At 59.0% G+C, this 115,343-nt stretch carries 104 protein-coding genes, 1 tRNA gene and 3 pseudogenes (2 of these 108 cut by a window edge); 45 read left to right on the top strand and 63 right to left on the bottom strand.

The window, feature by feature from the left end; all coding sequences use genetic code 11:
* Window positions 1-406, bottom strand: the 5' portion of a protein-coding gene (locus tag AC3Y64_RS21400) for a LysR family transcriptional regulator (RefSeq protein WP_489985167.1). Its footprint begins 491 nt before the window's first position; the window shows 406 of its 897 coding nt (coding positions 1-406); the start codon lies at window positions 404-406; its stop codon lies off the left edge, out of view.
* 120 nt (window positions 407-526) lie between these two features.
* Between AC3Y64_RS21400 and AC3Y64_RS21405 the strand changes: the two genes are divergently transcribed.
* Window positions 527-1,285, top strand: coding sequence for an SDR family NAD(P)-dependent oxidoreductase (locus AC3Y64_RS21405; protein ID WP_489985168.1), 759 nt, complete (start codon window positions 527-529; stop codon window positions 1,283-1,285).
* 144 nt (window positions 1,286-1,429) lie between these two features.
* Here the strand turns inward: AC3Y64_RS21405 and AC3Y64_RS21410 are convergent, their stop codons facing one another.
* Window positions 1,430-1,867, bottom strand: coding sequence for a multidrug/biocide efflux PACE transporter (locus AC3Y64_RS21410; RefSeq protein ID WP_489985169.1), 438 nt, complete (start codon window positions 1,865-1,867; stop codon window positions 1,430-1,432).
* Window positions 1,868-1,956: 89 nt separating this feature from the next.
* Here AC3Y64_RS21410 and AC3Y64_RS21415 point away from each other — a divergent pair, with 89 nt between their 5' ends.
* Entirely contained in the window at window positions 1,957-2,811 is an 855-nt protein-coding gene (locus tag AC3Y64_RS21415) for a LysR family transcriptional regulator (RefSeq protein ID WP_489985170.1), read from the top strand.
* 244 nt (window positions 2,812-3,055) lie between these two features.
* On the opposite strand, the gene AC3Y64_RS21420 is transcribed toward AC3Y64_RS21415, so the two are convergent.
* The 3 genes from AC3Y64_RS21420 to AC3Y64_RS21430 are packed head-to-tail and all read right to left on the bottom strand — an operon-like array spanning window position 3,056 to window position 5,088.
* Complete coding sequence (locus AC3Y64_RS21420) at window positions 3,056-4,285, bottom strand: RNA polymerase sigma factor (protein ID WP_489985171.1); 1,230 nt, start codon at window positions 4,283-4,285, stop codon at window positions 3,056-3,058.
* Window positions 4,278-4,622 (bottom strand): YciI family protein, encoded by a 345-nt coding sequence (locus AC3Y64_RS21425; RefSeq protein ID WP_008081988.1) that lies wholly within the window; start codon window positions 4,620-4,622, stop codon window positions 4,278-4,280. Before AC3Y64_RS21425 ends, AC3Y64_RS21420 begins: the two co-directional genes overlap by 8 nt.
* Before the next feature lie 40 nt (window positions 4,623-4,662).
* Window positions 4,663-5,088, bottom strand: a complete 426-nt coding sequence (locus AC3Y64_RS21430) for a YybH family protein (RefSeq protein ID WP_489985172.1) — start codon at window positions 5,086-5,088, stop codon at window positions 4,663-4,665.
* Between the two features lie 141 nt (window positions 5,089-5,229).
* Here AC3Y64_RS21430 and AC3Y64_RS21435 point away from each other — a divergent pair, with 141 nt between their 5' ends.
* Both AC3Y64_RS21435 and AC3Y64_RS21440 read left to right on the top strand, forming a co-directional pair.
* A complete protein-coding gene (locus AC3Y64_RS21435; protein ID WP_489985173.1) occupies window positions 5,230-5,715 on the top strand; it encodes a GNAT family N-acetyltransferase in 486 nt (161 codons plus the stop codon).
* An 18-nt stretch (window positions 5,716-5,733) separates the two neighbouring features.
* Window positions 5,734-6,339 carry a pyridoxamine 5'-phosphate oxidase family protein gene (locus tag AC3Y64_RS21440; RefSeq protein WP_489985174.1) on the top strand — a complete coding sequence of 202 codons (606 nt, stop codon included), beginning with the start codon at window positions 5,734-5,736 and terminating at the stop codon, window positions 6,337-6,339.
* Between the two features lie 134 nt (window positions 6,340-6,473).
* On the opposite strand, the gene AC3Y64_RS21445 is transcribed toward AC3Y64_RS21440, so the two are convergent.
* The 3 genes from AC3Y64_RS21445 to AC3Y64_RS21455 all read right to left on the bottom strand — a co-directional run bounded on the left by AC3Y64_RS21445 (window position 6,474) and on the right by AC3Y64_RS21455 (window position 8,307).
* A complete protein-coding gene (locus tag AC3Y64_RS21445; protein ID WP_489985175.1) occupies window positions 6,474-6,962 on the bottom strand; it encodes a GNAT family N-acetyltransferase in 489 nt (162 codons plus the stop codon).
* Window positions 6,963-7,082: 120 nt separating this feature from the next.
* Window positions 7,083-7,577 carry a GyrI-like domain-containing protein gene (locus tag AC3Y64_RS21450; RefSeq protein WP_489985176.1) on the bottom strand — a complete coding sequence of 165 codons (495 nt, stop codon included), beginning with the start codon at window positions 7,575-7,577 and terminating at the stop codon, window positions 7,083-7,085.
* A gap of 67 nt (window positions 7,578-7,644) precedes the next feature.
* A complete protein-coding gene (locus AC3Y64_RS21455) occupies window positions 7,645-8,307 on the bottom strand; it encodes a LysE family translocator (RefSeq protein WP_463575639.1) in 663 nt (220 codons plus the stop codon).
* Between the two features lie 139 nt (window positions 8,308-8,446).
* Here AC3Y64_RS21455 and alaC point away from each other — a divergent pair, with 139 nt between their 5' ends.
* On the top strand, window positions 8,447-9,655 hold the full coding sequence (gene alaC, locus AC3Y64_RS21460) for an alanine transaminase (protein ID WP_053122962.1): 1,209 nt from the start codon (window positions 8,447-8,449) through the stop codon (window positions 9,653-9,655).
* A gap of 177 nt (window positions 9,656-9,832) precedes the next feature.
* Here alaC and AC3Y64_RS21465 read toward each other — a convergent pair whose 3' ends face one another.
* Window positions 9,833-11,188 (bottom strand): GntP family permease, encoded by a 1,356-nt coding sequence (locus AC3Y64_RS21465; RefSeq protein WP_064389183.1) that lies wholly within the window; start codon window positions 11,186-11,188, stop codon window positions 9,833-9,835.
* 82 nt (window positions 11,189-11,270) lie between these two features.
* A complete protein-coding gene (locus AC3Y64_RS21470) occupies window positions 11,271-11,804 on the bottom strand; it encodes a gluconokinase (protein ID WP_158959174.1) in 534 nt (177 codons plus the stop codon).
* A 215-nt stretch (window positions 11,805-12,019) separates the two neighbouring features.
* Between AC3Y64_RS21470 and gntR the strand changes: the two genes are divergently transcribed.
* Complete coding sequence (gene gntR / locus AC3Y64_RS21475) at window positions 12,020-13,051, top strand: HTH-type transcriptional regulator GntR (RefSeq protein ID WP_158959173.1); 1,032 nt, start codon at window positions 12,020-12,022, stop codon at window positions 13,049-13,051.
* A gap of 253 nt (window positions 13,052-13,304) precedes the next feature.
* Here gntR and AC3Y64_RS21480 read toward each other — a convergent pair whose 3' ends face one another.
* Window positions 13,305-14,177 carry a LysR family transcriptional regulator gene (locus AC3Y64_RS21480; protein ID WP_489985177.1) on the bottom strand — a complete coding sequence of 291 codons (873 nt, stop codon included), beginning with the start codon at window positions 14,175-14,177 and terminating at the stop codon, window positions 13,305-13,307.
* A gap of 122 nt (window positions 14,178-14,299) precedes the next feature.
* On the opposite strand from AC3Y64_RS21480, the gene AC3Y64_RS21485 reads away from it, so the two are divergent.
* Window positions 14,300-14,740 carry a PACE efflux transporter gene (locus AC3Y64_RS21485; protein ID WP_489985178.1) on the top strand — a complete coding sequence of 147 codons (441 nt, stop codon included), beginning with the start codon at window positions 14,300-14,302 and terminating at the stop codon, window positions 14,738-14,740.
* A 125-nt stretch (window positions 14,741-14,865) separates the two neighbouring features.
* Window positions 14,866-16,290: an MFS transporter gene (locus AC3Y64_RS21490; RefSeq protein WP_489985179.1), complete on the top strand. Its 1,425-nt coding sequence runs from the start codon at window positions 14,866-14,868 to the stop codon at window positions 16,288-16,290.
* A gap of 196 nt (window positions 16,291-16,486) precedes the next feature.
* Here AC3Y64_RS21490 and AC3Y64_RS21495 read toward each other — a convergent pair whose 3' ends face one another.
* On the bottom strand, window positions 16,487-17,026 hold the full coding sequence (locus tag AC3Y64_RS21495) for a methyl-accepting chemotaxis protein (protein WP_232013121.1): 540 nt from the start codon (window positions 17,024-17,026) through the stop codon (window positions 16,487-16,489).
* Window positions 17,027-17,029: 3 nt separating this feature from the next.
* Window positions 17,030-17,806: pseudogene (locus AC3Y64_RS21500) on the bottom strand (PAS domain-containing protein); the annotation flags it as partial.
* Between the two features lie 688 nt (window positions 17,807-18,494).
* On the opposite strand from AC3Y64_RS21500, the gene AC3Y64_RS21505 reads away from it, so the two are divergent.
* From AC3Y64_RS21505 to AC3Y64_RS21520, 4 genes are all read left to right on the top strand, one after another.
* Entirely contained in the window at window positions 18,495-21,419 is a 2,925-nt protein-coding gene (locus AC3Y64_RS21505; RefSeq protein ID WP_489985180.1) for a hypothetical protein, read from the top strand.
* A 285-nt stretch (window positions 21,420-21,704) separates the two neighbouring features.
* Complete coding sequence (locus AC3Y64_RS21510) at window positions 21,705-22,121, top strand: GNAT family N-acetyltransferase (protein WP_489985181.1); 417 nt, start codon at window positions 21,705-21,707, stop codon at window positions 22,119-22,121.
* A gap of 311 nt (window positions 22,122-22,432) precedes the next feature.
* Window positions 22,433-25,366, top strand: a complete 2,934-nt coding sequence (locus tag AC3Y64_RS21515; RefSeq protein ID WP_489985182.1) for a hypothetical protein — start codon at window positions 22,433-22,435, stop codon at window positions 25,364-25,366.
* A 294-nt stretch (window positions 25,367-25,660) separates the two neighbouring features.
* The gene (locus AC3Y64_RS21520; protein WP_489985183.1) at window positions 25,661-26,077 is read left to right on the top strand and encodes a GNAT family N-acetyltransferase; all 417 of its coding nucleotides are present in this window, start codon (window positions 25,661-25,663) and stop codon (window positions 26,075-26,077) included.
* An 82-nt stretch (window positions 26,078-26,159) separates the two neighbouring features.
* Here the strand turns inward: AC3Y64_RS21520 and def are convergent, their stop codons facing one another.
* The 3 genes from def to AC3Y64_RS21535 all read right to left on the bottom strand — a co-directional run bounded on the left by def (window position 26,160) and on the right by AC3Y64_RS21535 (window position 28,010).
* Entirely contained in the window at window positions 26,160-26,699 is a 540-nt protein-coding gene (def, locus tag AC3Y64_RS21525) for a peptide deformylase (protein ID WP_489985184.1), read from the bottom strand.
* Window positions 26,700-26,701: 2 nt separating this feature from the next.
* The gene (locus tag AC3Y64_RS21530; RefSeq protein ID WP_489985185.1) at window positions 26,702-27,652 is read right to left on the bottom strand and encodes a YihY/virulence factor BrkB family protein; all 951 of its coding nucleotides are present in this window, start codon (window positions 27,650-27,652) and stop codon (window positions 26,702-26,704) included.
* A gap of 166 nt (window positions 27,653-27,818) precedes the next feature.
* On the bottom strand, window positions 27,819-28,010 hold the full coding sequence (locus tag AC3Y64_RS21535; RefSeq protein WP_489985186.1) for a CsbD family protein: 192 nt from the start codon (window positions 28,008-28,010) through the stop codon (window positions 27,819-27,821).
* Between the two features lie 197 nt (window positions 28,011-28,207).
* Between AC3Y64_RS21535 and AC3Y64_RS21540 the strand changes: the two genes are divergently transcribed.
* Complete coding sequence (locus tag AC3Y64_RS21540; RefSeq protein ID WP_007969330.1) at window positions 28,208-28,585, top strand: hypothetical protein; 378 nt, start codon at window positions 28,208-28,210, stop codon at window positions 28,583-28,585.
* 187 nt (window positions 28,586-28,772) lie between these two features.
* Here AC3Y64_RS21540 and fadD1 read toward each other — a convergent pair whose 3' ends face one another.
* On the bottom strand, window positions 28,773-30,470 hold the full coding sequence (gene fadD1, locus AC3Y64_RS21545) for a long-chain-fatty-acid--CoA ligase FadD1 (protein ID WP_489985187.1): 1,698 nt from the start codon (window positions 30,468-30,470) through the stop codon (window positions 28,773-28,775).
* Window positions 30,471-30,818: 348 nt separating this feature from the next.
* Window positions 30,819-32,507 carry a long-chain-fatty-acid--CoA ligase FadD2 gene (gene fadD2 / locus AC3Y64_RS21550; protein WP_489985188.1) on the bottom strand — a complete coding sequence of 563 codons (1,689 nt, stop codon included), beginning with the start codon at window positions 32,505-32,507 and terminating at the stop codon, window positions 30,819-30,821.
* A 201-nt stretch (window positions 32,508-32,708) separates the two neighbouring features.
* On the opposite strand from fadD2, the gene AC3Y64_RS21555 reads away from it, so the two are divergent.
* Together AC3Y64_RS21555 and AC3Y64_RS21560 are read left to right on the top strand one after the other, a co-directional pair.
* A complete protein-coding gene (locus AC3Y64_RS21555) occupies window positions 32,709-33,653 on the top strand; it encodes an alpha/beta hydrolase (protein WP_489985189.1) in 945 nt (314 codons plus the stop codon).
* A gap of 42 nt (window positions 33,654-33,695) precedes the next feature.
* Window positions 33,696-34,166 carry a MaoC family dehydratase gene (locus AC3Y64_RS21560; RefSeq protein WP_003227420.1) on the top strand — a complete coding sequence of 157 codons (471 nt, stop codon included), beginning with the start codon at window positions 33,696-33,698 and terminating at the stop codon, window positions 34,164-34,166.
* Window positions 34,167-34,305: 139 nt separating this feature from the next.
* Here the strand turns inward: AC3Y64_RS21560 and AC3Y64_RS21565 are convergent, their stop codons facing one another.
* A complete protein-coding gene (locus tag AC3Y64_RS21565) occupies window positions 34,306-34,773 on the bottom strand; it encodes a ferritin-like domain-containing protein (protein WP_489985190.1) in 468 nt (155 codons plus the stop codon).
* A 204-nt stretch (window positions 34,774-34,977) separates the two neighbouring features.
* Between AC3Y64_RS21565 and AC3Y64_RS21570 the strand changes: the two genes are divergently transcribed.
* A complete protein-coding gene (locus AC3Y64_RS21570; RefSeq protein WP_003227425.1) occupies window positions 34,978-35,214 on the top strand; it encodes a DUF3820 family protein in 237 nt (78 codons plus the stop codon).
* Window positions 35,215-35,243: 29 nt separating this feature from the next.
* Window positions 35,244-36,425: an aminotransferase class V-fold PLP-dependent enzyme gene (locus AC3Y64_RS21575; RefSeq protein ID WP_489985191.1), complete on the top strand. Its 1,182-nt coding sequence runs from the start codon at window positions 35,244-35,246 to the stop codon at window positions 36,423-36,425.
* A 5-nt stretch (window positions 36,426-36,430) separates the two neighbouring features.
* Here AC3Y64_RS21575 and AC3Y64_RS21580 read toward each other — a convergent pair whose 3' ends face one another.
* From AC3Y64_RS21580 to zwf, 4 genes are all read right to left on the bottom strand, one after another.
* Window positions 36,431-37,156, bottom strand: coding sequence for an intradiol ring-cleavage dioxygenase (locus AC3Y64_RS21580; protein WP_489985192.1), 726 nt, complete (start codon window positions 37,154-37,156; stop codon window positions 36,431-36,433).
* Window positions 37,157-37,328: 172 nt separating this feature from the next.
* Entirely contained in the window at window positions 37,329-37,994 is a 666-nt protein-coding gene (locus tag AC3Y64_RS21585; RefSeq protein WP_008082815.1) for a bifunctional 4-hydroxy-2-oxoglutarate aldolase/2-dehydro-3-deoxy-phosphogluconate aldolase, read from the bottom strand.
* 17 nt (window positions 37,995-38,011) lie between these two features.
* On the bottom strand, window positions 38,012-38,725 hold the full coding sequence (pgl, locus tag AC3Y64_RS21590; RefSeq protein WP_489985193.1) for a 6-phosphogluconolactonase: 714 nt from the start codon (window positions 38,723-38,725) through the stop codon (window positions 38,012-38,014).
* The gene (gene zwf, locus AC3Y64_RS21595) at window positions 38,712-40,178 is read right to left on the bottom strand and encodes a glucose-6-phosphate dehydrogenase (protein ID WP_489985194.1); all 1,467 of its coding nucleotides are present in this window, start codon (window positions 40,176-40,178) and stop codon (window positions 38,712-38,714) included. The genes pgl and zwf overlap by 14 nt, the downstream gene beginning before the upstream one ends.
* A gap of 226 nt (window positions 40,179-40,404) precedes the next feature.
* On the opposite strand from zwf, the gene AC3Y64_RS21600 reads away from it, so the two are divergent.
* Window positions 40,405-41,265, top strand: a complete 861-nt coding sequence (locus tag AC3Y64_RS21600; protein ID WP_171057240.1) for a MurR/RpiR family transcriptional regulator — start codon at window positions 40,405-40,407, stop codon at window positions 41,263-41,265.
* 144 nt (window positions 41,266-41,409) lie between these two features.
* Here the strand turns inward: AC3Y64_RS21600 and AC3Y64_RS21605 are convergent, their stop codons facing one another.
* From AC3Y64_RS21605 to edd, 11 genes are all read right to left on the bottom strand, one after another.
* A complete protein-coding gene (locus AC3Y64_RS21605; protein WP_489985195.1) occupies window positions 41,410-42,264 on the bottom strand; it encodes a D-hexose-6-phosphate mutarotase in 855 nt (284 codons plus the stop codon).
* 113 nt (window positions 42,265-42,377) lie between these two features.
* Complete coding sequence (locus AC3Y64_RS21610; protein WP_158957712.1) at window positions 42,378-43,727, bottom strand: carbohydrate porin; 1,350 nt, start codon at window positions 43,725-43,727, stop codon at window positions 42,378-42,380.
* A gap of 217 nt (window positions 43,728-43,944) precedes the next feature.
* Window positions 43,945-45,105: a sn-glycerol-3-phosphate ABC transporter ATP-binding protein UgpC gene (locus AC3Y64_RS21615; RefSeq protein WP_122589536.1), complete on the bottom strand. Its 1,161-nt coding sequence runs from the start codon at window positions 45,103-45,105 to the stop codon at window positions 43,945-43,947.
* Window positions 45,106-45,107: 2 nt separating this feature from the next.
* On the bottom strand, window positions 45,108-45,953 hold the full coding sequence (locus AC3Y64_RS21620) for a carbohydrate ABC transporter permease (protein WP_008082809.1): 846 nt from the start codon (window positions 45,951-45,953) through the stop codon (window positions 45,108-45,110).
* A complete protein-coding gene (locus tag AC3Y64_RS21625; protein ID WP_008082808.1) occupies window positions 45,946-46,854 on the bottom strand; it encodes a carbohydrate ABC transporter permease in 909 nt (302 codons plus the stop codon). The genes AC3Y64_RS21620 and AC3Y64_RS21625 overlap by 8 nt, the downstream gene beginning before the upstream one ends.
* 110 nt (window positions 46,855-46,964) lie before the next feature.
* On the bottom strand, window positions 46,965-48,266 hold the full coding sequence (locus AC3Y64_RS21630) for an ABC transporter substrate-binding protein (protein ID WP_158957716.1): 1,302 nt from the start codon (window positions 48,264-48,266) through the stop codon (window positions 46,965-46,967).
* Between the two features lie 118 nt (window positions 48,267-48,384).
* Window positions 48,385-49,644, bottom strand: coding sequence for a D-mannose isomerase (locus AC3Y64_RS21635; RefSeq protein WP_489985196.1), 1,260 nt, complete (start codon window positions 49,642-49,644; stop codon window positions 48,385-48,387).
* Window positions 49,645-49,841: 197 nt separating this feature from the next.
* The gene (locus tag AC3Y64_RS21640; RefSeq protein WP_489985197.1) at window positions 49,842-51,311 is read right to left on the bottom strand and encodes an ATP-binding protein; all 1,470 of its coding nucleotides are present in this window, start codon (window positions 51,309-51,311) and stop codon (window positions 49,842-49,844) included.
* Window positions 51,301-52,032 (bottom strand): response regulator, encoded by a 732-nt coding sequence (locus AC3Y64_RS21645; protein WP_025112821.1) that lies wholly within the window; start codon window positions 52,030-52,032, stop codon window positions 51,301-51,303. Before AC3Y64_RS21645 ends, AC3Y64_RS21640 begins: the two co-directional genes overlap by 11 nt.
* Window positions 52,033-52,186: 154 nt before the next feature.
* Entirely contained in the window at window positions 52,187-53,140 is a 954-nt protein-coding gene (locus tag AC3Y64_RS21650) for a glucokinase (protein WP_489985198.1), read from the bottom strand.
* A complete protein-coding gene (edd, locus tag AC3Y64_RS21655; protein WP_489985199.1) occupies window positions 53,137-54,963 on the bottom strand; it encodes a phosphogluconate dehydratase in 1,827 nt (608 codons plus the stop codon). Before edd ends, AC3Y64_RS21650 begins: the two co-directional genes overlap by 4 nt.
* Window positions 54,964-55,183: 220 nt before the next feature.
* Between edd and gap the strand changes: the two genes are divergently transcribed.
* From gap to AC3Y64_RS21700, 9 genes and pseudogenes are all read left to right on the top strand, one after another.
* Window positions 55,184-56,185 carry a type I glyceraldehyde-3-phosphate dehydrogenase gene (gene gap / locus AC3Y64_RS21660; RefSeq protein WP_122589546.1) on the top strand — a complete coding sequence of 334 codons (1,002 nt, stop codon included), beginning with the start codon at window positions 55,184-55,186 and terminating at the stop codon, window positions 56,183-56,185.
* Between the two features lie 203 nt (window positions 56,186-56,388).
* Window positions 56,389-56,916: an RNA polymerase sigma factor gene (locus AC3Y64_RS21665; protein ID WP_095121288.1), complete on the top strand. Its 528-nt coding sequence runs from the start codon at window positions 56,389-56,391 to the stop codon at window positions 56,914-56,916.
* 101 nt (window positions 56,917-57,017) lie between these two features.
* Window positions 57,018-57,983 (top strand): FecR family protein, encoded by a 966-nt coding sequence (locus AC3Y64_RS21670; RefSeq protein ID WP_489985200.1) that lies wholly within the window; start codon window positions 57,018-57,020, stop codon window positions 57,981-57,983.
* Between the two features lie 122 nt (window positions 57,984-58,105).
* Window positions 58,106-60,691: a TonB-dependent receptor gene (locus tag AC3Y64_RS21675; RefSeq protein WP_489985201.1), complete on the top strand. Its 2,586-nt coding sequence runs from the start codon at window positions 58,106-58,108 to the stop codon at window positions 60,689-60,691.
* Window positions 60,692-60,803: 112 nt separating this feature from the next.
* Window positions 60,804-61,412, top strand: coding sequence for a biliverdin-producing heme oxygenase (locus AC3Y64_RS21680; protein WP_489985202.1), 609 nt, complete (start codon window positions 60,804-60,806; stop codon window positions 61,410-61,412).
* A 168-nt stretch (window positions 61,413-61,580) separates the two neighbouring features.
* Complete coding sequence (locus AC3Y64_RS21685; RefSeq protein WP_489985203.1) at window positions 61,581-61,976, top strand: YbaN family protein; 396 nt, start codon at window positions 61,581-61,583, stop codon at window positions 61,974-61,976.
* A 511-nt stretch (window positions 61,977-62,487) separates the two neighbouring features.
* Window positions 62,488-63,495: pseudogene (locus AC3Y64_RS21690) on the top strand (methyl-accepting chemotaxis protein); the annotation flags it as partial.
* Between the two features lie 330 nt (window positions 63,496-63,825).
* Window positions 63,826-64,353: pseudogene (locus AC3Y64_RS21695) on the top strand (methyl-accepting chemotaxis protein); the annotation flags it as partial.
* Between the two features lie 176 nt (window positions 64,354-64,529).
* Complete coding sequence (locus AC3Y64_RS21700; protein ID WP_489985204.1) at window positions 64,530-65,876, top strand: CoA transferase; 1,347 nt, start codon at window positions 64,530-64,532, stop codon at window positions 65,874-65,876.
* Between the two features lie 666 nt (window positions 65,877-66,542).
* Here the strand turns inward: AC3Y64_RS21700 and arcD (AC3Y64_RS21705) are convergent.
* Complete coding sequence (arcD, locus tag AC3Y64_RS21705; RefSeq protein WP_489985205.1) at window positions 66,543-67,970, bottom strand: arginine-ornithine antiporter; 1,428 nt, start codon at window positions 67,968-67,970, stop codon at window positions 66,543-66,545.
* Between the two features lie 437 nt (window positions 67,971-68,407).
* Between arcD (AC3Y64_RS21705) and arcD (AC3Y64_RS21710) the strand changes: the two genes are divergently transcribed.
* The 12 genes from arcD (AC3Y64_RS21710) to AC3Y64_RS21765 all read left to right on the top strand — a co-directional run bounded on the left by arcD (AC3Y64_RS21710) (window position 68,408) and on the right by AC3Y64_RS21765 (window position 83,095).
* Window positions 68,408-69,835: an arginine-ornithine antiporter gene (gene arcD, locus AC3Y64_RS21710; protein ID WP_489985206.1), complete on the top strand. Its 1,428-nt coding sequence runs from the start codon at window positions 68,408-68,410 to the stop codon at window positions 69,833-69,835.
* Between the two features lie 31 nt (window positions 69,836-69,866).
* Window positions 69,867-71,123 (top strand): arginine deiminase, encoded by a 1,257-nt coding sequence (gene arcA / locus AC3Y64_RS21715; protein ID WP_489985207.1) that lies wholly within the window; start codon window positions 69,867-69,869, stop codon window positions 71,121-71,123.
* 68 nt (window positions 71,124-71,191) lie between these two features.
* On the top strand, window positions 71,192-72,202 hold the full coding sequence (locus AC3Y64_RS21720; RefSeq protein WP_053123054.1) for an ornithine carbamoyltransferase: 1,011 nt from the start codon (window positions 71,192-71,194) through the stop codon (window positions 72,200-72,202).
* Between the two features lie 186 nt (window positions 72,203-72,388).
* Entirely contained in the window at window positions 72,389-73,318 is a 930-nt protein-coding gene (gene arcC / locus AC3Y64_RS21725; protein WP_489985208.1) for a carbamate kinase, read from the top strand.
* 62 nt (window positions 73,319-73,380) lie between these two features.
* A complete protein-coding gene (locus AC3Y64_RS21730) occupies window positions 73,381-73,743 on the top strand; it encodes a DUF5064 family protein (RefSeq protein ID WP_122853998.1) in 363 nt (120 codons plus the stop codon).
* A 204-nt stretch (window positions 73,744-73,947) separates the two neighbouring features.
* Window positions 73,948-75,456, top strand: a complete 1,509-nt coding sequence (locus AC3Y64_RS21735; RefSeq protein WP_122598777.1) for a sigma-54-dependent transcriptional regulator — start codon at window positions 73,948-73,950, stop codon at window positions 75,454-75,456.
* 432 nt (window positions 75,457-75,888) lie between these two features.
* Complete coding sequence (gene gcvH / locus AC3Y64_RS21740) at window positions 75,889-76,272, top strand: glycine cleavage system protein GcvH (RefSeq protein ID WP_064391754.1); 384 nt, start codon at window positions 75,889-75,891, stop codon at window positions 76,270-76,272.
* Between the two features lie 11 nt (window positions 76,273-76,283).
* The gene (gene gcvP / locus AC3Y64_RS21745; RefSeq protein WP_489985209.1) at window positions 76,284-79,136 is read left to right on the top strand and encodes an aminomethyl-transferring glycine dehydrogenase; all 2,853 of its coding nucleotides are present in this window, start codon (window positions 76,284-76,286) and stop codon (window positions 79,134-79,136) included.
* Window positions 79,137-79,339: 203 nt separating this feature from the next.
* A complete protein-coding gene (locus tag AC3Y64_RS21750; protein WP_489985210.1) occupies window positions 79,340-80,716 on the top strand; it encodes an L-serine ammonia-lyase in 1,377 nt (458 codons plus the stop codon).
* Between the two features lie 49 nt (window positions 80,717-80,765).
* Complete coding sequence (gcvT, locus tag AC3Y64_RS21755) at window positions 80,766-81,890, top strand: glycine cleavage system aminomethyltransferase GcvT (protein WP_489985211.1); 1,125 nt, start codon at window positions 80,766-80,768, stop codon at window positions 81,888-81,890.
* A 404-nt stretch (window positions 81,891-82,294) separates the two neighbouring features.
* Window positions 82,295-82,507, top strand: a complete 213-nt coding sequence (locus tag AC3Y64_RS21760) for a cold-shock protein (protein WP_003227496.1) — start codon at window positions 82,295-82,297, stop codon at window positions 82,505-82,507.
* 99 nt (window positions 82,508-82,606) lie between these two features.
* Window positions 82,607-83,095 (top strand): RDD family protein, encoded by a 489-nt coding sequence (locus tag AC3Y64_RS21765; RefSeq protein ID WP_489985212.1) that lies wholly within the window; start codon window positions 82,607-82,609, stop codon window positions 83,093-83,095.
* 83 nt (window positions 83,096-83,178) lie between these two features.
* On the opposite strand, the gene nadA is transcribed toward AC3Y64_RS21765, so the two are convergent.
* The 19 genes from nadA to AC3Y64_RS21860 form a co-directional block, all read right to left on the bottom strand.
* Complete coding sequence (gene nadA, locus AC3Y64_RS21770; protein WP_003227499.1) at window positions 83,179-84,237, bottom strand: quinolinate synthase NadA; 1,059 nt, start codon at window positions 84,235-84,237, stop codon at window positions 83,179-83,181.
* 270 nt (window positions 84,238-84,507) lie between these two features.
* A tRNA-Lys gene (locus AC3Y64_RS21775) sits at window positions 84,508-84,583 on the bottom strand.
* Between the two features lie 62 nt (window positions 84,584-84,645).
* Window positions 84,646-85,338: a 7-cyano-7-deazaguanine synthase QueC gene (gene queC / locus AC3Y64_RS21780; RefSeq protein WP_489985213.1), complete on the bottom strand. Its 693-nt coding sequence runs from the start codon at window positions 85,336-85,338 to the stop codon at window positions 84,646-84,648.
* 1 nt (window position 85,339) lies between these two features.
* Window positions 85,340-85,987, bottom strand: coding sequence for a 7-carboxy-7-deazaguanine synthase QueE (gene queE / locus AC3Y64_RS21785; RefSeq protein WP_489985214.1), 648 nt, complete (start codon window positions 85,985-85,987; stop codon window positions 85,340-85,342).
* A gap of 166 nt (window positions 85,988-86,153) precedes the next feature.
* Window positions 86,154-86,987 carry a tol-pal system protein YbgF gene (gene ybgF / locus AC3Y64_RS21790; RefSeq protein ID WP_007912724.1) on the bottom strand — a complete coding sequence of 278 codons (834 nt, stop codon included), beginning with the start codon at window positions 86,985-86,987 and terminating at the stop codon, window positions 86,154-86,156.
* A gap of 6 nt (window positions 86,988-86,993) precedes the next feature.
* Window positions 86,994-87,491, bottom strand: a complete 498-nt coding sequence (gene pal / locus AC3Y64_RS21795) for a peptidoglycan-associated lipoprotein Pal (protein ID WP_003178634.1) — start codon at window positions 87,489-87,491, stop codon at window positions 86,994-86,996.
* Between the two features lie 52 nt (window positions 87,492-87,543).
* Window positions 87,544-88,824 carry a Tol-Pal system beta propeller repeat protein TolB gene (tolB, locus tag AC3Y64_RS21800; RefSeq protein WP_489988017.1) on the bottom strand — a complete coding sequence of 427 codons (1,281 nt, stop codon included), beginning with the start codon at window positions 88,822-88,824 and terminating at the stop codon, window positions 87,544-87,546.
* Window positions 88,825-88,841: 17 nt separating this feature from the next.
* Entirely contained in the window at window positions 88,842-89,906 is a 1,065-nt protein-coding gene (gene tolA, locus AC3Y64_RS21805) for a cell envelope integrity protein TolA (RefSeq protein WP_489985215.1), read from the bottom strand.
* Window positions 89,906-90,358: a protein TolR gene (gene tolR, locus AC3Y64_RS21810; protein WP_161806672.1), complete on the bottom strand. Its 453-nt coding sequence runs from the start codon at window positions 90,356-90,358 to the stop codon at window positions 89,906-89,908. The genes tolA and tolR overlap by 1 nt, the downstream gene beginning before the upstream one ends.
* A 23-nt stretch (window positions 90,359-90,381) precedes the next feature.
* Window positions 90,382-91,077, bottom strand: a complete 696-nt coding sequence (gene tolQ / locus AC3Y64_RS21815) for a protein TolQ (protein ID WP_008080223.1) — start codon at window positions 91,075-91,077, stop codon at window positions 90,382-90,384.
* Window positions 91,067-91,534, bottom strand: coding sequence for a tol-pal system-associated acyl-CoA thioesterase (gene ybgC / locus AC3Y64_RS21820; protein WP_489985216.1), 468 nt, complete (start codon window positions 91,532-91,534; stop codon window positions 91,067-91,069). The genes tolQ and ybgC overlap by 11 nt, the downstream gene beginning before the upstream one ends.
* A 127-nt stretch (window positions 91,535-91,661) precedes the next feature.
* A complete protein-coding gene (gene ruvB / locus AC3Y64_RS21825) occupies window positions 91,662-92,723 on the bottom strand; it encodes a Holliday junction branch migration DNA helicase RuvB (protein WP_007962024.1) in 1,062 nt (353 codons plus the stop codon).
* Window positions 92,724-93,332, bottom strand: coding sequence for a Holliday junction branch migration protein RuvA (gene ruvA, locus AC3Y64_RS21830; RefSeq protein WP_003227522.1), 609 nt, complete (start codon window positions 93,330-93,332; stop codon window positions 92,724-92,726).
* Between the two features lie 115 nt (window positions 93,333-93,447).
* Window positions 93,448-93,975 (bottom strand): crossover junction endodeoxyribonuclease RuvC, encoded by a 528-nt coding sequence (ruvC, locus tag AC3Y64_RS21835; protein ID WP_129395231.1) that lies wholly within the window; start codon window positions 93,973-93,975, stop codon window positions 93,448-93,450.
* 139 nt (window positions 93,976-94,114) lie between these two features.
* Window positions 94,115-94,861 carry a YebC/PmpR family DNA-binding transcriptional regulator gene (locus AC3Y64_RS21840; RefSeq protein ID WP_007912738.1) on the bottom strand — a complete coding sequence of 249 codons (747 nt, stop codon included), beginning with the start codon at window positions 94,859-94,861 and terminating at the stop codon, window positions 94,115-94,117.
* A gap of 129 nt (window positions 94,862-94,990) precedes the next feature.
* Window positions 94,991-96,766 (bottom strand): aspartate--tRNA ligase, encoded by a 1,776-nt coding sequence (gene aspS / locus AC3Y64_RS21845; protein WP_122589594.1) that lies wholly within the window; start codon window positions 96,764-96,766, stop codon window positions 94,991-94,993.
* A 100-nt stretch (window positions 96,767-96,866) separates the two neighbouring features.
* Window positions 96,867-97,088, bottom strand: coding sequence for an FmdB family zinc ribbon protein (locus tag AC3Y64_RS21850; RefSeq protein WP_007912741.1), 222 nt, complete (start codon window positions 97,086-97,088; stop codon window positions 96,867-96,869).
* 131 nt (window positions 97,089-97,219) lie between these two features.
* The gene (locus tag AC3Y64_RS21855) at window positions 97,220-97,558 is read right to left on the bottom strand and encodes a ribbon-helix-helix domain-containing protein (RefSeq protein ID WP_489988018.1); all 339 of its coding nucleotides are present in this window, start codon (window positions 97,556-97,558) and stop codon (window positions 97,220-97,222) included.
* Between the two features lie 173 nt (window positions 97,559-97,731).
* Window positions 97,732-98,202 carry a Dps family protein gene (locus AC3Y64_RS21860; protein ID WP_008080217.1) on the bottom strand — a complete coding sequence of 157 codons (471 nt, stop codon included), beginning with the start codon at window positions 98,200-98,202 and terminating at the stop codon, window positions 97,732-97,734.
* Between the two features lie 311 nt (window positions 98,203-98,513).
* On the opposite strand from AC3Y64_RS21860, the gene AC3Y64_RS21865 reads away from it, so the two are divergent.
* On the top strand, window positions 98,514-99,116 hold the full coding sequence (locus tag AC3Y64_RS21865; RefSeq protein WP_122589597.1) for a cold-shock protein: 603 nt from the start codon (window positions 98,514-98,516) through the stop codon (window positions 99,114-99,116).
* A 64-nt stretch (window positions 99,117-99,180) separates the two neighbouring features.
* Here AC3Y64_RS21865 and AC3Y64_RS21870 read toward each other — a convergent pair whose 3' ends face one another.
* Both AC3Y64_RS21870 and AC3Y64_RS21875 read right to left on the bottom strand, forming a co-directional pair.
* A complete protein-coding gene (locus AC3Y64_RS21870) occupies window positions 99,181-99,387 on the bottom strand; it encodes a SlyX family protein (RefSeq protein ID WP_489985217.1) in 207 nt (68 codons plus the stop codon).
* A gap of 3 nt (window positions 99,388-99,390) precedes the next feature.
* A complete protein-coding gene (locus tag AC3Y64_RS21875) occupies window positions 99,391-99,816 on the bottom strand; it encodes an HIT domain-containing protein (protein ID WP_489985218.1) in 426 nt (141 codons plus the stop codon).
* Window positions 99,817-100,709: 893 nt separating this feature from the next.
* Here AC3Y64_RS21875 and AC3Y64_RS21880 point away from each other — a divergent pair.
* Window positions 100,710-102,074 (top strand): OprD family porin, encoded by a 1,365-nt coding sequence (locus AC3Y64_RS21880; protein ID WP_489985219.1) that lies wholly within the window; start codon window positions 100,710-100,712, stop codon window positions 102,072-102,074.
* A 118-nt stretch (window positions 102,075-102,192) separates the two neighbouring features.
* Here AC3Y64_RS21880 and AC3Y64_RS21885 read toward each other — a convergent pair whose 3' ends face one another.
* Both AC3Y64_RS21885 and AC3Y64_RS21890 read right to left on the bottom strand, forming a co-directional pair.
* Window positions 102,193-103,035 (bottom strand): mechanosensitive ion channel family protein, encoded by an 843-nt coding sequence (locus AC3Y64_RS21885; RefSeq protein WP_463385882.1) that lies wholly within the window; start codon window positions 103,033-103,035, stop codon window positions 102,193-102,195.
* Between the two features lie 138 nt (window positions 103,036-103,173).
* On the bottom strand, window positions 103,174-103,659 hold the full coding sequence (locus tag AC3Y64_RS21890; protein WP_008080210.1) for a YajQ family cyclic di-GMP-binding protein: 486 nt from the start codon (window positions 103,657-103,659) through the stop codon (window positions 103,174-103,176).
* 140 nt (window positions 103,660-103,799) lie between these two features.
* Between AC3Y64_RS21890 and AC3Y64_RS21895 the strand changes: the two genes are divergently transcribed.
* Genes AC3Y64_RS21895 through AC3Y64_RS21905 form a run of 3 tightly spaced genes read left to right on the top strand, consistent with a single transcriptional unit; the run spans window position 103,800 to window position 107,387 of the window.
* Complete coding sequence (locus AC3Y64_RS21895; protein WP_489985220.1) at window positions 103,800-104,717, top strand: putative 2-dehydropantoate 2-reductase; 918 nt, start codon at window positions 103,800-103,802, stop codon at window positions 104,715-104,717.
* A 45-nt stretch (window positions 104,718-104,762) separates the two neighbouring features.
* Entirely contained in the window at window positions 104,763-106,799 is a 2,037-nt protein-coding gene (locus AC3Y64_RS21900; protein WP_158960451.1) for a sensor histidine kinase, read from the top strand.
* A gap of 3 nt (window positions 106,800-106,802) precedes the next feature.
* Window positions 106,803-107,387: a cob(I)yrinic acid a,c-diamide adenosyltransferase gene (locus AC3Y64_RS21905; RefSeq protein ID WP_489985221.1), complete on the top strand. Its 585-nt coding sequence runs from the start codon at window positions 106,803-106,805 to the stop codon at window positions 107,385-107,387.
* A gap of 119 nt (window positions 107,388-107,506) precedes the next feature.
* Here AC3Y64_RS21905 and AC3Y64_RS21910 read toward each other — a convergent pair whose 3' ends face one another.
* The 4 genes from AC3Y64_RS21910 to secA form a co-directional block, all read right to left on the bottom strand.
* On the bottom strand, window positions 107,507-108,454 hold the full coding sequence (locus tag AC3Y64_RS21910) for a Nudix family hydrolase (RefSeq protein WP_489985222.1): 948 nt from the start codon (window positions 108,452-108,454) through the stop codon (window positions 107,507-107,509).
* Complete coding sequence (locus AC3Y64_RS21915) at window positions 108,451-109,083, bottom strand: glutathione S-transferase family protein (protein WP_489985223.1); 633 nt, start codon at window positions 109,081-109,083, stop codon at window positions 108,451-108,453. The genes AC3Y64_RS21910 and AC3Y64_RS21915 overlap by 4 nt, the downstream gene beginning before the upstream one ends.
* A gap of 178 nt (window positions 109,084-109,261) precedes the next feature.
* Window positions 109,262-110,479 carry a bifunctional glutamate N-acetyltransferase/amino-acid acetyltransferase ArgJ gene (gene argJ, locus AC3Y64_RS21920; protein WP_489985224.1) on the bottom strand — a complete coding sequence of 406 codons (1,218 nt, stop codon included), beginning with the start codon at window positions 110,477-110,479 and terminating at the stop codon, window positions 109,262-109,264.
* 121 nt (window positions 110,480-110,600) lie between these two features.
* Complete coding sequence (gene secA, locus AC3Y64_RS21925; RefSeq protein ID WP_489985225.1) at window positions 110,601-113,336, bottom strand: preprotein translocase subunit SecA; 2,736 nt, start codon at window positions 113,334-113,336, stop codon at window positions 110,601-110,603.
* A gap of 307 nt (window positions 113,337-113,643) precedes the next feature.
* Here secA and AC3Y64_RS21930 point away from each other — a divergent pair, with 307 nt between their 5' ends.
* Entirely contained in the window at window positions 113,644-114,099 is a 456-nt protein-coding gene (locus tag AC3Y64_RS21930) for a DUF721 domain-containing protein (RefSeq protein ID WP_489985226.1), read from the top strand.
* An 89-nt stretch (window positions 114,100-114,188) separates the two neighbouring features.
* Here the strand turns inward: AC3Y64_RS21930 and AC3Y64_RS21935 are convergent, their stop codons facing one another.
* Window positions 114,189-115,343, bottom strand: the 3' portion of a protein-coding gene (locus AC3Y64_RS21935; RefSeq protein WP_489985227.1) for a helicase HerA-like domain-containing protein. 333 nt of this gene lie beyond the right edge of the window; the window shows 1,155 of its 1,488 coding nt (coding positions 334-1,488); its start codon lies beyond the right edge, outside the window; it ends in the stop codon at window positions 114,189-114,191.

The raw sequence follows: 115,343 nt of genomic DNA on the forward strand, positions 1-115,343 counted from the left end.
TGAGCAGATCGACGCGGCGGTCGGTGCTGCTGATTTCCAGTTCCAGGTTCGGGTGGCGCTCCATGAACTGCGGCAGACGCGGCATGATCAGACGTCGCGCGAGAATGTTCGGCATGTCGACCCGAATCCGCCCGGTCAATGACGCTTCATCCTGACGAAACAAGCCTTCGATCTCGTCCATGTGCGAGAGCAGATCCTTGCTGCGTTCGTACAACACCAAACCGTCCTGCGTCGCCTGCACCTTGCGCGTGGTGCGTTGCAGCAGGCGCGTGCCGAGCAGCGCTTCCAGTGCTTGCACATGCTCGGAAACAGTGGAGCGCGGCAGGCCGAGGCTTTCTCCGGCGAGGGTGAAACTCGACAGCTCGCTGACCCGGACGAAGGTGCGCAGCAGTTCCAGTTTGTTCATGGCAGGCCTTTGATTGTTCGGCTGAGCCGATCAGTGATTCCGATTTCAGTCTGTTTATCACCTCTCGGCGGATAAATAAACTGAGTCCCATCACCACTCAACGCAATCGAGGAAGCCTGCATGAATCGCAAAATTGCATTGATCACTGGCGCCAGCCGTGGCCTGGGCAAAAACGCCGCCCTGCACCTCGCCGCTCAAGGCGTCGACATCATCGGCACTTATCACAGCCGCGCCGATGAGGCCCAGGCGCTGGTTGTGGAACTGGAAAAACTCGGCTCCAAAGCCGTGATGCTGCAACTGGATGTCGGCCGCAGCGACAGCTTTGCCGATTTCGGCGCTCGGGTTGTACAGGCGTTGCAGCAGACCTTCGACCGCCAGCGTTTCGATTTCCTGATCAACAACGCCGGAGTCGGTCTGCACGTGAGTTTCGCCGAGACCAGCGTTGAGCAATTCGACATGCTGATGAACGTGCATTTCAAAGGGCCGTTCTTCCTGACTCAACAACTGCTGCCACTGATCAACGACGGCGGCCGGATCATCAACATCTCCAGCGGCCTGGCCCGTTTCACCATCCCGGGCGCCAGCGCTTACGCGGCGATGAAAGGCGCGATTGAAGTGCTGACCCGCTATCAGGCGAAAGAACTGGGCGCGCGGCAGATTGCTGTGAACACCCTGGCGCCGGGTGCGATTGAAACCGACTTTGGTGGCGGGACTGTTCGCGACAATGCGGCGGTCAATGCGATGGTCGCCGACAACACCGCACTGGGTCGCGCCGGTCAGCCGGATGATATTGGCGGGGCATTGGCGTTGTTGCTGTCACCGGGGGCGCAGTGGATCAATGGTCAGCGGGTTGAGGCTTCTGGGGGCATGTTCCTCTAACCCTCACTGAAACACCTTCCCTTGTAGGAGCTGCCGAAGGCTCGGGCCGCATTCGGACGATCTTTTGATCTTGTCTTTAAAAACAAAATCAAAAGATCGTCCGAACGCGGCCCGAGCCTGCGGCAGCTCCTACACGGAGACGGATCAGTTCTGGCAAGCGCGGCGTGTCATGAAGCGCTCCCGCACCACGTCATACCCCCAGTGATACACGTAGGTGTACGGCAGGAAGAACAGCAACACGCCGATGTCGAGCAAGAACGCTTGCCACAGGCTTACCGACAGCCACCAGGCAATCAGCGGCACGCCCATCACGATCAGGCCGCCTTCGAACAGCAAGGCGTGCACCACCCGCACCCAGGCGTTGTGATCGACATTCATTCGCGCCAGCAGGCGATCGAAGAAGCGATTGAACACGACGTTCCAGGCCAGCGCCAGCAACGCGATCAATACGGTCACCGCGCCCATTTCCAGCATCGGTTCTTTCATGATCCACGCCAGCAACGGCGTGCAGATCAGGATGGCCAGCAGTTCGAAACCGACCGCCTGGAAAATACGTTCAGTGATGGATTTGTTGGCCGTCATGACCAGACTCCTTGAGTGAAGATGGTTGCCATGATCCATCCTCAAACCGATACTTCACAACCAATAACCATCGATCAAGGCGATAGTTGATGATCTCTCAGGAAGTGCTGTTGGCGTTTGTGCAGGCAGCCACGCAAGGCTCGTTTTCGGCGGCGGCGCGCAAGTTGGGGCGCAGTCAGTCGACCATCAGCGCGGCAGTGGCCAGTCTGGAGATCGATCTGGATCTGGTGCTGTTCGACCGCAGCAGTCGCAAACCGACGCTGACCCCGGCCGGCCACGTGATGCTGCAACGCGCCGAAGCGATTCTCGCCGCCAGCAGTCGTCTGGAAATGACTGCGCGGCAGTTGTCCCAGGGTGTCGAGCCGAAACTGACCGTGGCGATTTCCGACACTTATCAGTCGTACCGTTTCGAAGCGGCGTTGGTCGGGTTCGAACAGCGTTATCCGGATCTGGAGCTGGAATGCCTGATCGCCGAATGCGATGACTTGATCGAGCTGGTGCAACGGGGTCGCGCGCATCTGGCCTTCGCCGAAATGCAGGACAACTATCCAGCGGATCTGGCGACGTCGACGGTGGCCGAGCGCACGGAGATTGCCTTGTTCGTCAACCGCGATCACGCGTTGGCCACGCTTGATCACATTGATCAGCAGGTGCTGGAGCAGCATCGCGAACTGCGTCTGGCGACCATCGTCAATCCGTATGACAGCCGTGGCAAAGGCCGGGTGTGGTCAGCGCCGAGTTATCTGATGCTGCTGGAAATGGCCGAGAAAGGTTTTGGCTGGGCACCGTTGCCGCGCTGGCTGGCGCAGCGGTTTGGCAATGATTTGCTGGTGGAATTGAAGGTGCGTGGCTGGCCGAAACCGGTGTTTGTCGATGCGTTGTGGTCGCGGCTGTATCCGCCGGGGCCGGCGGGAAGTTGGTTGCTGAGCAAGATGCTGGAATAGCGGTGCTGCCAATCGCTAGCAGGGCTAGCTCCCACAGGGGATTTGTGGATGGCACAGGTTTAGGTATTGAACACTGCATTTGTGATCAACACCAATCCCTGTGAAAACTAATGAATCACTGATTTTGTGAACCACACCAATCCCTGTGACAACTGCTGAAGCACTGATTTTGTGAACGCCATCAATCCCTGTGGGAGCTAGCCCTGCTAGCGATTAGGCAGGAATTGCCAGTGAAAATTTCAGCTCAACCCAGTTCACTCAGCCGCCCCTCGATAAACCGCCGCTCCGGCTCCTGCCGGGTCAATTCCAAGGCCCGAAGGTACGCTGAACGCGCCTCCTCCACCCGATCCAACTGCCGACAAAACTCCGCCCGCGCCGAATGCGCCAAGTGGTAATCCTGCAATTCGCCGCGATCAAGAATTCCTTCAATCAGATTCAACCCCGCCAACGCGCCATCGCGCTTGGCCACCGCAACCGCCCGGTTCAACTCGATCACCGGCGAAGGCAGCGCACGCAGCAACACGTCATACAAACCAACGATCTGCTCCCAATCGGTTTCCGCCGCTGACGGCGCCTCGGCATGCACCGCCGCAATCGCCGCTTGCAGGCAATATGGGCCAAACCGCCGCGTAGTCAGCGCACGCTCGACCAGCGCACAACCCTCGGCGATCAGATCAGCATCCCAGCGCGAACGATCCTGATCATCCAGCAACACCAATTCCCCGTCCGGCGAAGTGCGCGCCGAGCGTCGCGACTCATGCAACAGCATCATCGCCAACAGCCCCATGACTTCCGGCTCTGGCAGCAATTCCATCAACAAGCGCCCCAACCTGATCGCCTCGCGGGTCAGATCCTCACGGGTCAACTCGGCGCCAACCGACGCCGAATACCCCTCGTTGAACACCAGATAAATCACCCGCAACACGCTGTCGAGGCGTTCGGGCAGTTCGCTCAGGCTCGGTACTTGATAAGGGATTTTTGCATCACGGATCTTGGCTTTCGCCCGCACGATGCGCTGGGCAATCGCCGCCGGTGCCGAGAGAAACGCACGAGCGATTTCCTCGGTGGTCAGGTCGCAGACCTCACGCAGCGTCAACGGCACTTGCGCATCCGCCGCCAGCGCCGGGTGGCAACAGGTGAAGATCAGCCGCAGACGATCATCTTTCACGTCTTCGCCACTCCAGTCGGCCTGTTCGAGTTCTTCCAGTTGCGCCAACAGCAACGGCTGCGAGGCCTTGAACCGCGCGCGGCGGCGCAACACGTCAATCGCCTTGAAACGTCCGGTCGAGACCAGCCAGGTGCGCGGATTGTCCGGCACGCCGTCGCGCTGCCAGCGCTCGACCGCAACGAAGAACGCCTCGTGCAAGGCTTCCTCGGCGAGGTCGAAATCACCGAGCAGGCGAATCAGCGTCGCCAGAATCCGCCGCGAGTCTTCGCGATAGACCTGCTCGACCCGCGCCCGAACCTCAGACATTCAACTGCCGCACCGGGCGCACTTCGACGCTGCCAACCCGAGCCGCCGGAATATTGCCGGCGACCTGAATCGCCTCGTTGAGGTCCTTGGCGTCGATCAGGTAGAAACCGGCGAGCTGCTCCTTGGTTTCGGCGAATGGGCCATCGGTGATCGACAGCTTGCCGTTGCGCATGCGCACCGTGGTGGCGGTCTGCACCGACTCCAGCGCCTCGGCGGCAACCATCCGCCCGCTGCCCTGAATCGACTCGGCGTAGGCCCAGCACTCGGCGTCTTCCGGGCTGTCTGGCGATGAATGCAGCAGACGTTCATCGCTGTAGACCAGGCATAAATACTTCATGGCGTTCTCCTGAATCGGACGGATCAACTATGGCTGAAGATCAGGGAGTGACATCGAACAGGGTCGCGCCGCTCATCGGATCAAACGGCGCCGACCAGTGCTCGTGGGCGATTTTCCACGCCCCGCCGACCTGCCGATAACACGCGGTGACGCGCATCCAGCAACTCTGGGTTTCGCCTTTCTCATTGGTGCCGCCGCAGTTGGCGACCCAGTGGGCGAAGGCGATGGTGTCGGCGCTTTCGATGGCGATTTCGTGGAATTCGAAGATGTGCGGGCCGGGGCACATTTCCATGCACGCCACCCAGTGTTCGCGGTAGGCCGGTTTGCCTTTGAATTGCAGGGCCTTGATCGCATCAAAGGAGACGATGTCGTCGGCGTACAACGCCATGACTTTCTCCACGTCCTTGGTCATGACAGCTTCGCGGTAGGTGTTGATCAGGGTCTGGATTTCAGATTGTGCGCTCATGGTGTTCTCCGTGGTTTTTGTTGTGAAGACATCCTTAGTCGTTCGGCAAACGGGCAGATCGACAGATGAAACAAAAAGAATTCCACGAAGGACAAAATCGCTAGAATCGGCGACTTACCTTGTAGGAAAAAGGAAATTCCCGTGTCAGCCCAACTCGTGCCGTACGACAGCCTGAACGCCTTGCAGCGTGAGCAAGTCGAGGCGATTGAAATCCATGCCGAGCAGATCAAATTCTCTGGCGACATTCATGGTGCGTTGCACACGCTGCTGTCGAAGCCCGGCCCCGGCGTGAAGGGTTTTGCCTTGCTGGCGGATGAAGTGCCGGTGGCGTTTCTGCTGCTCAAGCGCCCGCCCGTTTTGCCAGCCTGGGCCGATGAACACAGCGCCACGTTGCATGCATTGCAGGTCGATCGCCGCGCGCAGGGCAAGGGTTATGGCAAGGCGTGCCTGCTAGCGCTGCCAGGGGTTGCGCGTCAGGCCTGGCCGGAGATCAAGGGGCTGGAATTGTCGGTGGACGCCGATAACGACGCAGCCATCGCGCTGTACGCCAAACACGGCTACGTCGACAGCGGCGAGGCGTACAAGGGCCGAATCGGTTATGAGCGGCGCATGGGCCTGGTTTTCTAAGTCATCGAGGGAAGCACGATGATCGACTCAATCGAAGCGTTGGAAGCGATTTACGGGCAGCCCCATGAGCGGGCGGTGCGCAAACAGATCGGTTTTCTCAACGAAGATTATCAGGCGATGGTGCGCGTCTCGCCGCTGGTAATCGTCAGCTCGGTGGGCGCCGCTGGCCTGGATAATTCGCCGCGCGGGGATGCGCCGGGCTTTGTACGGATCATTGATCAAAATACCCTGGCCCTGCCGGATCGCCCGGGCAACAACCGCATCGATACCTTGCGCAATGTGCTGCAGGATTCGCGGGTGTCGCTGCTGTTCATCATTCCGGGGATTGGCGAGACGTTGCGGGTCAACGGCACCGCGGTTATCAGCGCAGAGCCGGCGCTGCTGGAGAGTTTTGCGGTGAATGGCAAAGCGGCGAAAACCGTGTTGCTGGTGACGGTGGAGGCGGCGTTTTTTCATTGCTCGAAAGCGTTCGTCCGTTCGGATGCGTGGAATCCGCAAACGCATCTGCCACGCTCGGCCCTGCCCTCTGCCGGCGCCTTCCACAAGCGTCTGAGCGACGGCCAGTTCGATGCCGAGACCTACGACCGTGAGGCGCCAAAACGGGTAACTGACACCCTCTACTGACCACGGTATTACAAACACCAAAGAACCCTGTGGGAGCTGGCTTGCCAGCGATGGCGTCGGCAAATCAAAAATCAATGCCGACTGATCCACCGCTATCGCTGGCAAGCCAGCTCCCACAGGTTATGTGTGATGACTCAGAGAGTCAGGATCATCTCGTGCCACGCCATGCCGCCGTGATCCGACTCCGACGGTTTGATGTAGGCAAAGCCAAACCCGGCATACAGCGGAATGTGCTGTTCCTTGCACATCAAGTGAATCGTCGCCTTGTCCATTCCGCGCATACGCTCGATGAACTCGCCCATCAAGCGCTTGGCCAAACCCTGCCCCTGATAATCCGGGTGCACCACCACCGACATGATCACCACGTTCGGGCCTTTCGGGTCATGGCCGATCAGTTCCTTGAACGCCTCGTCCGACATCTGCACATCGAACGCCGCGCCGGAATTGACGAACCCCGCCACCACGCCATCCACTTCCGCCACAACAAAACCTTCCGGCCAAGTGGCAATGCGCGTAGCGATCTTCTCGCGGGTGGCCGCTTCGTCGCCTTCGTAGGCAACGGTTTCGATGGCGTAGCAGCGATCCAGGTCGGCGGCGGTGACGTTGCGGATGATGGTGTTCATGGCAGCTCGAAAATCAGCAGAAGAAAGTGCCGAAAGCATAAAGGAATCACGGGGGCATATCGATCCGCTCACGGCGCAAACGCATGAGGCGGGTCAGTGATCCGCCTCATCGGCGCTACCTCAAGCCTTGGTATCGACCGGCACGCAGATTTCCAGTTTGCCGGTGTGCAGGCGCGGATTGAAATCGGCGCTGTAACGCTCCAGCTCCGGGGCGTTGAGCTCCACATAGTGGGAGGTCGGCAACCAGGTTTTGTAGATGTATTGCAGGGTTTGCGGCAATTGATCGAGCGGCCCTTGGTGTTCAAACACGGCGTACTGGCGAGGCAGGACTTCGACCCAGCGGTAGACGTCCTGCGGCAGCTCATCGAGCTTGCTGATTTCCACCCCGGCGATGTAATCGAAGCCGCCCTTGCCGTCGAAATTGCAGCAGACGCCGTAGGTCACTTCGCCTTTCTGCCCGGGAATCCGCCCCAGGTGCGGCAGGAACTTCTCCCACAGCGCCGGGATGTCCTTGGCGGTGTCTTGGGTAAATCGATCGCCAAATCCTGCAATCAGCAGGAAGTGTCCATGTTCGAAGCGAGGTTCAGCCACTTCGACGCGTGTTTGCTCATCCATGACTCGACTCCTGGCACAAAGAAGGGATTCGGCTGGGAGTATAGAAAGCCGAATCCAATTCGCACGCTTACAGCGCGTGCAACTGCTCGACGGCACCCGAACCGACAAATTCGTTATAGCCAGATACGATCACGTAGACTGCGAAATAGCAGAAGATCGCTGCAGATGCCATGTAGGAATAGCGTAACAGCTTGTCACCCAGCAGCTTGCCGCCGTGGCTCGCGGCAAAGCATAACCCCGCCGACCACAGCAGCCCGGCGCAAAGGAAACCACCGAGGAACAACGCCGAACTCAGCGGGCCACCGGCGCCGGAACGAGCGATCAGCGTGCCGCCAACCGCCGCGAACCAGAGAATCGCGCTCGGCGACGACATGGCGAGGAAAATCCCCCGAAAGAATTCTTTGCGATGGGAGTTCTGCCCCACCTCGGCGGTCGCGGCCAGTTGCGCTTCGTGATGGATCGCCGAGTAAATCATCTTCGCCGCAAAGTAGATCAACAGCGCCGAACCGCCGATCCATAGTACCCAACGCACAGTTTCGTATTGCAGCAGAACCGTCATCCCGGCCAGCGCCAACACCGCATAAATCAAGTCGCCGACACAGGTGCCGAGGCCCAAAGCGAAGCCCTGAAAGTAACCGCGCTGCATCGCCAGGGTGATCATCGCGATGTTGGCCACGCCGATATCCAGGCACAGCGAAAGGCTCAGCAAGAAGCCGCTGGTGAATTCCATCTACCGATTTCCTTGGGACAAAATTGTTTACAAACGGGCTGGACAGTATGCCATCACTGACCTTATCTTCCGCCACAGGTCACCGCAGTGACCAGCGTCGCTCGGACGGTTCCGGGCGCTTACGTTATCCGAGGCAACAATGGCTGAACAAGGTTCGCCGCGCCGCTTTGCGCGCATAGATCGACTCCCCCCTTACGTTTTCAACATCACCGCCGAGCTGAAGATGGCCGCGCGTCGTCGTGGTGAAGACATCATCGACTTGAGCATGGGCAACCCCGACGGGGCCACGCCGCCGCACATTGTCGAAAAACTTGTACAAGTCGCCCAACGCGAGGACACCCACGGTTACTCGACGTCCAAGGGTATTCCGCGTCTGCGCCGGGCGATTTCCAACTGGTACAAGCAGCGCTACGAGGTCGATATCGACCCGGAAAGCGAAGCCATCGTCACCATCGGTTCCAAGGAAGGCCTGGCGCATTTGATGCTGGCCACTCTGGATCAGGGCGACACCGTTCTGGTGCCGAACCCGAGCTACCCGATTCACATTTACGGTGCGGTGATTGCCGGCGCCCAGGTGCGTTCGGTGCCGCTGGTGCCGGGTGTGGACTTCTTCGACGAACTCGAACGGGCGATTCGTGGCTCGATTCCGAAGCCGAAAATGATGATCCTCGGCTTCCCGTCGAACCCGACTGCGCAGTGCGTGGAACTGGATTTTTTCGAACGGGTGATCGCCCTCGCCAAGCAGTACGACGTGCTGGTGATTCACGATCTGGCCTACGCCGACATCGTCTACGACGGCTGGAAAGCCCCGTCGATCATGCAAGTGCCGGGCGCCAAGGATATTGCGGTGGAGTTTTTCACCCTGTCCAAGAGCTACAACATGGCCGGTTGGCGTATCGGTTTCATGGTTGGCAACCCGGAACTGGTCAACGCCCTCGCGCGGATCAAGAGCTACCACGACTACGGCACTTTTACCCCGCTGCAAGTGGCGGCGATTGCTGCGCTGGAAGGCGATCAGCAATGCGTGCGCGACATCGCCGAGCAGTATCGTCAGCGTCGCAACGTGCTGGTCAAAGGCCTGCATGAGTTGGGCTGGATGGTCGAAAATCCGAAAGCGTCGATGTATGTCTGGGCGAAGATTCCTGAGGCGTACGCGCATCTGGGTTCGCTGGAATTCGCCAAGAAACTGCTGGCCGAGGCCAAAGTTTGCGTCTCGCCGGGGGTGGGTTTTGGTGAGTATGGTGATGATCACGTGCGCTTCGCGCTGATCGAAAACCAGGACCGCATTCGTCAGGCTGTGCGCGGGATTCGCGGGATGTTCCGGGCGGATGGATTAGTTACCAAATAACTGACACCCATCCCCTGTAGGAGCTGCCGCAGGCTGCGATCTTTTGACCTGGTTTTTACAATCAAAAGATCGCAGCCTCGTTTCACTCGACAGCTCCTACAGGTGCCGTGTTCACGCAGACCATCACCCACAAAAAAACCGCATCGCTGCGGTTTTTTTGTGCCTGCAAGAAGCTGTTTAAACGAACAGCGACAACAGCAGGATAAAGCCCAACGCAACCACCGAGAGGATGGTTTCCATCGCCGTCCAGGTCTTGAACGTCTCGGCCACGGTCATGTTGAAGTACTGCTTCACCAGCCAGAAACCGGCGTCGTTCACGTGGGACAGGATCAACGAACCGGCGCCGGTAGCGAGTACCAGCAGCTCACGGTTGACGCCTGGAATCATCCCCACCACCGGCACCACAATGCCCGCGCCAGTGATGGTCGCCACAGTCGCCGAACCGGTCGCAATACGAATCACCGCTGCCACCAGCCACGCCAGCAGGATCGGCGAGATCTGTGCGCTGACCGCCATGTGGCCGATCACATCGCCCACGCCGCTGGTGACCAGCATCTGCTTGAAGCCGCCGCCTGCACCGATGATCAGGATGATCGCAGCGGTAGGCGCCAGGCTTGCGTCCAGCCACTTGAGCATCTGTTGCGAACCGATGCCCTGCTTGTGACCGAAGGTGTACAGCGACAGTAGCAACGCCAGCAGCAGTGCCGAGATCGGGTGACCGATCATGTCCATCCAGGTGCGGAAGAAGTGACCGTCCGGCAGCGCCACGTCAGCGAAGGTTTTCAGCAGCATCAGGAACACCGGCAGCAGCACGGTGACCAGAGTGATGCCGAAGCTTGGCAGCTTGGCCGAGTCGTCGTTTTCACGGGCCAGTTGATCGACCAGTTCCTGATTCGGGTGACCCGGAATGTGCTTGGCGATGAACGTGCCAAAGATCGGACCGGCAATGATTGCAGTCGGCAGCGCAACGATCAGACCGTAGAGAATGGTCTTGCCGATATCAGCGCCGAATACACCGATGGCCAGCAGCGGGCCCGGGTGCGGTGGCACCAGACCGTGCACGGCGGACAGGCCGGCGAGCAGCGGGATACCGATCTTGATGATCGACACACCGGTGCGGCGCGCAACGATGAACACCAGCGGAATCAGCAGAACAAAACCGATCTCGAAGAACAGCGGAATGCCGACCAGAAATGCAGCGAACATCATCGCCCACTGGACTTTGTCCTTGCCGAACGCCCGGATCAGGGTCTGGGCGATCTGATCCGCCCCGCCCGATTCGGCCATCATTTTGCCGAGCATGGTGCCCAGCGCGAGGATGATGCCGACGAAACCGAGCACGCCACCGAAGCCGTCCTGGAACGCTTTGATGATGGTGCCGATCGGCATGCCGGAGGTCAGGCCGAGGAACGCGGCGGCGATGGTCAGGGAAATAAACGGGTGCAGCTTGAACTTGGTGATCAGGACAATCAGTCCGATCACCGTGACCACTGCATCAAGCAGCAGAAACGCGTCGTGGGACATGCCAAACATTGGGGGTGTCTCCTGGATTGTTGTTGTTATTAAAGCGGGTTAAACAGAAGTCGGGAGGACAGCGCTATCTCTTTCAACACACTCATACCGCCTGCTTCAGACCGTTGGCTTGCCACCAGACGTGAGCCTGGGACGCCAGTTCTTCAACGCTGTGGATCGAAGCATTCAGGGCCAACGTCAACGGCTCGCCCTTCGGCGATTCGAGGGTGGCGAACTGGCTTTCGATCAACGTGGCCGGCATGAAGTGGCCCGGACGGTGGGACACACGTTCAGCGGCAACTTCAGGGGTCAATTCAAGAAACACGAAGCCCAGGCCAGGCAAGGCGCTGCGCAACACTTCGCGATAACTGTGTTTAAGGGCCGAGCAGGTCAGCACCGGACGTTTGCCCAGCGCATCGACACGACGCAACTCATCGCACAGGCTGTCGAGCCAGCCGGCGCGGTCGTCGTCGTTCAGGGGGATCCCCGCGCTCATCTTTTCGATGTTCGCGGCCGGATGGAAAGTATCGCCTTCAATGGCAGTGGCGCCGCTCAATTGGCACAGGGCCTCGCTGACGCACGTCTTGCCGCAACCGGCAACGCCCATGATGACCAGGGCGGTGATGGGATGACTCATATAACACCTCAGCGCGCAGACAGCGCTACCTTTGCTAGCTATGACTCTAGTGCAAGGGCAGAAGTTGCCGACGCCTTCTTGTCGTTTTTTTGGGTTGCAGCAGGTTTGTTCCCAACGCCAAAAAGCGAAGATCAGGCAGGACCTCGCTTACGCATTTACAGCTGCATCAGGACAGCGCTACCTTAGTGCCTTGATTTTTGTTTGGCAAGCCGTCGATGACCACCCCTAAAAACGATAAAAATACCCGCACCACCGGCCGTCCCACCCTGAATGAAGTCGCCCGCCTGGCCGGTGTCAGTCCGATTACCGCCTCTCGTGCCTTGCGCGGGGTCAGCACCGTGGCCACCGAACTGGTGGAAAAAGTCCGCAAAGCCGCCCTTGAACTCAACTACGTGGTCAACCCGGCTGCCCGCGCTTTGGCCTCGGCGCAGAGCCATTCTGTCGTGGTGTTAGTGCCTTCGCTGTCCAACTTATTGTTCATCGACACCCTGGAAGCCATTCATCGGGTGCTCACACCCAAGGGTTTCGAAGTGCTGATCGGCAACTTCCATTACTCCCGTGATGAAGAAGAAAACCTGCTGCGCAACTACATGGCTTATCAGCCGCGCGGCTTCCTGTTGACCGGGTTTGACCGCACCGAAAGTTCGCGACGAATGATCGAGGCGAGCAACATTCCTTGCGTGTACATGATGGAACTGGACAGCGCCGCTGGCGTGAACTGTGTGGGCTTCTCGCAACTGAGTGCCGGTGAAACGGCGGCTGAGCACTTGCTCTCGCGGGGGCGCAAGCGTCTGGCGTATATCGGCGCGCAACTTGATCAACGTACGTTGTTGCGCGGTGAAGGTTTCCGCAAAGCGTTGCAGAAGGCCGGGCGCTACGACCCGGATCTGGAAGTGCTGACGCCGCGTGCCTCGTCGGTGGGCTTGGGCGGGGAATTGTTTTTGCAGTTACTCGCGGCGCATCCGGATGTCGATGCAATCTTCTTTGGTAACGACGATTTGGCGCAGGGTGCGTTGCTGGAAGCGTTGCGCAATGGCATCAGGATTCCTGAGCAGGTGGCGATTCTGGGTTTCAACGACTTGCCGATGTCCGAACACATGGTGCCGCGTTTAAGCAGCATCAACACCCCGCGCGAAGCGATTGGCCGGCGCGCGGCGGAGCAGATGTTGACGTTGATGGCGGGGAATTCGGTTGCTCGTCCCGTGGAAGACATGGGTTTTGAACTGAAGATTCGCGAAAGTACCTGACTTCTGGAATCCCTAAAATTCCTGTGGGAGCTGGCTTGCCAGCGATGGCGGCAGGTCACTCAAAACTGGGTTGGCTGAAACACCGCTATCGCTGGCAAGCCAGCTCCCACAGGTTTTTGTGGTGGGCGCAAATCCCGGGGTAAAAAGATCCCTGTAGGAGCTGCCGCAGGCTGCGATCTTTTGATCTTGTCTTTTTTGAAAACAACAGCAAAAGATCGCAGCCTGCGGCAGCTCCTACAGGGATCACTATGGCTCAATGGCTCAGCAATTCAACGAGGGCCAATGCACCCTTCTGCAGCGGCTGGCTCTTGAGCCACACCGCGTGCACCGGCATCACCAGACCGTTTTCGATGTTGCGGAAATTCAGGCGTTTCAGCCGTCCGCTGTCCAGTCGCGACTGCACCACCGACAACGGAAAATTGCCCCAACCCAATCCCGCCTCGACCATCTCCATGGCCGTTTCCAGGCTGTCCGTGCGCCAATAGGATTGCGCCACCAACGGCCGCGTCTCACTGATCGGCAAGTCGCGGCTGGCGACGATGATCTGCCGCATCTGCACCAGATCTTCGAGAAACAGATCCTGCCCCTGCAACAACGGACTGTCGGCTGCCAGCGTGGCGATCATCCGTTCGTTGCCGACGAACTGAAAACGCTCCAGCACATTCATGCTCAACCCGGCGAAGGCCAGACAAACGCTGACGCGACCACTGTGCAACATCGCCAACACGTCATCCTGCGGCGCAGTCAGCACTTCGATGTCGAGCAGCGGATGACGCTCGGCAATGACCTTGATCGCCGCCAGCAAACGCCGCCGATCCATGTCCGCGACCACGCCGATCGATAACTTGCTTTCCAGCCCCAGCGACAACTCCACCGCGTGCACTTGCAGGTGCTTGAGTTGCTCGGCAATCAACCGCGCATGGGGGACAAGCGATAGCGCCATCGCCGTAGGTTGCGGTTCACGGTGGCTGCGGTCGAACAGCAGATAACCGAGTTCTGCCTCGAGGTTGCCGATGCTCATGCTCACCGCCGAAGGCACTTTGCCCAATGCCCGCGCCGCCGCCGAAAAGGAGCCTCGCTCAATCACCGCAAGAAACAGCTCAATGCTGTCGCTGTTGAAATTCACCTTTCACACCTATCAATAAAACTGAAAGCTACTGACTTTTTCTGTCAGCCCTATTGAAGCTATCTTTCGCCGCCTTCGCCAGCCCCGCTGGCCAACAAACGGCAAGAAAGAGGCAAAACCGCATGCAAGGCGTCAAACGCAAACTGGTCTACGTGTCGCTCTACGAAGTGATCGGCATGACCTTTTCCGCCCTCGGTCTGGCGCTGCTGTCCGGCACTTCGCCGGGCAGCACCGGCCCATTGGCAGTGATCATCACCACCATCGCCGTGACCTGGAATTTCATCTACACCTCGCTGTTCGAGCGCTGGGAAAGTCGGCAGATTTCGCGCACTCGCACGGTTAAACGACGCATCGCCCACGCCATCGGTTTTCAACTGACGTTGATCGTGTTCCTCATTCCGTTGATCGCCTGGTGGATGAACATCAGCCTGGTGCAGGCATTCCTGCTCGATCTGGCGTTGATCATCTTCATTCCGTGCTACACGTTTGCGTTCAACTGGCTGTTCGACCGCCTCTTCGGTTTGCCGGCTTCAGCCCTTCCCGATTCGACGGCTGCGGCATAAATCGTTAATTCGTAAACAGATATTGCGAGAAATCAGCGGTTTAACCGATTAAACCGCTGATATTCACAATCCGCGAACTCCGATAGCAGGCTAAGCTTTTCCATCAATAAAAAATGGATCAGCCCATGACTGCTCACGCCCCCGCCGCCGCGCACAGCGACGGCATCGACCCGATCCGCGCCGCTCAGGTTTCCGCCCGCATCGACCGCCTCCCGGCCGTCGCGACGATATGGCGGCTGGTGGCGCTGCTGTCAATCGGTGGTTTTTTCGAACTCTATGACCTGTTCCAGACCGCCTACATCAGCCCCGGCCTGATCCGCGACGGGATCTTTGCCACCGGCAATCAAGGCGTGTTCGGTTTCTCCGATCAGGCGGCGTTTGCCTCGGCGACATTCCTCGGTCTGTTCCTCGGCGCCAGCCTGCTGAGTCCGTTGGCGGATCGTTTCGGTCGCCGCGCGATCTTTACCTTCGCGCTGGTCTGGTACACGGTGGCGACGGTGTTGATGGGCATTCAGAGTTCGGCGCTGGGCATCATCTTTATGCGCTTTTTGGTCGGCATCGGTTTGGGCATCGAACTGGTGACCATCGATGCCTACCTCTCGGAGCTGGTGCCTAAGCGCATGCGCAGTTCGGCGTTTGCTTTTGCGTTCTTCGTGCAGTTTCTGTCGGTGCCGGCGGTGGCATTGATGTCGTGGTGGCTGGTGCCGCAAGCGCCATTTGGCGTGTCCGGCTGGCGTTGGGTAGTGTTGGCGAGTGCGGTGTTTGCCTTGTTTATCTGGTGGCTGCGCAAGCGCCTGCCGGAGTCGCCACGCTGGTTGGCGCAACATGGCCGCTTTGATGAGGCCAACCGGATTCTCGACAGCATCGAAGCCCGGTGCGAAAAGGATCACGGCAAAACGCTGGACGCGCCGGAAGCCGTGCCTGTCGATGTTGAAGGCAAGGGCCGCTTTGCTGATATCTGGCAGCCGCCGTACCGCCGTCGTGCGTTGATGTTGATCGTTTTCCACATCTTCCAGGCCATCGGTTTCTTCGGCTTCGGCAATTGGTTGCCGGCGCTGCTGTCCGGTCAGGGCGTCAGCGTCACTCACAGCCTGATGTACGCCTTCATCATCACCCTCGCCTACCCGCTCGGGCCGCTGCTGTTCGTGAAGTTCGCCAATCGTTTCGAAAACAAATGGCAGATCGTCGGTTCGGCCCTCGGCGCCATGACCTTCGGCACCTTGTTCGCCCTGCACACCAGTGCGTTCGGGTTGATCTTCTGCGGGGTGATGATCACGTTCTGCAATGCCTGGCTGAGCTTCAGTTACCACTCGTATCAGAGCGAACTGTTCCCGACCAATATCCGCGCCCGCGCGGTGGGTTTCTGCTATTCGTTCAGTCGTTTGTCGACGGTGTTCAGCAGCCTGTTGATCGGCTTGTTTCTCGACAATTTCGGTACGCCCGGAGTGTTGGCGTTCATCGTCAGCAGCATGCTGATTGTGATGCTGACCATCGGTTATTTCGGCCCGAGGACACGTAATCTTGCGCTGGAGAATATTGCCCATCGCTGAGCGCTGCCGAGGATGTGAAAGACATTGATAAAGCGGCGGACAGCACTCGCCGAATTATCGTGGTTCTGAATACACACTGAACCTGTGGGAGCGGGCTTGCCCGCGATGACGGGAGAACACTCAACGTATGTGTTGGCTGATCTATCGATATCGCGGGCAAGCCCGCTCCCACAGGTTTTATGCCGTTTAGATGATGTCAGTTCAACTGCAACGTCTCATTGAACTGACTGATCGCATCCACCACATGCCGCGATCCCTGCTGAATCTCCTGAATCACTGCCCCCGCTTCGTTGGCCAGTTCCACCCCGAGCCCGGTTCGACTCAGACTCGATTGCATGCTCGACACCGCGCTCAGCGACAAGTCATGGTTTTTGCGCACCACATCGACAATCTCCAGCGTTGCCTGACTGGTCCGCGCCGCCAGGCTGCGCACCTCGTCCGCGACCACCGCAAACCCGCGCCCATGTTCCCCGGCCCGGGCGGCTTCAATCGCCGCGTTGAGCGCCAGCAGGTTGGTCTGATCGGCAATCCCGCGAATGGTCTGGACGATGGTGCCGATGATGTCCGACTGCTTGCTGACCGCGTCGATGCTGACCGCCGCTTCGTTGAGGTCGCGGGAAATGTCCTGAATGATCTGCACCGTTTGCTGCACGACCTGTGAGCCTTTTTGCGCGCAAGCGTCGTTTTGTACCGAGGTGCTGTGGGCCGATTCGGCGGCGTTCTGCAACGTGGTCATCTGGTGGGTGATGTCGCTGGCGAATTTGACCACTTTGTACAAGCGGCCCTTGGCGTCGAACAGCGGGTTGTACGAGGCTTCCAGGTAAACCATATGGCCGGACTTGTTCTTGCGCTCAAAACGATGGGAGTGATATTCGCCGCGATTGAGCGAAGCCCAGAACGCCTTGTACTGCGATGATTCCGATTCGCTGCGATGGCAGAACATGCTGTGGTGATGGCCGACAATTTCGTTGAGCGAGTACTGCATGGTCTTGAGGAAGTTGTCGTTAGCGGTAATTACATTGCCCTCCGGAGTGAACTCGATCACCGCCATCGAGCGACTGATCGCCGCCAGCATGCTCTCTTCTTCGTGTTCCTTGTTGACCCGGGCGGTGATGTCCGCCGCCACTTTGATCACACTTTTGACCTGCTTGTCCGGACCGTATACCGGCATGTAACTGGCTTCGAGCCAGATCTCCCGGCCGCTCTTGTTCAAGCGCAGAAAGGTGCCGCTGATAGGCTCGCCACGGGCCAGGTCGCGCCACAATCTGGCGTATTCCTCGCTGCGGTAGAACGCCTCTTCACAAAAGATCCGGTGATGTTTGCCCCGCACTTCGTCAGCGCTGTAGCCCATGGTCTTGCAGAAGTTTTCATTGGCATCCAGAACGATGCCTTCAGGGGTGAATTCGATCATTGCCATCGAGCGGCTGATCGCTTCGAGCTTGGCGTTGGCCTCGGTCAAGGCGCAGCTGAATCGCTCGATCTGCTGCAGGTCAGCCTTGTGATGTAGGTTGAACATGGTTCTATCACCTTCCGCGCGGTCTTTTGATTTGATGAAAGTTCAGGTCTTTCAAGATCCACCAATGGATTCCACAGAACAGGCACACGCATTCCTCCAAGGGGAGGAAGTTGTCAGGTGATAACTGATGGTCAATCGGAACGTCCATGCAGCGACGCTCTAATCAAGACATCCTTCTCTTGATAGCCCGCTCGCGGGCCAGCCCTAACGCGTTGAAGAACTTCCATATAAATGATGCTCCTTGTTGGTTCAGTGTCGGTGCCTTGGATTGCGCACTCTGGCAGCATGAATTCACGCACTAACCGTGCACGGTCGACATAGTTAGTTAGGAATAAGCATAGTCATCGCGAAGCCTTGCGCAAGCCCACTAGTCGGCCAGTATCTGGCACTTTTTGCACAAGAATCGGTTCAGCGCGGGGAGAAGCGTGCGCAGGTCTGACGCTATCGCTGGCAAGCGAGATCCCACAGGGCGCAGCGCAAAAAAATTGAGGGAGCTGGCTTGCCAGCGATGAGGCCGTGTGACGAGCGCCGACCATCTTGCAGGCGTATTCCAAAAGCTTCCCGACAAAGGCTCCGTTCGTCGGAACTGTAATTTCTGACAGTGGCCAGGTGTGCCGGCACGAGCGCCTGATGATTGCCACGCCAGCGCCCGCTGACGTCCTCAGACATGCCTTAACAGGAGCAGGACATGACCCTTTACATTCCAGCGCCAAACGCCCTGAATTCACCCGGCACATCCACCCCCCTCGATACAGCAGATCCGCTGGCACTTGACCCGCCGAGGTTTGCCGGCGCCATCGAAAATGTGGTCGACGCAGACTTCGCTCTGGGTATTGATCAGCTCAAGGACGGCGCACTGTGTGCCATCGATCCTTGGGTAAACATGGAGGTGGGCGATTTTCTCGAATTGTTCGTGACCGACCAGAATCGCGCCGACGCTTATAAATTCATTGGTGTGGCGGACAAGAATCAACGGATTTTACTGACCATTCCGCGATCGTATTTCAGCTCGAAAACCTACGAAAACGTTCACTATCGAATCACTCGCTTCAGCGGCACCGCCGAAAATTCTCCACCACAAAAAACGCTGGTGCTGCTGACTCGCCCCGGTGGCGTTGACCAGAACTCGGACCCGATCAGCCACTCCGAACTGCATCAGCAATTGGAAGCAGATGTGGCTGAACGCGGAATTGATGCCGAACGCGCCAAAGCCGGGACCTGGGTCACGATCGTGCCCTACACCTATCTACGGGTGCGCGACAGAATCGAATTGAAATGGGGCACGGAATCCATCCGCCATGTGGTCACTCAAGAGCAGGCAGAATCGCCTGCCAGCAACCCGATCAAGATCTTCGTCAGCCGCACCGTGATCGAGAACGCTGGCAGTGCGACCAAATTACCGGTCATGTTCCAGCCCATTGATGAAGCCAACAACCGACCCGATGAAAACGGTCCCTGGTCAACCCCCTCCTATGTGGACGTTGATCTGGATGACTCGAAACTGGCCGAGCCCTACATCGAAGATGCCGATTACGTCACCGGCGAAATCGATCTCAAGGCATTGAATGGCCGCGACGTAAGGGTCGAAGTGCAAACCAATCGCCAGAACTACGCACCTGGCGACATCATCCATTTGACCTGGGCTGGCGAAACCGTCGAAGGCACGCCGGTCAGGCAGACCTTCGATATCCCCGTCAGCGCCCCTGGCCGGACTTACGAAGCGTTCGTCTTTTATGACAACGTCAAGGCCATCCCCTACGGCAAGGCCGTTGTTTCCTACGAGGTACAAACTGGCAACGGTCGTCTGTACTCGAGAAAAACCATCGTTCGCATCATTGGCAAGCTTAATGCGCTGATCCCACCATCAATCGACAAGGCCAATGGCGAATACCTGCCGGAGAATCTCGATCAGGCCATGGCGACGATCCCCATTTACCCTGGGCGTCAATCCAATGATCTGGTGATTCTGTTTATCAAAGCCGTCCGGCCCGGTGGCGGCACTGAGCTCTATGAAGATGCGCGTCTGGTCGGCGACCTGCCACCGGGCATGCCGATCACCCGGCTGATTCAGGGGCGTGATCTCGACCGTTTCGCCGGTCTGCGCGTGACCGTCACCTACGAGGTGCATACCAGCGGGGTGCAAATCTCTGATCCGTTGCACCTGACGGTGGGCGAACCGAGAAAAGACTTGCCGGCGCCGATTCTGGAAGGCGCCACAGACGATGACGTGTTCGACCCGGTGCCGGATCGTGAAGTGATCTATCAAATCCCCTTGATCCTGACCACCACCAAGGATCAGGGCAACTGGTATTTCCAGGGTTTCAGCCGCGAAGGCAGCACACGAGGCACGTTTGAACTGACGCCCGGCTCGGCAGCCAGGCCGATTCGCATCCCGCTGTCCCGTCACTTCGTGGATCTCAACCTGGACCGCACCGTGAAGCTGTTTTACAACCTGCGGCGTAACGGCGTGGAGATGTACTCCGAATACCGCGAAGTGCGTATCGGCAGCCCGTTGCCAAGCCTGCTGGAACCAAGCGTTGTCGAGGCCCCCAATGGTCTGCTCGACCCGAATCGTTATCAGAACGGCTTTACCGCGCGTGTCATCACCTCAGCGTTCAAGCCTGACGACGCGATCGAACTGGCGGTTCTGGGCCGTCCGGGAGATGGTTCGACGGTTCCCGAGCGCAAGATCGTCAACGGTCAGGCGTACGTGGATTTCAGCATCCCGGCGGGTATTACCGGGGCCAACCTGAAACAAATCGTGAAGGTCAGCTACAAGGTGATTCGCACCGGCCAGGAAACGCCGTCCAGAGCGCTGGACCTGAGCATTGGCGATTTGCTGCAACAGAACATGCCAGCACCGCTGATCGAAGGGTTCACCGGTGCAGAACTGAAGATCGGCGCGATCAAGGACGACACCAAAGTGCTGTGTGACAAATGGCCGTTCCAGCGTTCGGGGTTGCCGGTGTGGTTGAGTTATGTGGAAAGCCGCACCGACGGGACCTCGCGTACCAGGGATCAATTTGTGGGCGCAACGCACGATCAAGGGGCGGGGCTAAGTTACACGACGGAGGTGCAATGGTTGCGCGAATGCAAGGCTGGTTCGAAAGTGTCGATCGTTTTGAAGGTGGGGTTGTTCAGGGAGGCGGCGGTGAGTGATGCGGTGGAGTGTCAGTCCAGGGTTTATAGCGTGCAGGCCGGGCTGGATGACCTTACGACCTTCAATGGCTTTGATTGGAATGGGTGGTCGCTGGTAAGTGGATACAGATCACAGATAGGACTTTTGGCTGGAGAATACTTTGCTGAGTCGATCATCGACTCCATGACCTCCTATGCCTATGTATATCTTCAGAAAACATTTCAGTTGGATATCGGTGAACAGTATTCATTTAGTTTCGACTATCAATCACCAACCGCCGCGACTTTTTACCTCGCTCTGGAAGGAAAAAAACTTTTCAGCGGGACTATCCCCGCAAGCAGCGCTTGGCAGTCGAGAGCTTTCAATTTCTACTCAGGGACAACACCCGCCGCACCACCTGTGGTGCTAAAGTTTTACTTTGGGGAATCAAGGTACAATGTGAGAATGGATAACCTGCGTCTGAGGAGAATCTAGAACAATCGCGGTGCCTTTCAACCGCATCCAACAGCCATTACGATAACTCGTAATGGCTGTTTTTATTTTTATTCAATGACCAAAAATATCCACCTTCTTGGCCTTTTTCTCCGCACGTTTCTCAATCGCGGTCTTGGCCGGTTTCTTCTTCGCGGCTTTCTTTGAATCCATACCTTTGGACATGATGGCTACTCCACTCACAGGGGATGTGAGGTCAGGTATACACCTATCCAGCGCCGTGCGTTCTTTTATAATCGCGGCTTTTCGCACCGACAGTCCGACCCCATGCCCGATACCCGATACAGCCTGCTCGACGAGTCGCTATGGCCGTTGATGAACAAGTTTTACCGCAGCCATCAATCGTCGATGAAAGCCGTGCGTGACGCGCAATTGTGGGTAGCGCGGCGCGGCGAAATCGTCGCCGCGTTGTGTTTGCGGCCGGTCGCCGGCGGGCATTGGTTGACGGGGCTGTTTGTCGATCCGGGATGTCGCGAGCAAGGGCTTGCCGCGCAGTTGATGGCGGCGGCGGTGCAGGGTGTGAGTGAGCCGGTGTGGCTGTTTTGTCATCCGGATTTGCGTGGGTTTTACGAGCGACGCGGCTTCACGTTCGATCCGGCCCTGCCCCAGGCAATGGCGGAACGATTGAGCCGGTATGCGCGGAGCAAGCCGATGATTGCGATGGAATTTGTACATCAGGGATGAAGATCAAAAGATCGCAGCCTTCGGCAGCTCCTACAAGGAATCGGTGTAGGAGCTGCCGAAAGGCTGCGCGGGGAGAATCCTGGGCGGGTCTGACGCTATCGCAAAAAATTGAGGGAGCTGGCTTGCCAGCGATGAGGCCGTTTGACGAGCGCCGACCATCCTGCAGGCGTATTCCAAAAGCTTCCCTACGAAGGCTCCGTTCGTCGGAACTGTAATTTCTGACAGTGGCCAGGTCTGCCGGCACGAGCGCCTGATGATTGCCACGCCAGCGCCCGCTGACGTCCTCAGACATGCCTTAACAGGAGCAGGACATGACCCTTTACATTCCAGCGCCAAACGCCCTGAATTCACCCGGCACATCCAACCCCCTCGATACAGCAGACCCGCTGGCACTCGACCCGCCGAGGTTTGCCGGCGCCATCGAAAATGTGGTCGACGCAGACTTCGCTCTGGGTATTGATCAGCTCAAGGACGGCGCACTGTGTGCCATCGATCCTTGGGTAAACATGGAGGTGGGCGATTTCCTCGAATTGTTCGTGACCGACCAGAATCGCGCCGACGCTTATAAATTCATCGGGACCGCAGACAAGGACAAGCGGGTGTTATTGACGATCCCTCGATCGTTTTTCATCTCGAAAACCTACGAAAACGTTCACTATCGAATTACTCGCTTCAGCGGCACCGCCGAAAATTCTCCACCACAAAAAACGCTGGTGCTGCTGACTCGCCCCGGTGGCGTTGACCAGAACTCGGACCCGATCAGCCACTCCGAACTGCATCAGCAATTGGAAGCAGATGTGGCTGAACGCGGAATTGATGCCGAACGCGCCAAGGCCGGGACCTGGGTCACGATCGTGCCCTACACCTATCTGCGGGTGCGCGACAGAATCGAATTGAAATGGGGCACGGAATCCATCCGCCATGTGGTCACTCAAGAGCAGGCAGAATCGCCTGCCAGCAACCCGATCAAGATCTTCGTCAGCCGCACCGTCATCGAGAACGCTGGCAGTGCGACCAAATTACCGGTGATGTTCCAGCCCATTGATGAAGCCAACAACCGACCCGATGAAAACGGTCCCTGGTCGACGCCCTCCTATGTGGACGTTGATCTGGATGACTCGAAACTGGCCGAGCCCTACATTGAAGATGCCGATTACCTCACCGGCGAAATTGATCTCAAGGCATTGAATGGCCGGGACGTAAAGGTCGAGGTGCAAACCAATCGCCAGAACTACGCACCTGGCGACATCATCCATTTGACCTGGGCTGGCGAAACCGTCGAAGGCACGCCGGTCAGGCAGACCTTCGATATCCCCGTCAGCGCCCCTGGCCGGACTTACGAAGCCTTTGTCGCGTATGTCAACGTCGAGGCGATCCCCTACGGCAAAGCCGTTGTTTCTTACGAGGTGCAGACCAGCAACGGTCGTCTGTACTCGAGAAAAACCATCGTTCGCATCATTGGCAAGCTTAATGCGCTGATCCCACCATCAATCGACAAGGCCAATGGCGAATACCTGCCGGAGAATCTCGATCAGGCCATGGCGACGATCCCCATTTACCCTGGGCGTCAATCCAATGATCTGGTGATTCTATTTATCAAAGCCGTCCGGCCCGGCGGCGGCACTGAGCTCTATGAAGATGCGCGTCTGGTCGGCGACCTGCCACCGGGCATGCCGATCACCCGGCTGATTCAGGGGCGCGATCTCGACCGTTTCGCCGGTCTGCGCGTGACCGTCACCTACGAGGTGCACACCAGCGGGGTGCAAATCTCTGATCCGTTGCACCTGACGGTGGGCGAACCGAGAAAAGACTTGCCGGCGCCGATTCTGGAAGGCGCCACGGACGATGACGTGTTCGACCCGGTGCCGGATCGTGAAGTGATCTATCAAATCCCCTTGATCCTGACCACCACCAAGGATCAGGGCAACTGGTATTTCCAGGGTTTCAGCCGCGAAGGCAGCACACGCGGCACGTTTGAACTGACGCCCGGCTCGGCAGCCAGGCCGATTCGCATCCCACTGTCCCGTCACTTCGTGGATCTCAACCTGGATCGCACCGTGAAGCTGTTTTACAACCTGCGACGTAACGGCGTGGAGATGTACTCCGAATACCGCGAAGTGCGTATCGGCAGCCCGTTGCCAAGCCTGCTGGAACCAAGCGTTGTCGAGGCCCCCAATGGTCTGCTCGACCCGAATCGTTATCAGAACGGCTTTACCGCGCGTGTCATCACCTCAGCGTTCAAGCCTGACGACGCGATCGAACTGGCGGTTCTGGGCCGTCCGGGAGATGGTTCGACGGTTCCCGAGCGCAAGATCGTCAACGGTCAGGCGTACGTGGATTTCAGCATCCCGGCGGGTATTACCGGGGCCAACCTGAAACAAATCGTGAAGGTCAGCTACAAGGTGATTCGTACCGGCCAGGAAACGCCGTCCAGAGCGCTGGACCTGAGCATTGGCGATTTGCTGCAACAAAACATGCCGGCACCGCTGATCGAAGGGTTCACCGGTGCCGACCTGTCGATCGGCGCGATCAAGGACGACACCAAAGTGCTGTGTGACAAATGGCCGTTCCAGCGTTCGGGGTTGCCGGTGTGGTTGAGTTATGTGGAAAGCCGCACCGACGGGACCTCGCGCAACAGGGATCAATTTGTGGGCGCAACGCACGATCAAGGGGCGGGGCTGAGTTACAGGACTGAGGTGCAATGGTTGCGCGAGTGCAAGGCTGATTCGAAAGTGGCGATCGTGTTGAAGGTGGGGTTGTTCAGGGAGGCGGCGGTGAGTGATGCGGTGGAGTGTCAGGCCAGGGTGTATAGCGTGCAGGCCGGGCTGGACAAGTTGACGACGTTTGACTGGTTCGATTGGGATGGGTGGGTTCCTGATCCCCGCTACGCCCCAAAAATAGTTCTGAAGGAGGGCGAGTATTTCGTGGAGTCGGGCACCATATTGCAAACTGTGGTAATCGGGAAGAGCTACGGTGGCATCGAAATCGGAGGGGTGTATGAGTTGAGCTTTAAATATCAGTGCTCAGATATAACTCAGCTGTGGATCCGTCGAGACAACACCGATATCACCCGTTACACGAGACTCCCGGCATCAAACGTATGGAAAACCCACTCCATCACCTTCACGTCCAGCAACACCCCACCTGCCTCACCAATGTATCTTTTTTTCCACTTTGGTAATGAGGGTGACACGATAACTGGTAGCACGAAGATAGATGATATCCGTCTGAGACATGTGTCATGAACAAATAGCCCCGTTATCGATCTCTTGATGATCATTCCGGGCATCCCGGAATGATCATCAAGCAATAGCGAACACACCATTTCAATGGCCGAAAATATCCACCTTCTTGGCCTTCTTCTCCGCACGTTTTTCAATCGCGGTCTTGGCCGGTTTCTTTTTCGCGGCTTTCTTTGAATCCATACCTTTGGACATGATGGCTACTCCACTCACAGGGGATGTGAGGTCAGGTATACACCTATCCAGCGCCGTGCGTTCTTTTATAATCGCGGCTTTTCGCACCGACAGTCCGACCCCATGCCCGGTACCCGATACAGCCTGCTCGACGAGTCTCTATGGCCGTTGATGAACAAGTTTTACCGCAGCCATCAATCGTCGATGAAAGCCGTGCGTGACGCGCAATTGTGGGTGGCGCGGCGCGGCGAAATCGTCGCCGCGTTGTGTTTGCGACCGGTCGCCGGCGGGTATTGGTTGACGGGGTTGTTTGTCGATCCGGGGTGTCGCGAGCAAGGGCTTGCCGCGCAGTTGATGGCGGCGGCGGTGCAGGGTGTGAGTGAGCCGGTGTGGCTGTTCTGTCATCCGGATTTGCGTGGGTTTTACGAGCGACGCGGCTTCACGTTCGATCCGGCCCTGCCCCAGGCAATGGCGGAACGGTTGAGCCGGTATGCGCGGAGCAAGCCGATGATTGCGATGGAATTTGTACATCAGGGATGAAGATCAAAAGATCGCAGCCTTCGGCAGCTCCTACAAGGAATCGGTGTAGGAGCTGCCGAAGGCTGCGATCTTTTGATTCTGGTTAATCGTCAGCCGTTGGATCGAGATCCGGGAACATCACTTCGGTAAAACCGAACTTGCTGAAGTCGCTAATCCGCGACGGGTACAACCGGCCGATCAGGTGATCGCACTCATGCTGCACCACCCGCGCATGGAAACCCGAGGCCACGCGCACAATCGGCTCGCCTTTCGGATCAAAACCCTCATAGCGAATCTGCTGAAAACGATCCACCGCACCCCGCAAACCCGGCACGGACAGACAGCCTTCGAAGCCCTCCTCCGTCAGCGTATTCAACGGCGTGATCAGCGGATTGATCAGAATCGTCTGCGGCACGGCTTCGGCGTCCGGGTAACGTTCGCTGTGCTCGAAGCCGAAGATCACCAGTTGCAGGTCGACGCCGATCTGCGGCGCGGCCAGACCGACGCCGCCGACGCTTTCCATGGTCTGGAACATGTCGTCGATCAGCTGCCACAGCTCCGGGCTGTCGAACATCTCCGGCGGCACTGGCGGGGCGATGCGCAGCAAGCGCTCGTCGCCCATTTTGAGGATTTCACGGATCATGATCAGACTTCGTCAGTGTCCGGCTTGAGCGAGTGATCGCGGCCCAGGCCCGAGACGTGTTGTTTGGGTTGTTCAGCGAGTTCGCCAGGGACTTTCTCGCCTGCGTCCTTGCCCTCGTTGGACATGTGCTCGATCACCGCATTCATCTCCGCGCCGAGCAGCAGCACCGCAGCGGAAATGTAGAAATACAGCAACAGCACGATGATCGCCCCGATGCTGCCATACATTGCGTTGTAGTTGGCGAAGGTTTTCACGTAGAACGCGAAACCCAACGAGGCGATGATCCACACCACCACGGCCAGTACCGAGCCTGGGGTGATGAAGCGGAATTCCTGTTTGACGTCGGGCATGACGTAGTAGATCAGCGCCACGGCAACCATCATCAGAATCACGATTACCGGCCAGCGGGCAATCGTCCAGATGGTCACGATGACTTCTTCCAGCCCGACCTGCGCGGCGATCCAGCCCATCACTTGCGGCCCGAGCACCATCAGCGCGGCGGCCATCAGCAACATGCCGGCGATGCCAACGGTGTAAACCACTGACAGCGGAAAGCGCTTCCAGATCGGCCGGCCCTCGACCACGTCATACGCTGCGTTCATCGCGCTCATCATCAAGCGCACACCGGCAGACGCGGTGTACAGCGCGATGACGATACCGATAGAGAGCAAGCCGCCCTTGGACTGCTGCAGCTGATCGATCACCGGGTTGACCGACTCCAGCGCCTGCGGCGGCAGCACCAGTTCCGATTGCAGGCGCAACCAGGAGAAAAAGTCCGGCAGGTGCAGGAAACCGATCAGGGCGATCAGGAACAGAATGAACGGGAACAGCGAGAACAGCATCTGGTAAGCCAGTGCCGAGGCGTAGGTCGACATTTCGTCATCGACGAACTCAGTGACCGTGCGCACCATCACGCGGTGCAGGGGCAGACCTTTCATGTCTGGAAATATCATTCGCGTCTCCTTTCGCCGCAATACAGGTTTGAAGTCGTGGCGACTCAGGGGCCGTTTTTTACATCAAGGTAGCCTGTTTGGCGAACCTTAGCCGGGCGTCAGCAGGATTTCGACACAAAAACGGCCATCCTTGGATGGCCGCTCGTGTATTTCGTTCAAGGCTGGATTACGCCTTGTCGACGCCTTTTTTCACAGCGTCTTTGGCTTTGCCGACGGCTTGCTGGGCTTCGCCTTTCTTCTCTTGGACTTTGCCTTCGGCATGGAGCTTATCGTTGTCAGTGGCTTTACCGACGCCTTGCTTGACGTTACCGACAGCTTCGTTGGCCATGCCTTTTACTTTATCGCCTGTGCTACTCATGGTGTTTCTCCTTGGTGCATTAAGGGGGAAAAGTCAGTACGTAATGATTGACTGGCCGGGTTTGCGCCAAGTTTCATTTATTTTCAGCGGCTCATTTCGTCGCGACGCGCAGGTTGGGCTTTATGTTTGCAGGCAATGCCCCGAGAATGCGCAGCATAGGGGCGCCATGCGCCTGAGACCGATCCCGCAGGAATGTTATGAAACTCGATAAAAAGCAGGCCATCGCCCGTCGCAACCAGGAACTGGGCGGCGCCGTGCTCGGCACCAACAACTGCCACTTCGCCGAACTGAACCGCAACCGCAACATCTGGTGGTTCGACCTGCCGGTGACGCGTCTGGCCGTCGGTCAGTACGAGTGGATTCACCTGCTGATGCACACGCCGGCGACCGACGAACTGCTGCACCTGAAAGTGCCGACGGTGTTTCTGCGTGAGAAGCTTGAAGGGTTGGTGATTCGCAATGAAGGCAAGCGTAAGGCGGCATTGAGCCTGGAATTGAGTGCGGACAAGGATTCGTATCTGCAGGACATGCGTCCGGCGGGGACTAACGTGAATTTCGCGCCGTTCCGCCAATAAATCAAAAGATCGCAGCCTGCGGCAGCTCCTACAGGAAACGCATACTGATCGTTCCCACGCTCTGCGTGGGAATCGCTCTGCGTCCTAGCAGTGCTGGACGCGGAGCGTCCGGGGCGGCATTCCCACGCAGAGCGTGGGAACGATCAACTCACCAACAAAAAGCCCCGCATCTGCGGGGCTTTTTGGTTTAAGCGGCGGTCTTCGCCTTGATCTTCTTCAGCTCTTCATCCCGCAACTCGCGGCGCAGGATCTTGCCGACGTTGGTGGTCGGCAGCGCATCGCGGAATTCTACTGAACGCGGAACCTTGTAGCCGGTAACGTTGGCGCGCATGTGCTCCATCACCGTTTCCTTGGTCAACGTCACGCCCGGTTTGGCGACGATGAAAATCTTGATCGCCTCGCCGGACTTCTCGTCCGGCACACCGATGGCCGCGCACTGCAACACGCCCGGCAACGTCGCCAGCACGTCTTCCAGTTCGTTCGGATAAACGTTGAAACCGGAAACCAGAATCATGTCTTTCTTGCGATCGACAATGCGCATGTAGCCGTCCGGCTGGATCAGCGCGATGTCACCGGTCTTCAGCCAGCCTTCGCTGTCGAGCATTTCATCGGTGGCTTCCTGACGCTGCCAGTAGCCCTTCATCACTTGCGGGCCCTTGACGCACAGTTCGCCGATTTCACCCAGCGGCTGCTCGACACCGGCATCGTCGATGACTTTGCACAGGGTCGACGGCACCGGAATGCCGATGGTGCCGATCTGGATGTGCTGGATCGGGTTGACCGTGGCCACCGGACTGGTTTCGGTCATGCCGTAACCTTCGCAGATGGCGCAACCAGTGACCGCTTTCCAACGCTCGGCGGCGGCCAATTGCAGGGCCATGCCGCCGGACAAGGTGACTTTCAGCGCGGAGAAGTCCAGCTTGCGGAAACCTTCGTTGTTGCACAGCGCCACAAACAGCGTGTTCAAGCCGACAAAACCGCTGAACTTCCACTTCGACAGTTCCTTGACCATCGCCGGCAAGTCGCGCGGGTTGCTGATCAGGATGTTGTGGTTGCCGATCAGCATCATCGCCATGCAATGAAAGGTGAACGCATAGATGTGGTACAGCGGCAGCGGCGTGATCAGGATCTCGCAGCCTTCGTTGAGGTTGGAGCCCATCAACGCCTTGCATTGCAGCATGTTGGCGACGAGGTTGCGGTGGGTCAGCATCGCGCCCTTGGCCACGCCGGTGGTGCCGCCGGTGTATTGCAACACCGCGACATCGCCGCTGTCAGGGTTGGCTTCGGCCACAGGCTGGCCTTGGCCTTTGCTCAACACGTCGTTGAACTTGATGGCGTTCGGCAGGTGATAGGCCGGGACCATTTTCTTCACGTACTTGATGACGCTGTTGATCAGCAGGCGCTTGATCGGCGGCAGCAGGTCGGCAACTTCAGTGACGATGACGTGTTTGACGCCGGTTTTCGGCACCACGGCCTCGGCCAGATGTGCCATGTTCGCCAGGCAAACAAGGGCTTTGGCACCGGAGTCGTTGAACTGGTGTTCCATTTCCCGAGCGGTGTACAGCGGGTTGGTGTTGACCACGATCAGCCCGGCGCGGATCGCACCGAAGACGGCCACCGGGTACTGCAGGACGTTGGGCAATTGCACGGCGATTCGATCACCGGGCTGCAAGTCGGTATGCTGTTGCAGATACGCGGCAAACGCACCGGACAATTCGTACAGTTCACCGTAGGTGATTGTCTTGCCCAGGTTGCTGAAAGCCGGTTTGTTGGCGAAGCGTTGGCAGGATTGCTTCAACACTGCCTGAATGTTCGGATACTCGTCTGGATTGATGTCGGCAGCAATTCCAGCCGGGTATTTATCCTTCCAAAAGTCTTCGATCATGGAAGCCCACTCCTCAGCAACGCGAATTCTTCACCGCATTTGATGCGATTATTATTGGTGTGTGTTTTGTATTGGTGAATCTGGCTTTCAGATAGGCCGAGAAGTCACAAAAGCGCGCCGAGAGTAGCAGCTTTGCCGAGGGTCGACTAGAGCCAAAAGCGGCCCATACAGTCATATTTGTGACTCAAGACTTGCCAGCAGTCATTTTAGAGCAAAAATCCTATACCACCTTGAAAGCCCCGGTTTTCTTGGACTTGAAGCAAAAGATCGCAGCCTTCGGCAGCGCCTACAGGAAATGCATTCCAAGGTAGGAGCTGCCGCAGGCTGCGATCTTTTTGTTTTCAAGCCTTAAGCGATATCGCGCAACTCACGGCGCAGGATCTTGCCCACCGGCGTCATCGGCAATGACTCACGCAACACGATGTGTTTCGGCACTTTGTACGCGGTGAAATTCTCTTTGCAGTAGGCCTTCAGCTCTTCAAGGCTGACCCCGGTTTCCCGCGCCACCACAAACAGCTTCACCGCCTCGCCCGAGCGCTCGTCCGGCACGCCGATCACCGCGCAGTTGGCGACTTTCGGGTGAGCCATGACCACGTCTTCGATCTCGTTCGGATACACGTTGAAACCAGAGACGATGATCATGTCCTTCTTGCGATCGACGATGCGCACGAAACCGTCCGGATCGATTACCGCGATGTCGCCCGACTTGAACCAGCCCTCGGCGTCCAGCACTTCGGCGGTGGCCTCCGGTTTGTGCCAGTAGCCCTTCATGATCTGCGGGCCTTTGATGCACAACTCGCCGCGCTCGCCCATCGGTTGCTCGACACCGTCATCATTGATGACTTTGAGCAAAGTGCCCGGCACCGGCAGGCCGACCGTGCCGAGGCGCGACTGATCACCATACGGGTTGGTGCAAGCCACCGGCGAGGTTTCGGTCAGACCGTAACCTTCGGTGATGCGGCAACCGGTCATCTGCTCCCAACGCTCGGCGGTGGCCTTGACCAGCGCGGTGCCGCCGGAGTTGGTGAGTTTCAGGCTGGAGAAATCCAGGGTCTTGAAATCCGGGTGCTCCATCAGTGCGACGAACAAGGTGTTCAAACCCAGCAGAGCCGAAAAGCGCCAGTTCTTCAGCTCTTTGATGAACCCGGCGATGTCACGCGGGTTGGTGATCAGCACGTTGTGGTTGCCGGAGACCATCATGCACATGCAATTCGCGGTGAAGGCATAGATGTGGTACAGCGGCAGCGGCGCGACCATCACTTCCTGGCCTTCGCGCAACAGAGGCTGACCGTCCGGCCCGAGCTGTGCGAGACAAGCACGCACTTGCTGCATGTTCGCCACCAGATTGCCGTGGGTCAGCATCGCGCCCTTGGCCAGCCCGGTGGTGCCACCGGTGTATTGCAGCACGGCGATGTCGTCGAGGCTGACCTTCAACGGCTTGATGCCCAGGCCCCGGCCCATGCGCAGCGCACTCTTGAACGAGATGGCCTGCGGCAGTGAATACTCCGGGACCATTTTCTTCACTTTGCTGACCACGGTATTGACCAGCCAGCCTTTTGCGGTGGGCATCAGGTCGCCCATCTTCGCTTCGATCAGGTATTGGATGTCGGTGTCGGGCAGCACTTCCTGGACTTTCTGGCCGAACATGTTCAGGTACACCAACGCGCGCGCGCCGGAATCCTTGAACTGGTGACGCATCTCCCGCGCGGTGTACAGCGGGTTGGTATTGACCACGATCAGCCCGGCGCGCAACGCACCGAACACGGCAATCGGGTAATGCAGGACGTTGGGCATCTGCACCGCGATGCGATCGCCGGGCACCAGATCGGTGTGCGCTTGCAGGTAACCGGCGAACGCTGCGCTCTGGCGCTCGAGTTCGGCGTAGGTCAGCGTGATGCCCATGTTGCTGAACGCCGGGCGATCCGCGAACTTCTTGCAGGAACGCTCGAACACCTCGATCACCGACTTGAACTCCCCCATGTCGATGTCGAGCGGTACGCCGGCCGGGCGTTTGTCGTTCCAGAAATCAGGTTGCATTGTTCTTGTCCTCTTTACCTGAGCCGATCCGGGAGCCGCTTTCTGTCATTTCTGAAAAAGCGGAGCTTCACGGACACTAGCAGCTATGGCCATTGAGGCAAATATGGCAAAAGCCGTCATTGATCGTGTGAATCTTCCTGCCGTGGCGTGGGCTGATCAGACGCGCTATACAATGATCCGACTCTGAGCAAAGGAATCGCCATGATCCACGACACCCTATGGCTGGACGCGAGTGACCGCAGCCGCCTGTTCGTCAACCAATGGCTGCCCGCCGCGCCGTTGAAAGCGGTGATCCTGCTGGCCCATGGCATGGCCGAACACAGCGGTCGGTATGCCCGCTTGGCCGACACGTTTTGCGACAAAGGATATGGCGTATATGCCCCGGATCTGCGTGGACATGGCAGAACTGCCGATCAGGGCACCCTCGGCCATTTCGCCGATGATGACGGTTGGTGCAAAGTTCTTGGCGATCTGGCCAGCCTCAATCAGCACATCGGCCAGCAACATCCCGGCGTGCCGATCATCCTGCTCGGCCACAGCATGGGCAGCTATCTTGCCCAAGGCTATTTGCTGCACCACAGCGCCAGCCTGACCGGGGCGATTCTCAGCGGCTCGAATTTCCAGCCGGTGGCGTTGTATGGCGCCGCGCGGCAGATCGCTCGCCTGGAGAAACTGCGTCAGGGCGGCAAGGGTCGCAGCGCGTTGATCGAGTGGTTGTCGTTCGGCTCGTTCAACAACAAATTCAAACCGGTGCGCACGCCGTTCGACTGGCTGAGCCGCGATCCCGTGGAAGTCGACAAGTACGCCAACGACCCGCTGTGCGGCTTTCGCTGCACCAATCAGCTGTGGATCGACCTGCTCGGCGGCTTGCAGCAGATCAGCAAAGCGTCCAATCTCGCGCAGATCGACCCGGGCCTGCCGCTGCTGGTGATCGGCGGTGAATGTGATCCGGTGAGTGAGGGCAAGCGTCTGACAGATCTGGCCAACGCCTTGCGCACGGCCGGCAGCCAGAACCTGCATTTGAAGATCTACCCGCAGGCGCGGCACGAATTGTTCAACGAAACCAATCGCGATGAAGTGGTCGCCGATGTGCTGGCCTGGATTGATCAGGCCCTTAGCCATCCGCGCCCTCAGCGCAGTGAATAATCTTTTGCGGATTCATTTGATCCGCCACAGGAATCAAGCCCGATGACCCAGGTTACCAACATCCCTTACGAAGCCCTCGAAGTCGGCCAGACCGCCAGCTACAGCAAGACTGTCGAAGAGCGCGATATCCAATTGTTCGCCGCCATGTCCGGCGACCACAACCCGGTGCACCTGGACGCCGAGTTCGCCGCAGCAAGCATGTTCAAAGAGCGTATCGCCCACGGTATGTTCAGTGGCGCGCTGATCAGTGCTGCCGTTGCCTGCGAGTTGCCTGGGCCGGGCACTATCTATATCGGCCAGCAGATGAGTTTTCAGAAACCGGTGAAAATCGGTGACACGCTGACGGTGCGTCTGGAGATTCTCGAGAAACTGCCGAAGTTTCGCGTGCGCATCGCCACTCGCGTGTTCAACCAGCGTGATGAGTTGGTGGTGGACGGTGAGGCGGAGATTCTGGCGCCGCGTAAGCAGCAGACCGTAACACTGCCGACGTTGCCGGCGATCAGCATCGGCTGATTGAAAAGATCGCAGCCTGCGGCAGCTCCTACATTGGAATACGTCCCTGTAGGAGCTGCCGCAGGCTGCGATCTTTTGCTTTCAAAACACCCATAAAAAAACGCCAGACTAGCTGGCGTTTTCTGTTACTGGCGTACGCTTACGAGCGTGCGCGAGCCTGGTTACGCAGGGCTTTCACCTGGTCATGGTTGCGCTGTACGCCGTGGTACTGGCGTTCAACCAGATCACTAATGCCAACCAGGTTGTGCTTGTTGATTTTCTCGATGGCTTCACGATAAGCCTTTAGGGCGTGGTCTTCACCGCGCTCGGCTTCGTTCAGCACAGCCTCTTCGTCTTTGCCGGTGAACATGGCTTTGACGTCGACCCAACGACGGTGCAGGTCACCGCTGACGCTGGTAGAGGTTTCCGGATCGCCGCCCAGTTTGCGAACTTCTGCTTGCAGCTCAGCTGCAGCAGTGGCGCAATCGGCAGAGCGAGTCACGAACAGGGTTTTCAGTTCTGGGTGCTTGATGTCTTCGGCGCAAGTCTTGAACCCTTCCTGACCGTCCTTGCAGGTTTCAATCAGGTCATTGAGTACAGAGATGGCTTCTTTATTCATGTCGGTCATTTTTCAATTCCTTGCGATCGGTGGAAGATGCAAGGGATATTGCAGTGTGCGTGCCAGTTTTTTTGAAAGATATTTATCGTTATAAATCAACAAGATAAAGATAAATGAACTATCTGTATCGCGGTTATTTGCATGATCTGTCATTTGGCCTGCATGCAGAATGCCTGTATTTTCCAGTTTGATTTGAAGCCAGACGAAAACGCAATGAATCCCGAAAAACTCGAACTGCTGATCACCCGCGAAATGCCCTTCGGCAAATACAAGGGCCGGATCATTGCCGACCTGCCGGGGCCATACCTGAACTGGTTCGCCCGCGAAGGTTTTCCCCATGGCGAACTCGGTGGCCTGCTCGCGTTGATGCAGGAGATCGATCACAACGGCCTCTCGGACTTGCTTGAACCGCTGCGCGCCAAACATGGCAAACCCGCCCCGCGCCACTGAAGCGCCCTCCTCCCCAGAGCTTGCCGACCATGCCCGATAACACCCGCCGCGCCCGTGACGAAGCCTTCTGGCAGACGTTTGCCGACCGCTACGACGTTCAACCCGGCCCCGTGAACCTGGAAAACGGTTACTTCGGCCGAATGTCGCGCACCGTGATCGAGGAATACCAGCGCAACATCGAATTGATCAACACCAGCAACTCGGTGTACGTGCGCCAGCGTTTCGAGCAGCACGACAACCTCGACATTCGTGCGCAACTGGCTGAGTTGATCGGCGTGCGCGCGCAGAGCGTGGCGTTTACCCGTAACGCCACTGAAGGCCTGCAGTCGCTGATCCGCAATTACAATCGCCTGCAACCGGGCGATCAGGTGCTGATCAGCGATCTGGAGTACGACACTGTCAAAGGCGCGATGCGCTGGCTGGCCCGGCATCGCGGCGTTGAAGTCATCGAAATTGCCCACACGCACCCGGCGAGTTTCGACAGTCTGCTGGAAACTTACCGCGAAACCTTTATCCGCCATCCGAAACTGAAACTGATGGCCCTGACCCATGTCACCCATCGCACCGGTCTGGTGATGCCAGTGCAGGCCATCGCCGCGCTGGCCAAGGAGCATGGCGTCGACATCATCCTCGACGGCGCTCATGCCCTCGGCCAGATCGAGTTCGACCTCGAAGCACTGGGTATCTCCTTCGCCGGCTACAACCTGCACAAATGGATCGGCGCACCGCTGACCCTCGGCTTCCTCTATATCGCCCCGCAACGTTTGGCTGACATCGATCCGGACATGGGCGAAATGCATTATCCGGTCAACGACATCCGCGCCCGCACGTCCTATAGCACGCCGAACATTCCGGCACTGATGACCTTGCCGCTGGTCTTCGAAGAGCACCGTTCGCTTGGCGGCGCCGCAGCCAAAGGCGCGCGCCTCAATTACCTGCGCAGCCTGTGGGTCAGCGCGGTACGTCACTTGCCCGGCATCGAAGTGATGACGCCTGATGATGTTCGCCTGTCGTGCGGTATCAGCGCGCTGCGCTTCACTCGGCACGACGATCAACAGGCCATGGCCGAGCGTCTGCTCAACGACTACAACCTGTTTACCGTGGTGCGCACCGGCGCTGCCTGCGGGCCGTGCATCCGCATCACGCCGGGGCTGACCACCACCGCTGCCGAGATGCAAATGCTCACTCGCGCCTTGAACGAGCTGCGCTGAATCGCTTAGACGGTGTACTTGTCAAAGTCCTCGGGTTTGATCTGCGACGACACCGCAAAGGTGTCGATGCCGATGGTCAGGTGGCCGAAGAAGCCGTCCTCGTGGCAGTCACGGCTGATCGGCCAAACCGTCAGGGTCGAGTTTTCCCCGGCCATGCCGGCGTAATACGCGTCTTGATGATTGTCCAACGGCATTGAATGCCGACCGCGATAAGCCTTGGCATTAAGCACCGCACGGGACACCACTTCGGGAAAATACAATTGGCCGACCCAGGCCACATTGCGTTCCTCCAGGTATTCGCTGCCGGCGACAATGCGCACCGCCACATGAATGTGCAGCGCACGACCGGCGTAAAAGCCCGGATAGATGGTGGTGAAGCGCGCCCTGCCCTTGTGATCGCAGAACTGACTGCCACGCAGGTAGGTGTCATCGTCGGTGCGCGGGATCGAACCGATGGCGTCGGCATCGACTTGCAGATCCGGGTTGATCCGGCTCCACCCCGAATATGCACCCCGCGCATTGCAATGCCAGATATCCACCAGCGCGCCGCTCACGGGCTCACCGGTCATGGCGTCGACGATGGTCAGACGCAACAGCAGCGGCAAGCCTTCTGCACCTTCACTGATGTTGCGGCGCAACAGTTTGGGGTTGCGAAAATACGGCCCGGCGATTTGCTCGGGAGCCAACTGGTACACACTTTGCGGTGCCGGTGTAGCGGGATCTCGGTCCATGACACGTTCTCTCTTCCATAAGATGAACGCAGATTAGCGCCAGGCAAAAACCTGTGTGCGGTAACTATGTATCGCTTGATGTCCCGGCAGTTTTTTCCGGGCAAAAAAAAACGGTGCACCGACCAAGCGCACCGTAAAGCCGTAGAACACACAACGAAGTGTCTGGTAACAATCAGTCCAGCAGCGCCAACGCCTCGGCGGTGCATTCCTGAATGCGGGCCCAGTCGCCGTTCTTGATCCACTCCGGATCAAGCATCCAGCTACCGCCCACGCACATGACGTTTTTCAGCGCCATGTAGCTCTTGATGTTGGCTGGGCCGACGCCGCCAGTCGGGCAGAATTTCACTTCGCCGAACGGGCCGCCGAGGGCTTTGATTGCCGCCACGCCACCGCTGACTTCAGCCGGGAACAGCTTGAAGCGGCGATAACCCAGGCCGTAGCCTTCCATGATGCCGGAGGCGTTGCTGATGCCCGGCAACAGCGGAATCGGGCTGTCGACGCTGGCTTCGAGCAGGTCACGGGTGATGCCCGGGGTGACGATGAATTGCGAACCGGCCGCTTCGGCAGCGGCGAGCATGTTGCGATCGAGCACGGTGCCGGCACCGGTCATCAGTTCCGGACGCTGATCGCGCAGAATCTGAATGGCCTTGAGGCCGAACTGCGAACGCAGGGTCACTTCCAGCGCGGTCAGGCCACCGGCGGCCAAGGCGTCGGCCAGAGGCAGCACGTCCTGTTCGCGAGCGATGGTGATCACCGGCAGGATCCGCGCCTTGGCGCAGAGGCTGTCGATCAGGGCAACTTTGTCCGCCATGGAAACGGTCGGGGATGGGGTTGTCATAGCGGCTGTTCCTTGGCTCATGGGCACCAGTAAATCTCTAACGTAGGTTGCAGAAACGCGCGCACCGGCATGGCGGCGACGTCATCGGATGCCAGCGCGGCATTCAGGGTGGTCAGCTTCGACTGACCGGAAATCGACAGAATCTTGTGCTTCGCCGAGGCCAGCAGCGCGCGACTCATGGTCAGGCGCTGACGCGGCACGCTTGGCGCCAGCATCGGCCAGCAACGGCGGGTGCCATCGACTTGCAGCGCTTCGGCCAGGTTCGGGCTGTCGGGGAACAGCGACGCGGTGTGACCGTCATCGCCCATGCCCAATATCAGCACGTCAATCGGCGGCAATTCGGCGAGCAGACGATCAGCCTGTTCGGCAGCCTGTTCAACATTCGCCGCAGCGCTATAAAGGCTGAGGAACTGCGCTTTCGCCGCCGGGCCTTTGAGCAGGTATTGCTTGAGCAGGCCAGCATTGCTGTCGGCGTGTTCAACCGGTACCCAGCGCTCGTCGGCGAGGGTCACCACGACCTTCGACCAGTCCAGTTCCTGCTTGGCCAGTTGCTGGAAAAACGCCACCGGGCTACGACCACCGGACACCACCAGCACCGCGTTGCCGCGCGCCGCAATGGCCTCGCTCAGTTGCTTGGCAACGTTCAGCGCCAGACCTTCGGCCAACAGCACCGGGCTCTTGAATTCGTGAGCGTTCACGCCCGCAGGCAGTTGCACATCAGATATCGCCATACCACGACCTCCCGTCCCGCGTGATCAATGCAATGGAGCTCATCGGCCCCCACGACCCGGCCGCATAGGGCTTGGGCGCGTCACCGGATTTTTTCCACCCGGCGATCAGCTGGTCACACCAGTTCCACGCGGCTTCGATTTCATCTTTACGGACAAACAGGTTCTGATTGCCGTTCATCACTTCCAGCAACAACCGCTCGTAGGCATCGGGGATCCGCGCGCTACGCCAGGTGTCGGAGAAATTCAGTTGCAGCGGACCGCTGCGCAGTTGCATGCCCTTGTCCAGGCCCTGCTCTTTGGTCATCACGCGCAAGGAAATGCCTTCGTCCGGTTGCAGGCGGATGATCAGTTTGTTGCTGATCTGCAAGCGCTGCTCGGGGGCGAAAATGTAGTGCGACGGTTCCTTGAAGTGGATGACGATCTGCGACAACTTTTGCGGCATGCGCTTACCGGTACGCAGGTAAAACGGCACGCCGGCCCAGCGCCAGTTGCGGATGTCGGCACGCAGAGCGACGAAGGTTTCGGTGTCGCTCTGGGTGTTGGAATTCGGTTCTTCGAGATAACCCGGGACGGATTTGCCTTCGCTGTGGCCGGCGATGTATTGGCCGCGCACCACTTGGGTGGTGAGGCCTTCCGGGCTGATCGGCGCCAGCGCCTTGAGCACTTTTACCTTTTCGTCACGGATGCTGTCGGCGGACAGATCAGCCGGTGGGTCCATGGCAATCAGGCAGAGCAACTGCAGCAGGTGATTCTGGATCATGTCGCGCAGTTGGCCGGCCTTGTCGAAGTAGCCCCAACGGCCTTCGATGCCAACCTTCTCGGCCACGGTGATTTCCACGTGAGAGATGTAATTCTGGTTCCACTGGGTTTCAAACAGGCTGTTGGCGAAACGCAGGGCGATCAGGTTCTGAACGGTTTCTTTGCCCAGGTAGTGGTCGATGCGGTAGGTGCGATTCTCCGGGAAGAACTGCGCCACCGCGTCGTTGACCTTGCGCGAGGATTCGAGGTCGGAGCCGATCGGCTTTTCCAGCACCACGCGGGTGTTTTCCGCCAGACCGACTTTCGCCAGGTTCTCGCAGATCGCGCCGTACACCGCGGCCGGCGTGGCGAAGTAGGCAATCATGCGTTGCGTGCTGCCGGCCAGTTCGGCCAGCGCCACATAATCTTCAGCCTTGAGGAAGTCGACGTGCAGGTAGGTCAGGCGTGCGAGAAAACGCTCGGCGACGGCCTCGTCCAGCTCTTTGCCTACATAGCGGCGCAGTTCGGCGGCGATGAACGCCATGTGCTGCTGCTCGCTGCCGGCTTCACGGGCCAGCGCGATGATGCGCGTGTCCTCGTGCAACAGATCGGCGCCATCGAGGTGATAAAGGGCAGGAAACAGCTTGCGCAGAGCCAGATCGCCAAGCGCGCCGAACAAGGCAAAGGTGCACGGTTCAACCGTAATCGAAGGCATGATGTTTGTTCTTTTATCAAGTTAAGCTACAAATACCTTTTTTCAAGGCATCACTCAAGGGAAAATGTAGTAATAACCACAACATTTTCGCAAAATACAGATTCCGAGTGGTGGTCAGTCGGAGCCATCAGTAGGATAGGCCACCGTTACGGGCCATATCAAAGGCCCAATTTGCATAGCCCGGCGCACCTTTGCGCAGGTGAATTAGGAATTCCATATGGACCGCGTGCGAAATTTACTGGAACAGATCCAGAGTCGCCTTGAAGACCTGAACAAGGCCGAACGCAAAGTCGCCGAGGTGATCCTGCTCAACCCGCAGCAGGCCACCCGCTTCAGCATCGCCGCCCTCGCCCAGGCCGCGTCGGTGAGTGAACCGACGGTCAACCGTTTCTGCCGCTCGTTCGGTGTCAGCGGTTATCCCGAACTCAAGCTGCAACTGGCGCAGAGCCTGGCCAGTGGCGCGGCATACGTCAGCCGCGCGGTCGAAGCCGATGACAATCCCGAGGCGTACACGCAGAAGATTTTCGGCAGCGCCATCGCCTCGCTGGACAGCGCTTGCCAGGCGCTCGATCCGAACCTGATCAGCCGCGCCGTCGACCTGTTGATTCAGGCCCGGCAGATCCATTTCTTCGGCCTCGGCGCTTCGGCACCGGTAGCACTGGATGCGCAGCACAAGTTCTTCCGCTTCAACCTGGCCGTCACTGCGCACGCCGATGTGTTGATGCAGCGGATGATTGCTTCAGTGGCGCACACTGGCGAGTTGTTCGTGATCATTTCCTACACCGGGCGCACCCGTGAATTGGTGGAAGTGGCGCGTATCGCTCGCGAGAACGGCGCTTCGGTGTTGGGCCTGACGGCGGAGAATTCGCCGCTGGCCAAGGCGAGTACCTTGAGCCTGAACATTCCGCTGCCGGAAGACACCGACATTTATATGCCGATGACGTCGCGGATCATTCAGTTGACGGTGCTGGATGTGCTGGCGACCGGGATGACCTTGCGTCGCGGGGTGGATTTCCAGCCGCATCTGCGCAAGATCAAAGAGAGCTTGAATGCCAGCCGGTATCCGGTGGGTGACGAGTTCAACTGATCCGGAATCTTGGCTGACTGATCTTTCGCAATCGCTGGCAAGCCAGCTCCCACAGTGTCCGCGCCGAACATTACATTTGCGGACACCATTGAAACCTGTGGGAGCTGGCTTGCCAGCGATGGGGCCAGCAGCAACAACACAAACCTAAGCCGCTGCCCACGCCTGCAAACTCAAATGCGCCCTCTCCCCCGGCGCCAGATGCAGGCTGTCGGTCCCGCCCGCCGCCGCTTCCACACAGACAAACTCCGAAATCTCATCCCACGTCACGCCTAACAACGGTCGCGCGCCCGGATGCCAGACCACCGTGTCGGCACTGTCGCCGGTATCAATGCACAATTCGCGCTGCCAGGCGTGATCCTTGAGCTGCAATTCGCCTTCATGCTGGAACACCCGCTGACAGCCGCCATCCACCCGCAACTCGCCTTCCTGCTGGCAAACCTGGCGGTTCAACTGGTCATAACCCTGCGCCCCTTCGAGCCCGGACAGCGCTATCTCGCCAACATCGCCAATACGCCAGTAAGCATGCAAAGCCTGGCTCAACTGGCACGGCATGTCGTCCTGATGCTCAGTGCTCAGGCGTAATTCCATGCGTTCGCCAAGGTGTGCGTGCAGGTCAACCTGCCAGTCGCACAACTGCAATTGCCAGTGCAGGCGCACGCCGTCTTCGGCGCTGCTGCTGTCGAGCAACTTCCAGTCGAGCAAGCGCGCCCAGCCATGGGACGGCCATGCGTTTTCGCTCGGATGACGGCCATACCACGGCCAACACACCGGCACACCGCCACGGATCGCGCCGACATGCGGCCACTTCGCTGCACACCACAACCAAGGCTTTTGCCCGCGCGGCTGAAAGTGCAGCAACTGCGCGCCCTGACGACTGAACACCGCCTGACACAGCGGATGATCGATCACCAACACGTCACGCATCTGATAGCGCTCCCAGGCGAACACCGGTTGTTCACGCAGGGATTTGAAGAAGCGTTGTAGCGGATGCTCATGCATTTGCCACGATCCTGAACTCGTCTTTCACTGGGTTGCGCCAGCCCCAAAAAAAAGCGGACAGCCTTGGCTGTCCGCAAATATGCGCACATAGAGAGGAGCTTATCGCAGACGCGTTAGAACGTAGACTGAATTTTCAGGCCCGCGACCAATGCGTTGTCCACTGCATCCACACCGCCCGGGTGAGTGATGTATTGCAGGTTAGGACGTACGGTCAGCCAGTTGGTGACGTGGAAGCCGTAGTTGATCTCGTAGTTGTATTCGGTTTCGCGAATTGGCGAGAACACCGGATTGTCGTAATCCGACACACCGTTGGAAGCGTTCAGCAGCTCGGCGTTTTTCTTCACGTCGTCGTTGACGTGGATACGCGCCGCACCGATACCGACGTCATCTTTCGGACGCGCGTCGAACGGGCCTTTGTAGACAAACATCACCGACTGGTAGTTGTCGATGAAGTTGGTGTCTTTGTCGTGGAAGGTCGCGTTGGCAGCGATGTTCAGACCGCGAGAAGCATCACCGTTGTGGCTGGTGAGTTGCTGTTGCGCCACGAACCAGTAGCCGCTTTTGCTGCTGTGGGACTTGTAGGCGTCGCCAGTGGTGGCTGCGTCGAAACCGTTGACGTCTTCGCGAACGTCGTCGGCATCAGCCGTGCTCTTGTAGTAACCGACGCGGTATTCGCCCGGCAGGCTGTTGACCTTTGGCGACCAGACCAGCTCGACCGGCAACACAGTACCTTTGGTGCCGCTGCCGCTCAGCTTGAAGCCGTTGCCGTGTTCCAGCTGCGACGGGTTCTGGTTGTACGCACCGATCTGCGCGTAGAGCTCGTCGTTGATGTTGTACTTCACGCGGATCGCGGCCTGGCTGACGGGCCAGTTGTACCAGATGTTGGTTGCCCAGTTACCCACTTGGGAACCGCAGAACGCCAGGTTCTGGAAGTCGCACGGGAAGGTGTTGAAGTCTTCGCCTTCACCGAAATAACCGGCCTTGACGTCGAGTTTGTTGTCGAAGAACTGGTGCTGAATCCACAACTGGGTCAGACGCACCATGTGGCCACGACCGTAAACTTCCTGCGAGGAGCTCAGGGTGCCGGCACGCGGATCGCCAACGCGGTCGTTGGAAATGTTGTAGCCGTTACGGTTGGTCAGCTGGATTTTTGCCTGGGTGTTATCCCAGCCCCACAGCTTTTGCAGATCGAGTGCCACGCCCAGACCGAACTGGTCAGCGTAACGCGCGGTCTTGTCGTCGTTGTAGCCACCGTTCAGGTTGCCACCGACTTCCCCAACGTAGTCAGCCTTGATGTCGATACCCTGCTCGATCAGCTTGGTACGCTCGCCACCCCAGTCGCCGGTCATCCATTTCGAATCGGAACTGAAGGCATCCGCCGCCATGGCGTTACCGGCCAGCACCAACGCCGCCGCAGCTGACACTTGGCAGATCAACCGGGCATTGACGTGTTTCTTTTTCATCCCTACATCCTCGTCTTTATTGTTATTAACTGTTTTTATCTAACGCGGTTTACATAAAGTGCGATGGATTACAGGCAATCCACCGCGTGCTCCTTGGAATCCAATCCCTGTGGGAGCTGGCTTGCCAGCGATGGCATCGACTCTGTTCCACTGTGAACCGAGTTGCCTGCATCGCTGGCAAGCCAGCTCCCACATGACTGCATTCCTACATTGATCTTCAGCGCCCCTTGAACTGGGCGACGTTTGCAGACCGCGCATCGGTCTGTGGCACGCCCGCAACACCCAGGCGCTCGCCAGTCTTGGCATCGAACAACAACACTTTTGACGGATCGAATTGCAGGGTCAGGTTCTCACCCACCTGCGGTGCCACGTCCGGCGCCAGACGGCAGCAGACTTTGGTTTCGTTCAGATTGACGAACACCAGCGTGTCCGGACCGGTCGGCTCGGTGACTTGCACTTCGGCACGAATGCTCGGCAAGCCATTGCCTTCGCCGTTGGCCAGCACGATTTGCTCCGGGCGCAGACCGAGGATCACTTCGCGATCTTCGAGACCGGCGTCCTGCATGCTCATCGGCAATTCGCAACGGGCCTGGCCACTGTCGAGCAACGCCAGCAGACGACCGTCCTTGCGTTGCAGACGCAGCGGAATGAAGTTCATCGGTGGCGAACCGATGAAGCTCGCCACGAACAGGTTGGCCGGGTTGTTGTAGATGTCTTTCGGCGTGCCGAACTGCTGAATGATGCCGTCCTTCATCACCGCCACCTTGTCGCCCAGCGTCATCGCTTCGATCTGGTCGTGGGTCACGTAGACCGTGGTGGTTTTCAGGCGCTGGTGCATCAGTTTCATTTCGGTGCGCATCTCGACCCGCAGCTTGGCGTCGAGGTTGGACAGCGGTTCGTCGAACAGATAAATCTTCGGCCGACGTGCCAAAGCACGACCCATCGCCACACGCTGTTGCTGACCACCGGAGAGCTGACCCGGTTTACGGTTCAGCAGGTGTTCGATCTGCAGCAGCTTGGCCACACGCGCAACTTCTTCGTCGATCGCCGCTTGAGGCATCTTGCGGATCTTCAGACCGAACTCGATGTTCTCGCGCACGCTCATGGTCGGGTACAGCGCGTAGGACTGGAACACCATGGCGATGTCGCGATCCTTCGGGCTCATGCCGCTGACGTCTTGATCACCGATCATGATCGCGCCGCCGGTGATGGTTTCCAGGCCGGCGATGCAGTTCATCAACGTCGATTTGCCGCAGCCCGATGGGCCGACGAGGATCAGGAACTCGCCGTCCTTGATCGACAGTTCGATGTTCTTCAGGGTGTCCGGCAGGCCGGCACCGTAGGTCTTGTTTACGTTGCGAAGTTCGAGCGTTGCCATGATTACCCCTTGACTGCGCCGGCCGTCAGCCCGCGCACGAAATACTTGCCTGCGACCACATAGACCAGCAGGGTCGGCAGGCCGGCGATCATCGCCGCTGCCATATCAACGTTGTATTCCTTGGCGCCGGTGCTGGTGTTGACCAGGTTGTTCAGCGCTACCGTAATCGGTTGCGAATCACCGCTGGAGAACACCACGCCGAACAGGAAGTCGTTCCAGATCTGGGTGAACTGCCAGATCAGGCAGACCATGATGATCGGCGTCGACATCGGCAGAATGATCCGGCGGAAAATCGTGAAGAAACCCGCGCCATCCAGTCGTGCAGCTTTCACCAGCGCGTCCGGAATGCTCACGTAGTAGTTACGGAAGAACAGCGTGGTGAACGCCAGACCGTAAACCACATGGATAAACACCAGACCGGTGGTGGTGCTCGCCAGGCCCATCTTGCCGAGGGTGAACGAGGCCGGCAGCAGCACGGTCTGGAACGGCAGGAAGCAGCCGAACAACAGCAGACCGAAGAACAACTGCGAACCGCGAAAGCGCCAGAACGACAGCACATAACCGTTCAACGCGCCGATGCCGGTAGAGATGATCACGGCCGGAACGGTGATCTTGATCGAGTTCCAGAAGTAACCGTCGACCGTGGCCCAGGCCTTGACCCAGCCGATGCCGCTGACCACGGTCGGCCAGCTCAGCAGGTTGCCGGTGCTGATGTCTTCCGGGGTCTTGAAGCTGGTCAGCAACATGACCACCAGCGGCACCAGATACAGGAACACCGCGAAAATCAGCACCGCGTAGATCGCGATGCGACTCAGGCTGATAGCAGGTTTGGCAGCGAGACTAGTCATTGCGCTTGGTCCTCAGCTCGGAATACAGGTAAGGCACGATGATCGCGAGGATCGCACCGAGCATCAGAATCGCACTGGCCGAGCCCATGCCCATCTGGCCGCGACTGAAGGTGAAGGAGTACATGAACATCGCTGGCAGGTCGGAGGAATAACCCGGACCACCGGCGGTCATTGCCGCGACCAGGTCGAAGCTCTTGATCGCAATGTGCGCCAGAATCATCACCGCACTGAAGAACACCGGACGCAGGCTTGGCAGCACCACTTTCCAGTAGATCATCGGCATGCTCGCGCCATCGATCTGCGCGGCACGAATGATCGACTGATCAACACCGCGCAGGCCGGCGAGGAACATCGCCATGATGAAGCCCGAGGCTTGCCAGACAGCGGCGATCACCAGGCAGTAGACCACGCGATCAGGGTCGATCAGCCAGTCGAGACGGAAGCCTTCCCAGCCCCAGTCACGCAACAATTTGTCCAGGCCCATGCCCGGGTTGAGCAGCCATTTCCACGCCGTACCGGTAACGATCATCGAGAGCGCCATCGGGTACAGGTAAATGGTGCGGATAAAGCCTTCGCGACGGATGCGCTGGTCGAGGAACACCGCCAGCAACACGCCGATCACCAAGGTGATGCCGATGAACATACCGCCGAACACCGCGAGGTTTTTGCTCGCGACCCACCAGCGGTCGTTGTCGAACAACCGTGCGTATTGCGCCAGACCGGCCCACTTGTAGTTAGGCAGGAAGGTCGAGGTGGTGAACGACAGCACGAACGTCCACAGGATGTAGCCATAGAAGCCCACCAGCACGATGAACATGCTCGGCGCCAGCACCAGTTTCGGTAGCCAGCGCTGCAATGCATCGAACGGCGAGGCCTTGCTGAACACAGCAACAGAACTCATGGGGAAATCCATCAAAAAAAGAGAGGAGCAGTGGCGAGCTGCAAGCTGCAAGACCAACAGAGCTCAAGCTTTTGACTTGTAGCTTGCGGCTCGCAGCTCGTCGCTACCGCCTATTTGGCTGACTGCACCGCTGCGCCGAGTTTCTTCGCAGCATCGGCCGGGTCGGCTTTCGGGTCGTTGATGTAGTTGGTCACGACATCAAAGAACGCGCCTTGGACCGCCAGCGTGGTCGCCATGTTGTGCGCCATGCTTGGTTGCAGGCCGCCAGACTTGGCATCGGCCAGGAAGTCCTTGGCAGCTGTCTGTGCGCAGGAGTCGAAGCCCAGCGATTCCATGTTGTTCAACATGTCGTTGCGAACCGGGATCGAGCCTTTGTTGATGCTGAAGACTTTCTGGAAGTTTTCACCCAGCACGACTTTGGCGATGTCTTGCTGACCGGCCGCAGTGCCTGCGTCCTTCTGCTTGAACACGGCCAGCGAGTCGATGTTGTAGGTGAACGCCTTGTCGGTGCCCGGGAAGGCGACGCACTGGTAATCCTTGCCGGCGATTTTCTTCGCGGCAGTCCATTCGGACTTGGCCCAGTCGCCCATGATCTGCATGCCGGCCTTGCCGTTGATGACTTTGGCCGCTTCCAGGTTCCAGTCCTGGCCTTTGCCGTCAGCGTCCATGTAGGTCGCGACTTTCTTCAGCTCGGTCAGCGCCTTGACCATTTCCGGGCCGGTCAGTGCTTTGTTGTCGAGATCGACCAGGGCTTTCTTGTAGCCATCAACGCCCATGACCGACAGCACAACGGCTTCGAACACGGTGCTGTCCTGCCAAGGCTGACCGCCGTGAGCCAGCGGGATAAAGCCCGCTGCTTTCAGCTTGTCGCCGGCGGCATAGAATTCTTCGAGGGTGGTCGGGGCTTTTTCGATACCGGCTTTCTTGAACACTTCCGGGTTGATCCACAGCCAGTTCACGCGGTGGATGTTCACCGGTACGGCCACGTAATCACCGTCGTACTTCACGGTATCGGAGACTTTCTTGTCGAGCAGGCTGTCCCACTTTTCCGACTTGGCGACGTCTTTCAAAACGTCGGTGTCGAGCAGGCCGGTCGACGCCCATTCCTGGATGTCCGGGCCTTTGATCTGGGCGACGCCAGGCGGGTTGCCGGCGACTGCACGGCTTTTCAGCACGGTCATGGCAGTCGCACCGCCACCACCGGCGACAGCGCCGTCTTTCCAGGTGAAACCGTCTTTTTCGACTTGGGCCTTGAGCACATCAACGGCGGCTTTTTCGCCACCGGACGTCCACCAGTGCACGACTTCGACCGAACCTTTGGATTCGGCAGCGGAAACACTGAGAGGCAGAATTGCGAGCGGGAACAGGGAGGCGACAGAAATGACAGTAGCGAGGCGAGAAATCGCATTCATCTGAGATGTACCTTTCTTGTTGTTATGCATGCAAGTCTGGTGCTTGCGCTGCACAGGAGTTTAAACAGGACGTTTCCCTTCGCAGGTAACGAAGGGACGCGCGAATGTCACCGCATGGTTACACAGGAGAACGCTGAGACAACTGCGCCAAAGCAGTTGCCATACTCGGTGACAAGGGTAGACGAGGGATCAGTACAGCTTGCCAGGCATGATACAGATCGGGTTTGCCCGGCCAGATATCGGCGCTTGAAATGTTTTGCGGGTTGAGTTCGTGGTGCCAACTGCCATCGCAACGGTCGATGAAATTCGCTTCACAGAATTCCCAGAACAGCCGGTACCAGGTCTCGTATTGCTCATCGCCAGTGCGTTTGAGCAAGGCGCTGGCAGCGGCGCTGGCCTCGGCGTGCGTCCAGTGCAAGCGATGACGGACGACGGCTTTGTTGTCCCAGTCGAGGGTGTAGACGATGCCCGGTAAACCATCGACGTTCCAGCCGTTGCGGCAGTTGTGTTCGAAGAGTTTCTGCGCGTCGGTGGCGAGCCAGCCCGGCGTAAGCATGCCAGCCTGTACCCGCGCCGCTTCGAGGTGCAGCAACAGCCGCGCCCACTCGAAACCGTGGCCTGGCGTGGTGCCGTACGGGCGGAAACCGTCAGCCGGATTGTCATGGTTGTAGTCGCGCAGCGGTTGCCAGTCGCGGTCGAAGTGTTCGATGACCATGTAACCGTTGCTAGCAGCGTGACCGTGGATCACCCGTTCGACGATGCGTTGCGCGCGCAGCAGCCAGCGTGGATCTTCGGTGACATCGGCGAGCGCGAGGAATGCTTCGGTCGCGTGCATGTTGCTGTTGGCGCCGCGATAGGCTTCTTCTTCGCTCCAGTCGCGATTGAAGAATTCGCGCATGGCGCCCTCTTCTTCGCTCCAGAACCAGGTGTCGATGATGTCGATGGCATCGTCCAGCAACGCTTGTGCGCCGGGACGTTTGGCGACTACGGCGGAACTGGCGGCCAGCGCGACAAAGGCATGCAGATAGGCGTTCTTGCCGGTGTTGTCGTCGCGGTGTTCGGCAACCGCGAACCAGCCGCCGTGCAGCGCATCACGCAACGGCCCGCGCAGGGCGGCGATGCCGTGATCGACCAGCTCGGCGAAACCCGGCATGCCTTGAATGTGGGCCATGGCGAAGCTGTGGGTCATGCGCGCGGTGTTCATGGTTTCGGCTTGCGCGTTCGCTGGCAGGCGGCCGCGTTCGTCGAGGTTGCCGAAGCCTTGCGGGAGCTTTGATGCTTTGGCGAAATCCAGCAGGCGCAGGCCTTCGGCGGCGAGCCATTGCTGGTGGGCAGGGGCGTTCAGCCAACTGCTGAAGACGGGTTGGAAGCGATCCATGGGTGGCCTTTTTTTGTTGTTATGACTGCGGGGAGTCTAAACAACGGGCCGGGGTGGGCTTGTAACGAAGGGGGCGGGTTTTGTCACTGAGCAGTGACATTAGAAAAGCAAAGTCAAAAGATCGCAGCCTTCGGCAGCTCCTACATTTGGAATGCGTTTCCCTGTAGGAGCTGCCGAAGGCTGCGATCCTTTGATCTTCAGTCCGCTGAACGCGGCAGTTGTAAAGTCACCCGCAACCCACCCTCACGCAGATTCTGCAACGTCACTTCGCCGCCATGGCTATGGGCGATATTGCGTGCGATGCCCAAACCAAGACCATATCCCTGCTGCTGCCCCGCCAACCGGAAGTGCGGCTCAAACACCTGCTCCAGCCGCTGCTCCGGAACGCCCGGCCCTTCATCATCAACATGCAGGACAAACGCGCTGTCATCGTCATCGATGTGCAGATGCGCGTTCTGTCCGTACTTCAAGGCGTTGTCGATCAGATTGCCAATGCAGCGTTTCAACGCCAGCGGCTTGCCCGGATAGGCCGCCAGCGCCCGGCCGTGTTGAGTCACGCGACCGTTGCCGTTCGGCGCCAGATACGGCTCGACCAGACAATCCAGCACATGGTTGAGGTCGACCGGTTCGATGTTCTCGTGGATGTCGGTGTCCTTCACACACTGCAGCGCACCTTTGACCAGCAGCTCCAACTCATCCAGATCACGACCGAACTTGGCTTGCAGCTTCTCGTCTTCGAGCAGTTCGACGCGCAAGCGCAAGCGGGTGATCGGCGTGCGCAGGTCATGGGAAATCGCGCTGAACAACTGGCTGCGCTCGGTCAGGTAACGGCTAATGCGTTCACGCATGGTGTTGAACGCACGGCCCACTTCGACCACCTCGCTGCCGCCACCCTCGGCCACCGGCTCGACGTCGGCGCCCAGCGACAGGTCCCGTGCAGAACGTGCCAGCCGTTTGAGCGGCCGGCTCTGCCAATGCACCAACACACCGATGAACAACAGCAAGAATCCGCTGGTGAGAACGATGAACCACACCTGCTGCGACGGCAGGCCTTGCTCTTCAAGACTGGTGTACGGTTCGGGCAACAGCGAGGCGATGTACAGCCATTCGCCCGGGGCCATTTGAATCTGCGTGACCAGCACCGGCGGGTTCACCGGTTCCAGGGTCAACGCATAATGCGCCCACGAACGTGGCAGCTCGTCGAGTTTCAGCCCGGCATTGAATATGCGCAGATCCTCGGGGCTGACGAAACTCACCGAGATATCGGTGTCATGCCCCAGAGACTGGCGCAGCACTTCGTCCACCGCTTTCATCACTGCGGCTTTGCGCGGTGTCACCGGCAGCACGTCCATGCCCAAAGGTTTGTCGTTGAGCGTCACCACGAATCGCGTGCCGCCCATGCTGCGCAATTGGTCGAGCACCAGTGGCCGGTAAGCCACTGGCAGCGAGCGGAAATAACTGACGCTGGCGGTCATCGAATGGGCAAGGCTGCGGGCGCTGGTGACCAGGCCTTCCAGTTGGGTGGCGCGCAATTGCGAAACCCAGATCACACTCGACAGCGTCTGCGCGAACAGCACCGCCAACAAGGTCAGCAGCAGCATGCGCCCGAGCAGCGAACGCGGCACCGGCACCCTGGCGGCGAGTTTGCGCAGGGACTCAGTGGCCATTGCCGGCAACCACATTGGCTGCCAGTTGGTAGCCGCTGCCGCGCACAGTACGGATCAATCGTGGCGGTTTTTCGGTGTCGCGCAGGCGCTGACGCAAACGGCTGACGGCCATGTCGACGATACGATCGAGCGGCATCAGATCGCGGCCACGGGTGGCGTTGCCGATGGTGTCGCGGTCGAGGATTTCCTGCGGGTGATCAAGGAACAGTTTCAGCAGGGCGAAATCGGCGCCGGAGAGGATCACTTCCTCACCGTCGGTGTGAAACAGCCGATGGCTGACCATGTCCAGCCGCCACTCATCGAACGCCAGCACTTCACTGCCGCTGCGTTCCTGACCGAATTGCGCGCGGCGCAGCAAGGCCTTGATGCGCGCTTGCAGTTCGCGGGGGCTGAAGGGTTTGCCGAGGTAATCGTCGGCGCCGAGTTCGAGGCCGATCACGCGGTCGGCTTCGTCGGAACTCGCGGTGAGCATGATGATCGGCACCTGCGCCTGACGCGGATGCTGGCGCACCCAACGGCACAGGCTGAAGCCGTCCTCGTCGGGGAGCATCACATCGAGTATCACCAGATCGCTCGGCGCCTCGTTGAGGGCCTGGCGAAAACTGGCGCCATCGGCTGTGGCCCGCACCTGAAACCCGGCGCGGGTCAGGTAGGTTTCCAGCAACTCGCGTATTTCCTGGTCGTCATCGACCAACAATATCGACTTGTTGACTGAGCTCACTTCGAAGGCATCCTTGTTGTTGGAATTGGGGCGGATTATGCCTGATGAACCGATCGTTCCCACGCTCTGCGTGGGAATGCCTCTGGGGACGCTCCGCGTCCAGTGACGCGGAGCGTCACGGGCTGCATTCCCACGCAGAGCGTGGGAACGATCCTCAGCCAGCTTGCTCGAGGGCCACACCCGCGCCCATCAGGCCAGAATACGGCGCTGTCACCAGCCACACCGGAATGCCTTTGAAATAATCGCTCATACAACCTTTGTCGGCGAAGCTGCGGGCGAAACCGCTTTCGAGGAAGAAATCGGCAAAGCGCGGAATCACGCCGCCAACGATATACACCCCGCCACGTCCACCGGTGGTCAGCACGTTGTTGCCGGCCACGCGGCCGAGCCAGCAGCAGAACTGCTCGAGCACTTCCAGGGCAATCGGATCACCTGCCAGACCGGCCGCCGTAATCGCTTCCGGCGTGTCGAGTGTCGGCTCATGCCCATCGACTGCGCAGATCGCCCGGTAAACCCGTGGCAAGCCGCCGCCGCTCAACGCAGTTTCCGCGCTGACATGGCCGATTTCGTTGTGAATGTGCTGCCACAACTGGGTTTCACGCGGGCTGCTCAGGGGAAGATCGACGTGACCGCCCTCGCCCGGCAACGCGGCGAAACGGCCCTCGCCAAGATCAAGCAACGTGCCGACGCCAAGGCCAGTGCCCGGGCCGATCACCACCGCCGGACGCAACGGCTCCGGCGTACCCTCGCAGACCACACGGAATTCGTCCGGCTGCAAACGGGTCATGCCCAGCGCCATCGCCGAGAAGTCGTTGACCAGCAACAACTGTTCGACCTGCAAGGTTTTGCAGAACGCCGTGCGGCTCAGCCGCCAGTGGTTGTTGGTGAACTTGAATTCATCGCCGCTGACCGGGCCGGCCACCGACAGGCACACTGAACCGATCGAACCCGGCGCCAGACCGAGCCCGCTCAGATAGAGGCTGATCGCCTCTTCCGGGCTGGCGTGGTCGGCGGTGGCCAGGACCTGAACCGCTTCCAGTTGCTGGTTTTTCCACAACGCAAACCGCGCGTTGGTGCCTCCGATGTCACCGACCAAAGCCAGTTTCAATTAAGCGTCTCCAAGGCAGAAGTGAAGGCGCTGGCGCCCTGCTCTGCCGAGCTGAAAGCCATGCGCATAAAGCCGAACAGTTCACGACCGCTGCCGATGTTGTTACCCAACAGACCTTTGGCGGGTTCGCGCGCGGCAAATTCGTCGGCGTCCACCTTAAGCTCCAAGGTGCCTTTGACGCCATCGACGCGGATGATATCGCCCTCTTGCACGCGCGCCAAAGCGCCACCGACATAAGCTTCGGGGCTGACGTGAATTGCGGCGGGAATTTTCCCCGAGGCGCCGGACATACGCCCGTCAGTCACCAGCGCGACTTTGAAGCCGCGATCCTGCAGCACGCCGAGGAACGGCGTCATCTTGTGCAGCTCAGGCATGCCGTTGGAACGCGGGCCCTGGAAGCGCATCACGGCGACGAAATCTTTTTCCAGCAAACCGGCCTTGAACGCGTCGGCCAGATCCTGCTGATCCTGGAACACCATCGCCGGTGCTTCGACGATCTGGTTTTCCAGAGCGACGGCGGACACCTTCATCACTCCGCGACCGAGGTTGCCTTCCATCACGCGCAAACCGCCCTCTTGGGAGAACGCACGAGCGACCGGGCGCAGGATGTTTTCGTCGAGGCTGTCGACCGGGCCTTCACGCCACACCAGCTCGCCGTTATCGAGGAACGGCTCTTTGGTGTACTTGCTCAGGCCGTGGCCGAGCACAGTGTTGACGTCTTCGTGCAGCAGGCCGGCGCCGAGCAGTTCGCGGATCAGGAACGACATACCGCCAGCGGCCTGGAAGTGGTTGATGTCGGCTTTGCCGTTCGGGTAGACGTGGCTCAGGGTCGGCACGACTTCGGAGAGGTCGGCCATGTCCTGCCAGGTCAGTTGAATGCCCGCGGCCATGGCGATGGCCGGCATGTGCAGGGTGTGGTTGGTCGAACCGCCGGTGGCGTGCAGCGCGACGATCGAGTTGACCAGCGACTTCTCGTCGACGATTTCGCCGATCGGCATGAAGTTGCCGTTCTGCTTGGTCAGGCGCGTGACCTGGTGCGCGGCTTCGCGGGTCAGCGCATCGCGCAGCGGCGTGTTCGGGTTGACGAAAGAGGCGCCCGGCAAATGCAGGCCCATGACTTCCATCAGCAACTGGTTGGTGTTGGCGGTGCCGTAGAAGGTGCAGGTGCCCGGGCTGTGGTAGGACTTCATCTCCGATTCCAGCAGCTCTTCGCGGGTCGCTTTGCCTTCGGCGTACTTCTGGCGCACGTCGGCTTTTTCCTTGTTGGAAATCCCCGAGACCATCGGCCCGCCCGGGACAAAAATCGTCGGCAGGTGACCGAAACGCAGCGACCCCATCATCAGGCCCGGGACGATCTTGTCGCAGATGCCGAGCATCAGCGCGCCGTCGAACATGTTGTGAGACAACGCGACCGCCGTGGACATGGCGATCACTTCGCGGCTCGGCAGGCTCAGTTCCATGCCCGGCTCGCCTTGGGTCACGCCATCGCACATCGCCGGGGTGCCGCCAGCGAACTGACCGACCGAGCCGATTTCACGCAGGGCGTTCTTGATCTGTTCCGGGAACACTTCGTACGGCTGGTGCGCCGAGAGCATGTCGTTATATGAAGAAACAATGGCGATGTTCGCCGAGTTCATCATCCGCAAGCTGTGCTTGTCTTCAGTGCCGCACCCGGCCACGCCGTGGGCGAAGTTGGCGCATTGCAGCTTGCCGCGCATCGGCCCGTCAGTAGCGGCGCCGCGAATCAGTGCAAGGTAAGCCTGACGCGTGGCGCGGCTGCGGGCGATAAGCCGTTCGGTGACCTCAAGAACGCGGGGATGCATGTGTAGAACTCCAGGCTAACGGATGTGGCGACCTGATTGTCTATGCTGATCAAACGCCGTTGTTGTTGGAATGACAGACGGCTTTTTTGACCAATCGGACCAGTTGATTCAGGTCACTCGTTGTAGATAAAACAAAATATTGCCACTAAAAAGGCTTGTTTTCTATTTTTATGCGAATAATCTTGTAATTCCAACAACAAAACGACGGCGGCGCTGTTCAATGACTCTTCGAATCGCAATCAATGGTTTTGGCCGCATTGGCCGTAATGTCCTGCGCGCACTGTATACCCAAGGCTATCGACAGGATTTGCAGATCGTCGCCATCAATGATCTGGGCGACAGCTCGATCAACGCCCACCTGCTCAAATACGACACCGTTCATGGCACGTTCGACGCCGAAGTGGCGCATGACAACGAAAGCCTGACCGTCAACGGCGACCGCATTGCGGTCAGCGCGATTCGCAACCCGGCCGACCTGCCGTGGGCCGCGGAAAAGATTGATGTGGTGTTTGAATGCACCGGTCTGTTCACCGATCGCGCCAAAGCGGCCGCGCATATTACCGCCGGCGCGCGCAAAGTGATCATCTCGGCCCCGGCCAAAGGCGCCGACGCCACCGTCGTTTACGGTGTGAACCACGACATTCTGCGCCAATCGCACCAAATCATTTCCAACGCCTCGTGCACCACCAACTGTCTGGCGCCGGTGGCGCAGGTGCTGCACCGTGAACTTGGCATTGAAAGCGGCTTGATGACCACGATTCACGCTTACACCAACGACCAGAACCTCACCGACGTCTATCACACCGACCCGTACCGCGCGCGTTCGGCCACGCAGAACATGATTCCGAGCAAGACCGGCGCCGCTGAAGCGGTCGGCCTGGTGCTGCCGGAACTGGCGGGCAAGCTGACCGGCATGGCCGTGCGGGTGCCGGTGATCAATGTGTCGCTGGTCGATCTGACCGTGCAGTTGAAGCGCGAAGCGTCGGCCGATGAGGTCAATGCGCTGCTGAAATCGGCCAGCCAGCATTCGAAGATTCTCGGTTACAACACGCTGCCGCTGGTTTCCAGCGACTTCAACCACAACCCGCTGTCGTCGATCTTCGACGCCAACCACACCAAATCCAGCGGCAAACTGCTGAAGGTGTTGGCCTGGTATGACAATGAGTGGGGCTTCTCGAACCGCATGTTGGATAACTGCCTGGCGCTGTGTAACGCCGAGTAAGGTTGTCCTGATCCCCTGTAGGAGCTGCCGCAGGCTGCGATCTTTTGATCTTGTTGTAAAACCAACATCAAAAGATCGCAGCCTTCGGCAGCTCCTACAATTTGATCCGCGCAAACCCTTTACCCTTCTTTGACAAATCAACACTTGACCATTCGACTAGATGATAAGCATTATCATTCGCTCGAAATGGATCAGGTTCCCCCGTGAGTCAATCGCGCTTCAATCACGTCTTCCTCACCCAGCGCACCTCGCTGCTGCGTACGCTGGAACGGATGGTCAACAATCACAGCACCGCTGAAGACCTGTTGCAGGAGACCTACCTGCGCGTGACGCGGGCGTTGAGCGAGCGGGCCATCGATCACCTCGAACCTTTCGTCTTTCAGACCGCGCGCAATCTGGCGCTCGATCATTTGCGCGCGCGCAAGATCCACTCGCGAACCATGGTCGACGACGTGCCGCAGGATGTCGTGCACAGTGTCGCCGCCCCTGCCAGCAGCGCCGAAGACGCCGCCCACGCCGAACAGATGCTGGAGCGCCTGAACGTGAGTCTCAGCCAACTCAGCCCGCGTCAGCAGCAGATCTTTATCCTCAGCCGTCTGCACGGCAACAGCTACCAGGAAATCGCGGACGAGCTGAACGTCTCCCTCAGCACCGTGCAAAAAGAATTGAAGCTGATCATGAGCATTTGCATCGGCGTCGCTGAACGACACGACAGCAGCGGCAAGCTGTAAGCTTCAAGCTCCAAGTAAAAACGAAAAGCAGTACACGCATCTGGCTTGCAGCTTGCAGCTTGAAGCTTGAAACTGCTTCGCCAGAAGCCCGAGGAAACACCGTGACGGACACCCACCGCTCGCCTTCGCCGGATTCGGTGCAGGACGCTGCAAACGCAATGGACCAGGCCTTGGACTGGCTCATCGTGCTCGGCAGCCCGGACGAGGAGCAGACCCGGCAATTTCACGCCTGGCTGGCGGCCGATCCGTTGAATGCCGAGGCGTTTGCCAAGGCGCAAGCGATCTGGGACGGCCCGCAAATCGCCCTGTGTGCGCAAGCCCTGGCGGCGAAACCGGCGAAAGTCACTGTCCTCAAACGCCTGCGCCCGCACTGGAAACCGCTGGCGACCGCAGCCGTGCTGATCCTCGGCCTGTTCAGTTTCAGCAACCTGCCAATGCGCCTTCAGGCCGATCACCTGACCGTGGTCGGCGAACGCCAGCGCCTGCAACTGGCGGACGGCTCAAAAGTCCTGCTCAACACCAATTCGGCCTTCTCCAGCACCATCAACGATCAGCAGCGCGTTGCCCGGTTGTTTCAGGGCGAAGCGTTTTTCGAGATCGCCAGTGGTCGCAGTCAGCCACTGGAAATCGATGCCGGCCCGGTCACCGCCAGCGTGCGCGATACCGCGTTTGCCGTGCGTTATCTCGATGGCGTGGCGCAGGTCAATGTGCAGCGCGGCGATGTCGACTTGCGTGCCACGCACAACGACGCACACGTGCGCCTGACTGCCGGAGAAAGTATCCGCATCGGCCCGAACGGCTTCGACCGCCCGGCCAAACTCGACGCCAATACCGACCTCGCCTGGGTGCAGGGCCGCCTGGTGTTCGAAAACTGCCCGCTCGACAAGGTGCTGGCCGAACTGCGCCGCTACTATCCGGGCTGGATCATCAACAACAACGAACAACTCGCCGACATTGCCGTGACCGGCAATTACCGTCTCGATCAGCCGCTCGACGTGGTTCGTTCCCTCGCACACATCACCTCGGCGCAACTGAAAGAATTCCCGGCGCTGGTGATTTTGAACTAAATGAGAATTATTTTTACTCGATAGCCGCCGTCAGTACGTCTCGTTATAGCCAATGCAATTGATTCGCATCACGCGAAGTCAATCAGCACCTATAAAGATTCGTGCGACACGGAGCGCTATCGATGTCCTCTCGCCTTACCCGCCAGACTGCTTCCCCTTCCCGCGTACTGTCGCTGCTGACCGCCGCCATCCTGATGGCCGGCACCGCACCGCTGATGGCTGCCACCGAGCCGCCGGCGCGCAACATGGGTGATTACTCGTTCGCCATCGCTCAGCAACCGCTGGTGTCAGCCCTCAATGCCTTCACCGCAGTGACTGGCTGGCAGGTCGGCTTGCCGGCAGAACTGGCGCAGAACGTATCGTCGCCGGGGGTGCGCGGTTCGCTGCCAGCGGAAAAAGCCCTCGAGCGGCTGTTGGTGGGGACCAACCTGAGCTTCCGCAAAATCAGCAACAACAACGTCGTGCTGGAAAAGCGCAACGCCAGCGGCACGCTCAATCTGGATCAGGTGACCATCAGCGCCACCCGTCAGGAGCAGTCGGTCAATAGCGTTCCGGCGACCGTCACCGTACAGACCCGGCAGGATCTGGACCGCAACAACGTCAACACCATCAAGGATCTGGTGCGCTACGAGCCGGGCGTGTCCGTCGGCGGTGCCGGCACCCGTGGCGGCATCAGCGGTTACAACATTCGTGGTATCGACGGCGACCGCATCCTGACCCAAGTCGATGGTGTGGAAGTGCCGGACGGTTTCTTCAACGGCCCGTACGCCAAGACCCAGCGCAATTACGTTGACCCGGAAATCGTCAAGCGCGTGGAAATTCTCCGTGGCCCGGCCTCGGTGCTCTACGGCAGCAACGCCATCGGCGGCGCCGTCAGCTATTACACCCTCGATGCCGACGACATCATCAAGCCCGGCAAAGACGTCGGCGCACGCCTGAAAAGCGGTTACAGCTCCGCCGACGAGAGCTGGCTGAAATCCGCCACCGTCGCCGGTCGTGCTGACCAGTTCGACGGGTTGCTGCACTACAGCCAGCGCGATGGCCACGAGACCGATTCCTACGGCAGCAACAACGGCACTGGCCTGGAGCGCACCGCCGCCAACCCGGAAGACGTCAATGCCTACAACGTGCTGGCCAAGGTCGGCTGGAACTACAACGACGATTCGCGTCTGGGCCTGACCTACGAAAAGTACAAGGATGACCGCGATACCGATCAGAAAAGCGCCTACGGCGGCCCGTACTTTGCCGGCGCCCCGACCATCCCCAACAGCGTACTGCCCGGCGGCATGTACCAGTGGCGCACCGGCAACGACACCATCACCCGTGAGCGATTCGGCCTCGAACATTCGTTCGCCCTCGATAGCCTGCTGGTCGATAACGTGAAGTGGAGCCTCAACCACCAGATCGCCAAGACTGACCAGAGCACCGAAGAGTTCTACTATCCGATCACCCGTAAAGTGCTGCGTACTCGCGACACGATTTACGAAGAAAAGCAGTGGGTGTTCGACGCGCAACTGGACAAGGCTTTCGCCATCGGCGACACCGATCACGTGCTGACCTACGGCACCACCATCAAGCAACAGAAAGTCACCGGCTCGCGCAGCGGCGACGGCAAGTGCCTGGCGGTCGGTCGCGGCTGCACGGCCATTGGTGCGACCAGTGCCGCTGACGTACTGAAAAAGGCCACGGACTTCCCGGATCCGACCATCAACACCTACAGCGTGTTCGCCCAGGATCAGATCACCTGGAACAACTGGACCTTCCTGCCGGGCCTGCGCTACGACTACACCCAGCTCAAGCCGCACATCACTCAGGAATTCCTCAACACCGTCGCCGCCGATGGCCAAGGCACCGTCAGCGACGAGAACAAGACCTGGCATAAAGTCTCGCCAAAATTCGGCCTGACCTACGCCCTGACCGAGAACTACACCTGGTACGGTCAGTACGCCGAAGGCTTCCGCACTCCGACCGCGAAAGCCCTGTACGGCCGCTTCGAAAACACCACCACCGGCTACAACGTCGCGCCTAATCCGGATCTGGAACCGGAAAAAAGCAAAAGCTATGAGACCGGTCTGCGCGGCAACTTCGAGCAAGGTTCGTTCGACGTGGCGGTGTTCTATAACAAGTACCGCGACTTCATCAACGAAGACGCCGTTACCCCTGGCTACGACGAGCTGACCTTCCAGTCGAGCAACATCAAACACGCCACCATCAAGGGTGCGGAAGTCAAAGGTCGTCTGAATCTGGATGCGTTCGGCGCGCCGCAAGGTCTCTACACCCAGGGCTCGATTGCCTACGCCTACGGCCGCAACAACGACACCGGCGAGCCGATCAACAGCGTCAACCCGCTGACCGGCGTGTTCGGTCTGGGTTACGACCAGGACAACTACGGCGGCCTGCTGAGCTGGACCGTGGTGAAGAAAAAGGATCGCGTCGACGACAGCAACTTCAAGTCGCCGGATGGCGTCAGCAGCCAATTCAAAACCCCGGGCTTCGGCATTCTTGATCTGGCCGGTTATTACAAAGTCACCGACGACGTCACCGTCAGCGGCGGCATCTACAACCTGACCGACAAGAAATACTGGCTGTGGGATGACGTGCGCGGTTACGACAGCGTCGGCGAGGCTTCGGTGACGCAACCGGCCAACCTTGATCGCCTGACCCAGCCGGGCCGCAACTTCGCGATCAACCTGATCTGGGACATCTGATCCAACCCACCTCACGGCGCGTGTTCATTCACCGCACCGTGAGGTTTTTTTACGCTTGCACGTCTTCTTGTTCGTCTCGTTAGCAAGCGCCTCTCTTTTTCAAGGATTTCCCATGACCACTCAAGACACCGAACAACGCCCTGCCCTGCGTTCGCAACGCTTGAACCAGATCACCCATGAGCCGCACAGCAAGCTCGATGCGCTGGTGAAGGCGCACGCGCCGTTCGAGACCCGCGCCAACTTCGCCCGTTTCGTCGTCGCGCAATACCTGTTCCAGTCGGAACTGGTCGATCTGTACAACGATGCCGAACTGACCGCCATCGTCGCGGATCTGCCGGCCCGTTGCCGCGCCGAAGCGGCCAAGGCTGACCTCGCCGATCTCGACACCGAAGTGCCGGCGCCGGTCGCAGGCGCGGTGCAAAATCCGAGCAAGGCCCGCGCACTGGGCTGGATCTTTGTTTCCGAAGGTTCGAAGCTTGGCGCGGCGTTCCTGATCAAACGCGCCGTGGCGCTGGAGCTGAGCGAAACCTTCGGCGCCCGTCACCTCGGTGAGCCAGAAGGTGGCCGCGCTGAAGGCTGGAAGCGCTTCGTGCGCACTCTTGATTCGCTGGAGTTCAGCGCTGAAGAAGAAGCCGAAGTCGAGCAAGGCGCGATCGACGCGTTCAACCGCTTCACCGTGTTGCTGGAACAGGCTTACGCCGCAGAAGCCGAATTGGCCTGATTCCCGACACACTACAAACCCTGTGGGAGCTGGCTTGCCAGCGATGGCGGTATGTCAGTCAACTTTGTAGGCACTGATCGACCGCTATCGCTGGCAAGCCAGCTCCCACAGTGATCTGCGTAAGCCTGTAAGATCTCCTTTTCGCTCCAGAAGCCACCCGCCGAGCCCATGCCGCAACCAGCCTCCTCGAAAATCGCCCGTCTGCTGTTCGGCCTGCTGGCCTACGTCAGCCTCGGCATTGGTCTGATCGCCATCGTCGTGCCCGGTTTGCCGACTACCGAGTTCATCCTCCTCGCCGCCTGGGCCGCCACGCGCAGCTCGCCGCGCCTGAGTGCCTGGCTGGAAAACCATCGGCTGTTCGGGCCGATCCTCAGTAACTGGCGCAACGGCAAGATCATCGCGCGCAAGGCCAAGGTCAGCGCCACGGTGAGCATGTTGCTCTGCGCGACGCTGATGCTGATGCTGCTCGATCACGGCTGGCCGATCTATCTGGCGATTGCCGGGATGAGTCTGGGCAATCTGTGGATCTGGTCGCGCCCCGAATCCCTGCCAAAACCTGTTTGATCAGCTACTGAAAGTTTGCCGATGACCGGTCATGCACCGTTCACAGCCTTGAAACATCCCTGTAATTTTCCTCTTTTTCAGCACTTTCCCCTGCGCAAACGTTTAGCGCTGACCGTCCGTCGGCAGCCGCCTAATGCGCTTTCGATTCACGCCGATGAGCATGGAATGGCGCTGAATGGATTTGGCCGGGTACTTCATGCCCGCATGCCACCCGTTTATTCATTCGCGAGATCGCCCCATGTTCGACTCTCTTTCCATTCGCCTGAAAATCGTCCTGCTCTCCGGTCTGTGCCTGCTCGGTGTGGTCGCGCTGATCGTCGGCATGAACATCTACCAGACCAATCAGAACGACGAACTGGTCAGCACCTCCAGCAACCAGTTGCTCACGGCCAGTGTGCAAAACCTGCTGCAGGCCAAAGCCGCCGAACAAGCGGTGCGGGTGCAGAAGACCTTCGGCGAAAGCCTGACGGTGATCACTGCCGTAGCGGATCAGATCAAGGACATGCGGGTGATGGCCGCCAAGCGTTCGCTGGACGCCGGTGCCTTGCGGGAAGAGTTGAACCTGAGCCTGAAAACCGCGTTCGAGCGTAACGACAAAGTGCTCGGCATCTGGCTCGCTTTCGAACCGAACGGCCTCGACGGCAAGGACAGCGAATTCGCCAACGACGCCGCCCGCCAGTCCAACGAAGCCGGTCGTTTCGCCACCTACTGGAGCCGCGCCGCCGGCAGCTCGCTGAACACGATCATGGTCGAAGAAGATCTGACCAAGACCACCCTCAGCGTCAGCGGCACGCCGTACAACAGTTGGTACACCTGCCCTCGCGACAACAAGCGCACCTGCTTGCTTGATCCGTATGCCGACACGGTCGGTGGCAAGGAAATGCTCATGACGACCATTTCCGTGCCGCTGATGGTCGACGGCAAAGCCATCGGCGTGGTCGGCATCGACATCGCTCTCGACGCTCTGCAGGCTGCTGCCGTCGAGTCGCAACGCAACCTGTTCAACAACGCCGGGCACATGTTGATCGTCTCCGGCAGCGGCGTTCTCGGCGCCGACAGTTCGGACGCGGCCAAGGTTGGCAAAAAGATCAACGACACCCTCGGTGCCGATGGCCAGGATGTGTTGCAACTGCTCGCCTCCGGCACTCCGAAGATTCTCGAACAGGGCGATCTGATTCGTGCGGTCTACCCGGTCGATCCGATTGGCAACTCGCGCGCCTGGGGCGTGGTCATCGACCTGCCGAAACACGTGCTGCTGGCCGATTCGGTAAAGCTGCAAGCGGTGCTCGATGATGCCCAGAAAACCGGCGTGATCACCGCGCTGCTGGTCGCCGTGGTTGCAGGTCTGATCGGCCTGCTGCTGATCTGGCTCACCGCCTCGGGCGTGACCCGGCCAATCAACAGCGTTGCCGAAATGCTGAAGAACATCGCCAGCGGCGAAGGCGATCTGACCCAACGCCTCAACTACAGCAAAAAAGATGAACTGGGTGAACTGGTGAACTGGTTCAACCGCTTCCTCGACAAGCTGCAACCGACCATCGCGCAGATCAAACAGAGCATCACCGAAGCGCGCGGCACCGCCGACCAGTCTTCGGAAATCGCCCGCCAGACCAGCGAAGGCATGCAGGTGCAGTTCCGCGAAATCGACCAGGTCGCCACCGCTTCCAACGAAATGAGCGCCACCGCCCACGACGTCGCCAACAGCGCATCCAACGCTGCCAATGCCGCCAAAGGTGCCGACCAGTCGGCCAAGGACGGTATGTCGATCATCGAGCGCAGCACCCGCGACATCAACCAATTGGCCGATGAAGTCAGCAAAGCGGTGACCGAGGTTGAAGCGCTGGCGGTGAACAGCGAGCAGATCGGTTCGGTGCTGGAGGTGATCCGCAGCATCGCCGAACAGACCAACCTGCTGGCGCTCAACGCCGCCATCGAAGCGGCGCGTGCCGGTGAGAGCGGCCGTGGTTTTGCCGTGGTCGCCGACGAAGTGCGTAACCTGGCCAAGCGCACTCAGGATTCGGTGGAAGAGATTCGCGTGGTGATCGAGCGCATTCAGACCGGCACCCGAGGTGTGGTCGCGACCATGCACTCGAGCCAGACTCAGGCGCACAACAACGCCGGGCAGATTCGCCAAGCCGTCGATGCGCTCGGCAAGATCAGCGACGCGGTGACGGTGATCAGCGACATGAACCTGCAGATTGCCAGTGCGGCTGAGCAGCAGAGTGCGGTGGCCGAAGAGGTCAACCGCAACGTTTCGGCGATTCGTACCGTCACCGAAACGCTGACTGAGCAAGCCACTGAATCAGCGGCGATCAGCAGCCAGCTCAACGCCCTGGCAAGTCAGCAGATGAAGTTGATGGATCAGTTCCGGGTCTGACCCCGCGAAGAGATCGTCCCCACGCTCTGCGTGGGAATGCAGCCCGGGACGCTCCGCGTCCCAATCGGAAACTGGAACGCGGAGCGTCCCTTGATGCATTCCCACGCGGAGCGTGGGAACGATCCTCCTCGTGCCTTTTTGCACTATCATCGCCCTCTCGCTCCGGAGGGCCTTCGATGACTGATTTACTCACGTCCATTCAAGCCGGGCTCGGCTTGCCCCGTACCTCGATTCCGTTCACCGCCCGTGGCGCCCTGCCCTCGGCATTCGCCGTCACTGACCTGGCCTGCGCCAGCATGGCCGCTGCCGGTCAGGCCGTCAGCCAATTGATCGAGCAGCAGACCAGTCACCTGCCCAGCGTTGAAGTCGACCGGCGCCTGGCCTCGTTCTGGTTCTCCACCTCGCTGCGCCCCGTCGGCTGGCAAGTGCCGCCGTTGTGGGACCCGGTCGCCGGCGACTACGCCACACAGGACGGCTGGATCCGCTTGCACACCAACGCCCCGCATCACCGCGCCGCTGCCGAACGTGTGCTCGGTGCCTGCGCCGACCGTGCAGCCATGGCCGCGAAAGTCGCGCAATGGACCAGCACCGATCTGGAGCAAGCGGTGGTCGAGGCCAAGGGCTGTGCCGCCGAGATGCGCAGTTGGGCGCAGTGGCAAAACCATCCGCAGGGGCTGGCGGTGAATGCCGAGCCGCTGGTGCATTTTCTCGATTCGTCGGATGAAAACGCTAAACCGTGGCAAGGCTCAGTCGAGCGACCGTTGGCCGGCATCAAGGTATTGGATCTGACCCGTGTGCTCGCCGGCCCCACCGCCAGCCGTTTTCTGGCCGGGCTTGGGGCTGACGTTTTGCGCATCGATCCACCGACCTGGAACGAGCCCGGTGTGGTGCCGGAAATGACCCTGGGCAAGCGCTGTGCGCGGCTGGATCTGCAAGATCCGGCGGATCGCGCGGTGTTCGAACATCTATTGAAGGACGCTGACATCCTCCTGCACGGCTACCGCGCCGATGCGCTGGAACACCTCGGGTTCGGCAGCGAACGCCGTCGGCAACTGGCGCCGGGGCTGATCGACGTGTGCCTCAACGCTTACGGCTGGAGCGGCCCATGGCAGAACCGCCGGGGTTTCGACAGCCTGGTGCAGATGAGCAGCGGCATCGCCGAAGCCGGGATGCGCTGGCAGCAGGCCGATAAACCGACGCCTTTGCCGGTGCAGGCGCTGGATCATGCGACGGGATATTTGATGGCGGCGAGTGCGATTGGACTTTTGACTGAGCGTTTGAAGAGCGGTCGAGGCGGCTCCGCGCGACTGTCACTGGCGCGCACGGCGACGTTGTTGATCGAGCATGGACCGGGGACAACCGAAGCGCTGCGCGCCGAAGATGAACAGGATCAAGGCGTGCAGGTGGAACAGACCCCATGGGGCCCGGCGCACCGGTCGCAGGTGCCGATGAAGATCAGCGGTACGCCGATTCAGTGGACGCTGCCGGCCACAGACCTGGGTTCACACAACCCACAGTGGTGAATCCAGAACCGCCATCGCCAGCAGGGCTGGCTCCCACAGGGGATCTGCGTCGTTCACACAGCCCCTGCTGAAGATGGCTTCCACACTGGATCTGCGTCGTGCACACACCCCCTGCTAAAGATGGCTCCCACGCTGAATCTGCGTCGTGCACACACCCCCTGCTAAAGATGGCTCCCACACTGGATCTGCGTCGTGCTCACACCCCCTGCTAAAGATGGCTTCCACACTGGATCTGCGTCGTGCACACACCCCCTGCTAAAGATGGCTCCCACGCTGAATCTGCGTCGTGCACACACCCCCTGCTAAAGATGGCTCCCACACTGGATCTGCGTCGTGCTCACACCCCCTGCTAAAGATGGCTTCCACACTGAATCTGCGTCGTTCACACATCCCCTGCTAAAGATGGCTTCCACACTGAATCTGCGTCGTGCACACACCCCCTGCTAAAGATGGCTCCCACGCTGAATCTGCGTCGTGCACACACCCCCTGCTGAAGATGGCTTCCCCACTGAATCTGCGTCCTGCACCATCCCCTGCTAAAGATGGCTTCCACACTGAATCTGCGTCGTGCACACATCCCCTGTGGGAGCTAGCCCTGCTAGCGATGAGGCCAGTGCTGCCAACCCAAAATCCGGATCAGCCTACCTTACTCAAGGACGGCCAACCTCACAACGACAGCACCCCGCTGTACAACCCATAAGCCGCCAGCCCCGCGCCGATGATCACACAGGTGAAAATGCCCTTCTCGACCGCGGTGAACAATGGCTCGCCCGCCTCATGCTTGGCCTTGGCAAACAGAATCACCCCCGGCGCATACAGCAACGCCGACAGCAGCAAATATTTCACCCCGCCGGCGTACAACAACCACACCGCATAGACGAGGGCGATGCCGCCGATCAGCAGATCCTTGGTGCGTTCGGCCGAGGCGTGTTCATAGGTTTCGCCGCGCCCGCTGAGCAGCACTGCATACGCCGCCGACCACAGGTACGGCACCAGAATCATCGATGAAGCCAGGTAAATCAGGCTGGTGTAAGTGCCCGCCGAGAACAGCGTGATCAGCAGGAAAATCTGGATCATCGTGTTGGTCAGCCACAGCGCGTTGACCGGCACGTGATTCTTGTTTTCCTTGGTCAGGAACGCCGGCATGGTCTTGTCCTTGGCCGTGGCGAAAAGGATTTCCGCACACAGCAGCGCCCACGACAGCAACGCACCGAGCAGGGATATCGCCAGACCAATACTGATCAACAACGCCCCCCATGGCCCGACAATGTGCTCGAGCACCGCCGCCAGCGACGGGTTCTGCAAGTTGGCCAGTTCCGGCTGGCTCATGATCCCCAGCGACAGCACATTGACCAGCACCAGCAACGCCAGCACACCGATAAATCCAATCACCGTGGCTCGCCCGACGTCACTGCGTTTCTCTGCCCGCGCCGAGTACACGCTGGCGCCTTCGATGCCGATGAACACAAACACGGTGACCAGCATCATGTTGCGCACCTGATCCATCACCCCGCCGAAATTCGGGTTGCTGGTGCCCCAGATGTCGCGGGTAAAAATGTCAGCCTTGAACGCCACCGCCGCGATGACGATGAACATGATCAACGGCACGACTTTGGCCACGGTGGTCAGTTGATTGATCAGCGCCGCCTCCTTGATCCCGCGCATCACCAGAAAATGCACGGCCCACAGCAGCACCGACGCACAGCCGATGGCGATCGGCGTGTTGCCTTGGCCAAAGACCGGAAAGAAGTAACCGAGGGTACTGAACAGCAAGACGAAATAGCCGACGTTGCCCAACCAGGCGCTGATCCAGTAACCCCACGCCGACGAGAACCCCATGTAGTCGCCAAACCCGGCCTTGGCATAGGCGTAGACACCAGAGTCCAGCTCCGGCTTGCGGTTGGCCAGGGTCTGGAACACAAACGCCAGGGTCAACATGCCGATGGCGGTAATGCCCCAACCGATCAGAATCGCCCCGGCATCGGCGCGTTCCGCCATGTTTTGCGGCAGCGAAAAAATCCCCCCGCCAATCATCGAACCCACCACCAGGGCGATCAACGCACCAAGGCGCAGCTTTTGCGTCGGTTGCGACATTCAAATCTCCTTGAAAAGTGTGACGATAGTTTATTTGTAACAACTATTAACTAAACGGATAAAGGTAGATGACGTTTATCAGGTAACGCTGATTAACGCCCGTTTATATATAGCGGATGACGCTAACGCCTAACACGCTAAGACAGTTTTGTGCGCTGATCCTAATAAATCAATTCTGTACTGAAAACAGAGGCGGAAAATTTGCCAAAAGCTGAAAAAGAACTAGCGTGATAATTCGAAAGTAATAATAGCCATTCCCAAGAACATCACCAGAAAGCCTCTATATCGGGCATTTCAGAAGATAGCGTTATGCCTGTAGTGGTTTCCTAAGTCATTCATTAACAATGGAATGTGACCATGCACTGATCTAAGTCAGCTAACTGAGCAGACAACAGAACTACGCTGTGATCTCTTCTCTCCTGCAATGGAGTCATGCAATGTCTGAAGCTCCCGGAAAACTACGACTAGGTGCACTGGTTGCCTTGGTAGTCGGCTCGATGATCGGTGGCGGGATATTCTCTTTGCCACAAAACATGGCCGCCAGCGCCGACGTCGGTGCGGTACTCATCGGTTGGGCCATCACCGCTGTCGGCATGCTCACCCTCGCTTTTGTCTTCCAGACCCTCGCCAATCGAAAGCCTGACCTGGACGGCGGTGTCTACGCCTACGCCAAGGCCGGTTTCGGCGACTACATGGGTTTCTCGTCGGCCTGGGGTTACTGGATCAGTGCCTGGCTGGGCAACGTCGGTTACTTCGTTTTGCTGTTCAGCACCCTCGGCTACTTCTTCCCGGTGTTCGGTGAAGGCAATACTGTTGCCGCCGTAATAGGCGCATCGGTGCTGCTGTGGGCCGTGCACTTTCTGGTGCTGCGCGGGATCAAGGAAGCGGCGTTTATTAACCTGGTGACCACGGTCGCCAAGGTTGTGCCGCTGGTGTTGTTCGTCTTGATCGCGATCTTCGCTTTCAAACTGGACATCTTCACCGCCGACATCTGGGGCGTGAAAAACCCGGACCTTGGCAGCGTGATGAACCAGGTGCGCAACATGATGCTGGTCACCGTGTGGGTGTTCATCGGCATCGAGGGCGCGAGCATCTTCTCCGCCCGCGCCGAAAAACGCTCCGACGTCGGCAAGGCCACCGTGATCGGCTTCATCACCGTGCTGCTGTTCCTGGTGCTGGTGAATGTGCTGTCGCTGGGCATCATGACTCAGCCGGAACTGGCGAAACTGCAGAACCCGTCGATGGCGGCCGTGCTCGAGCATGTGGTCGGTCACTGGGGCGCGGTGCTGATCAGCGTCGGTCTGATCATCTCGTTGCTGGGCGCGCTGCTGTCGTGGGTGCTGCTGTGTGCGGAGATCATGTTCGCCGCCGCCAAAGACCACACCATGCCGGAGTTCCTGCGCAAGGAAAACGAGAACCACGTGCCGGTCAACGCCCTGTGGCTGACCAACGCGATGGTGCAGATTTTCCTGATCATCACGCTGTTCTCGGCGAGTACTTACCTGTCGCTGATCTACCTCGCCACTTCGATGATTCTGGTGCCGTACCTGTGGTCGGCGGCCTACGCGCTGCTGCTGGCGGTGCGCGGCGAAACCTACGAAGGCTTTGCGGCCGAGCGGCGCAAGGATCTGATTATCGGCGGCATCGCGCTGATCTATGCGGTGTGGCTGCTGTATGCCGGCGGGGTCAAGTACTTGCTGCTCTCGGCCCTGCTCTACGCACCTGGCGCGATCCTGTTCGCCAAAGCCAAGCTGGAACTCAAACAACCGATTTTCACCCACGTCGAGAAGCTGCTTTTCGCCGCTGTGGTCATTGGCGCCCTGGTGGCTGCCTATGGTCTCTACGACGGCTTCCTGACTTTGTAACCCTTGATTTGTAATCTGGAGGATCACTGCAATGACCACGGAAAAAGTTAAGTACGGCGTACATTCCGAAGCCGGCAAACTGCGCAAAGTCATGGTTTGCTCCCCAGGTCTGGCCCATCAGCGGCTGACCCCGAACAACTGCGACGAGCTGCTGTTTGATGACGTGCTCTGGGTTGCCCAGGCCAAGCGCGACCACTTCGACTTCGTCACCAAGATGCGCGAGCGCGGCATCGATGTACTGGAAATGCACAACCTGCTGACCGACATCGTCGCCATCCCCGAGGCGCTGGACTGGATCCTCGAGCGCAAGGTTACCGCCGATTCGGTGGGCCTGGGCCTGATCAACGAAGTCAAATCCTGGCTGAAAAGCCTCGAGCCACGGCACATCGCCGAGTTCCTGATTGGCGGCGTGTCCGCCGATGATCTGCCGGACAGCTTTGGTGGCAAGACCATCCAGATGTTCCGCGACTTCCTCGGCCACTCCAGCTTCATTCTGCCGCCGCTGCCGAACACCCAGTTCACCCGCGACACCACCTGCTGGATCTACGGTGGCGTGACGCTGAACCCGATGTACTGGCCTGCGCGACGTCAGGAAACCCTGCTGGCAACCGCCATCTACAAGTTCCACCCACAGTTCACCAACGCCGAATTCGAAATCTGGTACGGCGACCCGGACAAGGAACACGGCAGCTCGACGCTGGAAGGTGGCGATGTCATGCCGATCGGCAACGGCGTGGTGTTGATCGGCATGGGCGAACGCTCTTCCCGTCAGGCCATCGGGCAACTGGCGCTGAACCTGTTCAAGAACAAAGCCGTGGAAAAAGTCATCGTCGCCGGCCTGCCGAAATCCCGCGCGGCGATGCACCTCGACACCGTGTTCAGCTTCTGCGACCGCGACCTGGTAACGATTTTCCCTGAGGTAGTGAATCAGATCGTCGCCTTCACCCTGCGCCCTGACGAAAGCAAACAGGGCGGCATCGACATCCGCCGCGAAGAAGGCAGCTTCCTCGACACCGTGGCCAAGGCCCTCAATCTGAACGCGTTGCGCGTGGTGGAAACCGGCGGCAACAGCTTCGCCGCTGAACGCGAGCAGTGGGACGACGGCAACAACGTGGTGGCCGTGGAACCGGGCGTGGTCATCGGCTACGACCGCAACACCTACACCAACACCCTGCTGCGCAAAGCAGGCGTGGAAGTCATCACCATCAGCGCCGGTGAACTGGGCCGAGGCCGTGGCGGCGGCCACTGCATGACCTGCCCGATCATCCGCGACCCAATCGATTACTAACGACCATCCCCCCGGCCGCACCTACCCCGTAGCGGCCGGGCCGATTACCGAATCCAAGGAGAATCATCATGGCGTTCAACATCCACAACCGTAACTTGCTCAGCCTGGAACACCACACCCCACGGGAGCTGCGTTACCTGCTCGACCTGTCCCGCGATCTGAAACGCGCGAAATACACCGGCACCGAGCAACAACACCTGAAGGGCAACAACATCGCCCTGATCTTCGAAAAAACCTCGACCCGTACCCGTTGCGCGTTCGAAGTAGCGGCCTACGACCAAGGCGCCAACGTCACCTACATTGACCCGAACTCGTCGCAGATCGGTCACAAGGAAAGCATGAAGGACACCGCCCGCGTGCTCGGGCGCATGTACGACGCCATCGAATACCGTGGCTTCAAACAGGAAATCGTCGAAGAGCTGGCCAAGTTCGCCGGCGTGCCGGTGTTCAACGGTCTGACCGATGAATATCACCCGACACAAATGATCGCCGACGTGCTGACCATGCGTGAGCACGCCGACAAGCCGATCCATGAAATCAGCTACGCGTACCTCGGAGATGCGCGCAACAACATGGGCAACTCGCTGCTGCTGATCGGCGCGAAACTCGGCATGGACGTGCGCATCTGCGCGCCGAAAGCCCTGTGGCCGCTGGATGATCTGGTCGAACGCTGCCACAAATATGCGGAAGAAAGTGGTGCGCGCATCACCCTGACTGAAGACCCGAAAGCCGCCGTTAAAGGCGTCGACTTCATCCACACCGACGTTTGGGTGTCGATGGGCGAGCCGGTGGAAGCCTGGGCTGAGCGTATCCAGCAACTGCTGCCGTATCAGGTCAACGCCGAGCTGATGAAAGCTTCCGGCAACCCGCGCACCAAGTTCATGCACTGCCTGCCGGCGTTCCACAACAGTGATACCAAGGTCGGCAAACAGATTGCCGAGCAGTATCCGCACCTGAAAAACGGCATCGAAGTGACCGACGACGTGTTCGAGTCGCCAGCCTGCATCGCCTTCGAGCAAGCGGAAAACCGCATGCACACGATCAAGGCGATTCTGGTTTCGACCCTGGCTGATCTGTAACTGACATAGCTCCCACTGGAGGACCCGGTTCCAAAGGTGGGAGCTAGCCCTGCTAGCGATTGCGGTGTGTCATTCAACAGCGATTTCGACTGACCTGACGCCGTCGCTAGCAGGGCTAGCTCCCACCGGGGGTTCCGGTTCCAACAGTGATACCGAGTCGTTCCTCTGTTTAAAAGGACATGCACCATGCGTATCGTCGTAGCTCTGGGCGGTAACGCCCTGCTCCGTCGTGGTGAGCCGATGACCGCTGACAATCAGCGCGCCAACATCCGCATCGCCACCGAGCAAATCGCCAAGATCCATGCCGGCAATCAACTGGTCATCGCCCACGGCAATGGCCCGCAAGTCGGCCTGCTGTCGCTGCAAGCGGCGGCCTACACCTCCGTCACCCCTTACCCGCTGGACGTGCTCGGTGCCGAAACCGAAGGCATGATCGGCTACATCATCGAACAGGAGCTGGGCAACCTGCTCGACTTCGAAGTGCCGTTCGCCACCCTGCTCACACAGGTTGAAGTCGACGCCAACGACCCCGCGTTCAAGAACCCGACCAAGCCGATCGGCCCGGTTTACGACAAGGCCGAAGCGGAAAAACTCGCCGCCGACAAAGGCTGGGCGATTGCCCCGGATGGCGACAAGTTCCGCCGTGTGGTGGCCAGTCCACGACCAAAACGCATCTTCGAAATCCGCCCGATCAAGTGGCTGCTCGACAAGGGCAGCATCGTGATCTGCGCCGGTGGTGGCGGCATTCCGACCATGTATGACGAGAACCGCAACCTCAAAGGCATCGAGGCGGTGATCGATAAGGATCTGTGCTCGTCGCTGCTCGCCGAGCAACTGGAAGCCGATCTGCTGGTGATTGCCACGGACGTCAACGCGGCGTTCATCGATTACGGCAAACCTACGCAGAAAGGCATCGCCGAAGCGCACCCGGACGAACTCGAACGCCTCGGGTTCGCCGCCGGTTCCATGGGACCGAAGGTGCAGGCTGCCTGCGAGTTCGCGCGCCATACTGGCAAGGTCGCGGTGATCGGGTCGCTGGCCGATATCGAAGCCATCGTTCAGGGCACCGCCGGTACGCGTGTGACCACCGCGAAACCGGGCATCACTTATCGATAACTAGAAACTCCGGGGGCAGGCCCGAGGTCTGCCCTTCTCCCATGCCTTGAAAGGAGAAAACCATGGCCCAGTTTGAACCCGGTCATTTGCATATCGAGCGGCATGCGTTGACTGACGATGACGTCAATTACAACGTGCACCTCGACTATGAAGTGTTCACCGACCCGCAAAAAGGCAAAGGGATCCAGTTCACCCTGCATGGCAGCATGCAAGGCAAGGACATGAAGGAAACGTTTTTCCTGCCCAAGGAAGAGGCTTACAACTTCGCCCGCGACGTGACCCGTATCGCCGAGAAGTACGGGATTCCCAAGGCGCACAGCCAGATAGGTTCGGTGCACAAGCATTACGATTTGATGTTTGAAGACATTCGGCAAAAGTTGAATATGCAATCCGGGGATCCGGTCAATCCCGAGCATTTCGAGTAACCGTCAAGATCAACAGATTGATCGTTCCCACGCTCTGCGTGGGAACGCCGCCACGGACGCTCCGCGTCCGCTGTGACGCAGAGCGTCACAGGATGCATTCCCACGCGGAGCATGGGAACGATCAGCGCAGGACACAGATTTCACCATTAGCCCGCCCCAAGGCATACTTGCCACCCTCCGCTCTGCAGATCACTGAACCGCCCCATGCGTATCCACGTCAGCTTCATCGACCGCGTCGGCATCACCCAGGAAGTCCTGGCTATCCTCGGTGGGCGCAACCTCAATCTGGATGCGGTGGAAATGATCCCGCCCAACGTCTACATCGACGCGCCGACACTCAGCCCGCAAGTGCTCGAAGAACTGAAAGATGCGTTGTTTCGCGTGCTCGGCGTGGAAGCGGTGACGGTGGTCGACATCCTCCCCGGCCAGCGTCGGCATTTGCAGCTCGATGCGTTGCTGGCGGCGATGACCGATCCTGTTTTAGCTTTGGACAGCGCCGGTAAGGTGCTGCTGGCCAACCCGGCGTTGATCGCGCTGTACGGTCGCGAGCCTGCGGGCGAAAGCGTCGCTGAACTGTTCAACGATCCCGGTCTGCTCGACACTTTGCTCGAACACGGCTTCCGCCTGCCGCTGCGCGAAATCACCGTCAACGGCCAGACCTTGTTGCTCGACGCCACGCCAATCACCGACGCTGGCGCGCTGTTGACGCTGTATCAGCCAAACCGCATCGGCGAACAACTCTCGGCGCTGCACCACGACCACGCCGAAGGTTTCGATGCACTGCTCGGTGAATCCCCGGCGATCCGCACCCTCAAGGCCCGCGCTCAGCGGGTCGCCGCCCTCGATGCGCCGCTATTGATTCAAGGCGAAACCGGCACCGGTAAAGAGTTGGTCGCCCGCGCCTGCCACGCGATCAGTGCGCGGCACAGCGCGCCTTTTCTGGCGTTGAACTGCGCCGCCCTACCGGAGAACCTCGCCGAAAGCGAACTGTTCGGCTACGCCCCCGGCGCCTTCACCGGTGCGGCGCGTGGCGGCAAACCGGGGCTGATGGAACTGGCCAACCAGGGCACGGTGTTTCTCGATGAGATCGGCGAGATGTCGCCGTACCTGCAGGCGAAATTGCTGCGTTTCCTGAACGACGGCAGCTTCCGTCGGGTGGGCGGTGATCGCGAGGTGAAGGTCAACGTGCGCATCCTCAGCGCGACCCACCGCGATCTGGAAAAAATGGTCAGCGAAGGCCTGTTCCGCGAAGACCTGTTCTACCGCCTCAACGTGCTCAACGTTGAAGTGCCGCCACTGCGGGAACGCGGCCAAGACATTCTGCTGTTGGCGCGTTACTTCATGCAGCAGGCCTGTGCGCAGATTCAGCGCCCGGTCTGTCGTCTCGCTCCGGGGACTTATCCTGCATTGCTCGGCAACCGCTGGCCGGGCAACGTGCGGCAATTGCAGAACGTGATCTTCCGCGCGGCAGCGATTTGCGAGAGCAGCCTGGTGGATATCGGTGATCTCGACATCGCCGGCACTTCGGTCGCGCGGCAGACCGACAGCGACGTCGATAGCCTTGAACAAGCGGTCGAATCCTTCGAAAAAACGCTGCTGGAAAAACTCTACGTCAGCTACCCCTCGACCCGCCAACTGGCCAGCCGTCTACAGACGTCGCACACGGCCATCGCCCATCGCCTGCGCAAGTACGGCATTCCCAACAAGCCCTGAGATCACCTCATACCCTGTGGGAGCTGGCTTGCCAGCGATGACGGCAGCACTTTCAACATCAATGTTGGCTGACCCACCGCTATCGCTGGCAAGCCAGCTCCCACAGGTTTTGCAGCAGTCCTTCGATCTGCGTTAAAAACGACCTCTACCTGTACTGAAAGCGCTACAGCGGAATGATATCGTTACACGCTCCCCGGAACACCGCCGTGCAAGGCTTTGATCCGGTTCAGCTTTTCTCCCCGCCCCATGCTGTAGCGATTTCGCTACACACACCACTGAATCCTACTTTAAAAAATCACTCAAATCATTGATTTATAAGCATAAATTAACCTTGGCCGCATTCTTGCTATTAATCCCCTCATAAATAAGGGCGTTCCCGCCCAAGCATTCCACCGCGTCCACCAGACGAGTCTGGCCCCCTGAGGAGTTTCCATGAGCGAGTTGCGTTTTACTGAAGATCACGAATGGCTGCGCACCGAAGCTGACGGCAGCGTTACTGTCGGCATCACCGCATTCGCGCAGAACGCCTTGGGCGACGTGGTGTTCGTGCAACTGCCCGAGCTGCAGGCATACGAAAAAGGCGCTGAAGCCGCCACCGTGGAATCGGTAAAAGCCGCCAGCGGCGTGTACATGCCGCTCGACGGCGAAGTACTGGCCGTCAACCCGGCGCTCGAAGACGCTCCGGAACTGGTCAACGAAGATCCGCTGGGCGAAGGCTGGTTCTTCCGTTTCCAGCCAAGCGACGCCGCCGCTGTCGGCAAACTGCTCGATCAGGACGCGTACGACCGTCTGATCAAAGCCCAAGCCGAAGCCTGAGGAGTAGCGACATGACCCAAGTAAACCTCGGCACCGCCAACGAATTCATCGCCCGTCACATCGGCCCGCGCGCCGGTGACGAGCAAGCCATGCTCAACAGCCTCGGCTTCGATTCGCTCGAAGCCCTGAGCGCCAGCGTCATCCCGGAAAGCATCAAGGGCACCAGCGTGCTCGGCATGGACGACGGCCTCAGCGAAGCCGATGCCCTGGCGATGATCAAAGGCATCGCGGGCAAGAATCAGCTGTTCAAGACTTACATTGGCCAGGGCTACTACAACTGCCACACGCCGTCGCCGATCCTGCGTAACCTCTTGGAAAACCCGGCCTGGTACACCGCTTACACCCCGTACCAGCCAGAAATTTCCCAGGGCCGTCTCGAAGCGCTGCTGAACTTCCAGACCATGATCAGCGACCTCACCGGCCTGCCGATCGCCAACGCTTCGCTGCTCGACGAAGCCACCGCCGCTGCCGAAGCCATGACCTTCTGCAAACGCCTGAGCAAGAACAAGGGCAGCCACCAATTCTTCGCCTCGATCCACAGCCACCCGCAAACCCTCGACGTGCTGCGCACCCGTGCCGAGCCACTGGGCATCGACGTGGTGGTGGGCGACGAGCGTGAACTGACCGACGTGACGCCGTTCTTCGGCGCGCTGCTGCAGTACCCGGCGAGCAACGGTGATGTCTTCGACTACCGCGAACTGACCGAACGCTTCCACGCCGCCAATGCACTGGTGGCCGTGGCCGCTGACCTGCTGGCCCTGACGCTGCTGACCGCTCCGGGCGAGTTCGGCGCAGACGTCGCCATCGGTTCGGCACAACGCTTCGGCGTGCCGCTGGGCTTCGGTGGCCCGCATGCTGCGTACTTCTCCACCAAAGATGCGTTCAAGCGCGACATGCCGGGCCGTCTGGTCGGTGTCTCGGTTGACCGTTTCGGCAAGCCGGCCCTGCGTCTGGCGATGCAGACTCGCGAGCAACACATTCGACGCGAGAAGGCCACGTCGAACATCTGCACCGCGCAGGTGCTGCTGGCCAACATCGCCAGCATGTACGCCGTCTACCACGGTCCGAAAGGCCTGACCCAGATCGCCAACCGCGTGCATCACCTGACCGCGATTCTGGCCAAGGGCCTGACCGCGCTGGGCGCAAACGTCGAACAAGCCAACTTCTTCGACACCTTGACCGTGGCCACCGGCGCACAAACCGCCGCACTGCACGACAAGGCGCACGCTGCGCAGATCAACCTGCGCGTGACCGACGCTCAGCGTCTGGGCCTGTCGGTTGACGAAACCACCACGCAGGCGGATATCGAAACCCTGTGGGGCCTGTTCGCCGACGGCAAGACTTTGCCGGACTTCGCTGCCCTCGCCGCTTCCGTGCAAAGCACCATTCCTGCTTCGCTGGTACGTCAGTCGCCAATCCTCAGCCACCCGGTGTTCAACCGCTATCACTCGGAAACCGAGCTGATGCGCTACCTGCGCAAACTGGCGGACAAGGATCTGGCACTGGATCGCACCATGATCCCGCTGGGCTCGTGCACCATGAAACTCAACGCCGCCAGCGAAATGATCCCGGTGACCTGGGCTGAGTTCGGTGCGCTGCACCCGTTCGCCCCGGCCGCGCAAAGTGCCGGTTACCAGCAACTGACCGACGAATTGGAAGCGATGCTCTGCGCCGCCACCGGTTATGACGCGATCTCGCTGCAACCGAACGCCGGTTCGCAGGGTGAATACGCCGGCCTGCTGGCGATCCGGGCTTATCACCATAGCCGTGGCGATGAGCGCCGCGACATCTGCCTGATCCCGTCGTCCGCCCACGGCACCAACCCGGCCACCGCCAACATGGCCGGCATGCGCGTTGTCGTGACCGCGTGCGATGCGCGCGGCAACGTCGACATCGAAGACCTGCGCGCCAAAGCCATCGAGCACCGCGAACACCTCGCTGCGCTGATGATCACTTACCCGTCGACCCACGGCGTGTTCGAAGAAGGCATCCGCGAAATCTGCGGGATCATTCATGACAACGGCGGCCAGGTGTACATCGACGGCGCCAACATGAACGCGATGGTCGGCCTCTGCGCACCGGGCAAGTTCGGCGGCGACGTTTCGCACCTGAACCTGCACAAAACCTTCTGCATCCCGCACGGCGGTGGCGGCCCGGGCGTCGGCCCGATTGGCGTCAAATCGCACCTGACCCCATTCCTGCCAGGCCACGGCCAGATGGAGCGCAAGGAAGGTGCGGTCTGCGCGGCACCGTTCGGCAGCGCAAGCATTCTGCCGATCACCTGGATGTACATTCGCATGATGGGTGGCGCGGGTCTGAAGCGTGCTTCGCAGTTGGCGATCCTCAATGCCAACTACATTTCCCGTCGCCTCGAAGAGCACTATCCAGTGCTGTACACCGGCAGCAACGGCCTGGTGGCGCACGAGTGCATTCTGGATCTGCGTCCGTTGAAAGACAGCAGCGGCATCAGCGTCGATGACGTCGCCAAGCGCCTGATTGACTTCGGTTTCCACGCGCCGACCATGTCGTTCCCGGTCGCGGGCACGTTGATGATCGAGCCGACCGAAAGTGAATCCAAGGAAGAACTGGATCGTTTCTGCGACGCGATGATCCGCATCCGCGAAGAAATCCGCGCGGTGGAAAACGGCACGCTGGACAAGGACGACAACCCGCTGAAGAACGCGCCGCACACGGCGGCAGAGCTGGTTGGCGAGTGGACTCACCCGTACAGCCGCGAGCAAGCGGTTTACCCGGTTGCGTCGTTGGTTGAAGGCAAATACTGGCCACCGGTCGGTCGCGTCGACAACGTCTTCGGCGATCGCAACCTGGTCTGCGCCTGCCCGTCGATCGAAAGCTACGCTTAATGGGATGAGGGGGCGGGTTGACCTGCCCCTTTCTCCAGAACACCACAAATCCTTGTGGGAGCTGGCTTGCCAGCGATGAGGGTGGATCAGTCTCCATCTCTGTTGCCTGACACCCCGCCATCGCTGGCAAGCCAGCTCCCACATGGAATGCATCAAGCCTGATGTTTCGCCAATTCCTATAACAAGAAACCGGAGAACCACTCATGTCGTTAAGCGTGTTCGACCTGTTCAAGATTGGCATCGGCCCCTCCAGTTCCCACACCGTCGGCCCGATGCGTGCTGCTGCGCGTTTCGCCGAAGGTTTACGCCGTGAAAGCCTGCTGACGGCCACCGCCAGCGTTCGCGTCGAGTTGTACGGTTCCCTCGGCGCCACTGGCAAAGGTCACGGCAGCGACAAAGCCGTGCTGCTCGGCCTCGAAGGCGAACACCCCGACACCGTTGATACCGAAACCGTCGCCGCGCGCCTGCAGGAAATTCGCGGCAACGGTCGCTTGAACCTGCTCGGTGAACACAGCATTTCGTTCAACGAGAAAGAACACCTGGCGATGATCCGCAAGCCATTGGCCTATCACCCCAACGGCATGATTTTCCGCGCTTTCGACGCGGCAGGCCTGCAGATCCGCAGCCGCGAGTACTACTCGGTCGGTGGTGGTTTTGTCGTCGACGAAGATGCCGCCGGTGCTGATCGCATCGTCGAAGACGCCACGCCGCTGACCTTCCCGTTCAAAAGTGCCAAGGACTTGCTCGGTCATTGCGCCACCTACGGTCTGTCGATCAGTCAGGTGATGCTGACCAACGAAAGCGCCTGGCGCCCGGAAGCGGAAACCCGTGCCGGGCTGCTGAACATCTGGCAAGTGATGCAGGATTGCGTCGCGGCGGGTTGCCGTAACGAAGGCATCTTGCCCGGTGGTTTGAAGGTTAAACGCCGTGCGGCAGCGCTGCATCGGCAACTGTGCAAGAACCCGGAATCGGCGCTGCGCGATCCATTGTCAGTGCTCGACTGGGTCAACCTCTATGCCTTGGCGGTCAACGAAGAAAACGCCAACGGCGGTCGGGTGGTCACCGCGCCCACCAACGGTGCGGCGGGGATTATTCCGGCGGTGCTGCATTACTACATGCGTTTTATCCCCGGTGCGAATGACGACGGCGTCGTGCGTTTTCTGCTGACCGCTGCGGCCATCGGCATTCTCTATAAGGAAAACGCCTCGATCTCCGGCGCCGAAGTCGGCTGTCAGGGTGAAGTCGGCGTGGCCTGTTCGATGGCGGCCGGCGCATTGTGCGAAGTGCTCGGCGGCAGCGTGCAGCAAGTCGAGAACGCCGCGGAAATCGGCATGGAACACAACCTCGGCCTGACCTGCGATCCGATTGGCGGGCTGGTGCAAGTGCCATGCATCGAGCGCAATGCCATGGGCTCGGTGAAAGCGATCAACGCGGTGCGCATGGCCATGCGTGGCGACGGTCAGCATTTCGTCTCCCTCGACAAAGTCATCCGCACCATGCGCCAGACCGGCGCCGACATGAAAAGCAAATACAAAGAGACCGCCCGCGGCGGTCTGGCGGTCAACATTATCGAATGCTAATTAGCCCCCTCTCCTTGGGAGAGGGTTGGTGTGAATCAAGGAGTTCCGCATGTCCACCGAACAATTGTCGAAAACCCCGCTGCACGCTCTGCACATCGAGCTCGGCGCCCGTATGGTTCCGTTCGCCGGCTACGACATGCCGGTGCAATACCCGCTCGGCGTGATGAAAGAACACCAGCACACCCGTGAGCAGGCCGGGCTGTTCGATGTTTCACACATGGGCCAGATCCGCCTGACCGGTGCCAACGCCGCCAAAGCGCTGGAAACCCTGGTGCCGGTGGACATTATTGATCTGCCGGTGGGCATGCAGCGTTACGCGATGTTCACCAACGAGACCGGCGGCATCCTCGATGACCTGATGGTTGCCAACCTCGGCAACGACGAACTGTTCCTGGTGGTCAACGCCGCGTGCAAGGAACAGGATCTGGCTCACCTGCAACAACACATCGGCGATCAGTGCACCATTACAGCGCTGTTCGAAGAGCGCGCACTGTTGGCGTTGCAAGGTCCGGCTGCCGTTACCGTGCTGGCGCGTCTTGCGCCGGAAGTGGCGAAGATGACCTTTATGCAGTTCAATCGCGTGTCGTTGTTGGGCGTGGAGTGCTTTGTCAGCCGTTCTGGTTACACCGGTGAAGACGGTTTCGAAATCTCGGTGCCTGCCGCTGATGCTGAAAAACTTGCTCGCACGTTGCTGGCTGAACCGGAAGTCCAGGCCATCGGCCTCGGCGCCCGCGATTCGCTGCGCCTGGAAGCCGGCCTGTGCCTGTACGGCCACGACATGAACACCGAGACCACGCCGATCGAAGCGAGCCTGCTGTGGGCGATGTCCAAGCCACGCCGCGCCGATGGCGCAAGGGCTGGCGGTTTCCCGGGGGCAGAAAGCATTTTCGCCCAGCAGCAGAATGGTATTGCGCGCAAGCGTGTCGGGCTGCTGCCGCAAGAGCGTACGCCAGTGCGTGAGGGCGCAGAAATCGTCAATGAAGCCGGCGAAGTCATCGGCAGCGTGTGCAGCGGTGGGTTCGGTCCGACCTTGGGCGGGCCATTGGCGATGGGTTACCTGGACAGCGCCTATGTCACCCTGGACACAACTGTTTGGGCAATCGTACGTGGGAAAAAGGTGCCAATGCTTGTAAGCAAAATGCCATTTGTTCCACAACGCTACTATCGCGGTTGATTGACTGTTTCTATAAGTAACGCGATTGCGTGATGCGTGCACTAATGTGTCACGCAATCGCCACAAAAAAGTGCATTTTCTAACATCCGATTCGAATATGAACTTTGCTTATAACGTCCGAAAACAATTGAACAAGCTAATCGTCTAAGGCTGCACTAGCGAACTGACTAACTAGCATCAAGCACAGTAAAACCGGGGCCTTCAGGGGGCTTGTTTTTTCTCCCGTAGTTGGCGTAGAGTTTCTCCACTGTGTTTGCATGGGTCAGCTTGGAATCGTGACCTGGGCAGTAGCCTACAAGTTAGCTACATCCCGTTCGACGTCTTCTTACTCTCCTGCAACCAGCCCCAGTACTCTTTCATGTGAAAGAGACTGTCATTAATTTTTGCGTCAAAGGAAATAAGAAATGTCCACACGTCAGAGCGGTACCGTCAAGTGGTTTAACGACGAGAAAGGTTTTGGTTTTATCACTCCAGAAAGCGGTCCGGATCTGTTCGTGCATTTCCGCGCCATTCAGGGCAACGGCTTCAAGAGCCTGAAAGAAGGCCAGAAAGTGACTTTCGTTGCTGTGCAAGGCCAGAAAGGCATGCAGGCTGACGAAGTACAAGCAGAAGCCTAAAACCTTCTGTAACGAAAAAGCCCCTGATATTGATATCAGGGGCTTTTTTGTGCGCGCGAAACCGTAAAATGGCGCTTCAATTTGCGTCCAGAGGCTGCCATGTCGAAAAACCTGCTCACGCCCCAAGGGGATTTTCCTCCCGTTGCCCTTGGTCGCCGTTTGGCCGCGATGTTTTATGACTTTTTGCTGTGCACGGCACTGCTGATCGTCAGCGGCTTCGTTTACAAGATGATTCAGGCAGCGATCATTGGCGAAGAGCGTCTGCGGGTGATGACCGATGCCGGGCAACTGGACGGCGACCCGCTGTATTCGACGGTGCTGCTGCTGGTGTTATTCGCTTTCTTCGCCAAGTTCTGGACCCATGGCGGGCAGACACTGGGCATGCAGGTGTGGGGCATTCGCGTGCAGAACGCCAATGGCAGCGCAATCAGCCTGTGGCAGGCCCTGTTGCGCTTTATGGTGTCGATCGCATCGTGGCTGTGCGTGGGGTTGGGATTCTTCTGGTCGCTGTACGACAAGCAGAAGCGCACGTGGCATGACATCTATTCGGATACCCGCGTGGTGCGGATCCCGAAGAAACAAAAGTAAGCGCCCACAAAAAAAGATCGCAGCCTTGGGCAGTTCCTACATTGTTCTCTGTAGGAGCTGCCGAAGGCTGCGATCTTTTGCTTTTAGGCGTTACCGGCCAGCTTCATCCGTGCTGCCTGGGTGAAGTCGAGCATGCGCTTCAACGGTCGAATCGCCTGTGGAATCAACGCCGGATCAACAAAGATCTCGTTCGTCCCCTCCTTCAAGCTCTTCAGCGTGCGCTCAAGGGTGTTCATGGCCATCCACGGGCAATGTGCGCAACTGCGGCATGCTGCGCCGTTACCAGCGGTTGGCGCCTCGATGAAGACCTTGTCCGGGCACAACTGCTGCATCTTGTAGAAGATGCCGCGGTCGGTGGCGACGATCAGCGTCTTGTTTGGCAGACTCTGCGCAGCAGCGATCAACTGGCTGGTGGAACCGACGGCGTCCGCCAGCTCGATCACCGACGTTGGCGACTCCGGGTGCACCAGGATCGCGGCGTCCGGGTACAGCGCCTTCATGTCTTCCAGCTGCTTGGACTTGAACTCTTCGTGAACGATGCAGGCACCGTCCCACAGCAACATGTCGGCGCCGGTCTTGCGCTGAATGTAGGTCCCGAGATGCTTGTCCGGTCCCCAGATGATCGTTTCGCCGTTGTCCATCAGGCTTTCGACGATCTCCAGCGCGCAGCTCGATGTCACCACCCAGTCGGCCCGAGCCTTAACTGCCGCCGAAGTGTTGGCGTACACCACCACCGTGCGCTCCGGGTGCTGATCGCAGAACGCCGAGAACTCGTCGACCGGGCAACCCAGGTCCAGCGAGCACGTCGCGTCGAGCGTCGGCATCAGCACGCGTTTTTCCGGGTTGAGAATCTTCGCGGTCTCACCCATGAACTTCACGCCGGCAACCACCACGGTCTTGGCCGGGTGGGCGTTGCCGAAGCGGGCCATTTCCAGGGAGTCGGATACGCAACCGCCGGTTTCTTCGGCCAGAGCCTGAATCACCGGGTCGCAATAAAAGTGGGCCACCAGCACCGCGTCCTGAGCCTTGAGCTCGGCGGCGATGGCGGAACGGTAATAAGCCTCTTCCTCAGCCGTCAGCGGTTTGGGCTGCTTGGCGTCGAGGTGAGCTTGAACCAGAAGGCGTTCGGAAATCTGCGTCATGTTCGCAAGACCTGCAGGCGCGTTCGCGCGAAAGTCGAGTATACACCCGGCTCCGGACCGCTTGAGGGTACCGCCGGGAGAGTGAGTATTATCAGGCACGGACAGCATTGAAGCTGCGCAAGGCTACAGAATATCCCGTTGATACAAAAGGTGATTCTGACCTGCGTCAGCGCCGCCGGCACTGAAATGCCCTCAGCCAAATCGCAGGCAAAAAAAAACCCGGAAATCCTCACTTTCGTGGGCCTTCCGGATTTTCTAAACCGCCAAATATGGTGGGTCGTGTGGGATTCGAACCTACGACCAATTGGTTAAAAGCCAACTGCTCTACCAACTGAGCTAACGACCCGCTGTGTGGTGGCGCGTATAATACTGATTTTTAAGGACTATTCAACACCTTTTTGAAAATAATCAAAAATAAGGTGTTGGGTCGTCCACACCAGCGGCCGCAAAGCCCTCTGCGCGCAGGCGGCAGCTGTCGCATTTACCGCACGCGCGGCCTTCATCGTCAGCCTGATAGCAGGAAACGGTCAGACCATAATCAACGCCCAGCTTCACGCCCGCCTGGACGATCTGCGCCTTGCTCAGGTTCTGCAACGGCGCCTGAATACGGAAGCCGTTGCCTTCGACACCGGCCTTGGTCGCCAGATTGGCCATGCGCTCGAACGACTCGATGAACTCGGGACGGCAATCCGGGTAACCGGAATAGTCGACTGCGTTCACGCCAATAAAGATGTCACGTGCACCGAGCACTTCGGCCCAACCCAGCGCCAACGACAGGAACACGGTGTTACGCGCCGGCACGTAGGTCACCGGAATGCCTTCACCCAGCTCTTCCGGAATGTCGATGCTGGTATCGGTCAGGGCGGAGCCGCCCATCCCGTTGAGGTTCAGACCGATCACTTTGTGCTCGACCACGCCCAAATCGCGAGCCACGCGTGCAGCAGCGTGCAATTCGGCGTGCGAGCGCTGACCGTAGTCAAAGCTCATGGTGTAGCAGGCGTAACCTTCAGCGCGGGCCATCGCTACGACGGTGGCCGAATCGAGGCCGCCAGACAGCAGGATTACCGCACGTTTTTCGGTAGTGTTCAGTTGTTCAGTCATATCAGCGCCCCGGCTCATCATTCCATAGATATTTATGCAGCTGCAGTTGCAGGCGCACTGGCAGGTTGTCTGCCACCACCCAATCCGCCAGATCCCTGGCATTGAGGTCATGATGACTTGGGGAGAACAGCACTTCCCCCGCACGTCGATCAAGCCCGTACTGGATCAGCTTCGACACCGCCCAGTCATAGTCTTCCCGCGAGCAGATGACAAATTTCACCTGATCGTTAGAGGTCAGCAGTTCGATGTTCTCGTAACGGTTGCGATGAGCTTCTTTCGAACCCGGCGTTTTCAGGTCGACGACGCGGCTCACGCGCGGATCGACCGCCGAAACGTCGAGGGCACCACTGGTTTCCAGCGAGACCTCGTAACCGGAATCACACAACTGTTTAAGCAAAGGAATGGCGTTCGGCTGAGCCAGCGGCTCACCACCGGTGACACAGACGTAACGCGGACGGAATCCGGCCACCTGCTCGAGGATGTCGTCGAGGGTGCGGATCGTGCCGCCGCTGAACGCATAAGCACTGTCACAGTATTGGCAACGCAGAGGGCAACCGGTCAGGCGCACAAAAACAGTGGGCAGCCCGGCAGTCCGCGTTTCCCCCTGCAATGAGTAGAAAACTTCGGTAATTCTCAATGTGTCTTGCATAGTCGCCACGGGCGTAACAGCTAAACAGGCTGTCCGCCTCCGTCAGGCACTTCAGGCAATCCCGCCAACGCGTAGACCGCAAGAAGCGTGTTTCAGAAAAAGGGCGTGAATTCTAACGAAAAAACCCGCGACAAGCGCGGGTTTCTTCTAAACGGGTAAAGCAGGCTTACATGCGTTGCAGATCGCGTTGAGCCAACTGTGCGGCAGAGGTACCCGGATATTGGGCCACCACCTGCTGCAGAATGCCTTTGACCTTGTCGGTATGACCGAGGCGGCGCTCTACGTCAGCCAGCTTGTACAGCGAATCCGGCACTTTGGCGTGTTTGGGATACAGCTGCGAAACCTTGGCGAAAGCCTGACCTGCACCTTGCAGATCGCCCTTGGCCAGGTTGACTTCGCCCAACCAGTACTGGGCGTTGCCCGCGTATTGACTGTTCGGGTATTTGCGCAGGAAAGCGGCGAAAGCCTGGCTGGCCTTGTCGAAATCCTTGGCTTTGATCAGGTCGAAAGCGGCATCGTAATACAGCTTTTCCTTGGCCGGATCACCCGGTTCGCTGCTTGCAGCAGGTGCCTGGGCAGCAGCCCCGGCGCCAGCGGCAGCACCGGCAGCAGCACTTGCATCGCCACCGGCAGAAGAATTCTCAGGAGTCGCGGCAGGTGCAACACCGGATCCTATGCGCCGATCAAGATCCTGGTATCGCTCCAGGGATTCTTGCTTCATGCGCGCAACCTGATTCTGCAGTTCTTCAATCACACCTTGCTGGCGCGATATCTGATCCTGCATTTGTTGCAGTTGGTTGAACAGCATGCCTTGTGCCGAGGCAGGGGCCGAAGCCGCTCCCCCGGCATAGGCGCCGTTCGTACCGTAACCTGCAGGCGGATAACTGCTCCCGCTATTGTTATAACCGGAGTTGTCATCGACCACAGGAACCGCAGCCCACGCCGCAAGCGGCGCGAGGCTGAGAGCCAGAACAGTTACAGCACGACGGCACGTTCGCATATCGAATTACTTACGCAGTTCGACGCGACGGTTTTGAGCCCAGGACTGCTCGTCGTTGCCGGTAGCAACTGGACGCTCTTCGCCGTAGGAAACCAGTTCCAGCTGAGCTGGGGAAACACCTTGCAGTACCAGGTAGCGCTGAACGGCTTTCGCACGACGCTCGCCCAGTGCCATGTTGTACTCACGAGTACCACGTTCGTCGGTGTTGCCTTCCAGAACAACGCGAGCGCCGTTTGCTTTCAGGTCTTTGGCGTGAACGTCCAGAGCGCGCATGGCTTCTGGCTTCAGGTCCGAGCTGTCGTATTCGAAGTAGAAGGTGGTGATTGCGCGCAGAGCAGCTTCTTCGCTCAGGGAACCGTCAACGGCACCAGTGTTTGCGCCGTAACCAGCGTTTGGATCAACAGCGCCTTCACCGGCGTTGTCGCCGCCTTTGGACGAGCAACCTACAGCTACAGCCATGGCCAGAGCCAGCGCAGCAAATTTACCAAACTTCAGCATTTCCATCGTGAAACTCCTAATGAACCCCAGTGTGTTAAGTAAAACGTGTAGCGCCCGCTCACTTCAGGTAAGGGGACCAGGACGGTTCTCTGACTTCGCCTTGAGCGGTAGGAAGCGGGAGCCTAACGCGTCCATTAATGGACACGAGCATCAAGACTCCCCGGCCCTGTTGGCGGGTGGCGTAGATTACCATGGTGCCGTTGGGCGCAACAGTAGGTGACTCGTCCAGAGTGCTATCAGTGAGGATCTTTACACTACCTCGCTGCAGATCCTGAGCTGCCACCTTGAAATTGGTGAAGCCATCCTGACGATGGATCATCACCAAAGTCTTTTCATCAGCCGACAATTTCGGGTTGGCGTTGTAGTTGCCTACAAACGTCACACGCTCGGCACCACCGCCACTGGCGCTGGTTTTGTAGATCTGCGGCTTGCCGCCACGGTCCGAGGTGAAGTAGATGGTCGAGCCATCCTTGCCCCAGAACGGTTCGGTGTTGATGCCCGGACCAGAGGTCACACGGGTGATCTGACGCGAACCGAGGTTCATCACGTAGATGTCCGGGTTACCGTCTTTCGACAATACAAATGCCAGACGATTACCGTCCGGCGACCAGGCTGGCGCGCCGTTCAGGCCTTCGAAGTTGGTGATCTGCTCACGGCGACCGGTGTCGATGTTCTGCATGAAGATGCGCGGACGCTTCTGCTCGAACGACACGTAGGCAATACGCTTGCCGTCCGGCGCGAAACGCGGCGACAGGATTGGCTCACGCGACTGCAACAGAGTCACTGCACGGGCACCGTCGTAGTCCGAACGCTGCAGGGTGTAACGGGTGTTCTTCTCGGAGAAGCGTTCAGCCGTTACGTAAAGCAGGCGAGTCGAAAACGCACCTTCAATACCGGTCAGCTTCTGGAACGACTGGTCGGAGATGAAGTGCGCCATGTCGCGCAGTTGCTCGGTAGTACCGGAAACACTGCCGTCAGCCACTTTTTGTTCGGTGGCAACGTTGAACAGAGCCCACTGCACCTGCAGACGACCGCCCGCTGGAGCAATGCTGCCGACCATCATGTATTGAGCACCCACCGCCTTCCAGTCACGGAAGATGATTTCGCTCGGCTGGCTTGGCTGGCTGATCATGTTTTGCTTCGGAATCGGCGAGTAGTAGCCCGAGTTACGCAAATCGTTACCAATAATTTCAGCCATGTCGTCCGGCAGCACCGCACCGCCCTGCATGCCGAACGGTACAACGGCGATCGGGGTGGCCCGATCGCTGCCGCTGGTGACCAGAATGTTCTTTTCATCAGCCATCGCGATCCCTGCCATGCAGCAGATCACGACCAGCATTCCTCGAAGAAGGTTTCTCACAAGGCTAGATCCTCAGGTGTGAATGTCATCTTGAATGAACGATACGGAGCGAAATCGCTCGGCTTCATTCCCTGCATTTCTGTCAAACGTCCAATATTCTTCACTGCGGCGACTGCCGACGCATCGAACGGACCATCGCCACTGGACTTGGAGACGCTGACCGAAGTCACCGTACCGTCCGGCAACATGCCGATTTGCAACACGACCGTCATGCCTTTGCGTGCCGAAGGTGGACGAGCCCAGCCTTCTGCAGCCCGCGCACGAATCAGGTCATCGAAACTGCCCGCGACTTCGTCACCCTGTTCATCGGCCAAGGCCTGCTGGCGCTGCGGCGTATCGGAAAGCAAATCGGCCAAGGCTTGGGCCTTTTTGTCTTCGGTCGATTTACGTGCCGCATCCTGCGCTTTCTTCTTCGCAGCATCGGCAGCAGCTTTCTTCTTGGCGTCCTCGGCGATTTTCTTCTTCGCCTCGTCAGCTTCAGCTTTCTTCTTGGCGTCTTCGGCGGCTTTCTTCTTCGCGTCTTCGACGATTTTCTTCTTGGCTTCTTCAGCGGCCTCTTTCTTGGCCTCTTCTTTAGCCTCTTCTTCGGCTTTCTTCTTGGCTATATCAGCCAATTGTTTCTCTTCGGCCTTCTTGGCTTCGGCTTTCTTCGCGTCGTCGGCTTTCTTGGCATCATCTGCCTTCTTCACCTCGTCCGCTTTTTTCGCCTCATCGGCCTTCTTGGCTTCCTCGGCCTTTTGAGCCGCTTCTTCTTTCTTTTGTTCCGCAGCCTTCACCGCTTCCTGCTCGACCTTTTTCTGCTCCATCTGCTCGACTTCGGTCTGGCGCGCGGCGGATTTCTTCGCCTCACCCGCAATCTTCTGATTGGTCTGGGTGGTTGCCTGACTTTTCGATTTCAGTTGGTACAAGGTCGCCTGGACAATCGGCTTGGCCGGCGGCAGCTCCGGTGTGAAGGCGAAACTGACGAACAGCATGCCGAACACTAGCACGTGCAAGACGATCGCCCAGACACTAGGCCAGAAGAAGCTTTCCGAGGCGGACGGCTCTCTCTGTTGCTGCATCAGGGGGCCTCGGTAATCAAACCAACGTTACCGACCCCGGCTTTCTGCAACCCGCCCATGGCACCCATGACCGAACCGTAATCGACAGTCTTGTCGCCACGGATGAAGACCTGGGTACGCTTGCCGCCTTCGGTGCCGGCGCGAATGATCTTGGTCACCGCATCCGTCATTTGTGGCAGGGTCATCGCCCTGTCCTGCTGCTTCTCGGTGTCGACTTCGCTGCCAAGGTTCCAGTAATAGGTCTTGTCAGCCTTGATCGAAATGGTCAGGACCTGGGTGTTGTTGTCCTGCGGCAAGGCTTCGCTGGAAACCTTGGGCAGATCAACTTTCACGCCCTGATTGAGCATCGGCGCGGTCACCATGAAAATGACCAGCAGTACCAACATCACGTCGATGTAAGGCACCACGTTCATCTCGGCGACCGGCTTGCGCTTTTTGCGAGCTCGAGCGATTAAAGCCATTGGAAATTACCTGCTTATTCTTCGCTGGTGTGCACTTTGCGGTGCAGGATCGCCTGGAATTCATCGGCGAAGGTGTAGTAGCGGCCCAGCAAGGTTTCGCTGCGAGCGGCGAAACGGTTGTAGGCGATTACTGCAGGGATTGCAGCGAACAGACCGATCGCGGTGGCGATCAGGGCTTCGGCGATACCCGGGGCCACAGTGGCCAGGGTCGCTTGCTGGGCGCTGGCCAGACCGCGGAAGGAGTTCATGATGCCCCAGACAGTACCGAACAAACCGATGTACGGGCTGACCGAACCGACGGTGGCGAGGAATGGCAGGCTCTGCTCCAGCTTCTCTTCTTCGCGGGAGATGGCGACGCGCATGGCACGGGCCACACCTTCCATCACCGCTTCAGGATCGACACCTGGCTGCTGACGCAGACGCGAGAATTCCTTGAAACCGGCACGGAAGATTTGCTCCACGCCCGAATCCGGATCCGGGTTGCTGCCCGCCTGACGATACAGTTTGGACAGATCGATACCCGACCAGAAGCGCTCCTCGAAGCTCTCCAGGGCGCGTCGACCGGCGCGCAGCAGATTGCTGCGCTGAAAGATCATGATCCATGAGGTCACCGATGCGGCCACCAGGGTCAACATTACCAACTGCACCACGATGCTGGCATTGCTGACCAGGCTCCACATGGAGGAATGGTCGACGACGTTAGCTTCCACGCTTTATCTCCTGCTTTGAGTGTGTACCCGGGCCGCCCGCGTCGGCGAAAGCCGTACGCAGGTCTTCGGGAAGGGCCCGGGGTTTCAAACTGTTAGTGCGCACACAGGCCACCAAAAACTGCCCTTCACAGAGCAGCACATTATCCGTAGCCCGCCTGACCTGCTGTTTGAAGCGCAGGCTGGCACGGTTCAATTCGATTACTTCGGCGCTTACCAGCAGTTCGTCGTCCAGTCGCGCCGGCGCGTGGTAACGCGCTTCGCTGGAATGCACGACAAACAACAGGTCCTGCCCGGCCAACTGCGATTGGGCAAAGCCCAGTTCGCGGAGCCGCTCGGTTCGAGCCCGTTCCATAAACTTGAGGTAATTAACGTAATACACGATGCCGCCCGCATCGGTGTCCTCGTAATAAACGCGACAACGATGTGCGAACGGCTCAAGCCCGTTTTGCGCGCGCATACTCTAGTGCTTACTCCTCAGGTTGCCAATCCGGCCAGGCAACTGTTTTTCATGGTTTCAGAGCTTTACCGCAAAAGTACCGTCCTATGACCGTACAAACCCCGAATAAATCGACAACAAATGTGTATTAATCGTCCACGGCATCGAGAAACTCGTCTGCCACGGGCATTTCGCCCATTCGTGACGGAATGTTTAAACCGAAATGCAGATACGCATGCCGTGTCACTACCCTGCCCCGCGGCGTGCGCATGATGTAACCCTGCTGAATCAGGTACGGCTCCAGCACGTCTTCAATGGTGTGGCGCTCTTCGCTGATCGCCGCCGCAAGACTGTCGATACCGACCGGCCCGCCGTCGAACTTCTCGATCATGGTCAACAGTAGACGTCGATCCTGATGGTCGAAACCATGCTCATCAACATCCAGCAGGTTCAAAGCCAGATCCGCTACCGATTTGGTGATGTGCCCTTTGGCGCGGACTTCGGCAAAATCCCGTACTCGACGCAACAAACGGTTGGCGATTCGCGGCGTACCACGGGCGCGGCGAGCGATCTCGAAAGAACCCTCCGGATCCAGCGGCAGACCGAGAATGGCCGCCGAACGACTGACAATCGTCGCCAGATCCGCCGTGCTGTAGAACTCAAGACGCTGGACGATACCGAAGCGGTCACGCAACGGATTGGTCAGCATGCCGGCGCGGGTGGTCGCACCCACGAGGGTAAATGGCGGCAGATCGAGCTTGATCGAGCGCGCGGCCGGCCCTTCACCGATCATGATGTCGAGCTGGAAATCTTCCATCGCCGGGTACAGCACTTCTTCGACGATCGGCGACAGACGATGGATTTCGTCAATGAACAGCACGTCGTGCGGCTCGAGATTGGTCAGCAGCGCCGCGAGATCACCCGGACGCTCCAGCACCGGCCCGGACGTGCTCTTGATCGACACACCCATTTCCTGGGCAATGATGTTCGCCAGCGTGGTTTTACCCAGACCCGGCGGGCCAAAGATCAAGGTGTGATCGAGAGATTCACTACGCCCACGAGCGGCCTGAATGAACAGCTCCATCTGCTCACGCACGGTCGGCTGGCCAATGTAGTCGGCCAGACTGACCGGGCGAATGGCCCGATCCTGGACTTCTTCGCGCTCGCGCGGGCTGTGCGCGGCGGCGATCAGACGATCAGCTTCAATCACTTAAATCATTCCCTTCAGGGCACGGCGGATCAGATCTTCACTGCTCAAATTCTTGTCCTTGATGGCGGTAATCGCCTTGCTGGCTTCCTGCGGCTTGTAGCCCAGGGAAATCAGCGCGCTGACCGCATCGTTCTCGGCCGTGTTGACCGGTGCCGGACCGTCCGGCTGATTCGGCACCAGCGCAAACATGGCCGGCGAAGTTTCCCACGCCTTGAAGCGATCTTTCAGTTCGACCAGCAAGCGCTCGGCGGTTTTCTTGCCGACGCCCGGGACTTTGGTCAACGCCGAGGTGTCCTGCGACTGCACGCAGCGGATCAACTCGTCGACCTCCAGGCTCGACATCAAGGCCAAGGCCAATTTCGGCCCGACACCATTGAGACGGATCAACTCACGAAAAAAGTCTCGCTCACGCTTGCCGGCAAAACCATAGAGCAACTGCGCGTCTTCGCGTACGACCAAATGGGTGTGCAGGGTCAGCGGTTCACCGACCGACGGCAGGCGATAAAGCGTGGTCATGGGCACTTCCAGCTCATACCCGAGGCCGTTTACATCCAGAATCAGGTGCGGCGGCTGTTTCTCAGCCAGGGTGCCGCGCAAGCGTCCAATCACGTTTCAGATCCTTGAGCGTTGGCCAGCCGTGGGCTGGCGACTATCAAAAGAAGGATTCCAGGCCGACGACCCAGGCGCAGGAATTCCGCTTTCAGGAAAATTGATGCTGATGCTATCAGAGACGCAGGCGCCCGCCACGACTGCGTGCGGTTCCCAAGCCGTGCGGTAACAGACTCGAACGTGTGTGCGCATGGCAAATGGCGATGGCCAGGGCGTCCGAGGCATCGATCTGCGGTTTGGCGGTCAGTTTGAGCATGTGCATGACCATCATCTGCACTTGCTCTTTATTGGCGGCGCCGGTGCCGACCACGGCTTGTTTGACCTGAGTGGCGGTGTATTCGGCGATCTCCAGACACTCTTCGGCACCGGCAACGATGGCGGCGCCACGGGCCTGCCCGAGTTTCAGCGCCGAATCGGCGTTTTTCGCCATGAAAACCTTTTCGATGCCCATGGTCACCGGGCCGTAGGTCTGAATGATCTCGCGTACGCCGCGATAGACGATTTGCAGACGTTCATGCAGTTCGCCCGCGCCGGTGCGGATGCAGCCCGAAGCCACATAAATGCAGCCACCACGTCCGGTATCGCGAACAATCCCGTAACCGGTGATACGCGAACCGGGGTCGATACCAAGAATTAAAGTCATAGGCCTGCTGGTTCGAAATAACACAAAAACAAATGTGGGAGCTGGCTTGCCAGCGATGACGGAGTGTCAGGCGCCATCAATGCTGATGCGCCGACGCCATCGCTGGCAAGCCAGCTCCCACATTGAAGCCTAGCCGCTCTTAACCGAGCTGAGCGGCCACGTCTTCCGGAATGTCCGCATTGGAGTAGACGTTCTGCACGTCATCCAGATCCTCAAGCATGTCGATCAGCTTGAGCACCTTCTCCGCCCCTTCCAGGTCCAGTTCGGCGCTGGTGGTCGGCTGCATGACGATTTCCGCATCGTCACCCTTGAAGCCAGCGGCTTCCAACGCGTTGCGTACGGCGTAGAAACTGGTGAACGAGGTGAACACGTCGATCGAGCCGTCTTCGTGGCTGACCACGTCATCGGCATCGGCTTCCAGCGCGGCTTCGGTCAGTGCGTCTTCATCGACGCCCGGCGCGAAGCTGATCTGGCCTTTGCGTTCGAACAAATACGCCACCGAACCGTCGGTGCCGAGGTTGCCACCGCATTTGCTGAACGCATGGCGCACAGCGGCTGCGGTACGGTTGCGGTTGTCGGTCATGCACTCGACCATCACCGCTACGCCGCCCGGGCCGTAACCTTCGTAGGTCAGCTCTTCAACGTTGTCCGCTTCGGTCGCACCGGCGCCGCGCGCGACGGCACGGTCGATGATGTCGCGGCTCATGTTCGCGCTCAGTGCCTTGTCCAGCGCCAGACGCAGACGCGGGTTGGAGCCCGGATCACCGCCACCCTGACGGGCCGCAACGGTCAGTTCACGGATCCACTTGGTGAAGATCTTGCCTCTCTTGGCATCCTGACGTTCTTTGCGGTGCTTGATGTTCGCCCACTTGGAATGACCTGCCATAACTCGCTCCGAATTCTCTTTGAAACGTTGCCCGCCCTGCTTTTTGCAGCGGCCAGCAAACAAAAAATCTCGACCTGCTTTCCATAGAAAGAAAAAAGGCGCATCCGAAGATGCGCCTTCAGGCCCGTCTTACTCAGCCTTTGGCGTTTCGCGCAAACGAATGTGCAGCTCGCGCAATGCCTTGGCATCCACCACACCCGGTGCTTGCGTCATCACGTCGGCAGCACTCTGGGTTTTCGGGAAGGCGATCACTTCACGGATCGACTGGGCGCCGGTCATCAGCATCACCAGACGGTCCAGACCGAAGGCCAGACCACCGTGCGGCGGTGCACCGTACTTCAAGGCGTCGAGCAGGAAGCCGAATTTCTCTTCCTGTTCTGCTTCATCGATACCCAGCAGACGGAATACCGACTGTTGCATCTCTTTACGGTGGATACGGATCGAACCGCCACCCAGCTCGGTGCCGTTCAATACCATGTCGTACGCGCGGGACAGAGCGCCAGCCGGGTTGGCTTCAAGCTCTTGTGGCGTGCACTTCGGTGCGGTGAACGGGTGGTGCAGCGCGGAGAAGCTGCCGTCGTCGTTTTCTTCGAACATCGGGAAGTCGACGACCCACATTGGCGCCCACTCGCAGGTCAGCAGCTTCAGGTCGTGACCGAGCTTGATACGCAGTGCGCCCAAGGCTTCGCTGACGATCTTGGCCTTGTCGGCGCCGAAGAACACGATGTCGCCGTCAACTGCGCCAACGCGATCGAGGATGGCGTTGAGGTTTTCCAGCGGGATGTTTTTCACGATCGGCGATTGCAGGCCATCAACACCGGCAGCACGCTCGTTGACCTTGATGTACGCCAGGCCCTTGGCACCGTAGATGCCGACGAACTTGGTGTAGTCGTCGATCTGCTTGCGCGGCATGCTCGCCCCGCCTGGAACGCGCAGTGCAGCGATACGGCATTTCGGATCGTTGGCCGGGCCGCTGAACACTTTGAAATCGACTTCTTTCAGTTGGTCGGCAACGTCGACCAGCTCCAGCGGGTTACGCAGGTCTGGCTTGTCGGAACCGTAACGGCGCATGGCTTCTTCGAAGGTCATGTGCGGGAAGTCACCGAATTCCAGCCCCAGCACTTCCTTGAACAGGTTGCGGATCATTTGTTCGGTCAGGCCCATGATCTCTTTTTCATCGAGGAAGCTGGTCTCGATGTCGATCTGGGTGAATTCTGGCTGACGATCAGCGCGCAAGTCTTCGTCGCGGAAGCACTTGGCGATCTGGTAGTAGCGGTCGAAACCGGCCACCATCAGCAGTTGCTTGAACAGCTGCGGCGATTGCGGCAGGGCGAAGAACGAACCGGCGTGAGTACGGCTTGGCACCAGATAGTCACGCGCACCTTCAGGGGTGGCACGGGTCAGGATCGGCGTTTCGACGTCGAGGAAGCCGTTTTCGTCGAGGAAGCGACGGATGCTGGTGGTCATGCGCGAACGCAGACGCAGCTTCTCGGCCATTTCCGGACGACGCAGGTCGAGGAAGCGATAACGCAGGCGGGTTTCTTCGCCAACGTCGGAGAACTCGTTCAGCGGGAACGGCGGGGTTTCCGACTCGTTCAGCACTTCCAGTTCGTAGCCCAGCACTTCGATCATGCCCGAGGCCATGTTGGCGTTGGTGGCACCGGCCGGACGCAGACGCACCTTACCGGTGATCTTCACGACGTACTCACTGCGCACGCGGTCGGCGGCGGCGAAGCTCTCGGCGCGATCCGGGTCGAATACCACTTGGGCCAGACCATCACGATCACGGATATCGAGGAAAATCACCCCGCCGTGGTCGCGGCGACGGTGAACCCATCCGCAAAGGGTAATTTCCTGGCCTTCCAGGCTTTCGTTCAGTTGGCCGCAATAGTGGCTGCGCATCATGATAATGGTTCGCTTCTCGTCATTCGATATTCGGTGGAGATCCCGGCGCTCTGAAGCGACCCGGAAACTCACGCGTGTTCGTTCAACCTGGGTTTGAACCCTAGTCAGATTTGTCGCCACCGGCCAGATTCTTCTTGGCGCCGGTCTTGAAATCAGTCTCGTACCAACCACCGCCACTGAGGCGAAAGCCTGGCATGGACAGCTGTTTCTTGAGCTCTGGTGCCTGGCAGGCAGGGCAGTCGACCAGCGGTGCCTCGCTGATCTTTTGAATGGCTTCCAACTGATGACCACAGGAAGCACATTGGTAATCGTACATCGGCATGGGGGTGTCTCGGCGATCAGATTGCCACCGCGCGCAGGGCTTTGCGGCGAAAGAGCGGGATTATATCGATTAAATGCGGCCTGTGCAGCCGTATCACTGCACAGGCCACTGACTCGCCTGCAACCGCTGTTTCAGAGCGAAACCCCGGTTGCGGCTTGCCTTGATCCACTCATGACACACACGACCCGCACCAGCGCGCTGAAGTTTTTCACCCCGCCGTGACGCAGATGCACCTCACGATCGACGTAGGACAGCAGCGAGCTGATCGAGCAGCCATTGTCTTCAGCCATGTTGCCAAGGATATTCCAGTAGACCTGCTCCAGGCGCAGGCAGGTCGCATATCCGTTCAAACGCACCGACCGCGATGTCGGCCGGATCAATGCCATGTCGAACTCGTTGACGAACGGATCGACTTTTATCTCATGCCGCGAAACGACGATCCTGTCGCTTCGCCTGTGCTCATCTAGCATATCGGTGACACTCCTTTGCCATCTCTGCTGTTTTTTTTCAAAGCCACTTCCTGTGTCTTCATCAAAACGCAGACGCAAAGTTATATCCAGATGACTTGTTGACCGTCACCGTAGGATAAGCCGACACCAACAGTAGGACGCGGACAACCCTCAGGGTCGCCCGCGTACTCGGGTTACGCTTCGAGCAGTGCGCGCAGCATCCACGCGGTTTTCTCGTGCACCTGCATGCGCTGGGTCAGCAGATCCGCGGTCGGTTCGTCACTGACCTTGTCCAGCAGCGGGAAAATCCCCCGCGCCGTGCGAGTCACCGCTTCCTGGCCTTCGACCAACTGCTTGATCATGTCTTCAGCGCTCGGCACTCCGGTTTCTTCCTTAATAGAAGAAAGCCGCGCGTAAGTCGCATAAGCGCCCGGCGCGGGAAACCCCAGTGCGCGAATGCGCTCGGCGATGGAATCGACGGCCAGTGCCAGTTCGTTGTATTGCTCTTCGAACATCAGGTGCAGGGTACGGAACATCGGCCCCGTGACGTTCCAGTGAAAGTTGTGGGTTTTCAGATACAGCACGTAGGTGTCCGACAGCAGTCGCGACAGCCCTTCGACAATGGACTTGCGATCTTCTTCACTGATTCCGATATCGATTGCCATGTTTACCCCCTAACGGCGATTGAGTTCATCCAGCAGGTGCAGAACCACTCTAGCAAGGCTGGCAACACCGCGCAGCCTTGACGGCCAGAACAAACTGCGACAAATCGACTGATGCCATGCCACTGGCCGGGCTGATTTGAGTAGCCGCAGGCTTTGCTGTTAAATAGGCAGTGTGTCGCCATGCCCCATTCTCCGGGGCGTTGCGCATAGGCTGATGCCGCGTACGTGTCTACCGCCTCTTATTTTGTTCCGAAGCGAACCGTGCACCTTCAGCTCTTCCTTGTGAGCCGTCATAACGTGAGCCAATCAAAATGTTGAAAATCGTCCACCTGCTAATGGGCGCAGCAGCCTTGCTGCTGTCGTTCATACCTAGCTTGAAATCCGAAGCCGTTCCCTACCTGCAACAACCCGATGCACTTTACCTGGCCTTTTTCGGCCTGCTGAACCTGGTGATTGCTCCAGTAATTCCATACTGGAACAAAGGCCCGCGCCAGCATCTGCAAAATCTGGTCAGCGCGCTTCTGGTGCTGACTGTCGTCCTGCAAACCCTGACCCTGATCGCGCCGATGCCTGTTATCGCCGGTCAGCCCGCTGTGCTGTTCAGCCTGGTCATCGCTCTGGTTGCCGTCATCCTGCACCTGGCCGTCAGTTTTTATCGTTCTTCACCGGCTGCCGCGCCAACCAGCTATGACATGACCAACCGCGATACCGGTACGGTCAAGTGGTTCAACACCTCCAAAGGTTTCGGCTTTATCTCCCGGGATTCCGGCGATGATATTTTCGTGCACTTTCGTGCGATCCGTGGCGAGGGCCATCGCGTCCTGGTCGAAGGTCAGCGCGTCGAGTTCTCGGTGATGAACCGGGACAAAGGCCTGCAAGCCGAGGACGTCATCGCCGCCCTGCCGCGTCGCTGAGCCAAAGCAAAAAACCGCGAACAGCTGAGCTGTTCGCGGTTTTTTTATGCCCTGAAGAAAGGACTCAATAGTGCGGTGGCGGCGCATCTTCTTCGAAGGAGCCGAACTGGCCGACCATTTCTTCCTGACGCTTGAGCAACGCCGCCATCTGCAACTGCAGACGCTCGACCACGCGCTGCTGGGCGACCAGCACGTCGTTCAATGCCTGAATGGTGTCATCCTGGAACGCCAGACGGCTTTCCAGATCAGTAACGCGTTCTTCCAGGCTCATGGCTCAGCCCTCCAGAAACGTGAAGTTATCGGTCAGGACCACACGCAGTCGATCGCGAATAGCCGCAACCTGCTCTGCGCTGTAGGGTTGGGCCGGGTGTTTGCCCCAGACCGGAGCCGGCCAAGCGGCGTCATCGCGTTTGCGCACGATCACATGCATGTGCATCTGGCTGACAACGTTACCCAAGGTCGCCACGTTCATTTTGTCAGCGTCGAACAAATCCTTGAGCAACTCGGCCAGTGCGGTGGTTTCCAGCCACAGCTGCTGCTGGTCGGCGACATCCAACTGAAACAACTCACTGATATCGTCGCGACGTGGCACCAGGATGAACCACGGGTAGTTGGCATCGTTGGACAGCAACAGGCGACTGAGCGGGAAATCGCCGATGACCAGCGTGTCCTGTTGAAGTCTTGAATCTAAAACAAACACTGCGCGCACTCCCGGCTGATCTTCATTATTCAGCTTAGCGGCCATCCCGATGGACAGCGCGCCAAGCGACAGGACAGCAGCATACCTGCGAATGCGCCGGGCTTCACGGCGACAGCGCCGCTTTGCGCAGCGAGCGCCCCGAGATGAGACACGCGAGGGCGTCACGCACCAACACAGCACCCATGGCAGCCCTCAAATCGCGTAAATGACCAGAAACCCGATGCACGTTCAGCAAGGCCTGCTCAGCGAACTGTATGAATACGCAACAGCTGTAAATTTTTTTGCACCAAATCTGCACACTGCGTCTACGCTCACTGGGTCGAGCATCCGCCGAATACTCACTGGCGGGGTGAACCGGTAACGTTTTTGGTTGTCCCGCGCTTTCGGCAACGTGGGAACACCAAAGCAGAAATGGCGTCAAGCCCGGATAAAAAGGCGCGTCACGCCTAACGTTTATGAGGTTTTTACAGGCACAGGCAAGTGTTCGAAAAAATAACCGCAACAGAAATGCGGTTTGTGCACGCTTGTTGCATTCATACCCACATGGACTATAAGCGCACCGCCGGATGCGGAAGCCTTAAGGCCAATAAGAACAGTGGCAGGGTTGCCCGATGGAGATTCAAGTGTTTTGCCAGGGACTCTTTTTTACCGATGCAAAAAGGCCCAGAAACAGCGAGAAAGTTGTCAGTCCGGCTGCGTCGGTACTGTGGATTTGCGACATCCACCACGCCATCTGCGACAGTGTCGTAAAGAAGGCGAAAGGTTAGATTCGCAAGTATCGCCAACATTGTCGGCGTGATATAAGTTTGCGCCGACACAAAAAGAAAGAGCCGCCCAGATAATAAAACAGGTGGGACGGCAGTACTCTTCTAAAACCAAAGGAGCAAATCACGATGCGCGTGATGAAGTGGAGCATGATCGCACTGGCAGTTGCTGCAGCCGCCAGTACTCAAGTGGCTACGGCCGCCCCGTTTGTGAGTGACCAGGCAGAAGCCAAAGGTTTTGTTGAAGACGCGACACTCACCGAGACGTTGAAGAACTACTACTTCAACCGCGACAACAAGAATGGTGGCGCTGACCAGAAAGACTGGACACAAGGCTTCCTGGGTAACTTCACCTCTGGTTACACCCAAGGTACCGTTGGTGTTGGTATTGATGCATACGGTTACCTGGCGTTGAAACTGGACGGTGGTGACGGTACTTCCGGTTCGGGCAACATGAGCCGTAGCGACACCGTTAACCCTAACAACGGTGCTCGCGACGTCAACGACAGCCAGGGCAAAGCCGGCGCGTCGATCAAGTTCCGTGTTTCCAAAACCGAACTGAAATTCGGTGACATGCAGCCAAGCACCTCCCCAGTGTTCGCTGTCGGCGGTTCCCGTATCCTTCCGCAAACTGCCACTGGCTTCCAGTTGCAGAGCAGCGAAGTGAAAGACCTTGATCTCGAAGCCGGCCACTTTTACTCCGGCTCCAGCCAGGACAAGAACGCCCGTGATGGCGGTCTGTACTCCAACTATTCTGGCGTCGAAGCCAACACGATCGACTACTTCGGCGGCAAGTACGGCATTACCGAAAACCTGACCGCCTCGCTCTACGGTGCCAAGCTGGAAGATATCTGGAACCAGTACTACGCGAACGTGAACCTGACCACCCCGTTCGGTGGCGACACTTCGCTGAACACTGACTTCAACATCTATCGCACCACCGACACCGGTGACAAGGATGCAGGTGATATCAGCAACACGACCTTCTCCCTGGCAACTGCATTGTCGTTCCTGAAAGCTCATACCTTTACCCTGGCCTTCCAGAAGGTTAACGGCGACACTCCGTTCGACTACATCGGCGTGGGTAAAAACAACCGTGGTGGCGACTCGATCTTCCTCGCCAACTCCATCCAGTACTCTGACTTCAACGGTCCTGGCGAGAAATCCGTGCAAGCCCGTTACGACCTGAAAATGGCCGAGTATGGCGTTCCAGGCCTGAGCTTCATGGTTCGCTACGTCAAAGGTTGGGATATCGACGGTACCGGCCTGTCTGCAAACAGCCAATACCGCACCAGCACTGGCGCACCGCTGTACGGTGAAGATGGCAAACACCACGAAACCAACTTCGAAGCCAAATATGTTGTTCAGTCTGGCCCGGCTAAAGACCTGTCCTTCCGCATTCGTCAGGCCTGGCACGTTGCCAACTCCGACCAAGGCGAAGGCGACGTCAAAGAGTTCCGTCTGATCACCGAATACCCACTGAACATCTTGTAATTGTCAGTGGTTAGTTTGGAAGCATAAAAAAAGGCCCATCTTCCGATGGGCCTTTTTTATTGCCTGTCACTTCAAGTAATGACCTGACCAACAAGTCAGGCAATTAATTAGCAACCTATCATTGTGCTGCCGATTCCTGCACCACGCGAATCACGCGTTGCGGAAAAGGAATATCAATACCGGCCGTCTTTAAACGGTCGCGCGACTGTTCGTTGAACATAAACATCACGTCCCAGTAATCTGCAGTTTTAACCCACACACGCAGCGAAACAGTGATCGAGCTGTCGCCCAAGGTCGAAATCACGGCCTGTGGCGCAGGATCCTGCAACACGCGCTCGTCCTTGGCCAGATCCAGCAGCACCTGACGGGCCTTCTGCAGATCGGCTTCGTAATCCACACCCACATCAAACACAACCTTGCGGGTCGGCTGACGATTGGTGTTGGTGATGATGCCGTTGGACAGGTTGCCGTTTGGCACGATGATGGTTTTGTTGTCGCCAGTGCGCAGCACGGTGTGGAAAATCTGGATGCTGTCGACAGTACCCGACACGCCTTGTGCTTCGATCCAGTCACCGATACGGAATGGACGGAACAGCAGAATCAGCACGCCGCCAGCAAAGTTGGCCAGGCTGCCCTGCAATGCCAGACCGATGGCCAGACCGGCAGCACCGATGGCAGCAACGAACGAGGTAGTTTCGACTCCGATCATCGAAGCAACGCTGACAATCAGCAGCACTTTGAGAATGATGTTGGCCAGGCTGCTGATGAAGCCTTGCAGCGCCAGATCGGCATTGCGCAGGGCCAGCAGACCGCCGAGTTTCTGGGTGACCTTGTTGATCAGCCACCAACCGATGGCCAGGGTAATCACTGCCAGCAGCACGCGGCTGCCGTATTCCATGATCATCGGGATCCACGCCTGGGATGCCTTGACCAGGTTGTCCACCTCAGCATTCAAATCCATGTTCTATCTCCTGATTTCCGGCTGCCCGGGCTTGAAAAATAAACGGCAGAAAGACCGAACCTGCTGGGCTCAATCGTTTCTGCCGCTGCTTGGGCCTCGGACGCTGAAAACGCCGAGAGGTTCCCCCGACCGGAAAGCTTAGTCGCGGAAGTTGTTGAACTGTAGCGGCATGCCGAATTCTTTGGCACGCAGTGCAGCGATGGCTTCTTGCAGATCGTCACGCTTCTTGCCGGTCACGCGTACTTGCTCGCCTTGAATGGCGGCCTGGACCTTAAGCTTGGCGTCCTTGATGTGGCCGACGATTTTCTTCGCCAGTTCCTTGTCGATGCCTTCCTTGAGGATGGCGTCCTGCTTCATCAGCTTGCCCGAAGCGTAAGCGTCCTTGACCTCAAGGCACTGCACGTCGATCTTGCGCTTGACCAGCGCCAGCTTGAGGATTTCGATCATCGCTTCCAGCTGGAACCCGGCTTCTGCGGTCAGGCTAACGGTCAGGTCCTTTTCCTTGAACTCGAAGCTGCCTTTGCCTTTCAGGTCATAACGACGATCGAGTTCCTTCACGGCGTTTTCGACCGCGTTGGTGAGTTCGTGTTTGTCCAGTTCGGATACCACGTCGAACGACGGCATGTAATTTCTCCAATAAAAAGGCGCGCTCGATAAGGATGGAGCGCGCTTGGCTTGCGGTTAAAATCGGGCTCATTATAACGGGTCTTTTCCTACGAACACGGCGAGCCGCACATGCCTGTATGCAATCGAGCAAAAAACTGATGTCCACCCCCTGGCATGTTCTGGGCGCCGGCAGTCTTGGCACTTTGTGGGCCGCGCGTCTGGCCCGGGCTGGCCTGCCGGTACGATTGATCGTGCGCGATGTCACGCGTCTGCGCAGCTATGAAGCGGCAGGTGGCTTGACGCTGGTGGAACAAGGCCAGGCCAGTACGTATGCCGTACCCGGCCAAACGCCGGACAACCCCGAGCCGATTCGCCGCTTGCTCGTCGCCTGCAAAGCCTACGACGCCGAAAGTGCCGTGGCCCGCCTCGTCCCACGCCTGACGGCGGACGCCGAACTGATCCTGTTGCAAAATGGCCTCGGCAGCCAGGACGCCGTTGCCACGCGGGTTCCCCAAGCACGCTGCATCAGCGCTTCCAGTACAGAAGGCGCGTTCCGCGATGGCGATTGGCGCGTGGTGTTCGCCGGCCATGGTTTCACCTGGCTCGGCGATGCCGGCCATCCGATGGCCCCCATCTGGCTGGATGGCCTTGAGGCCGCCAGGATTCCCCATGAATGGAGCACCGACATCCTCACGCGGCTGTGGCGCAAACTGGCGCTCAACTGCGCGATCAATCCGCTGACGGTGTTGCATAACTGCCGCAATGGCGGTTTGCAGGAACACCACTGCGAAGTCGCCACCCTGTGCGCCGAACTTGCCGAGTTGCTGCAGCATTGCGGTCAACCGGACGCCGCCGACAATCTGCAACAGGAAGTCGAACGGGTGATCCATGCCACCGCAGCCAATTACTCCTCCATGTATCAGGACGTGGCGAACCAGCGCCGCACTGAAATCAGCTATCTATTGGGCCACGCCTGCACAGTCGCTGCGCGCCATCAATTGAATCTGCCGCACCTCAACCAATTGCAGCAGCGCCTCGTCACACATCTGCACAGCCTCGGATTGCCCAGCGACTGAGCAGCGGCTACGCTGGCCACTTGTTCCTTTGCTGCGATAAACCTGATGCCATTGCGCCAGCGCCTCGAAAACCTGCCGGTCGGCCAGAAACTGCTGGCCGCCCTGCTGGTGCTGTTGACCACTGTTTTGCTGGTCGCCAACCTGACCTTTATCAGCGCCGCCTATTACATCTCCCAGGAAAGCATGGCCCCACAGGCCTTGCAGACCATTGGCCGACTGATTGCCAACCCGAGTCTGGTCAGCGAAGCCCTGCAATCACCGCAAAGCGCCGAACGCCTGCTCAAGGAACTCGACAGCTATTCACCGCTGCGTGCCGCCGCCCTGTATGACGGCAAAGGCGAACGGCTGGCGCAAGTGCAGCGCGGCGACAAACTCAAACTGCCGGAACGCTATCGGCACATCGAAGCGTGGCAACTCACCGAATTTCGCAGCAATCAGCTGATCACCCTGCCCCGCCCCGGCACCGCGCCCGGCCATCTACTGCTGGTGGCCAGCAGCGAGCTACCGATGGCGTTCTACACCGGCACCCTGACCGCGAGCCTCGGCATCCTGATTTTCAGCGTGCTGCTGTGGCTGGTGATTGCCCGGCAGATCAAACGCCTGATCACCCGGCCGATCCACCAGTTGGAAGAACTGTCGCGTCAGGTCACCCGCGAAGAGAACTACGCATTGCGTGCCTCGCGCGGCAACCACGACGAAATCGGCAGCCTCGCCGAGGCATTCAACACCATGCTCTCGCGCATCGAGGCCCGCGAGCAGCAGCTCAAACGCGCCCGCGATGACTCGCAAGCCGCCTACGATCAGGCGCAAGGGCTGGCCGAAGAAACCCGTCACACCAACCGCAAACTGGAACTCGAAGTTCAGGTGCGCAGCAAGATCGAGAAGAAGCTCACTGGCTTCCAGAATTACCTCAACAGCATCATCGATTCGATGCCCTCGGCGCTGATCGCCCTCGACGAGCAGCTCTACGTCACCCAATGGAACCAGGAAGCCAGCGCCCTCTCCGGCACACGTCTGGACGAAGCGCTGAATCAACCGATCTTTCTCGCCTTCGAACCGCTCAAGCCGTTTCTGCCGCAGCTCAAGCAGACGGTCGAGCAGCACACGGTGGCCAAAATCGAACGGGTGACGTGGTTCAAGGACGATGAACCCAAGCATTACGCGCTGACCTTCTATCCGCTGATGGGCGGTGCCGGACGTGGTGTGGTGATTCGTATCGACGACATCACCCAGCGCCTGTCGCTGGAAGAAATGATGGTGCAGTCGGAAAAAATGCTCTCGGTCGGCGGCCTCGCCGCCGGCATGGCCCATGAAATCAACAATCCGCTGGGCGCGATCCTGCACAACGTACAGAACATACGTCGCAGACTGTCGACAGAGCTGCCGAAGAACCTCGAGACCGCCGAACAGCTGGGCATCGAGATCGACACGGTGAACCGCTACCTGCAAGTTCGCGAAGTGCCGCAATTGCTCGACGGTATTCAGCAGGCCGGCGCCCGGGCGGCAAAAATCGTCACGCACATGCTCAGCTTCAGTCGCCGCAGCACCCGGCAGATGGCGCCGTGCGATCTGCCGGCGCTGATCGATCAAGCGGTGGAAATCGCCGGTAACGACTTTGATCTGGCCATTGGCTTCGACTTCAAGGGGCAGGCGATCATCCGTCAGTTCGACCCGGCGCTCGGCCCGGTGCCGGGCACCGCCAACGAACTGGAGCAAGTGCTGCTCAACCTGTTGAAAAACGCAGCGCAGGCGATTCACCAGCGCGAAGACGACAGCGAGCCGGGACGAATCATTCTGCGCACCCGACTCAATCCGCCGTGGGCTGAAATCCAAGTCGAGGACAACGGCATCGGCATGAGCGAGAACGTGCGCAAACGCACCTTCGAGCCGTTCTTCACCACCAAGGAAATCGGCCAAGGCACCGGGCTTGGCTTGTCGGTGTCGTACTTCATCATCACCAACAACCACAAAGGCCAGATGGAAGTGCAGTCGGCGCCCGGCCAGGGCACCTGCTTCACCCTGCGTCTGCCGCTGGCGCAACCGGCGCCAATCGCGGCCGAACTCAATCAACTACCGAGGTAACCCATGGGCTTTCGCTTGTCGAAGATCTACACCCGCACCGGCGACAAAGGCGAAACCGGCCTGGGCGACGGCCGTCGCGTACCGAAGGATCACCCGCGCATTGAAGCGATTGGCGAGGTCGATACGCTGAACAGCCAGGTCGGTGTATTGCTCGCCGGATTGATTGCCGAGCGTGAGGCGTTTCCGGGGCTGAATGAGCTGATCGAGGTCTTGGCGCCTTGCCAGCATCGTTTGTTTGATTTGGGTGGCGAGCTGGCCATGCCGAAATATCAGGCACTCAACACGGCAGAAATCGAACGGCTGGAAGCGGCAATCGATGTGTGGAATGAAGAGCTGGGGCCGCTGGAGAATTTCATTCTGCCGGGCGGCTCGATGCTGATTGCGCAGGCGCATGTGTGTCGCAGTCTGGCGAGAAGTGCCGAGCGGCGTTGTCAGCATTTGAATGCGCTGGAGCCGCTGGCCGGGGTTGGCCTGGCGTATATCAATCGGTTGTCGGATTTGTTGTTTGTCGCGGCGCGGTTGATTGCGCGGCGGCAGGGGGTGGCGGAAATTCTTTGGCAGCCGGCAGCGAAACCTGAAAAGAAGTAGCGCCCGTTTAGCCGTCATCGCTGGCAAGCCAGCTCCCACAGGTTAAGTCGCTTACACAACACTTGTGAACGACACAAAACCTTGTGGGAGCTGGCTTGCCAGCGATGAGGCCAGCAGCCTTACAGAGAATCCGGCCAGAACGCGCGAATCCCCGCCACACCTTGAGCGCCATGACTCCAGGCCTTCTCGCGTTCCGCCGGGCCGACACCACCCAACAAAAACACCGGTTTACTGAATCCCTCGATCAACGCCCCAGCCTGCTCCCAGCCCAGCGGCTGCGCATCGGGGTGGGTCAAGGTCGGCTGCACCGGCGACAGCGTGACAAAATCCACGCCCATCTGCTCAGCCAGCGCCAATTCCTCAGCGTTGTGGCACGACGCCGCCAGCCAGCGTTCCGCCGGCAACGGACGCCCCGCCGCCGCGTATTTACGCAACTGTGCGGCAGTGATATGCCAACCTGCCGAAGGGAAATCGCCGAGCCACTCGAACGGCCCCTTGATCATCAGTTGCGCCTTGCCCGCGCAAAGACCGGCGGCATCCACCGCCAGATCGCGGTACTTGGGGTCGTAACCGTTTGGTGCGCGTAGCTGGATCAGCTTGATCCCGCCAGCAATCGCTTTCTGGATACCGCGCAGCAGCGCAGGCGTTTCCAGATCTTCCGGGGTGATCAGGTATTCAGCGGGTAAACGCGCCGCCGCGACGATGGGCTGATTGGCCGCCGGGAACTCGTAGTTGGCCAGCTCCTTCGCCGTCGCCCAGGCCAAGGGCTGGCCTTCTGCGCCGTGGGGCTCGCCGGTAAATGCCGAGACTTCCCAGACATCCAGCAATACCTGCTTGTCCGGGTAATCGTGACGCACTTTGATCAGCGGTCGGGCGGCGCCAACGACGATGCCCAACTCTTCATGCAGCTCACGAGACAGCGCGCTCTCGACTGTTTCGTCAGCCTCAACCTTGCCACCGGGAAACTCCCACAACCCACCTTGATGCTGGGTGTCGGCGCGGCGGGCGATGAGGATCTTGCCACTGTCGTCACGAATGACGGCGGCGGCGACGTGTACGCGTTTCACGGATTCAACTCCTCCAATCCAGCCTGTTGCCACGCCTTGAAGGCAGGCCATTGGTAGACGGTTTCAACATAAGCCTGATCGGCGTCCGGCAGTTGCACCTGATAAGTGCGCAGACGCACGGCAATTGGCGCGAAGAAGGCATCGGCCAGACTCACCCGGCCAAACAGATACGGACCACTCTCGGTGGCGGCAGCGCGGCACTCAGCCCACAGCGCGAGCATGCGCTCGATATCAACCCTCACTTCTGGAGGCACCGGGTTCAGCGGCGCGTCGTGGCTGAGGTTGAACGGCATGTGATTGCGCATGGCGAAGAAGCCGCTGTGCATTTGTGCGCAAGCGGATCGAGCCTGAGCGCGGGCGAAAATATCCGTCGGCCAGAGTTGCTCGGACGGGAATGTCTCGGCGAGGTACTCGGCAATGGCCAGTGAGTCGGCAATGGTGCCACGTGTGGTTTTCAGCAACGGCACCTTGGCGGTCGGCGAATGCTTGAGCAGCAGCTCGCGGGTGTCGGGCTTGCCCAGCTTGACCAGTTCTTCGCTGTAGGGAGCGCCGGTCAGTTCGAGCGCCAGGGCAGCGCGCAGGGACCAGGAGGAAAGCAGTTTGTCGCCGATGATCAGGTGCAGGGACATGGGTGAATACCTTCTTGTCAGGGAAACAATCCAGAATGTCTGGCGTCTGTTCGTCCGCCATCGCGGGCAAGCCCGCTCCCACAGTGATTGAGGTCGCTCACAAATTTTGTGTACACCACAGAACCCAGTGGGAGCGGGCTTGCCCGCGATGAGGCCGGCAGCCGCTCCACCTTTTAGATCAGGTGCGGTATTCCGCGTTGATCTTCACATATTCATGCGACAGGTCGGTGGTCCAGATGGTTTCGCTGCAATTGCCGCGACCCAGTTCGATGCGAATGGTGATTTCTTCTTGCTGCATCACCGCCGAACCCTGCGCTTCAGTGTAGGTCGCTGCGCGGGCGCCACGGCTGGCGATGCACACGTCGCCGAGGAACACGTCGATCTTGCTCACGTCCAGATCCGGCACGCCGGCACGACCGACGGCAGCCAGAATGCGGCCCCAGTTCGGATCGGAGGCAAACAGCGCGGTTTTGATCAGTGGCGAGTGGGCTACGGTGTAACCAACGTCCAGGCATTCCTGATGGTTGCCGCCGCCATTCACTTCAACGGTGACGAACTTGGTCGCGCCTTCGCCGTCACGCACGATGGCCTGGGCCACGTCCATGCACACTTCGAACACCGCTTGCTTCAACTTGGCGAACAACTCGCCTTCGGCGCGGGTGATTTCCGGCAGTGCAGCTTTGCCGGTAGCGATCAGCATGCAGCAATCGTTGGTCGAGGTGTCGCCGTCGATGGTGATGCGGTTGAACGACTTGTTCGCGCCGTCGAGCATCAGGTTGTGCAGCACGTCGCGGGAGACTTTGGCGTCAGTAGCGATGTAGCCGAGCATGGTCGCCATGTTCGGGCGAATCATGCCCGCGCCTTTGCTGATGCCAGTGACTGTGATGGTCACGCCGTCATGCTCGAACTGGCGGCTGGCGCCCTTCGGCAGGGTGTCGGTGGTCATGATGCCGGTGGCGGCTGCTTCCCAATTGTTTTCCGACAGATCGTCCAGCGCGGCTTGCAGTGCGCCTTCGATCTTCTCGACCGGCAGCGGCTCGCCGATCACACCGGTGGAGTACGGCAGGATTTGTTCGGCAGCAACACCGGTCAGCTCGGCCAGTCTGGCGGTGGTGCGCTCGGCAGCGGCGAGGCCTGGCTCGCCGGTACCGGCGTTGGCATTACCGGTGTTGGTCAGCAGGTAACGCACAGCGTTCTGCACGCGTTTTTTCGCCAGAATCACCGGCGCTGCGCAAAAGGCGTTCAACGTGAACACACCGGCCACGGTCGAACCTTCGGCGCAGCGCATCACAACGACATCTTTGCGCCCGGGGCGCTTGATGCCGGCCGAGGCGATACCGAGTTCAAAACCGGCAACCGGGTGCAACGTTGGCAAAGGACCAAGACCAACAGCCATGAATGCGCTCCTTACTCAATGATGTCAGCACCGCCACTCGCAGCAGCGGTGATTAAATGGCAAAACGCCGCGACGGCAGGAGCCGGTCGCGGCGCGGGTATTTCAGCGATTGAAACGGGTTTTACTGGATCTGCCCGTGGCAATGCTTGAATTTCTTGCCCGAACCGCAGTAACACAGTTCGTTGCGGCCCAGCTTCTGCTCGTTGCGAACTGGGGCGGTGGCGAGGGCAACATCGACCTCTTCACCAAGCAATTCCGGCTGCTCCAGACCTGGCGCTTCAGCGTGTTCGAACTGCATGCGGGCGGCCAGTGCTTCGGCCTCCTCACGCAGACGTTGCTCTTCGGCTTCCGGATCTTCGCGGCGCACCTGAACGTGCGACAGCACACGGATCGAGTCGCGCTTGATCGAATCGAGCAGTTCGGAGAACAGCGTGAACGACTCGCGCTTGTACTCCTGCTTCGGGTTCTTCTGGGCATAGCCACGCAGGTGGATGCCGTGACGCAGGTGATCCATGGTCGACAGGTGGTCTTTCCACAGGTCGTCCAGCACGCGCAGAACGATTTGCTTCTCGAAGGAGCGCAGTGCCTCGGCACCTGCCTGATCTTCTTTCTCGTTGTACGCCGCCATCAGCTCTGCCATCAGCTTCTCGCGCAGGGTTTCTTCGTACAGGTGATCGTCTTCGTCGAGCCATTGCTGGATCGGCAGTTTCACGCCGAAGTCGCTGGCAATCGTCGCTTCCAGACCGGCCACGTCCCACTGCTCTGGCAGCGATTGCGGCGGAATGTGCGCGCTGACGGTGGCGTTGAGCACGTCCTGACGGAAGTCAGCGATGGTCTCACCGATGTTGTCGGCAGCCAGCAACGTGTTACGCATGTGATAGATCACTTTACGCTGTTCGTTGTTGACGTCATCGAACTCGAGCAATTGCTTGCGAATGTCGAAGTTACGGCCTTCAACCTTGCGCTGCGCCTTCTCGATCGCGTTGGTCACCATGCGGTGTTCGATCGCTTCGCCCGGCTGCATGCCCAAGGCTTTCATGAAGTTCTTCACTCGATCAGACGCGAAGATGCGCATCAGGCTGTCTTCCAGCGACAGGTAGAAGCGGCTCGAACCGGCATCGCCCTGACGACCGGCACGGCCACGCAGCTGGTTGTCGATACGACGGGATTCGTGACGCTCGGAAGCGATCACCTGCAGGCCGCCCGATTCGAGCACTTGCTGGTGACGCTTCTGCCAGTCGGCCTTGATCTGGGCGATCTGCTCAGGGGTCGGGTCTTCCAGCGAAGCGACTTCAACTTCCCAGTTACCGCCCAACAGGATGTCGGTACCACGACCGGCCATGTTGGTGGCGATGGTCAGAGCACCCGGACGACCGGCCTGCGCGATGATCTCGGCTTCTTTTTCGTGGAACTTGGCGTTGAGAACCTTGTGTTCGATGCCTTCCTTCACGAGCAATGCGGACATGTGCTCGGAGGTTTCGATGGTCGCAGTACCCACCAGCACCGGACGACCGGCCGCCATGCTTTCCTTGATGTCTGTAACGATCGCCGCGTATTTCTCCTCGGCAGTCAGGAACACCAGGTCGTTGAAGTCTTTACGCGCCAACGGTTTGTTCGGCGGAATGACCATCACTTCCAGACCATAGATCTGGTGGAATTCGAACGCTTCGGTGTCAGCGGTACCGGTCATGCCGGACAGCTTGGTGTACAGACGGAAGTAGTTCTGGAACGTGGTCGACGCCAGGGTCTGGCTCTCGGCCTGGATGTTCAGGCCTTCCTTGGCTTCGATGGCCTGGTGCAGACCTTCGGACAGACGACGGCCCGGCATGGTACGGCCGGTGTGTTCGTCAACCAGTACGACCTGGCCGTCCTGCACGATGTATTCGATGTTGCGGTTGAACAGTTTATGCGCACGCAGACCGGCATACACGTGGGTCAACAGGCCAAGGTTATGCGCCGAGTACAGACTCTCGCCTTCAGCGAGCAGGCCGACGCGGGTGAGCATGTCTTCGATGAACTGGTGACCGGCTTCGTTGAGTTCAACCTGACGGGTCTTCTCGTCAACGGTGTAATGACCAGCCTTGGTGACTTCGCCTTCGACTTCTTCGACGTGCAGTTCCAGCTGCGGGATCAGTTTATTGATCTCCATGTACAGCTTGGAGCTGTCCTCGGCCTGACCGGAGATGATCAGCGGGGTACGCGCTTCGTCGATAAGGATGGAGTCGACTTCGTCGATCACGGCAAAATTGAGTTCGCGCTGGAATTTTTCTTCCATGCTGAACGCCATGTTGTCGCGCAGGTAGTCGAAACCGAATTCGTTGTTGGTGCCGTAGGTAATGTCGGCGGCGTAGGCCAGACGTTTCTCTTCCGGCGGCTGGAACGGCGTCACGACGCCGACAGTCAGGCCGAGGAATTCATACAGCGGACGCATCCAGTTGGCGTCACGACGGGCCAGGTAGTCGTTCACCGTTACAACGTGCACGCCCTTGCCGGACAGTGCATTGAGGTAAACACCCAGGGTCGCTACGAGGGTTTTACCCTCACCGGTGCGCATTTCGGCGATCTTGCCTTCGTGCAAGGTCATGCCACCGACGAGTTGCACGTCGAAGTGGCGCATACCCATGATGCGCTTGCCGGCTTCACGGGCGACCGCGAAGGCTTCCGGCAACAGCTTGTCGAGGGTTTCCCCTTTGGCGATGCGGGCCTTGAACTCATCGGTCTTGGCGCGCAATTGATCGTCCGAAAGGGCCACCATTTGCTCTTCGAAGGCATTGACGAGCTGCACCGTCTTGAGCATGCGTTTGACTTCACGCTCGTTCTTGCTTCCAAAAAGTTTCTTTAACAAAGGCGCAAACATATCGGCAGGATCTTCCACACTAAAGGGATGGAGGGCGGCCCCGTGAGCGTCGCCCGTGCAGCCCTCATGGCCGCATGCGAACGAGCATTCTACCCGGAAACGGAAGTGAGGAAAGTGGCGATATTCCACGATGCTGGCACTGCGCTTTGACGGGGCTCACTTAAAATAGGGGCGTTTTGCTCAACTTCAAGTCTTTCAAGGAAGAAGTTAGTCGTTGATTTAATGGGTAAAGCGGGGGCAAATGCAATGGGCGAGTGATTTCGCCTATCTGCTACCATGGCGATTCTGTTACTTCAGGTGTTCCATCATGGCATTTCGCCCTCTTACGGCCAGAGCACCCGCCGTTCTCCTGCGCGAAGCCAAGCCGCTCAAAGCCCTCCTCGGCCATGCCCAGCGCCTGGGGCATTTGCAGCGCCTGCTTGAAAGCCAACTGCAACCCGCCGCCCGCGCGCATTGCCATGTCGCCTCGTGGCGCGAGGGCTGCTTGCAGTTGGTGGTCACCGATGGCCATTGGGCCACACGCCTGCGTTACCAGCAAAAACGCCTGCTGCGCCAGTTGCAGATGTTCGACGAGTTCGCCCGGTTGACGCAGATTCGCTTCAAGGTGCAGCCACCGTTGATCCATCGCGGGCCTGTCGGACACGCGCCGGACCTGTCGACGGATGCGGCAGCGACGATTCAGGAGACCGCGGACGGGATCAGTGATCCGGGCTTGCGCGCGGCGCTGGAGCGATTGGCGGCGCATGCCAAGACCAAATCCTGAAGCAACATCAAAAGATCGCAGCCTTCGGCAGCTCCTACAGGGCTTTGCATTGCAACTGTAGGAGCTGCCGAAGGCTGCGATCTTTGCTTTTAGCGGCGCTTGCTGCCACCCAATAAAGAGCCCATCAAGCCGCGCACCAGTTGCTTGCCAAGGTTATTCGCCGCCTGACGCATCGCCGATTTCAGCGCCTGCCCGGCTGCTGTCCCCAGAAACTCACCAGCCCTGTCGGCCAGGCTCGGCTCTTCAGGCGCAGGCTTCCCGGCAGGCACTTCAGCTTCTGGCGCCAGGCCTTTGCGGCCCATCAGAATCTCGTACGCCGATTCCCGATCAATCGGTTTGTCATAGCGCCCCTTGAACGGCGACCCGGCGATCAGCACCGTTCGCTCAGTCTCGGTCAACGGCCCGATCCGCGATTGCGGCGGTGCCACCAGCACGCGCTGGACCATTTCCGGCGTGCCTTTCTCGGTCAGCGTGCCGACCAGCGCCTCACCAATCCCCAATTCAGTCAGCACCGACAAACTGTCGAAGGCCGGATTCGGCCGGAAACCGTCCGCCACCGCGCGCAGGGATTTCTGCTCCTTGGCGGTGAATGCGCGCAAGCCGTGCTGAATGCGCAAACCCAGCTGCGCCAGCACGTCATCCGGCAGATCCGCCGGCGATTGCGTGACGAAATACACCCCCACGCCTTTGGAGCGGATCAGCCGCACCACTTGCTCAAGCCGTTCCTGCAAGGCCTTGGGCGTATCGCCGAAAAGCAAATGCGCTTCGTCAAAAAACAGCGCCAGCAAGGGTTTGTCAGCATCGCCGCGCTCCGGCAATTGCTCGAACAATTCGGCCAGCAGCCACAACAGGAACGTCGCGTAGACCTTCGGCGCCTCATGCACCAGACGACTGGCGTCCAATAGATGAATACGCCCACGGCCGTCGGCGGCCGGTTGCAGGATGTCTTCGAGCTGCAGCGCCGGTTCGCCGAACAGAGCCTCCGCGCCCTGCTGCTCCAGCGTTGCCAAGCGCCGCAACAGCGCCTGGCTGGAGCCGGTGGTCATCAGCGCGGCGTCTTCGCCCAATAGCTGCGGGTTGTCCTTGAGGTGATTGAGCAGCGCTTTCAGATCTTTCAGATCGAGCAACAGCAGACCTTCGCGGTCGGCGACCTTGAACGCTGCGTACAGTGCCGACTGCTGGCTGTCGGTGAGCTCCAGCAGACTGCCGATCAGCAGCGGGCCCATTTCACTCAGCGTGGTGCG

The sequence above is a fragment of the Pseudomonas sp. 4CAES_32.4 genome, from assembly GCF_058136335.1.

Excerpts from the sequence above, each read along its gene's own strand:
- AC3Y64_RS21405 (WP_489985168.1), top strand. The coding sequence starts at position 527 with ATGAATCGCAAAATTGCATTGATCACTGGCGCCAGCCGTGGCCTGGGC.
- AC3Y64_RS21410 (WP_489985169.1), bottom strand. The coding sequence starts at position 1,867 with ATGACGGCCAACAAATCCATCACTGAACGTATTTTCCAGGCGGTCGGT.
- AC3Y64_RS21415 (WP_489985170.1), top strand. The coding sequence starts at position 1,957 with ATGATCTCTCAGGAAGTGCTGTTGGCGTTTGTGCAGGCAGCCACGCAA.
- AC3Y64_RS21420 (WP_489985171.1), bottom strand. The coding sequence starts at position 4,285 with ATGTCTGAGGTTCGGGCGCGGGTCGAGCAGGTCTATCGCGAAGACTCG.
- AC3Y64_RS21425 (WP_008081988.1), bottom strand. The coding sequence starts at position 4,622 with ATGAAGTATTTATGCCTGGTCTACAGCGATGAACGTCTGCTGCATTCA.
- AC3Y64_RS21430 (WP_489985172.1), bottom strand. The coding sequence starts at position 5,088 with ATGAGCGCACAATCTGAAATCCAGACCCTGATCAACACCTACCGCGAA.
- AC3Y64_RS21440 (WP_489985174.1), top strand. The coding sequence starts at position 5,734 with ATGATCGACTCAATCGAAGCGTTGGAAGCGATTTACGGGCAGCCCCAT.
- AC3Y64_RS21445 (WP_489985175.1), bottom strand. The coding sequence starts at position 6,962 with ATGAACACCATCATCCGCAACGTCACCGCCGCCGACCTGGATCGCTGC.
- AC3Y64_RS21450 (WP_489985176.1), bottom strand. The coding sequence starts at position 7,577 with ATGGATGAGCAAACACGCGTCGAAGTGGCTGAACCTCGCTTCGAACAT.
- AC3Y64_RS21455 (WP_463575639.1), bottom strand. The coding sequence starts at position 8,307 with ATGGAATTCACCAGCGGCTTCTTGCTGAGCCTTTCGCTGTGCCTGGAT.
- alaC (WP_053122962.1), top strand. The coding sequence starts at position 8,447 with ATGGCTGAACAAGGTTCGCCGCGCCGCTTTGCGCGCATAGATCGACTC.
- AC3Y64_RS21465 (WP_064389183.1), bottom strand. The coding sequence starts at position 11,188 with ATGTTTGGCATGTCCCACGACGCGTTTCTGCTGCTTGATGCAGTGGTC.
- AC3Y64_RS21470 (WP_158959174.1), bottom strand. The coding sequence starts at position 11,804 with ATGAGTCATCCCATCACCGCCCTGGTCATCATGGGCGTTGCCGGTTGC.
- gntR (WP_158959173.1), top strand. The coding sequence starts at position 12,020 with ATGACCACCCCTAAAAACGATAAAAATACCCGCACCACCGGCCGTCCC.
- AC3Y64_RS21485 (WP_489985178.1), top strand. The coding sequence starts at position 14,300 with ATGCAAGGCGTCAAACGCAAACTGGTCTACGTGTCGCTCTACGAAGTG.
- AC3Y64_RS21490 (WP_489985179.1), top strand. The coding sequence starts at position 14,866 with ATGACTGCTCACGCCCCCGCCGCCGCGCACAGCGACGGCATCGACCCG.
- AC3Y64_RS21495 (WP_232013121.1), bottom strand. The coding sequence starts at position 17,026 with ATGACCACGTTGCAGAACGCCGCCGAATCGGCCCACAGCACCTCGGTA.
- AC3Y64_RS21505 (WP_489985180.1), top strand. The coding sequence starts at position 18,495 with ATGACCCTTTACATTCCAGCGCCAAACGCCCTGAATTCACCCGGCACA.
- AC3Y64_RS21510 (WP_489985181.1), top strand. The coding sequence starts at position 21,705 with ATGCCCGATACCCGATACAGCCTGCTCGACGAGTCGCTATGGCCGTTG.
- AC3Y64_RS21515 (WP_489985182.1), top strand. The coding sequence starts at position 22,433 with ATGACCCTTTACATTCCAGCGCCAAACGCCCTGAATTCACCCGGCACA.
- AC3Y64_RS21520 (WP_489985183.1), top strand. The coding sequence starts at position 25,661 with ATGCCCGGTACCCGATACAGCCTGCTCGACGAGTCTCTATGGCCGTTG.
- def (WP_489985184.1), bottom strand. The coding sequence starts at position 26,699 with ATGATCCGTGAAATCCTCAAAATGGGCGACGAGCGCTTGCTGCGCATC.
- AC3Y64_RS21530 (WP_489985185.1), bottom strand. The coding sequence starts at position 27,652 with ATGATATTTCCAGACATGAAAGGTCTGCCCCTGCACCGCGTGATGGTG.
- AC3Y64_RS21535 (WP_489985186.1), bottom strand. The coding sequence starts at position 28,010 with ATGAGTAGCACAGGCGATAAAGTAAAAGGCATGGCCAACGAAGCTGTC.
- AC3Y64_RS21540 (WP_007969330.1), top strand. The coding sequence starts at position 28,208 with ATGAAACTCGATAAAAAGCAGGCCATCGCCCGTCGCAACCAGGAACTG.
- fadD1 (WP_489985187.1), bottom strand. The coding sequence starts at position 30,470 with ATGATCGAAGACTTTTGGAAGGATAAATACCCGGCTGGAATTGCTGCC.
- fadD2 (WP_489985188.1), bottom strand. The coding sequence starts at position 32,507 with ATGCAACCTGATTTCTGGAACGACAAACGCCCGGCCGGCGTACCGCTC.
- AC3Y64_RS21555 (WP_489985189.1), top strand. The coding sequence starts at position 32,709 with ATGATCCACGACACCCTATGGCTGGACGCGAGTGACCGCAGCCGCCTG.
- AC3Y64_RS21560 (WP_003227420.1), top strand. The coding sequence starts at position 33,696 with ATGACCCAGGTTACCAACATCCCTTACGAAGCCCTCGAAGTCGGCCAG.
- AC3Y64_RS21565 (WP_489985190.1), bottom strand. The coding sequence starts at position 34,773 with ATGACCGACATGAATAAAGAAGCCATCTCTGTACTCAATGACCTGATT.
- AC3Y64_RS21570 (WP_003227425.1), top strand. The coding sequence starts at position 34,978 with ATGAATCCCGAAAAACTCGAACTGCTGATCACCCGCGAAATGCCCTTC.
- AC3Y64_RS21575 (WP_489985191.1), top strand. The coding sequence starts at position 35,244 with ATGCCCGATAACACCCGCCGCGCCCGTGACGAAGCCTTCTGGCAGACG.
- AC3Y64_RS21580 (WP_489985192.1), bottom strand. The coding sequence starts at position 37,156 with ATGGACCGAGATCCCGCTACACCGGCACCGCAAAGTGTGTACCAGTTG.
- AC3Y64_RS21585 (WP_008082815.1), bottom strand. The coding sequence starts at position 37,994 with ATGACAACCCCATCCCCGACCGTTTCCATGGCGGACAAAGTTGCCCTG.
- pgl (WP_489985193.1), bottom strand. The coding sequence starts at position 38,725 with ATGGCGATATCTGATGTGCAACTGCCTGCGGGCGTGAACGCTCACGAA.
- zwf (WP_489985194.1), bottom strand. The coding sequence starts at position 40,178 with ATGCCTTCGATTACGGTTGAACCGTGCACCTTTGCCTTGTTCGGCGCG.
- AC3Y64_RS21605 (WP_489985195.1), bottom strand. The coding sequence starts at position 42,264 with ATGCATGAGCATCCGCTACAACGCTTCTTCAAATCCCTGCGTGAACAA.
- AC3Y64_RS21610 (WP_158957712.1), bottom strand. The coding sequence starts at position 43,727 with ATGAAAAAGAAACACGTCAATGCCCGGTTGATCTGCCAAGTGTCAGCT.
- AC3Y64_RS21615 (WP_122589536.1), bottom strand. The coding sequence starts at position 45,105 with ATGGCAACGCTCGAACTTCGCAACGTAAACAAGACCTACGGTGCCGGC.
- AC3Y64_RS21620 (WP_008082809.1), bottom strand. The coding sequence starts at position 45,953 with ATGACTAGTCTCGCTGCCAAACCTGCTATCAGCCTGAGTCGCATCGCG.
- AC3Y64_RS21625 (WP_008082808.1), bottom strand. The coding sequence starts at position 46,854 with ATGAGTTCTGTTGCTGTGTTCAGCAAGGCCTCGCCGTTCGATGCATTG.
- AC3Y64_RS21630 (WP_158957716.1), bottom strand. The coding sequence starts at position 48,266 with ATGAATGCGATTTCTCGCCTCGCTACTGTCATTTCTGTCGCCTCCCTG.
- AC3Y64_RS21635 (WP_489985196.1), bottom strand. The coding sequence starts at position 49,644 with ATGGATCGCTTCCAACCCGTCTTCAGCAGTTGGCTGAACGCCCCTGCC.
- AC3Y64_RS21640 (WP_489985197.1), bottom strand. The coding sequence starts at position 51,311 with ATGGCCACTGAGTCCCTGCGCAAACTCGCCGCCAGGGTGCCGGTGCCG.
- edd (WP_489985199.1), bottom strand. The coding sequence starts at position 54,963 with ATGCATCCCCGCGTTCTTGAGGTCACCGAACGGCTTATCGCCCGCAGC.
- gap (WP_122589546.1), top strand. The coding sequence starts at position 55,184 with ATGACTCTTCGAATCGCAATCAATGGTTTTGGCCGCATTGGCCGTAAT.
- AC3Y64_RS21675 (WP_489985201.1), top strand. The coding sequence starts at position 58,106 with ATGTCCTCTCGCCTTACCCGCCAGACTGCTTCCCCTTCCCGCGTACTG.
- AC3Y64_RS21680 (WP_489985202.1), top strand. The coding sequence starts at position 60,804 with ATGACCACTCAAGACACCGAACAACGCCCTGCCCTGCGTTCGCAACGC.
- AC3Y64_RS21685 (WP_489985203.1), top strand. The coding sequence starts at position 61,581 with ATGCCGCAACCAGCCTCCTCGAAAATCGCCCGTCTGCTGTTCGGCCTG.
- AC3Y64_RS21700 (WP_489985204.1), top strand. The coding sequence starts at position 64,530 with ATGACTGATTTACTCACGTCCATTCAAGCCGGGCTCGGCTTGCCCCGT.
- arcD (WP_489985205.1), bottom strand. The coding sequence starts at position 67,970 with ATGTCGCAACCGACGCAAAAGCTGCGCCTTGGTGCGTTGATCGCCCTG.
- arcD (WP_489985206.1), top strand. The coding sequence starts at position 68,408 with ATGTCTGAAGCTCCCGGAAAACTACGACTAGGTGCACTGGTTGCCTTG.
- arcA (WP_489985207.1), top strand. The coding sequence starts at position 69,867 with ATGACCACGGAAAAAGTTAAGTACGGCGTACATTCCGAAGCCGGCAAA.
- AC3Y64_RS21720 (WP_053123054.1), top strand. The coding sequence starts at position 71,192 with ATGGCGTTCAACATCCACAACCGTAACTTGCTCAGCCTGGAACACCAC.
- arcC (WP_489985208.1), top strand. The coding sequence starts at position 72,389 with ATGCGTATCGTCGTAGCTCTGGGCGGTAACGCCCTGCTCCGTCGTGGT.
- AC3Y64_RS21730 (WP_122853998.1), top strand. The coding sequence starts at position 73,381 with ATGGCCCAGTTTGAACCCGGTCATTTGCATATCGAGCGGCATGCGTTG.
- AC3Y64_RS21735 (WP_122598777.1), top strand. The coding sequence starts at position 73,948 with ATGCGTATCCACGTCAGCTTCATCGACCGCGTCGGCATCACCCAGGAA.
- gcvH (WP_064391754.1), top strand. The coding sequence starts at position 75,889 with ATGAGCGAGTTGCGTTTTACTGAAGATCACGAATGGCTGCGCACCGAA.
- gcvP (WP_489985209.1), top strand. The coding sequence starts at position 76,284 with ATGACCCAAGTAAACCTCGGCACCGCCAACGAATTCATCGCCCGTCAC.
- AC3Y64_RS21750 (WP_489985210.1), top strand. The coding sequence starts at position 79,340 with ATGTCGTTAAGCGTGTTCGACCTGTTCAAGATTGGCATCGGCCCCTCC.
- gcvT (WP_489985211.1), top strand. The coding sequence starts at position 80,766 with ATGTCCACCGAACAATTGTCGAAAACCCCGCTGCACGCTCTGCACATC.
- AC3Y64_RS21760 (WP_003227496.1), top strand. The coding sequence starts at position 82,295 with ATGTCCACACGTCAGAGCGGTACCGTCAAGTGGTTTAACGACGAGAAA.
- AC3Y64_RS21765 (WP_489985212.1), top strand. The coding sequence starts at position 82,607 with ATGTCGAAAAACCTGCTCACGCCCCAAGGGGATTTTCCTCCCGTTGCC.
- nadA (WP_003227499.1), bottom strand. The coding sequence starts at position 84,237 with ATGACGCAGATTTCCGAACGCCTTCTGGTTCAAGCTCACCTCGACGCC.
- queC (WP_489985213.1), bottom strand. The coding sequence starts at position 85,338 with ATGACTGAACAACTGAACACTACCGAAAAACGTGCGGTAATCCTGCTG.
- queE (WP_489985214.1), bottom strand. The coding sequence starts at position 85,987 with ATGCAAGACACATTGAGAATTACCGAAGTTTTCTACTCATTGCAGGGG.
- ybgF (WP_007912724.1), bottom strand. The coding sequence starts at position 86,987 with ATGCGAACGTGCCGTCGTGCTGTAACTGTTCTGGCTCTCAGCCTCGCG.
- pal (WP_003178634.1), bottom strand. The coding sequence starts at position 87,491 with ATGGAAATGCTGAAGTTTGGTAAATTTGCTGCGCTGGCTCTGGCCATG.
- tolB (WP_489988017.1), bottom strand. The coding sequence starts at position 88,824 with ATGCTGGTCGTGATCTGCTGCATGGCAGGGATCGCGATGGCTGATGAA.
- tolA (WP_489985215.1), bottom strand. The coding sequence starts at position 89,906 with ATGCAGCAACAGAGAGAGCCGTCCGCCTCGGAAAGCTTCTTCTGGCCT.
- ybgC (WP_489985216.1), bottom strand. The coding sequence starts at position 91,534 with ATGCGCGCGCAAAACGGGCTTGAGCCGTTCGCACATCGTTGTCGCGTT.
- ruvC (WP_129395231.1), bottom strand. The coding sequence starts at position 93,975 with ATGACTTTAATTCTTGGTATCGACCCCGGTTCGCGTATCACCGGTTAC.
- AC3Y64_RS21840 (WP_007912738.1), bottom strand. The coding sequence starts at position 94,861 with ATGGCAGGTCATTCCAAGTGGGCGAACATCAAGCACCGCAAAGAACGT.
- aspS (WP_122589594.1), bottom strand. The coding sequence starts at position 96,766 with ATGATGCGCAGCCACTATTGCGGCCAACTGAACGAAAGCCTGGAAGGC.
- AC3Y64_RS21850 (WP_007912741.1), bottom strand. The coding sequence starts at position 97,088 with ATGCCGATGTACGATTACCAATGTGCTTCCTGTGGTCATCAGTTGGAA.
- AC3Y64_RS21855 (WP_489988018.1), bottom strand. The coding sequence starts at position 97,558 with ATGCTAGATGAGCACAGGCGAAGCGACAGGATCGTCGTTTCGCGGCAT.
- AC3Y64_RS21860 (WP_008080217.1), bottom strand. The coding sequence starts at position 98,202 with ATGGCAATCGATATCGGAATCAGTGAAGAAGATCGCAAGTCCATTGTC.
- AC3Y64_RS21865 (WP_122589597.1), top strand. The coding sequence starts at position 98,514 with ATGTTGAAAATCGTCCACCTGCTAATGGGCGCAGCAGCCTTGCTGCTG.
- AC3Y64_RS21870 (WP_489985217.1), bottom strand. The coding sequence starts at position 99,387 with ATGAGCCTGGAAGAACGCGTTACTGATCTGGAAAGCCGTCTGGCGTTC.
- AC3Y64_RS21880 (WP_489985219.1), top strand. The coding sequence starts at position 100,710 with ATGCGCGTGATGAAGTGGAGCATGATCGCACTGGCAGTTGCTGCAGCC.
- AC3Y64_RS21885 (WP_463385882.1), bottom strand. The coding sequence starts at position 103,035 with ATGGATTTGAATGCTGAGGTGGACAACCTGGTCAAGGCATCCCAGGCG.
- AC3Y64_RS21890 (WP_008080210.1), bottom strand. The coding sequence starts at position 103,659 with ATGCCGTCGTTCGACGTGGTATCCGAACTGGACAAACACGAACTCACC.
- AC3Y64_RS21895 (WP_489985220.1), top strand. The coding sequence starts at position 103,800 with ATGTCCACCCCCTGGCATGTTCTGGGCGCCGGCAGTCTTGGCACTTTG.
- AC3Y64_RS21900 (WP_158960451.1), top strand. The coding sequence starts at position 104,763 with ATGCCATTGCGCCAGCGCCTCGAAAACCTGCCGGTCGGCCAGAAACTG.
- AC3Y64_RS21905 (WP_489985221.1), top strand. The coding sequence starts at position 106,803 with ATGGGCTTTCGCTTGTCGAAGATCTACACCCGCACCGGCGACAAAGGC.
- AC3Y64_RS21915 (WP_489985223.1), bottom strand. The coding sequence starts at position 109,083 with ATGTCCCTGCACCTGATCATCGGCGACAAACTGCTTTCCTCCTGGTCC.
- argJ (WP_489985224.1), bottom strand. The coding sequence starts at position 110,479 with ATGGCTGTTGGTCTTGGTCCTTTGCCAACGTTGCACCCGGTTGCCGGT.
- secA (WP_489985225.1), bottom strand. The coding sequence starts at position 113,336 with ATGTTTGCGCCTTTGTTAAAGAAACTTTTTGGAAGCAAGAACGAGCGT.
- AC3Y64_RS21930 (WP_489985226.1), top strand. The coding sequence starts at position 113,644 with ATGGCATTTCGCCCTCTTACGGCCAGAGCACCCGCCGTTCTCCTGCGC.